The organism is Streptomyces bungoensis (genome assembly GCF_001514215.1).
GTDB lineage: Bacteria > Actinomycetota > Actinomycetes > Streptomycetales > Streptomycetaceae > Streptomyces > Streptomyces bungoensis.
On the sequence record NZ_KQ948874.1, the window covers coordinates 1 to 115,343 of the forward strand.

The 115,343-nt window shown below is 72.9% G+C and carries 91 protein-coding genes and 7 pseudogenes (1 of these 98 running past the window's edge); 53 read left to right on the top strand and 45 right to left on the bottom strand.

The features are described from left to right. From AQJ66_RS32535 to tkt, 5 genes are all read right to left on the bottom strand, one after another. Positions 1-736, bottom strand: a 736-nt coding sequence (locus tag AQJ66_RS32535; RefSeq protein ID WP_482255554.1) for a glucose-6-phosphate isomerase, incomplete at its 3' end; no start/stop codon positions are given. 1 nt (position 737) lies between these two features. Then, positions 738-1,664 carry a glucose-6-phosphate dehydrogenase assembly protein OpcA gene (gene opcA / locus AQJ66_RS32540; RefSeq protein ID WP_061929142.1) on the bottom strand — a complete coding sequence of 309 codons (927 nt, stop codon included), beginning with the start codon at positions 1,662-1,664 and terminating at the stop codon, positions 738-740. Then, positions 1,661-3,253, bottom strand: coding sequence for a glucose-6-phosphate dehydrogenase (gene zwf, locus AQJ66_RS32545; protein ID WP_244163005.1), 1,593 nt, complete (start codon positions 3,251-3,253; stop codon positions 1,661-1,663). Before zwf ends, opcA begins: the two co-directional genes overlap by 4 nt. After that, on the bottom strand, positions 3,253-4,410 hold the full coding sequence (tal, locus tag AQJ66_RS32550) for a transaldolase (protein WP_061929145.1): 1,158 nt from the start codon (positions 4,408-4,410) through the stop codon (positions 3,253-3,255). The genes zwf and tal overlap by 1 nt, the downstream gene beginning before the upstream one ends. 28 nt (positions 4,411-4,438) lie before the next feature. Continuing rightward, positions 4,439-6,514, bottom strand: a complete 2,076-nt coding sequence (tkt, locus tag AQJ66_RS32555) for a transketolase (RefSeq protein WP_061929147.1) — start codon at positions 6,512-6,514, stop codon at positions 4,439-4,441. Positions 6,515-6,660: 146 nt separating this feature from the next. Between tkt and AQJ66_RS32560 the strand changes: the two genes are divergently transcribed. Beyond that, on the top strand, positions 6,661-7,551 hold the full coding sequence (locus AQJ66_RS32560) for a helix-turn-helix domain-containing protein (protein ID WP_061929149.1): 891 nt from the start codon (positions 6,661-6,663) through the stop codon (positions 7,549-7,551). 30 nt (positions 7,552-7,581) lie between these two features. On the opposite strand, the gene AQJ66_RS32565 is transcribed toward AQJ66_RS32560, so the two are convergent. The 3 genes and pseudogenes from AQJ66_RS32565 to AQJ66_RS37955 all read right to left on the bottom strand — a co-directional run. After that, complete coding sequence (locus tag AQJ66_RS32565) at positions 7,582-8,988, bottom strand: glycoside hydrolase family 16 protein (protein WP_061929151.1); 1,407 nt, start codon at positions 8,986-8,988, stop codon at positions 7,582-7,584. Between the two features lie 188 nt (positions 8,989-9,176). Next, positions 9,177-9,965, bottom strand: coding sequence for a DUF817 domain-containing protein (locus AQJ66_RS32570; RefSeq protein WP_079060558.1), 789 nt, complete (start codon positions 9,963-9,965; stop codon positions 9,177-9,179). Between the two features lie 89 nt (positions 9,966-10,054). Then, positions 10,055-10,219: pseudogene (locus tag AQJ66_RS37955) on the bottom strand (IclR family transcriptional regulator); the annotation flags it as partial. Between the two features lie 4 nt (positions 10,220-10,223). Here AQJ66_RS37955 and AQJ66_RS32575 point away from each other — a divergent pair. From AQJ66_RS32575 to AQJ66_RS32605, 6 genes and pseudogenes are all read left to right on the top strand, one after another. Beyond that, positions 10,224-10,712 (top strand): annotated as a pseudogene (locus AQJ66_RS32575) (AMP-binding enzyme); the annotation flags it as partial. Positions 10,713-10,722: 10 nt separating this feature from the next. After that, positions 10,723-11,175 (top strand): annotated as a pseudogene (locus AQJ66_RS32580) (MaoC family dehydratase); the annotation flags it as partial. Between the two features lie 143 nt (positions 11,176-11,318). Next, the gene (locus AQJ66_RS32585) at positions 11,319-11,795 is read left to right on the top strand and encodes a rhodanese-like domain-containing protein (protein WP_061929155.1); all 477 of its coding nucleotides are present in this window, start codon (positions 11,319-11,321) and stop codon (positions 11,793-11,795) included. A 193-nt stretch (positions 11,796-11,988) separates the two neighbouring features. Then, the gene (locus AQJ66_RS32595; protein WP_061929159.1) at positions 11,989-13,326 is read left to right on the top strand and encodes a 6-phospho-beta-glucosidase; all 1,338 of its coding nucleotides are present in this window, start codon (positions 11,989-11,991) and stop codon (positions 13,324-13,326) included. Between the two features lie 58 nt (positions 13,327-13,384). After that, positions 13,385-16,447, top strand: a complete 3,063-nt coding sequence (locus tag AQJ66_RS32600; RefSeq protein ID WP_061929161.1) for an alpha-mannosidase — start codon at positions 13,385-13,387, stop codon at positions 16,445-16,447. A 3-nt stretch (positions 16,448-16,450) separates the two neighbouring features. After that, the gene (locus tag AQJ66_RS32605; protein ID WP_061929163.1) at positions 16,451-16,633 is read left to right on the top strand and encodes a hypothetical protein; all 183 of its coding nucleotides are present in this window, start codon (positions 16,451-16,453) and stop codon (positions 16,631-16,633) included. Between the two features lie 197 nt (positions 16,634-16,830). Here AQJ66_RS32605 and AQJ66_RS32610 read toward each other — a convergent pair whose 3' ends face one another. Both AQJ66_RS32610 and AQJ66_RS32615 read right to left on the bottom strand, forming a co-directional pair. Continuing rightward, positions 16,831-18,516, bottom strand: coding sequence for a carbohydrate binding domain-containing protein (locus AQJ66_RS32610; protein ID WP_061929165.1), 1,686 nt, complete (start codon positions 18,514-18,516; stop codon positions 16,831-16,833). A gap of 283 nt (positions 18,517-18,799) precedes the next feature. Next, positions 18,800-19,918 (bottom strand): ATP-grasp domain-containing protein, encoded by a 1,119-nt coding sequence (locus AQJ66_RS32615; RefSeq protein ID WP_061929167.1) that lies wholly within the window; start codon positions 19,916-19,918, stop codon positions 18,800-18,802. 261 nt (positions 19,919-20,179) lie between these two features. On the opposite strand from AQJ66_RS32615, the gene AQJ66_RS32620 reads away from it, so the two are divergent. Both AQJ66_RS32620 and AQJ66_RS32625 read left to right on the top strand, forming a co-directional pair. Then, complete coding sequence (locus AQJ66_RS32620) at positions 20,180-21,085, top strand: metallophosphoesterase family protein (RefSeq protein WP_061929169.1); 906 nt, start codon at positions 20,180-20,182, stop codon at positions 21,083-21,085. Further along, the gene (locus AQJ66_RS32625; protein WP_061929171.1) at positions 21,033-21,707 is read left to right on the top strand and encodes a 4'-phosphopantetheinyl transferase family protein; all 675 of its coding nucleotides are present in this window, start codon (positions 21,033-21,035) and stop codon (positions 21,705-21,707) included. The genes AQJ66_RS32620 and AQJ66_RS32625 overlap by 53 nt, the downstream gene beginning before the upstream one ends. Before the next feature lie 31 nt (positions 21,708-21,738). Here the strand turns inward: AQJ66_RS32625 and AQJ66_RS32630 are convergent, their stop codons facing one another. The 3 genes from AQJ66_RS32630 to AQJ66_RS32640 form a co-directional block, all read right to left on the bottom strand. After that, the gene (locus AQJ66_RS32630) at positions 21,739-21,966 is read right to left on the bottom strand and encodes a hypothetical protein (protein WP_061929304.1); all 228 of its coding nucleotides are present in this window, start codon (positions 21,964-21,966) and stop codon (positions 21,739-21,741) included. A gap of 187 nt (positions 21,967-22,153) precedes the next feature. Continuing rightward, positions 22,154-22,693 carry a hypothetical protein gene (locus AQJ66_RS32635; protein ID WP_061929306.1) on the bottom strand — a complete coding sequence of 180 codons (540 nt, stop codon included), beginning with the start codon at positions 22,691-22,693 and terminating at the stop codon, positions 22,154-22,156. Positions 22,694-22,725: 32 nt separating this feature from the next. Beyond that, the gene (locus AQJ66_RS32640) at positions 22,726-23,382 is read right to left on the bottom strand and encodes a helix-turn-helix domain-containing protein (RefSeq protein WP_061929173.1); all 657 of its coding nucleotides are present in this window, start codon (positions 23,380-23,382) and stop codon (positions 22,726-22,728) included. A 240-nt stretch (positions 23,383-23,622) separates the two neighbouring features. Here AQJ66_RS32640 and AQJ66_RS32645 point away from each other — a divergent pair, with 240 nt between their 5' ends. From AQJ66_RS32645 to AQJ66_RS32675, 7 genes are all read left to right on the top strand, one after another. After that, positions 23,623-24,285 carry an MmyB family transcriptional regulator gene (locus AQJ66_RS32645; RefSeq protein ID WP_061929175.1) on the top strand — a complete coding sequence of 221 codons (663 nt, stop codon included), beginning with the start codon at positions 23,623-23,625 and terminating at the stop codon, positions 24,283-24,285. Between the two features lie 123 nt (positions 24,286-24,408). After that, positions 24,409-25,407, top strand: coding sequence for a LacI family DNA-binding transcriptional regulator (locus AQJ66_RS32650; protein ID WP_208611500.1), 999 nt, complete (start codon positions 24,409-24,411; stop codon positions 25,405-25,407). 140 nt (positions 25,408-25,547) lie between these two features. Then, positions 25,548-26,900, top strand: coding sequence for an ABC transporter substrate-binding protein (locus AQJ66_RS32655; RefSeq protein WP_061929179.1), 1,353 nt, complete (start codon positions 25,548-25,550; stop codon positions 26,898-26,900). 5 nt (positions 26,901-26,905) lie between these two features. Next, the gene (locus AQJ66_RS32660) at positions 26,906-27,859 is read left to right on the top strand and encodes a carbohydrate ABC transporter permease (protein WP_061929181.1); all 954 of its coding nucleotides are present in this window, start codon (positions 26,906-26,908) and stop codon (positions 27,857-27,859) included. Next, positions 27,856-28,731, top strand: coding sequence for a carbohydrate ABC transporter permease (locus AQJ66_RS32665; RefSeq protein ID WP_061929183.1), 876 nt, complete (start codon positions 27,856-27,858; stop codon positions 28,729-28,731). The genes AQJ66_RS32660 and AQJ66_RS32665 overlap by 4 nt, the downstream gene beginning before the upstream one ends. A gap of 33 nt (positions 28,732-28,764) precedes the next feature. Then, positions 28,765-30,372, top strand: coding sequence for a glycoside hydrolase family 13 protein (locus AQJ66_RS32670; RefSeq protein WP_061929186.1), 1,608 nt, complete (start codon positions 28,765-28,767; stop codon positions 30,370-30,372). 53 nt (positions 30,373-30,425) lie between these two features. Beyond that, complete coding sequence (locus AQJ66_RS32675; protein ID WP_061929188.1) at positions 30,426-32,606, top strand: galactose-binding domain-containing protein; 2,181 nt, start codon at positions 30,426-30,428, stop codon at positions 32,604-32,606. 7 nt (positions 32,607-32,613) lie between these two features. On the opposite strand, the pseudogene AQJ66_RS32680 reads toward AQJ66_RS32675, so the two are convergent. From AQJ66_RS32680 to AQJ66_RS32700, 6 genes and pseudogenes are all read right to left on the bottom strand, one after another. Further along, a pseudogene (locus AQJ66_RS32680) lies at positions 32,614-32,838 on the bottom strand (oxidoreductase); the annotation flags it as partial. Continuing rightward, positions 32,835-33,011, bottom strand: coding sequence for a hypothetical protein (locus tag AQJ66_RS39570; RefSeq protein WP_167359205.1), 177 nt, complete (start codon positions 33,009-33,011; stop codon positions 32,835-32,837). The pseudogene AQJ66_RS32680 and the gene AQJ66_RS39570, both read right to left, overlap by 4 nt. Then, positions 33,008-34,072 carry an aromatic ring-hydroxylating oxygenase subunit alpha gene (locus AQJ66_RS32685; protein WP_061929192.1) on the bottom strand — a complete coding sequence of 355 codons (1,065 nt, stop codon included), beginning with the start codon at positions 34,070-34,072 and terminating at the stop codon, positions 33,008-33,010. The genes AQJ66_RS39570 and AQJ66_RS32685 overlap by 4 nt, the downstream gene beginning before the upstream one ends. A gap of 120 nt (positions 34,073-34,192) precedes the next feature. Then, positions 34,193-34,972 carry a hypothetical protein gene (locus AQJ66_RS32690; protein ID WP_061929193.1) on the bottom strand — a complete coding sequence of 260 codons (780 nt, stop codon included), beginning with the start codon at positions 34,970-34,972 and terminating at the stop codon, positions 34,193-34,195. A 264-nt stretch (positions 34,973-35,236) separates the two neighbouring features. After that, positions 35,237-36,379, bottom strand: coding sequence for a ComEC/Rec2 family competence protein (locus AQJ66_RS32695; protein WP_061929195.1), 1,143 nt, complete (start codon positions 36,377-36,379; stop codon positions 35,237-35,239). Beyond that, positions 36,376-39,159: a hypothetical protein gene (locus AQJ66_RS32700; protein WP_061929196.1), complete on the bottom strand. Its 2,784-nt coding sequence runs from the start codon at positions 39,157-39,159 to the stop codon at positions 36,376-36,378. The genes AQJ66_RS32695 and AQJ66_RS32700 overlap by 4 nt, the downstream gene beginning before the upstream one ends. A gap of 122 nt (positions 39,160-39,281) precedes the next feature. On the opposite strand from AQJ66_RS32700, the gene AQJ66_RS32705 reads away from it, so the two are divergent. Further along, positions 39,282-43,013 (top strand): AAA family ATPase, encoded by a 3,732-nt coding sequence (locus AQJ66_RS32705; RefSeq protein WP_159052676.1) that lies wholly within the window; start codon positions 39,282-39,284, stop codon positions 43,011-43,013. 54 nt (positions 43,014-43,067) lie between these two features. Here the strand turns inward: AQJ66_RS32705 and AQJ66_RS32710 are convergent, their stop codons facing one another. Beyond that, positions 43,068-46,847: a tetratricopeptide repeat protein gene (locus AQJ66_RS32710; protein ID WP_159052677.1), complete on the bottom strand. Its 3,780-nt coding sequence runs from the start codon at positions 46,845-46,847 to the stop codon at positions 43,068-43,070. A 291-nt stretch (positions 46,848-47,138) separates the two neighbouring features. Further along, positions 47,139-48,692, bottom strand: a complete 1,554-nt coding sequence (locus AQJ66_RS32715; RefSeq protein WP_061929201.1) for a pectate lyase family protein — start codon at positions 48,690-48,692, stop codon at positions 47,139-47,141. A gap of 446 nt (positions 48,693-49,138) precedes the next feature. Here AQJ66_RS32715 and AQJ66_RS32720 point away from each other — a divergent pair, with 446 nt between their 5' ends. Together AQJ66_RS32720 and AQJ66_RS32725 are read left to right on the top strand one after the other, a co-directional pair. Next, on the top strand, positions 49,139-51,187 hold the full coding sequence (locus tag AQJ66_RS32720) for a phosphocholine-specific phospholipase C (protein ID WP_061929203.1): 2,049 nt from the start codon (positions 49,139-49,141) through the stop codon (positions 51,185-51,187). Between the two features lie 72 nt (positions 51,188-51,259). Further along, positions 51,260-52,099 carry an LURP-one-related family protein gene (locus tag AQJ66_RS32725; protein WP_061929205.1) on the top strand — a complete coding sequence of 280 codons (840 nt, stop codon included), beginning with the start codon at positions 51,260-51,262 and terminating at the stop codon, positions 52,097-52,099. Positions 52,100-52,111: 12 nt separating this feature from the next. Here the strand turns inward: AQJ66_RS32725 and AQJ66_RS32730 are convergent, their stop codons facing one another. After that, positions 52,112-53,056, bottom strand: a complete 945-nt coding sequence (locus tag AQJ66_RS32730; protein ID WP_061929207.1) for a DMT family protein — start codon at positions 53,054-53,056, stop codon at positions 52,112-52,114. Further along, entirely contained in the window at positions 53,053-53,853 is an 801-nt protein-coding gene (locus AQJ66_RS32735; protein ID WP_061929209.1) for a phosphatase PAP2 family protein, read from the bottom strand. The genes AQJ66_RS32730 and AQJ66_RS32735 overlap by 4 nt, the downstream gene beginning before the upstream one ends. A 236-nt stretch (positions 53,854-54,089) precedes the next feature. Between AQJ66_RS32735 and AQJ66_RS32740 the strand changes: the two genes are divergently transcribed. Next, on the top strand, positions 54,090-54,734 hold the full coding sequence (locus AQJ66_RS32740) for a TetR/AcrR family transcriptional regulator (RefSeq protein WP_061929211.1): 645 nt from the start codon (positions 54,090-54,092) through the stop codon (positions 54,732-54,734). Positions 54,735-54,844: 110 nt separating this feature from the next. Here AQJ66_RS32740 and AQJ66_RS32745 read toward each other — a convergent pair whose 3' ends face one another. Next, positions 54,845-55,861 carry a DUF2510 domain-containing protein gene (locus tag AQJ66_RS32745; RefSeq protein WP_061929213.1) on the bottom strand — a complete coding sequence of 339 codons (1,017 nt, stop codon included), beginning with the start codon at positions 55,859-55,861 and terminating at the stop codon, positions 54,845-54,847. A 303-nt stretch (positions 55,862-56,164) separates the two neighbouring features. Between AQJ66_RS32745 and AQJ66_RS32750 the strand changes: the two genes are divergently transcribed. Continuing rightward, the gene (locus AQJ66_RS32750) at positions 56,165-58,849 is read left to right on the top strand and encodes an ATP-binding protein (RefSeq protein WP_061929214.1); all 2,685 of its coding nucleotides are present in this window, start codon (positions 56,165-56,167) and stop codon (positions 58,847-58,849) included. Positions 58,850-58,871: 22 nt separating this feature from the next. Here AQJ66_RS32750 and pcaDC read toward each other — a convergent pair whose 3' ends face one another. From pcaDC to AQJ66_RS32765, 4 genes and pseudogenes are all read right to left on the bottom strand, one after another. Next, on the bottom strand, positions 58,872-59,999 hold the full coding sequence (gene pcaDC / locus AQJ66_RS32755; protein WP_061929216.1) for a bifunctional 3-oxoadipate enol-lactonase/4-carboxymuconolactone decarboxylase PcaDC: 1,128 nt from the start codon (positions 59,997-59,999) through the stop codon (positions 58,872-58,874). Next, a pseudogene (locus AQJ66_RS32760) lies at positions 59,996-60,877 on the bottom strand (lyase family protein); the annotation flags it as partial. The pseudogene AQJ66_RS32760 and the gene pcaDC, both read right to left, overlap by 4 nt. Before the next feature lie 3 nt (positions 60,878-60,880). Then, positions 60,881-61,123, bottom strand: a pseudogene (locus tag AQJ66_RS37960) (CoA-transferase); the annotation flags it as partial. Then, positions 61,117-61,927, bottom strand: a pseudogene (locus AQJ66_RS32765) (DUF3048 N-terminal domain-containing protein); the annotation flags it as partial. The pseudogenes AQJ66_RS37960 and AQJ66_RS32765, both read right to left, overlap by 7 nt. A gap of 107 nt (positions 61,928-62,034) precedes the next feature. On the opposite strand from AQJ66_RS32765, the gene AQJ66_RS32770 reads away from it, so the two are divergent. After that, positions 62,035-63,225 (top strand): zinc-dependent alcohol dehydrogenase, encoded by a 1,191-nt coding sequence (locus AQJ66_RS32770; RefSeq protein ID WP_061929220.1) that lies wholly within the window; start codon positions 62,035-62,037, stop codon positions 63,223-63,225. A 13-nt stretch (positions 63,226-63,238) separates the two neighbouring features. Here AQJ66_RS32770 and AQJ66_RS32775 read toward each other — a convergent pair whose 3' ends face one another. Continuing rightward, positions 63,239-64,306, bottom strand: a complete 1,068-nt coding sequence (locus AQJ66_RS32775; RefSeq protein WP_061929222.1) for an ATP-dependent DNA ligase — start codon at positions 64,304-64,306, stop codon at positions 63,239-63,241. A gap of 73 nt (positions 64,307-64,379) precedes the next feature. Between AQJ66_RS32775 and ligD the strand changes: the two genes are divergently transcribed. Beyond that, on the top strand, positions 64,380-65,399 hold the full coding sequence (ligD, locus tag AQJ66_RS32780; RefSeq protein ID WP_208611501.1) for a non-homologous end-joining DNA ligase: 1,020 nt from the start codon (positions 64,380-64,382) through the stop codon (positions 65,397-65,399). Between the two features lie 64 nt (positions 65,400-65,463). Beyond that, entirely contained in the window at positions 65,464-66,522 is a 1,059-nt protein-coding gene (locus AQJ66_RS32785) for a LacI family DNA-binding transcriptional regulator (protein ID WP_061929224.1), read from the top strand. A 35-nt stretch (positions 66,523-66,557) separates the two neighbouring features. Here the strand turns inward: AQJ66_RS32785 and AQJ66_RS32790 are convergent, their stop codons facing one another. Further along, positions 66,558-67,361, bottom strand: coding sequence for a VOC family protein (locus AQJ66_RS32790; protein ID WP_061929226.1), 804 nt, complete (start codon positions 67,359-67,361; stop codon positions 66,558-66,560). A gap of 284 nt (positions 67,362-67,645) precedes the next feature. Between AQJ66_RS32790 and AQJ66_RS32795 the strand changes: the two genes are divergently transcribed. Further along, entirely contained in the window at positions 67,646-67,891 is a 246-nt protein-coding gene (locus AQJ66_RS32795) for a WhiB family transcriptional regulator (protein WP_061929228.1), read from the top strand. 4 nt (positions 67,892-67,895) lie between these two features. Here AQJ66_RS32795 and AQJ66_RS32800 read toward each other — a convergent pair whose 3' ends face one another. From AQJ66_RS32800 to ssgD, 4 genes are all read right to left on the bottom strand, one after another. After that, complete coding sequence (locus AQJ66_RS32800) at positions 67,896-68,870, bottom strand: acyl-ACP desaturase (RefSeq protein ID WP_061929230.1); 975 nt, start codon at positions 68,868-68,870, stop codon at positions 67,896-67,898. 237 nt (positions 68,871-69,107) lie between these two features. Continuing rightward, positions 69,108-69,884, bottom strand: a complete 777-nt coding sequence (gene ddaH, locus AQJ66_RS32805; protein ID WP_061929310.1) for a dimethylargininase — start codon at positions 69,882-69,884, stop codon at positions 69,108-69,110. 125 nt (positions 69,885-70,009) lie between these two features. Next, complete coding sequence (locus AQJ66_RS32810) at positions 70,010-71,635, bottom strand: ABC-F family ATP-binding cassette domain-containing protein (RefSeq protein WP_061929232.1); 1,626 nt, start codon at positions 71,633-71,635, stop codon at positions 70,010-70,012. Positions 71,636-71,936: 301 nt separating this feature from the next. Then, a complete protein-coding gene (gene ssgD, locus AQJ66_RS32815) occupies positions 71,937-72,353 on the bottom strand; it encodes a spore wall synthesis regulator SsgD (RefSeq protein WP_061929233.1) in 417 nt (138 codons plus the stop codon). 187 nt (positions 72,354-72,540) lie between these two features. Between ssgD and AQJ66_RS32820 the strand changes: the two genes are divergently transcribed. Both AQJ66_RS32820 and AQJ66_RS32825 read left to right on the top strand, forming a co-directional pair. Then, a complete protein-coding gene (locus tag AQJ66_RS32820; protein WP_208611502.1) occupies positions 72,541-73,644 on the top strand; it encodes a WD40/YVTN/BNR-like repeat-containing protein in 1,104 nt (367 codons plus the stop codon). A gap of 79 nt (positions 73,645-73,723) precedes the next feature. Next, positions 73,724-74,065, top strand: coding sequence for a hypothetical protein (locus AQJ66_RS32825; RefSeq protein WP_061929235.1), 342 nt, complete (start codon positions 73,724-73,726; stop codon positions 74,063-74,065). Positions 74,066-74,074: 9 nt separating this feature from the next. Here the strand turns inward: AQJ66_RS32825 and AQJ66_RS32830 are convergent, their stop codons facing one another. Next, positions 74,075-74,371, bottom strand: coding sequence for a YciI family protein (locus AQJ66_RS32830; protein WP_061929237.1), 297 nt, complete (start codon positions 74,369-74,371; stop codon positions 74,075-74,077). A gap of 60 nt (positions 74,372-74,431) precedes the next feature. On the opposite strand from AQJ66_RS32830, the gene AQJ66_RS32835 reads away from it, so the two are divergent. Both AQJ66_RS32835 and mmpA read left to right on the top strand, forming a co-directional pair. Further along, complete coding sequence (locus AQJ66_RS32835) at positions 74,432-75,121, top strand: endonuclease V (RefSeq protein WP_061929240.1); 690 nt, start codon at positions 74,432-74,434, stop codon at positions 75,119-75,121. A gap of 71 nt (positions 75,122-75,192) precedes the next feature. Next, complete coding sequence (gene mmpA, locus AQJ66_RS32840) at positions 75,193-75,339, top strand: morphogenic membrane protein MmpA (protein WP_208611503.1); 147 nt, start codon at positions 75,193-75,195, stop codon at positions 75,337-75,339. A gap of 37 nt (positions 75,340-75,376) precedes the next feature. On the opposite strand, the gene AQJ66_RS32845 is transcribed toward mmpA, so the two are convergent. Then, a complete protein-coding gene (locus AQJ66_RS32845) occupies positions 75,377-76,555 on the bottom strand; it encodes a saccharopine dehydrogenase family protein (RefSeq protein ID WP_061929244.1) in 1,179 nt (392 codons plus the stop codon). A gap of 192 nt (positions 76,556-76,747) precedes the next feature. Between AQJ66_RS32845 and AQJ66_RS32850 the strand changes: the two genes are divergently transcribed. From AQJ66_RS32850 to AQJ66_RS32860, 3 genes are all read left to right on the top strand, one after another. Then, the gene (locus AQJ66_RS32850; protein WP_167359206.1) at positions 76,748-77,929 is read left to right on the top strand and encodes a CaiB/BaiF CoA transferase family protein; all 1,182 of its coding nucleotides are present in this window, start codon (positions 76,748-76,750) and stop codon (positions 77,927-77,929) included. A gap of 65 nt (positions 77,930-77,994) precedes the next feature. Continuing rightward, a complete protein-coding gene (locus tag AQJ66_RS32855) occupies positions 77,995-79,209 on the top strand; it encodes an acetyl-CoA C-acetyltransferase (protein WP_061929246.1) in 1,215 nt (404 codons plus the stop codon). 47 nt (positions 79,210-79,256) lie between these two features. Beyond that, entirely contained in the window at positions 79,257-81,440 is a 2,184-nt protein-coding gene (locus tag AQJ66_RS32860; protein ID WP_061929248.1) for a 3-hydroxyacyl-CoA dehydrogenase NAD-binding domain-containing protein, read from the top strand. Here AQJ66_RS32860 and AQJ66_RS32865 read toward each other — a convergent pair. Next, positions 81,426-82,145 carry a MerR family transcriptional regulator gene (locus AQJ66_RS32865; protein WP_061929250.1) on the bottom strand — a complete coding sequence of 240 codons (720 nt, stop codon included), beginning with the start codon at positions 82,143-82,145 and terminating at the stop codon, positions 81,426-81,428. The genes AQJ66_RS32860 and AQJ66_RS32865 overlap by 15 nt on opposite strands. 209 nt (positions 82,146-82,354) lie before the next feature. Between AQJ66_RS32865 and AQJ66_RS32870 the strand changes: the two genes are divergently transcribed. Beyond that, positions 82,355-83,824: an amino acid permease gene (locus AQJ66_RS32870; RefSeq protein ID WP_061929252.1), complete on the top strand. Its 1,470-nt coding sequence runs from the start codon at positions 82,355-82,357 to the stop codon at positions 83,822-83,824. Positions 83,825-83,973: 149 nt separating this feature from the next. Next, positions 83,974-84,882 carry a PfkB family carbohydrate kinase gene (locus tag AQJ66_RS32875; protein ID WP_061929254.1) on the top strand — a complete coding sequence of 303 codons (909 nt, stop codon included), beginning with the start codon at positions 83,974-83,976 and terminating at the stop codon, positions 84,880-84,882. A gap of 12 nt (positions 84,883-84,894) precedes the next feature. Here AQJ66_RS32875 and AQJ66_RS32880 read toward each other — a convergent pair whose 3' ends face one another. Beyond that, on the bottom strand, positions 84,895-86,382 hold the full coding sequence (locus tag AQJ66_RS32880; protein ID WP_061929256.1) for a M1 family metallopeptidase: 1,488 nt from the start codon (positions 86,380-86,382) through the stop codon (positions 84,895-84,897). A gap of 208 nt (positions 86,383-86,590) precedes the next feature. Here AQJ66_RS32880 and AQJ66_RS32885 point away from each other — a divergent pair, with 208 nt between their 5' ends. Further along, positions 86,591-88,552 (top strand): Xaa-Pro dipeptidyl-peptidase, encoded by a 1,962-nt coding sequence (locus tag AQJ66_RS32885; RefSeq protein ID WP_061929259.1) that lies wholly within the window; start codon positions 86,591-86,593, stop codon positions 88,550-88,552. A gap of 3 nt (positions 88,553-88,555) precedes the next feature. Here AQJ66_RS32885 and AQJ66_RS32890 read toward each other — a convergent pair whose 3' ends face one another. Further along, on the bottom strand, positions 88,556-89,470 hold the full coding sequence (locus AQJ66_RS32890; RefSeq protein ID WP_061929320.1) for an FAD-dependent oxidoreductase: 915 nt from the start codon (positions 89,468-89,470) through the stop codon (positions 88,556-88,558). Positions 89,471-89,559: 89 nt separating this feature from the next. Between AQJ66_RS32890 and AQJ66_RS32895 the strand changes: the two genes are divergently transcribed. Together AQJ66_RS32895 and AQJ66_RS32900 are read left to right on the top strand one after the other, a co-directional pair. After that, complete coding sequence (locus AQJ66_RS32895; RefSeq protein ID WP_061929261.1) at positions 89,560-90,603, top strand: hypothetical protein; 1,044 nt, start codon at positions 89,560-89,562, stop codon at positions 90,601-90,603. 12 nt (positions 90,604-90,615) lie between these two features. After that, entirely contained in the window at positions 90,616-92,256 is a 1,641-nt protein-coding gene (locus AQJ66_RS32900; RefSeq protein WP_061929262.1) for an ABC-F family ATP-binding cassette domain-containing protein, read from the top strand. A 30-nt stretch (positions 92,257-92,286) separates the two neighbouring features. Here AQJ66_RS32900 and AQJ66_RS32905 read toward each other — a convergent pair whose 3' ends face one another. The 3 genes from AQJ66_RS32905 to AQJ66_RS32910 form a co-directional block, all read right to left on the bottom strand. After that, complete coding sequence (locus AQJ66_RS32905) at positions 92,287-94,683, bottom strand: Tex family protein (protein ID WP_061929264.1); 2,397 nt, start codon at positions 94,681-94,683, stop codon at positions 92,287-92,289. Positions 94,684-94,785: 102 nt separating this feature from the next. Then, on the bottom strand, positions 94,786-94,917 hold the full coding sequence (locus AQJ66_RS40740; RefSeq protein WP_279617349.1) for an LPFR motif small protein: 132 nt from the start codon (positions 94,915-94,917) through the stop codon (positions 94,786-94,788). Between the two features lie 66 nt (positions 94,918-94,983). Then, positions 94,984-95,757: an enoyl-CoA hydratase/isomerase family protein gene (locus AQJ66_RS32910; RefSeq protein WP_061929266.1), complete on the bottom strand. Its 774-nt coding sequence runs from the start codon at positions 95,755-95,757 to the stop codon at positions 94,984-94,986. A 243-nt stretch (positions 95,758-96,000) separates the two neighbouring features. On the opposite strand from AQJ66_RS32910, the gene AQJ66_RS32915 reads away from it, so the two are divergent. Continuing rightward, positions 96,001-96,495: an ATP-binding protein gene (locus tag AQJ66_RS32915; RefSeq protein WP_061929323.1), complete on the top strand. Its 495-nt coding sequence runs from the start codon at positions 96,001-96,003 to the stop codon at positions 96,493-96,495. 6 nt (positions 96,496-96,501) lie between these two features. On the opposite strand, the gene idi is transcribed toward AQJ66_RS32915, so the two are convergent. The 3 genes from idi to galE form a co-directional block, all read right to left on the bottom strand. Further along, entirely contained in the window at positions 96,502-97,095 is a 594-nt protein-coding gene (gene idi, locus AQJ66_RS32920; protein ID WP_061929268.1) for an isopentenyl-diphosphate Delta-isomerase, read from the bottom strand. A 204-nt stretch (positions 97,096-97,299) separates the two neighbouring features. Beyond that, entirely contained in the window at positions 97,300-98,241 is a 942-nt protein-coding gene (locus tag AQJ66_RS32925; RefSeq protein ID WP_061929270.1) for a cation diffusion facilitator family transporter, read from the bottom strand. Positions 98,242-98,379: 138 nt separating this feature from the next. Then, positions 98,380-99,351: a UDP-glucose 4-epimerase GalE gene (galE, locus tag AQJ66_RS32930; protein WP_061929272.1), complete on the bottom strand. Its 972-nt coding sequence runs from the start codon at positions 99,349-99,351 to the stop codon at positions 98,380-98,382. Positions 99,352-99,626: 275 nt separating this feature from the next. Between galE and AQJ66_RS32935 the strand changes: the two genes are divergently transcribed. The 15 genes from AQJ66_RS32935 to hpnH all read left to right on the top strand — a co-directional run. Continuing rightward, positions 99,627-101,414 carry a DUF5941 domain-containing protein gene (locus AQJ66_RS32935; RefSeq protein ID WP_061929274.1) on the top strand — a complete coding sequence of 596 codons (1,788 nt, stop codon included), beginning with the start codon at positions 99,627-99,629 and terminating at the stop codon, positions 101,412-101,414. Continuing rightward, positions 101,411-102,163 (top strand): phosphocholine cytidylyltransferase family protein, encoded by a 753-nt coding sequence (locus tag AQJ66_RS32940; RefSeq protein WP_061929276.1) that lies wholly within the window; start codon positions 101,411-101,413, stop codon positions 102,161-102,163. Before AQJ66_RS32935 ends, AQJ66_RS32940 begins: the two co-directional genes overlap by 4 nt. Beyond that, positions 102,151-103,212 carry an iron-containing alcohol dehydrogenase family protein gene (locus AQJ66_RS32945; protein ID WP_061929278.1) on the top strand — a complete coding sequence of 354 codons (1,062 nt, stop codon included), beginning with the start codon at positions 102,151-102,153 and terminating at the stop codon, positions 103,210-103,212. Before AQJ66_RS32940 ends, AQJ66_RS32945 begins: the two co-directional genes overlap by 13 nt. Further along, entirely contained in the window at positions 103,190-103,969 is a 780-nt protein-coding gene (locus AQJ66_RS32950) for a CDP-alcohol phosphatidyltransferase family protein (RefSeq protein WP_079060562.1), read from the top strand. Before AQJ66_RS32945 ends, AQJ66_RS32950 begins: the two co-directional genes overlap by 23 nt. Before the next feature lie 44 nt (positions 103,970-104,013). Next, complete coding sequence (locus AQJ66_RS32955; protein WP_061929326.1) at positions 104,014-104,859, top strand: glycosyltransferase family 2 protein; 846 nt, start codon at positions 104,014-104,016, stop codon at positions 104,857-104,859. 79 nt (positions 104,860-104,938) lie between these two features. Next, positions 104,939-105,868 carry an ABC transporter permease gene (locus AQJ66_RS32960; RefSeq protein ID WP_061929282.1) on the top strand — a complete coding sequence of 310 codons (930 nt, stop codon included), beginning with the start codon at positions 104,939-104,941 and terminating at the stop codon, positions 105,866-105,868. Beyond that, positions 105,861-106,649, top strand: a complete 789-nt coding sequence (locus AQJ66_RS32965) for an ABC transporter ATP-binding protein (protein ID WP_061929285.1) — start codon at positions 105,861-105,863, stop codon at positions 106,647-106,649. The genes AQJ66_RS32960 and AQJ66_RS32965 overlap by 8 nt, the downstream gene beginning before the upstream one ends. 327 nt (positions 106,650-106,976) lie before the next feature. Next, positions 106,977-107,903 (top strand): squalene synthase HpnC, encoded by a 927-nt coding sequence (gene hpnC / locus AQJ66_RS32970; protein ID WP_107119111.1) that lies wholly within the window; start codon positions 106,977-106,979, stop codon positions 107,901-107,903. Beyond that, a complete protein-coding gene (gene hpnD / locus AQJ66_RS32975) occupies positions 107,900-108,850 on the top strand; it encodes a presqualene diphosphate synthase HpnD (protein WP_061929289.1) in 951 nt (316 codons plus the stop codon). Before hpnC ends, hpnD begins: the two co-directional genes overlap by 4 nt. A gap of 50 nt (positions 108,851-108,900) precedes the next feature. Continuing rightward, entirely contained in the window at positions 108,901-109,005 is a 105-nt protein-coding gene (locus tag AQJ66_RS41085) for a DUF6380 family protein (protein ID WP_359089046.1), read from the top strand. After that, positions 109,002-110,429, top strand: coding sequence for a hydroxysqualene dehydroxylase HpnE (gene hpnE / locus AQJ66_RS32980; protein WP_061929290.1), 1,428 nt, complete (start codon positions 109,002-109,004; stop codon positions 110,427-110,429). Before AQJ66_RS41085 ends, hpnE begins: the two co-directional genes overlap by 4 nt. Then, the gene (locus AQJ66_RS32985; RefSeq protein WP_079060561.1) at positions 110,429-111,565 is read left to right on the top strand and encodes a polyprenyl synthetase family protein; all 1,137 of its coding nucleotides are present in this window, start codon (positions 110,429-110,431) and stop codon (positions 111,563-111,565) included. Before hpnE ends, AQJ66_RS32985 begins: the two co-directional genes overlap by 1 nt. Positions 111,566-111,680: 115 nt before the next feature. Continuing rightward, a complete protein-coding gene (shc, locus tag AQJ66_RS32990; RefSeq protein ID WP_061929293.1) occupies positions 111,681-113,705 on the top strand; it encodes a squalene--hopene cyclase in 2,025 nt (674 codons plus the stop codon). 2 nt (positions 113,706-113,707) lie between these two features. After that, positions 113,708-114,349: a phosphorylase family protein gene (locus tag AQJ66_RS32995; RefSeq protein ID WP_061929295.1), complete on the top strand. Its 642-nt coding sequence runs from the start codon at positions 113,708-113,710 to the stop codon at positions 114,347-114,349. A gap of 5 nt (positions 114,350-114,354) precedes the next feature. After that, on the top strand, positions 114,355-115,343 hold the 5' portion of the coding sequence (hpnH, locus tag AQJ66_RS33000) for an adenosyl-hopene transferase HpnH (RefSeq protein WP_061929297.1). 34 nt of this gene lie beyond the right edge of the window; only the first 989 of its 1,023 coding nucleotides appear in the window; its start codon is at positions 114,355-114,357; the stop codon falls past the right edge of the window.

A 115,343-nucleotide genomic window follows, 5' to 3' on the forward strand; every position in this document is an offset into this window, starting at 1 on the left:
GGGCCACGAAGTGCTTCGCGACCGCCTTCTCCTCGCCCTGGAAGGCCTTCAGCAGCCAGGAGCGGGCCGAGGTGGCGTTGGTGATGGTTTCGATGGTGGTGAACGTCTTGGAGGCGACGATGAACAGCGTCTCCGCCGGGTCCAGGTCCCGGGTGGCCTCGTGCAGGTCGGCACCGTCCACGTTGGAGACGAAGCGGACGGTGAGGTCGCGGTCGGTGAAACCGCGCAGCACCTCGTACGCCATCGCCGGGCCGAGGTCGGAGCCGCCGATGCCGATGTTGACCACGTTCTTGATCCGCCGGCCGGTGTGACCGGTCCACTCGCCGGAGCGGACCCGCTCGGCGAAGCCGGCCATCCTCTCCAGGACCGCGTGCACCTTCGGAACGACGTTCTCCCCGTCGACCTCGACCACCGCGTCCCGCGGCGCGCGCAGCGCGGTGTGCAGGACCGCCCGGTCCTCGGTGACGTTGATCCGCTCACCGCGGAACATCGCGTCCCGCAGACCGAAGACATCGGTCGCGGCGGCCAGTTCCTGGAGCAGGGCGAGGGTCTCGTCCGTGATCAGGTGCTTGCTGTAGTCGATGTACAGGTCGCCGACCTGGAGGGTGTACCGCTCGGCGCGGCCGGGGTCGGACGCGAACAGCTCACGCAGCTGCGGCGCTCCCTTGGCGCGGTGGTCGGCCAGGGCCGTCCACTCGGGCCGGTGGGTGAGGGTCGGGAACTCTGACTGGGCCATCTCAGGCGTTCTCCTTGGCGGCCTCGCCCTGGAGGGCGATGGCGTACATCTCGTCGGCGTCGAGGCGGCGCAGCTCCTCGGCGATGAGTTCGGAGGTGGGGCGGACCTTCAGGGCGAGGGTGCGCGGCGGCTGGCCGGGCAGGGTCAGCGTGGCCAGCGGTCCTTCGGGCCGGTCGACGACGATCTCGCCGTGCTCGGTGCCCAGCCGTACGGCCGTGACGAACGGCCCGCCGGTCACCACCCGGTCCACCGGGACGCCCAGCCGGGCACCCAGCCAGCGTGCCAGCAGCTCGGCGCTGGGGTTGTCCGCCTCGGCCTCCACGGCCGCCGACGTCACCTTCTCGCGGGCCTGGTCCAGGGCGGCGGCCAGCATCGACCGCCACAGGGTCAGCCGGGTCCAGGCCAGGTCGGTGTCCCCGGGCGCGTAGTTGCGCATGCGGGTGTCGAGGACCTCCAGGGGCCGCTCGGCGGCGTACAGGTCGGTGATGCGGCGCTGCGCGAGGGCGCCGAGCGGGTCCTTGGCCGGGGCGTCGGGGGCGACCACCGGCCACCACACGACCACCGGGGCGTCCGGCAGCAGCAGCGGCAGCACCACCGAGTCGGCGTGGTCGGACACCTCGCCGTAGGTGCGCAGGACGACCGTCTCGCCGGTGCCGGCCTCGGAGCCGACCCGGACCTCGGCGTCCAGCCGGGAGTGGGTGCGGTCGCGCAGGGTGCGGGCCTGCCGCTTGATGACGACCAGCGTCCGCGAGGGGTGCTCGTGCGAGGCCTCCTCGGCGGCCTTGAGCGAGTCGTAGGCGTTCTCCTCGTCCGTGACGATGACCATCGTCAGGACCATGCCCACGGCCGGCGTGCCGATGGCGCGGCGGCCCTGCACGAGCGCCTTGTTGATCTTGCTTGCCGTGGTGTCGGTCAGGTCGATCTTCATGGCCTGCGCCAGCTCCGTCCGTCTCGTGCGAGCATCTCGTCGGCTTCCCCCGGTCCCCAGCTGCCCGACGCGTACTGGGCCGGCCTGCCGTGCTCCGTCCAGTACTGCTCGATCGGGTCGAGGATCCGCCAGGACTCCTCCACTTCCTGGTGACGCGGGAAGAGGTTGGCGTCGCCGAGCAGCACGTCCAGGATGAGGCGCTCGTACGCCTCCGGGCTCGACTCGGTGAACGACTCGCCGTAGGCGAAGTCCATGGACACGTCCCGGATCTCCATCGACGTGCCCGGCACCTTGGAGCCGAACCGGACGGTCATGCCCTCGTCGGGCTGGACCCGTATGACGATCGCGTTCTGGCCCAGCTCCTCGGTGGCCTCCGAGTCGAACGGGGAGTGCGGGGCCCGCTGGAAGACCACCGCGATCTCGGTGACCCGGCGGCCCAGCCGCTTGCCGGTGCGCAGGTAGAACGGGACGCCCGCCCAGCGGCGGTTGTCGATCTCCAGCTTCACGGCCGCGTAGGTGTCGGTCTTCGACTTCTTGTCGATGCCCTCCTCCTCGAGGTAGCCGATCACCTTCTCGCCGCCCTGCCAGCCGGCCGCGTACTGGCCGCGCACGGTGTGCCGGCCGAGGTCCTCCGGCAGCCGCACCGACTTCAGCACCTTCAGCTTCTCGGTGAGCAGCGCCTCCGCGTCGAACGCGATCGGCTCCTCCATGGCGGTGAGCGCGAGCAGCTGCAGCAGGTGGTTCTGGATGACGTCGCGGGCGGCGCCGATGCCGTCGTAGTAGCCGGCGCGGCCGCCGATGCCGATGTCCTCGGCCATGGTGATCTGCACGTGGTCCACGAAGGACCGGTTCCAGATCGGCTCGTACATCTGGTTGGCGAAGCGCAGCGCCAGGATGTTCTGGACGGTCTCCTTGCCGAGGTAGTGGTCGATGCGGAACACCTGGTCCGGCTCGAACACGTCGTGCACGATCTTGTTCAGCTCGGTCGCGCTGGCCAGGTCGCGGCCGAACGGCTTCTCGATGACCGCGCGCCGCCAGGACCCCTCGGCCGCGGAGGCCAGGCCGTGCTTCTTCAGCTGCTGCACGACCTTCGGGAAGAACTTCGGCGGCACCGACAGGTAGAAGGCGAAGTTGCCGCCCGTGCCGCGGGAGGCGTCCAGCTCCTCGACGGCGTCCTTCAGCTGCTTGAACGCCGTGTCGTCGTCGAAGTCACCGGGGACGAACCGCATGCCCTCGGCGAGCTGCTGCCACACCTCCTCGCGGAACGGGGTGCGGGAGTGCTCGCGCACCGCGTCGTGCACGACCTGCGCGAAGTCCTGGTCCTCCCAGTCGCGGCGGGCGAAGCCCACCAGCGAGAAGCCCGGCGGCAGCAGACCGCGGTTGGCCAGGTCGTACACGGCCGGCATCAGCTTCTTGCGGGAGAGGTCGCCCGTCACCCCGAAGATCACCAGGCCGGACGGGCCCGCGATCCGGGGCAGCCGCCGGTCGCGGGCGTCCCGCAGCGGGTTCAGCCAGGCCTCGGCCGGTCCGGCCGGGACCCGCACCTCCTCGGCGGCAGGCGTCGCCGGTTCGGCATCCTTGCTCGTCATCACGCATCGACTCCCTTGCTGTCCAGGGACTTCGCGACCGCGTCCAGCAGTTCCTGCCAGGCCGCCTCGAACTTGGCGACGCCCTCGTTCTCCAGTTGCCGGACGACCTCGTCGTAGGAGATCCCGAGCCGCTCCACGGCCGCAAGGTCCGCGCGCGCCCGGTCGTAGCCGCCGGTCACCGTGTCGCCGGTGACGTCACCGTGGTCGGCGGCGGCCCGCAGGGTCGCCTCCGGCATCGTGTTGACGGTGCCGGGGGCGACCAGCTCGTCCACATACAGCGTGTCCTTGTAGGCGGGATCCTTCACCCCGGTGGACGCCCACAGCGGACGCTGCTTGTTCGCGCCCGCGTTCTCCAGCGCGCTCCAGCGCCCGGAGGGCCGTGTCGAATCGTCGGCAGAGCCGAACACCTCCTCGTACGCCTCGTAGGCCAGGCGCGCGTTGGCGAGGGCGGCGCGGCCCTTGAGCGACAGGGCCTCGTCGGTGCCGAGGGCGGTCAGCCGCTTGTCGACCTCGGCGTCCACGCGGGACACGAAGAAGGACGCCACGGAGTGGATCGCGGAGAGGTCCAGGCCCCGCTCCCTCGCCTTCTCCAGGCCGGCCAGGTAGGCGTCCATGACCGCGCGGTAGCGCTCCAGGGAGAAGATCAGCGTCACGTTGACGCTGATGCCGAGGCCGATGACCTCGGTGATCGCAGGCAGGCCCGCCAGGGTGGCCGGGATCTTGACCATCACGTTGGGGCGGTCGACCAGCCAGGCCAGCTGCCGGGCCTCGGCGACCGTCGCCTTCTCGTCGTGCGCCAGGCGCGGGTCCACCTCGATGGAGACCCGGCCGTCCCGGCCGTCCGTGGCGTCGTACACCTCGCGCAGGACGTCGGCGGCGTCGCGCACGTCGGCGGTCGTCATCATCCGCACGGCCTCGTCGACCGTGACGCCTCGCACGGCGAGGTCGGTCAGCTGCTCCTCGTAGCCCTCGCCGGAGCCGATGGCGGCCTGGAAGATCGAGGGGTTGGTGGTGACGCCGACGACACCGCCGTCCGCCACCAGCGCGGCCAGGTCACCCGAGGCGATCCGGCTGCGCGACAGGTCGTCGAGCCAGACCGACACCCCCTCGTCGGCCAGCCGCTTGAGGGCTCCCGGGGTCGCGATTGCTTCGGTCACAGTGATCTTCTTTCCTGTCGCGTCGGTATCAGGCGTGCGCGGCGGCCAGCGATGCGCGGGCGGCGGCGACGACGTTCTCGGGGGTGAAGCCGAACTCGGCGAAGAGGGTGGCCGCGTCGGCGGAGGCACCGAAGTGCTCCAGGGAGACGATCCGGCCCGCGTCCCCGACGAACCGGTGCCAGGTCAGGCCGATCCCGGCCTCCACGGCCACGCGCGCCTTCACGGCCGGCGGCAGCACCCGCTCGCGGTAGGAGCGGGGCTGCTCCTCGAACCACTCCACGGACGGCATCGACACCACCCGCGTGCCGATCCCCTCGGCCTCCAGCCGCTCCCGGGCGGCGACGGCCAGCTGCACCTCGGAACCGGTCGCGATGAGGATCACCTCCGGGGTCCCGGTCGAGGACTCGAACAGGACGTAGCCGCCCTTGGCCGCGTCCGGGTCGGGCGCGTACACCGGCACGCCCTGGCGGGTCAGCGCGAGCCCGTGGGGGGCGGGGGCGGTGGCGTGCCTCCTCAGGATCTCGGCCCACGCGATCGCGGTCTCGTTGGCGTCCGCCGGGCGGACGACGTTCAGGCCGGGGATGGCGCGCAGCGAGGCGAGGTGCTCGACCGGCTGGTGGGTGGGGCCGTCCTCGCCGAGGCCGACGGAGTCGTGCGTCCACACGTACGTCACGGGCAGCTGCATGAGCGCAGCCATGCGCACGGCGTTGCGCATGTAGTCGGAGAAGACGAGGAAGGTGCCGCCGTAGATCCGGGTGTTGCCGTGCAGGGCGATGCCGTTCATCTCGGCGGCCATCGAGAACTCGCGGATGCCGAAGTGGACGGTGCGGCCGTACGGGTCGGCCTCCGGCAGCGGGTTGCCCGCGGGGAGGAAGGAGCTGTCCTTGTCGATGGTCGTGTTGTTCGACCCGGCGAGGTCGGCCGAGCCGCCCCACAGCTCGGGGATCACCGCGCCGAGCGCCTGCAGCACCTTGCCGGAGGCGGCACGCGTGGCGACGGCCTTGCCCTCCTCGAACACCGGCAGGGCGTCCTCCCAGCCCCGGGGCAGCTCGCCCTTGCTGACACGGTCGAACAGCGCCGCCCGCTCCGGCTGGGCGGCGCGCCACTCGGCGATCCGCTTGTCCCAGGCCGCGTGCGTCTCGGCGCCCCGGTCCAGGGCCCGGCGGGTGTGCTTCAGGACCTCGTCGGGGACCTCGAAGGTCTTCTCCGGGTCGAAGCCGAGGAGGCGCTTGGTGGCGGCGATCTCGTCCTCGCCGAGCGCGGAGCCGTGGGCGGCCTCGGTGTTCCGCGCGTTCGGGGCGGGCCAGGCGATGATCGTGCGCATCGCGATGATCGAGGGCCGGCCGGTCTCGGCCCGGGCGGCCAGGAGCGCGTCGTACAGGGCGGACGCGTCGACGTCGCCGTCGGCGGTCGGCTCGATCCGCTGGGTGTGCCAGCCGTAGGCCTCGTACCGCTTCAGCACGTCCTCGGAGAAGGCGGTCGCGGTGTCGCCCTCGATGGAGATGTGGTTGTCGTCGTAGAGGAAGACCAGGTTGCCGAGCTTCTGGTGGCCGGCCATCGAGGACGCCTCGGCGGAGACGCCCTCCTCCAGGTCGCCGTCGGAGACGATCGCCCAGACGGTGTGGTCGAAGGGGGACTCGCCGGGAGCGGCCTCCGGGTCGAACAGGCCGCGCTCGTAGCGGGCGGCCATCGCCATGCCGACGGCGTTGGCGACACCCTGGCCGAGCGGACCGGTGGTGGTCTCGACGCCGGCGGTGTGCCCGTACTCGGGGTGGCCCGGCGTCTTGGAGCCGTGCGTCCGGAACGCCTTCAGGTCGTCCAGCTCCAGCTCGTACCCGGCGAGGAAGAGCTGGGTGTAGAGCGTCAGCGAGGTGTGGCCGGGGGAGAGCACGAAGCGGTCACGGCCGGTCCACTCAGGGTCGGCCGGGTCGTGTCGCATCACCTTCTGAAAGATCGTGTACGCGGCGGGGGCCAGGCTCATCGCGGTGCCCGGATGCCCGTTGCCCACCTTCTGCACGGCGTCGGCCGCGAGAAGCCGGGCCGTGTCCACGGCACGCCGGTCCAGGTCGGTCCACTCGAAGCCGTCGGATGTGTGCGTGCTCATCTTCAAGAAGTCCTCGCTCCATGCGTGATTGCTGGTCGGACGCGTTCAAACTTAAAAGTCTGACTTTTACGGGGGAAGGTGGGGGTGTGCCAGCCTCTGGTGAATCTGGGACAGTGATCCCGCGACAGGCACGGCGCGAGGCGGACATGACGGACAGAACACAGCAAGCCGACGGTGACGGGATCAGAACCTTCCCCTTTCCGGTCGAGCTGGCCGTCGGCGGCGTCGGCCTGCAGATAGGCCCCATGGGCGCCGGCGGCACCTGGCACGCCGAGGCCCCCCTGCACCGTGTCCACCGCATCGACTTCCACGTGGTCATGCTGTTCACCGGCGGCCCCGTACGGCACATGATCGACTTCGCCGAGTACGAGGCCGCGGCCGGCGACCTGCTGTGGATCCGCCCCGGGCAGGTCCACCGCTACTCCCGGGACAGCGAGTACCGCGGAACCGTCCTGACCATGCAGCCCGGCTTCCTGCCCCGCGCCACCGTCGAGGCCACCGGCCTGTACCGCTACGACCTGCCCCCGCTGCTGCGCCCCGGCCCGGCCCAGCTCTCCGCGCTGCGGGCGGCGCTCGAGCAGCTGCGCCGCGAGTACGAGGACACCGCGACCCTCCCGCTGAGCCTGCACACGGCCGTGCTCCGGCACACCCTGACCGCGTTCCTACTGCGCCTCGCCCACCTCGCGGCCAGCTCCGCGGAGGTGTCCCGGCAGCAGACGGACACCACGTTCACCCGCTTCCGGGACGCCGTGGAGCGGGGCTTCGCCACCCAGCACAGCGTCAGCGCCTATGCCGACGCGCTCGGTTACTCCCGCCGCACCCTCGTCCGCGCCGTCCGCGCGGCCACCGGCGAGACGCCGAAGGGATTCATCGACAAACGGGTCGTCCTGGAGGCCAAGCGCCTCCTCGCGCACACGGACATGCCGACAGGCCGCGTCGGGGTGGCCGTGGGCTTCCCCGACGCGGCGAACTTCTCCAAGTTCTTCCAGTTGCACACCGGTCTCACGCCGGTGGCGTTCCGGGCGGAGCTGCGCTGACGCCCCGCCCGGAACGGCGGCCGGCGACGGTCAGTGAGCGAAGTCGAACCAGTTCACGTTCACGAAGTCGGCCGGCTGGCCGCTGGAGAACGTCAGGTACACGTCGTGCGTGCCGGTCACCGCGCTGATGTTGGCCGGGACCGTCCGCCAGGACTGCCAGCCGCCGGTGTTGCCCACCGCGAAGCTCCCGACGGGCGCGTTGCTCCGGCTGTCCAGGCGTACCTCGACCAGCCCGCTGACCCCGCTCGCGGCCCCGCTCGCCACCCGGGCGTCGAACTGGGTGGCCGCCGTGGAGCCGAAGTCGACGCCCTTGTACAGCGCCCAGTCCCCGTTCGAGACGTAGCCGATGTCCTGCCCGCCGCCGGTGTCCGTGGTGGCCTCCGTCTGGACGCCGGACTGGCTGTCGTAGGACTCGGCCTGGATGGCGCTGTAGGCGTCCCGGTTGCCGGAGGGCGGGGGGGTGGTGGTCCCGCCCCCGCCGCCCGACTGCAGCACCTGGACGTAGTCGACGACCATCGGGTGGCCGGGCTCGGTGTCGCCGTCCAGGCCGCCGCCGAAGGCGTCGGGGAAGCCGCCGCCCATGGCCACGTTGAGGATGACGAAGAACCCGTGGTTGGTGGCGTTGGCCCAGGTGGTGGCGTCCATCTGGTTGGCGGTGACGGTGTGGTAGTTGACGCCGTCGACGTAGAAGCGGATCGCCTCGGGGCTCACCGAGCGGTCCCACTCCATGGCGTAGGTGTGGAACGCCGACTGGCAGGTGCTGCCCGGGCAGGCGGTGGAGTTGCCGATGCCGGAGGTCTCGTTGCACGGGCCGCCCGGGTTGGTGCCGCAGTGCATGGTAGCCCAGGTCTTGTTCAGACCCTGGACGTTCTCCATGATGTCCAGCTCGCCGACGCCGGGCCAGTTCTGGTAGTTGCCGCGGAACGGCGCGCCCAGCATCCAGAACGCGGGCCAGTAGCCCTCGGCGGCCGTGCCGGTGACGTTCGGCATCTGGATGCGGGCCTGGACGCGCAGCTTGCCGCCGGCCGGGGGCTGGAAGTCGGTGCGAGTCGTCTCGATGCGCCCGGAGGTCCAACTGGTGCCGCTCCGCAGCGGGGTGATGCGCAGGTTGCCGTTGCCGTCGAGCGAGACGTTGCTGGTGCTGGACGTCATCCTTTCGACCTCGCCGGTGCCCCAGTTGGCGGCTCCGCCGGGGTACGACGTGCCCGTGTCGTACTGCCAGTTGGCGGTGTTGACGCCGGAGCCGGCCGGGCCGTCGAAGTCGTCCGCGAACACCTGGGTCCAGCCGGACGGGGGCGTGGGCGCCGACGCGTTCGCGGACCCGGTCGCGGCGGTCGCGGCGGTCACGGCCAGGCCGAGCGTGGCGACGACGGCGAGCAGCGCGCGCCGGAACGCGCGGGGTCTGGGTATGCCGGAGGATGCGCTGGATGCGCTCATGGGGAGGCCTCTCGGTACGGAGTGGGGGTGTGCGGGGCTCCTCGAAAGCGGAGAGAGCGCTCTCAGGAGTGGCCTCAATGTGCTCTCCGGCACCGGCTTTCGTCAAGACTTGAAACAAGGGGAGTGTCCTGTGTGTAGGGGGGTTCACTCCATGAAGCCGCTCGAACCGGCGCAGACCAGACCTCGGTTCACGGCTGCGACGGTCTCGTCCGGCCGATCGCCGCGAGGACGAAGGTGACGCTGATGAGCAGCGCCCAGGCGCCGAACTTGGCGACGCCCACGGGCTGCCAGCCGTGCAGCTGGTACGGGTACCGCCAGGCTCCCAGGTAGGTGGCGAGGTTCTCCGCCAGCCACAGGAAGAAGCCGATCAGCGTGAAGGACAGCGACAGCGGCATCCGGCGGCGCACCCCCCGCACGGTGTAGCGCACGGAGGTGCCCGCCGTGACGGCCAGCAGGAGTACGGCGAGCGGCAGGCGGGCGTCGGGCAGCCAGTGGTGGCTGAAGAAGTTGACGTAGACGGCGGCGGCCACCACCGCGGTCGCCCGCGGCCGGTAGCGGACCAGTTCCAGATCGAACAGCCGCCAGGCCCGGCAGACGTAACTGCCCACCGCCGCGTACAGGAAGCCGCCGTACAAGGGCACGCCCGCGAACTTCAGCACGGCCGGCTCCGGATAGCTCCAGGAGCCGAGCGACACCTTCACCAACTCGAAGGCCAGGCCGATGACGTGGCAGGCCGAGACGACCGCGACGTCCCGCCCGTCCTCCCAGCCCCGCACCCAGAACAGCAGCGTCAGCAGGACGCCGTAGACCAGGAGCAGGTCGTACCGGGCCACGGGCAGCCGTGGCAGCAGGGTCGAGGCCGCCACCCCGGAGAGCAGGGCGACGGCGAACGCGCAGGCGCGGGTCTGGTTCCACGCGAAGTCGAGCAACTGGCGGGTCCAGGCGGCCGGGAGGCCGGGCGGCAGCGGCGTGATCATGTAGGTGGAGGACGGTGTGCGAGCGGTGTTCGGTTGCGCGGTGGCCGACGGCGGAGCGGACGGTCCTCCCCGATGCGCCCCGCCGCCGCTCATCGTCCCGGTCGGCCGGGTCGCCAGCCCAGGGCTCGGGAGATGCCGCGGGCCGCCAGGCGGACGGCCGGGGCCAGGATCGCCACCTCGGCGGTCTCGTGGGGTACGACGACCGACACCGCCGCGACGACCTCCCCGGCGGGGCCGCGTACCGGGGCCGCCACCACCCCGGTCGGCGCCGGCGAGACCGGCGAGGTCGTGGTGCGCGGGCCGCACGTCATGGCCGGCTACTGGGGACTGCCCGAGGAGACGGCCGCCTGCTTCGCCGACGGCTGGTTCCGCAGCGGCGACGCGGCCCGCGTCGACGAGGACGGCTACGTGTACGTCGTCGACCGCATCAAGGACATGATCATCTCCGGTGGCGAGAACGTCTACCCCGCCGAGATCGAGGACCTGCTGCTCGCCCACCCCGGCATCGCGGAGTGCGCGGTCATCGGCGTCCCCGACGGCACCTGGGGCGAGGTGCCCCGCGCGGTCGTCGTCCCCCACGAGGGCGTGCCCCTGGACCCGGACGAGGTGCTCGCCTCGCTGGCCGGGCGGCTCGCCAAGTACAAGATCCCCACGTCGGTGGTGATCACCGACGGACTCCCGCGCACCGCCTCCGGAAAGCTCCTCAAGTCCCGGGTGCGCGGGCGCTACGGAACCCCGAACACCTGAAAGGCCGCGCATGAGCATCACGGTCAACGGCCTCGGCGAACTGAGGAAGCTCGCCGGCGCCGACCTCGGCACCAGCGAGTGGATCGAGGTCACCCAGGAGCGGATCGACACCTTCGCCGACGCCACCGGCGACCACCAGTGGATCCACGTCGACCCCGAACGCGCCAAGGAGGGTCCCTTCGGCGCGCCGATCGCGCACGGGTGCCTCACCCTGTCCCTCTTCATCCCGCTGTTCACCGGCCTGCTGGACGTGCGGGGCGTGTCCACGAAGGCCAACTACGGCCTGAACAAGGTCCGTTTCCCCGCGCCGGTGAAGGCCGGCTCCCGCATCCGGCTGGCCGCGCGGCTCGCCTCGGTGGAGGAGGTGCCGGGCGGGGCGCAGATCGCGGTCGACGGCACCATCGAGATCGACGGCGGCGCGAAGCCCGCGGCCGTGCTGCAGAGCCTGTCGCGGTTCTACGCCCGAGGTCCGGTCGCGTGCCCCCGCACCGTCACCAAGGGATCGCCGGTCATCTGGCGCCAACAGCACGGTATCCACGGTCGACGACGTCAAGTGCCGTGGATCGCGCATTCCGGCACGGGTGCGCGAACCCTAGCGTTCTGCCCATGACAGACACCCCTCTCACCAGTGCGGCGATGCGCGTCCCGCCCGCGGCCCCCGGCGAGGCCGCCGCCTTCTTCGCCGCCCGTCTCGCCGTCCAGGCCGACGTCTCCGACGTCCACGCCTCGCTGCGATCCGGCGACCCCGGCTTCGTCCTGGTCGACTCGCGGGCGATCGCCGGCTGGCGGCAGGGCCGTGTGCCCGGAGCGGTGCACCTGCCCACCGCCGAGATCCCCGCCCGGGCCGCACAGCTGCTGGACCCCGCGGTTCCCGTGGTCACCTACTGCTGGGGGCCCGGCTGCGACGGGGCGACCCGTTCGGCGCTCGCACTCGCGCAACTGGGCTACCGGGTCAAGGAGATGATCGGAGGCATCGAGTACTGGATCCGGGAAGGCTTCCCGGTCGAGAGCGCGACCGGTACCGAGCAGCGCGAACCCGACCCGCTCACCGGGCCGGTGGGCTCCGTCAGCTGCGCGTGCTGAAGCCGGGGCGCGGCCGGGCGGGACAGTCCCGTCCGGCCACCGTGGCCGACCCGCCGGCGTCTCCCGGATCCGGTCCGGCCGAGGCGCCCCGCCGCCACCCGCAGGCCCATGCGACCCCGTTTCACCGCGGCGGTGACACGATGGTCGCGAACGCGCGGGTCGACCCGGTGGGCGTGGCGGGAGAGGTGCAGGCGTGAGGCTGACGATTCTGGGCGGCGGCGGGTTCCGGGTGCCGCTCGTGTACGGGGCGCTGCTGGCGGACCGCGGGGAGGGGCGGGTCACCGAGGTCGTCCTGCACGATCCGGACGGCGGCCGGCTGGACGCCGTCGCCCGGGTGCTGGCCGAACAGGGCTCGGCCGTCGGCGGCGCCCCCCGGGTCACCGTCACCACCGACCTCGACGAGGCCCTGCGCGGTGCCGACTTCGTCTTCTCCGCCATCCGCGTCGGCGGACTGGAGGGCCGCGCGGACGACGAGAGGGTGGCGCTCGCGGAGGGCGTGCTCGGTCAGGAGACGGTCGGCGCCGGGGGCATCGCCTACGGGCTGCGGACGGTGCCCGTCGCCGTCGACATCGCGCGCCGGGTGGCCCGCCTGGCCCCCGACGCCTGGGTCATCAACTTCACCAACCCGGCGGGACTGGTCACCGAGGCCATGTCCCGCCACCTCGGCGACCGCGTCCTCGGCATCTGCGACTCGCCGGTCGGCCTCGGCCGCCGGATCGCCCGGGTGCTCGGCGCGAACCCGAAGGAGGCGTGGATCGACTACGTCGGCCTCAACCACCTCGGCTGGGTGCGCGGCCTGCGCGTCGCCGGGCGCGACGAACTCCCGCGCCTGCTCGCCGACCCCGCTCTGCTCGGCTCCTTCGAGGAGGGCAGGCTGTTCGGCGCCGACTGGCTGCGCGCGCTCGGCGCGATCCCCAACGAGTACCTGCACTACTACTACTTCAACCGCGAGACCGTCCGCGCCTACCAGGAGGCGGAGAAGACCCGGGGCGCGTTCCTGCGCGACCAGCAGGCCCGGTTCTACGAGGAGGCCCTCCGCCCGGACCGCTCCGCCCTCGACCTCTGGGAGCGCACCCGCGCCGAACGCGAGGCGACGTACATGGCCGAGAACCGGAAGACGGCGGGCGCCGGCGAGCGCGAGGCCGACGATCTGTCCGGCGGCTACGAGAAGGTCGCCCTCGCCCTGATGCGGGCCATCGCCCGCGACGAGCGCACCACCCTGATCCTCAACGTCCGCAACCGCAGCACTCTCGCGGTGCTCGACGCCGACGCAGTCATCGAGGTGCCCTGCCTGGTCGACGCGAGCGGCGCCCACCCGGTCTCCGTGGACCCGCTGCCCGGCCACGCCACCGGCCTGGTCTGCGCGGTCAAGGCGGTCGAGCGCGAGGTCCTGGCCGCCGCCGAGTCGGGCTCCCGCGCGACGGCGGTGAAGGCGTTCGCGCTGCATCCCCTGGTCGACTCGGTCAATGTGGCCCGCAGGCTGGTCGAGGGGTACACGGCGGTCCACCCCGGGCTGGCGTACCTTGGGTGACCACCTGAGGGGAAAGCGCTTTCCCGCCTCCCTGCCGCCTGGTTCCCTGGAGACCGCCATGCACGACGAACGCCGCCGGATCGAGGAGCGCGCGGAGCGCCTCCACACCCAGCGCATCCAGCCCGCGCTCTACGCGGCCACCGTCCCCCTGGAAGTGGCCGCCTGGCAGGCACCGGGCGAACCGGTCCCGTTCGAGGAGGCCGCCGCCGCCCCGTACGAGCCGTTCGCCATGGACACCCCGTGGGGCCCGCCCTGGGGCACGACCTGGTTCCGGATGAGCGGGCAGGTGCCCGCCGACTGGGCCGGCCGGCGCGTCGAGGCCGTCATCGACCTCGGGTTCGTGGGCGGCTGGCCCGGCAACCAGGCCGAGGCGCTGGTGCACCTGACGGACGGGCGGCCGCTGAAGGCGGTCAACCCGCTCAACCGTTACGTGCCGGTCGCCCATCCGGCGTCGGGCGGGGAGCGGATCGACTACCTGGTCGAGGCGGCCTCCAACCCCGACATCCTGGCCGGCGGCTTCGCCGCCCCGACCCCGCTGGGCGACGTGCGGACCGCGGGCGACCGGCCGCTCTACGTGTTCCGGCAGGCCGACCTCGCGGTGCTCGACGAGGAGGTCTTCCACCTCGACCTCGACCTGCAGGTGCTGCGCGAGCTGATGGCGGAGCTCGGCGAGCACGACCCGCGCCGGCACGAGATCCTGCACGCCCTCGACCGGGCGATGGACCTGCTCGACCTCGACGACGTCGCCGGCTCGGCACCCGCCGTGCGCGAGGCGCTGAGGCCCGCGCTGTCCCGGCCCGCGCATGCCGGCGCGCACATCATCTCCGGCGTCGGCCACGCCCACATCGACTCCGCCTGGCTGTGGCCGATCCGGGAGACCAAGCGCAAGACCTCCCGCACCTTCTCCAACGTCACGGCACTGGCCGAGGAGTACGAGGAGTTCGTCTTCGCCTGCTCGCAGGCCCAGCAGTACGCGTGGGTGCGCGACCACTACCCGCACGTGTGGGCCCGGATCCAGGAGTCGGTGAGGAAGGGCCAGTGGGCGCCGGTCGGCGGCATGTGGGTGGAGGCCGACGGCAACCTGCCCGGCGGCGAGGCACTCGCCCGCCAGCTCGTCCACGGCAAGCGCTTCTTCATGGAGCACTTCGGCGTCGAGACCAAGGGCATGTGGCTGCCGGACTCCTTCGGCTACACCGCCGCCTACCCGCAACTGGCCCGGCTCGCCGGCAACGAGTGGTTCCTGACCCAGAAGATCTCCTGGAACCAGACCAACAGGTTCCCGCACCACACCTTCTGGTGGGAGGGCATCGACGGCACCCGGATCTTCACCCACTTCCCGCCCGTCGACACCTACAACGCCCGCTTCAGCGGTGAGGAGATGGCCCGCGCGGTCCGCAACTACGCCGAGAAGGGCGCCGCCACGCGCTCCCTGGCCCCCTTCGGCTGGGGCGACGGCGGCGGTGGCCCCACCCGCGAGATCATGGAGCGGGCGCGGCGGCTGAGGAACCTCGAGGGCTCCCCGCGCGTCGAGATCGAGCACCCCGACGCGTTCTTCGCCAAGGCCCGCGCGGAGTACCCCGACGCGCCGGTGTGGGTGGGCGAGCTCTACCTGGAGCTGCACCGCGCGACGTACACCACGCAGGCCCGCACCAAGCAGGGCAACCGGCGCTGCGAACACCGGCTGCGCGAGGCCGAGCTGTGGGCGGCGACCGCCGCGCTGCACGCGCCGGGCCAGGCCTACGCCTACCCCTACGAGCGGCTGGACCGGCTGTGGAAGACGGTCCTGCTGCACCAGTTCCACGACATCCTGCCCGGCTCGTCGATCGCCTGGGTGCACCGCGAGGCCGAGGCCGAGTACGCGCGGGTGCTGGCGGAGCTGGAGGAGCTGACCGGGGACGCGGTGGCCGCCCTGGGCGACGGCCCGGCCCGGGTCTTCAACACCAGTCCCTACGACCGCGCCGAGGTCGTCCGCACCGCCACGGGCGCCCCGCTGTACGTGGAGGTCCCGGCGAACGGCAGCGCGCCCGCGGGCCCTGGAGCCGTGCCGGCACCGGTGACGGTCAGCGGCCGTGTCCTCGACAACGGCCTGGTGCGGGTCGAGGTGGCCGAGGACGGCACGCTCGCCTCCGTGCGCGACCTGCGCGCCGGCGGCCGCGAAGTCCTCGCCGGCCGGGGCAACCTGCTGCGCCTGCACACCGACCTGCCGAACCACTGGGACGCCTGGGACGTCGACAAGCACTACGGGAACCGCTACACGGACCTCCTGGACGCCGACTCCGTCACGGTCGCCGACGAGCACCCGCTGCTCGGCTCCCTGCGCGTCACCCGCTCCTTCGGCAGGGGCTCGACGATCGTCCAGACGATCACGCTCCGCGCGGGCAGTCCGCGGATCGACTTCGAGACGGACCTCGACTGGCACGAGGCCGAGAAGTTCCTCAAGGCGGGCTTCCCCGTCGACCTGCGCGCCCCGCACTCCTCGGCCGAGATCCAGTTCGGCCACGTCCAGCGCCCCACCCACACCAACACCAGCTGGGAGGCCGCCCGTTTCGAGGTGTCCGGCCACCGCTGGGTGCACGTCGGCGAACCCGGCTACGGCGTCGCCGTCCTCACCGACTCGACGTACGGCCACGACGTGTCCCGCACGGTCCGCGAGGACGGGGGCACGACGACCACGGTCCGGCTCAGCCTGGTGCGCGCCCCGCGCGTCCCGGACCCGGGCGCCGACCAGGGCCGGCACCGCTTCACCTACTCCCTGTTGCCCGGCGCGGGCATCGAGGGCGCGGTCGCCGAGGGCTACGCGCTGAACCTCCCGCTGCGCCTCGCGGAGTCGGCCGGTGCGCCGGCACCGGTGGTCTCGGTGGCGGGCGAGGGCGTCACGGTGGAGGCGGTGAAGCTCGCCGACGACCGCTCCGGCGACGTCGTCGTCCGCCTCTACGAGTGCCGGGGCGGGCGGGCGAGCGGGGTGCTGCGCACCGGGTTCCCGCTGGCCGCGGCCGAGGTCACCGATCTGCTGGAGCGCCCGCTGGAGGACGCGGTCGTGGCGGCCGGCGGCACGGTCGCCGTCGGCCTGCGGCCCTTCCAGATCCTGACGCTGCGGCTGCGGCGGGCCGAGGGGAGCTGATCGTTGGCCGCCACGGCCGCCACGGCCGCCACGGCCGCCACGGCCGCCACGGCCGCCACGGCCGCCACGGCCGCCACGGCCGCCACGGCCGCCACGGCCGCCACGGCCGCCACGGCCGCCACGGCCGCCCCGGCCGAACGGCTCCTCGGGCGGGCGTCGTTCGGGTCGGCCGGTCGCTCCCCGTGACCGCGGCCGGCCGACCCGATCCCCCGTTCCCCCGTCCCCCTGGCGGTGCTTCCCCCCGGGGGGTTCCCCCGTGGTTCCCCCGTGGTTCCCCGTTCTGAGAGTTAGAGCGGCCCGGTCGCCCCCTGATACACCCCGCGCGGAAAAAAATTCCCCCCGGCCCGGAAGCCGGGGGGAATCGCTCGTACGGGGCGCCTCGTTCAGCCGGTGAAGCCGGCCGTGATCGAGGTGAACTGCCAGGTGTTCTGGCTGATGCCGGAGCAGTTGCTCACCACGCCGCCGCCGGGGCAGGCCCGGTCGCGGTTGACCGCCCAGTAGGCGAGCCGGGCGATGTGGTGGGAGTTGGCCCAGTCGCGGATCTGGGTCCAGATCGCCGGGGTGGTGTTCTCCTGCTGGTCGGACAGGCCGTTCATGCCGGAGATGCCCATGTGCGCGTAGGCGGTCGCGTCGTCCCAGCCGAACGTGGACTTCAGCTTGGCCTTCAGCCCCTCGGCCGCGTTCACGGTGCTGCCGTACATGTCCGAGCCGCCGCCGAAGTCGAACGGCATGATGGTGAAGACGTCGATGTTCGCGCCGAGCGACTGCGCCTGCTCGATCAGCCGGTTGCCGTAGTACGTCGGCCCGGTGGTGGACGTGCCGAAGGTGACGATGGTCTTCAGGCCCGGGTTGTTGGCCTTGACCGTCTTCAGAGCGGTGAGGATCTTCGCCTGGACGGCCTCGTTCTCGAACTCGTCCGTGTTCTCGATGTCCATGTCGATCGCCTTCAGCGAGTAGGCGTCGATCACCTTCTGCAGGGCCCCGGCGAGCGCGGCCGCGGAGGAGCAGTTGGCGCCCAGCTTGCTGCCCTGCCAGCCGCCGAACGACGGGACGACGTCGCCGCCCGCCGAGCGGATCTGGTTGATGGCGGTCTGGTCGGCGCCGCCGGTCAGCGGCCTGCTGCCGTCCCAGGCGGGCGTGCAGCCACCCGAGTCCAGCACGAAGGCCATGGTGAACCACTTGATGCCGGTGGCGCTCATCACCGTGCTCGGGTTCGGCGGGTCGCCCCAGCCCTCGTACAGGTACGGCGCCGCCTGTTTGAACCCGGTCCCGCCGGAGCCCGCGTCCGTCGTCACGCCGACGGAGTTGGAGGCCGCAGACCGGTTCCCGGCCGCGTCCCGCGCCTTGACGGTGAAGGTGTACGCCGTGCTCGGCGACAGCCCGCCGACCGTGGCGGACGTGCCCGAGACGCTGAGGACCTGGTTGGAGCCGCTGTAGACGTCGTACGCCGTCACGCCCACGTTGTCGCTGGAGGCGTTCCACTGCAGCGACACGCTCGAGGAGGACTTGCCGGTGGAGGTGAGCCCGCTCGGCGCGGTCGGCGCCTGGGTGTCCCCGCCGCCTCCGCCGCCACCGGGGCCGTCGAGGCTGATGTCGTCGGCGTAGTAGGTGCCCTGCGCGTACCAGCCGTGCACGTAGATGGTCGCGCTGGTCTGCGAGGCGCCGGTGGTGAAGGAGACGCTGAGCTGGCTGTACGCCGACGGGGACGTCGTCCACGTCGAGGCGCCGCCGTCCACGCCGAGGTAGACGTAGCTGCCGCGGACCCAGCCGCCGAGGGTGTACGTCGTGTTCGGCTGGACGGCGACGGTCTGGCTGCACTGCGCGTCGTCGCTCGACGTCACCGCTCCCTGCAGGGCCTTGGAGCCGCTGTGGACGAGGGAGGAGACGACCGAGCCGAGGTTGCCGGTGCAGGTCCACGGGGACAGACCGCCCGACTCGAAGCCGGGGTTGGTGAGGATGTTGGCCGCCTCGGCGGTGCCCGGAAGGGCGATGGCCCCGCCGAACGCGAGGGCGGCGGTGCCGAGCAGGGCGAGGAGTCGGCGTCTGGAACGACGCAGTGTCTGGCGCACGCGATCTCCCTGTGGGGATGGGGGTGTTGGGAGTGCACGGGGGTGCGGGGATGCGCCACTGAATTTGGTATGGACCAATCCTGCTGTCAAGGAGAATGACGAGATTGGTCCATACCGGTGGGTGCGGCGGGAGCAGGGAGGCGCCCACGGAGTTCGCGGAAGAGGGTGCACGGCGAGTGGAAGCGGACCGACCGGTACTACGAGACCAGGAGTCCGCGGACCTTCCGGGTGGTGGACCGCATCGGGCAGCGCCGCTGAGTCGCACGGCCCGGCCGGCCGGCGCCTACAGCGGCAGCGCGCCGGCCGTCTCGGCCGGCTCCACGGGCGCCGGTACGGCCGGCAGCAGGACCCCGGTCTCCCGCCGCTGGTGCGGCAGCGACACCGGCCGCAGCGGCCGGGGGCCGGCCACCACCGTGTAGTCCTGTCCCAGGAACGGCGGCTCGACGGGCCCCGGGTCCTCGCCCAGCGCCAACTGGACAGCGGCCCACGGGGCGTTCACCCCGCAGAGGGACAGCTGGTGCAGGCCGCCGGCGGGCCGCGTGTTGACGTCCATCAGCACCGGGCGGTCGCCGAACATGCGGAACTGGACGTTGGACAGGTAGTGCAGCCCGAAGCCCTCCGCGATCAGCCGGGCCGGCGCCAGCCACTGCTCGTGCAGCGTGAAGCCCCGGCGGCGGCCGTTCTTGGTGCGGCCCACGGCCAGCCGGACGCGGTTGTCCGTCCCGGTCAGGCAGTCGACGGACACCTCCGGCTGCCCCAGGCGCGGCATCACCAGCCAGTCCACCGGCTCCTCGGCCGCCCGCAGCGCCCCGACGACCAGGTCGAGCGGGACGTGCGGCCCGGGGAAGCCGCCGAGGTGCGTCAGCGAGAAGGGAGCGCGGGTGATCACCCGGAAGCCGACCCCGCCGGCGCCGGAGGCCGGCTTGAAGCACGCCGTGTGCCCGGCCGCCTCCAACTCCTCCACGGCCGCCAGGAGTTCGTCGGCCGTGCGGACCCGCCACCACGGCGGCACCGGCACGCCGACCGAGCGGACCGCCTCGTACGCGGTCACCTTGTCCTCGAAGACGGCCACCGCCTGCGGCGTCGGTGCCAGCAGGGCCGTACCCGCCGCAGCGAACTCGGTGCGGTGCGCCACGATCGCCGCCTGGTGCAGCCGGGGCACGAACACGTCGATGCCGCGCCGCGCGCACTGGTCCAGGGCGTACTCGACGTACCCGGCCGGGGACAGGCCCTCCGGCTCCAGGTCGGCGGTGTCGGCGGCGGCCAGCACGGGGGAGTCGGGGTCCCCGTGGGTGGCATGGATCTCGACGGCCCGGTCGCTGGGATTCCTCCGCAGCTGATCCATGAAGAACACGTTCTCCGCGTACGTGCGGTTGAGCCAGACGCGTACGCGAGAGAGCATGCAGGCCGCCTTTCAGGGTTTTCGGGCAGGACTCGGCGGCCCGTGCCCGGGCAGGAGGAAGGAAGGGACACCAAGCAGCCCCGGGAAAAGGGAGTTGGGTGCTGGTGTTGGGGCGATCATACGGCTTTCAAGCGCCCGCGCGTGCAACGCACGTGTTACGGATTCGCCCGGCCGTCCGGGGCACGCGGCCGGGGTTCCCCTTGTCCGCGGACGGTGAATGTGCTGTCGTGGTGCCGACCGGATGATCGCGAGGGGGTACGGGTGGAGCCGACGGCCGGGGCCGGACAGCTGCTGGCCATCAGCGACCTGCACGTCACCTATCCCGAGAACCGCGCCCTCGTCGAGGCGATGCGCCCCGGCACGGACGACGACTGGCTGATCGTGGCCGGGGACGTCGCGGAGACGGTCGAGGACATCCGGTGGACCCTCGCCACGCTCGCGGACCGCTTCGCCAAGGTGCTCTGGGCGCCCGGCAACCACGACCTGTGGACCCACCCGAGGGACAGCGTCACCCTGCGCGGCGTCGCCCGCTACGAGCACCTCGTCGCCCTGTGCCGGGACCTCGGCGTCACCACGCCCGAGGACCCCTACCCGGTGTGGCACGGCCCCGGCGGGCCGGCCGTCGTGGCCCCGCTGTTCCTGCTCTACGACTACTCCTTCCTCCCGGCCGGCTGCGCCACCAAGGAGGAGGGCCTGGCCTACGCGCAAAGCACCGGCGTCGTCTGCAACGACGAGCACGTGCTCCATCCCGACCCGTACCCGGCCCGCGAGGACTGGTGCCGGGCCCGGGTCGCCGAGACCGAGCGCAGGCTCGCCGCGCTGCCCGCCGGCCTGCCCACCGTCCTCGTGAACCACTACCCGCTGGACCGGCACCCGACCGACGTGCTGTGGTACCCGGAGTTCGCCATGTGGTGCGGCACCACCCGCACCGCCGACTGGCACCGCCGGTTCCGCGTGGCGGCCATGGTCTACGGCCATCTGCACATCCCGCGGACCACCTGGCACGAGGGCGTCCGCTTCGAAGAGGTGTCCGTGGGATACCCCCGCGAATGGCGCAGGCGCCCGGAACCCCCGGGCCGGCCGCGCCGCATTCTGCCGATGGAGGTCGGACCCGGTGATCGAGGAGCTGCTCCCGGAGTCGGTGGTGGCCGTGGAGGCGTACGGTGACCAGGACGCCGAAGCCCGGCTGTACCCGGAGGAGGAGCGGCTCGTGGCGCGGGCGGTGGCCAAGCGCCGCCGGGAGTTCGCGGCCGTGCGCGCCTGCGCCCGGCGCGCCATGGAGAAGCTCGGCGTGCCGCCGCAACCCGTCCTCACCGGTGAGCGCGGCGCACCCGTCTGGCCCCGGGGGCTGACCGGCAGCATGACCCACTGCGACGGCTACCGCGCCGCCGCCCTCGTCCGCGCCGGCGACCTGGCCGCCGTCGGCATCGACGCCGAACCGCACGGGCCGCTGCCGGAAGGCGTCTTCGACACCATCGCGCTCCCCGCCGAGCAGGACCGGGACCGCGCGCTGCACGCCGGCGGATCCGCCGTGCACTGGGACCGGCTGCTGTTCAGCGCCAAGGAGTCCGTCTACAAGGCGTGGTTCCCGCTCACCCGCGCCTGGCTCGACTTCTCCGAGGCCGACATCGAGCTGGCGTGCCACCCCGGGCGCGGTACGCGCGGCCGGTTCACCGCCCGGCTGCTCGTCCCCGGGCCGGTGGTGGGCGGCACCCGCCTCGAAGGGTTCGACGGGCGCTGGCTCATCGAGGACGGCCTGGTGCTGACCGCCGTGGCCGTCCCGCACTGACCGGGACGGCCACGCGACTTCCCGGCCGGTCTCACGCCTCGTGGCACCAGTGGCGCACCAGCCGGAAGAACTCCTCCTCGTTGCCCGCGAGTCCGGCCCCCGCCAGGGCCCGCTCCGCCTCGGCGAGCACGGACGGCGGCAGCGCGACGGGCCGGCCGCCGTCCGGTGGCCCGTCGAAGGCGGCGCGGACCGTATGGAGCAGCCGCAGATAGGCCTGGACGGCGGTGCGCTCGCGGTCGGTCGGTACGGCGGTCTGCATCGGTCGGCTCTCCCCGGTTTCGGCGTCACGGATCACGCGCCCTGCGGCGCCGCGCACCGCGTCCTGCGGCACACCCCTCCAGCTTGCCGTCCCCCACTGACAACGCCCCGCGACCGCACGGCCGTACGGCGGCCGGCGTCACCCCCCGGGCACCTCCGGGCCACTCCCGGCGGCGCCCGGCACCCCCTCAGCCCTGCGGCCCCGGATACCCTAGGGACGCCTCGATGCGGCCGGCGACGCCGCCCCGCCGGACCGGGGCGCGCAGGGCCGAACCGGCCAGCCACGTACGGCATCTGCTGGCGAGGAGCAGGCCGAAGGTCTCGGCGTCGCGCTCCTCGCTGCGGTCGAACCGGGTGCGCGCGGCGACCCGGTGCACCGCGGCCTGCAGGGCGGCCTGGTCGGTGTCGTCGCCGAGCAGCCGGGTCGCCACGCCGGTTCCGGCGACGTGATGGCCCGAGTGGTCGGCCTGCATGTGCCACAGCTCGTGGCCGAGGATCACCAACTGGTGCCCGGGAGCGGTGCGTTCCTCCACCACGACCAGGTCACGGTCGGCCATGTCCAGCCACAGCCCGCTGGCCGTGCCCGGCGGGAAGGCGGCCGTGCGGAACTGCACGGGCCGGCCGCGGCGGCGGCTCATCGCCTCGCACAGCGCCCGGTACAGCTCCCGCGGCTCCGCCGGCGCCGGCAGCGCGAGGCCCCCGACCAGCTCGGCGCACAGCCGGCGCATGTCCCTGCCGATGCCCACGCTCCTCACCCGGCTCACGACTCGGGCCGCTTGACGCTCTCCAGGAGCATGTCGAGCCACTCCGCGACCTTGTCCCGGTGCTGATCGGTGGGCAGTTGCGCGGCCCGCCAGGCGATCCCGCGCACCCCGTGGTCCTGCAGCAGCCGCTCCAGCGGGTCCTCGGCCGACTCGGCGGCGGCCCGCTCCCGGTCGGCCAGCTTCTGCAGCAGGTCCTGCTCGGTGCGCTGCAGCGCACCCGCCAGCGCCTCGGGATCCTCCGCGGTCAGGAAGCCGGCGTGCACGCGGAAGAACCGCTGCAGCGCGTCGCAGTGCTCCATGGTGGGCCGCCGGTCGCCGTTGATGAGGGCACCGGCCTGCTGCCGGGACATGCCCGCGCCGTCCGCGATCTCCTGCTGGGTGTACTTGCGGCCGCCCGCCTTCAGACGGGTGCGGCGCAGCAGGTCCAGACGCTGCAGGAAACGCGCCTGGACGTCCGGCTCGCCCGCCGGCCGGCCGCCGAGCAGGGCCCTGACCACCGGCTCCGGCACCCCGCAGGCGACCGACAGCCGCGCGGTGTCGAACACCTCGGCGTGCGGCACGCCGAGCCGGTCCGCGAGCGCGGTGACGCGGGCGACGACGGCAGGCAGCTGAGCGGTCTCCGTGGCGCCCGGATCCTCGTAGCCATCCGTCACCGACAGAACTCCTACGTCTCTCGAGGGCAACTGGTTCGTCCGTGGCTGTCACAGACGGCTGCCGTGAACTTCCCGGAGAGTAGCGGGTGCCTCGAACCCGCATCCAGGTCTCGCCACAACTGTGGCGAATTTCAGCCGTCAAGCGGCATGAAATGCCACGATAGTTGACACGACTCTCGTCGGGGCAGCAGGATCGCATCGCCGCGTGAAGGCCGCAGAGGCAAGAGGGGTGACCTCCCGATGGCACATCAGGCAGGAGGGCAGTGGCCGGCGCCGCGGGCCGTTCCCGAGGGCTGCGAGGCCCAGGCGTACCTCCAGGACTACGCCACACTGCTGGAGGCCGCGTCCTTCCCGTCCCTGGTTCTCGACCACCGCTGGAACGTCCTGATGTCCAACGGCGCGTTCCGGACACTCTTCGGCTCGGTGGGCCCCCACCCGACGGCCATGCCCGGGGACAACTTCCTGCGGTTCGTCCTGTTCCACCCCGACGCCGGCGACGTCCTCGGCGAGCACGAGGCGGGCTGGTGCCTGCCGATGCTGGCGCACCTCAAGACCGCTCTGGAGCGCCACGGCCACGACCACGAACTGCAGGCGGTCCGCCGGGACGTCGCCCAGGACCCGATCATGGAGGCCGCCTACCGGCAGGGCCTGCCGCACTGGATCCACGCCGTGGGCGAGGCCGCGGTCCAGCTCGACGGCGCCGTGCGCCTGCTGCGCCACCCGGACCCGCGCCGCGGCCCCACGGAGTGCCGGATCGTCGACGAGACGCCGCCCACCCTGCGGGAGACCGGCCGCACCCGGCTGACGATGGTGCTGCGCGACGCCCGCCGCCCGGCCGCCGCCGCGCGGCGCCCGCGCCGGGCGGGCTCGCACCTCACCGTCGTGCCGGTCCCCGAGGACTGACCCGGCCCCGTCGGCGTTCAGGTCGCCGACGGAGCCGGGCCGGAACCCCCCTCGCCTGGCGGCTTTCACTCCCGGCTCCCCTTTATGCAAGTAGCTTGCGTCTCTTGCGCTAGGCTTGCGTCCATGACGCGACGACTTGCGGAAGTGGCGAAGAAGGTCGGGGTCAGCGAGGCCACGGTCAGCCGGGTGCTCAACGGCAAGCCCGGAGTCTCCGACGCCACCCGGCAGGCGGTGCTGACCGCCCTCGACGTCCTCGGCTACGAGCGGCCCACCCAGCTGCGCGGCGAACGCGCCCGGCTCGTCGGCCTGGTCCTGCCCGAGCTGCAGAACCCCATCTTCCCGGCGTTCGCCGAGGTCATCGGCGGAGCCCTCGCCCAGCTCGGGCTCACCCCCGTGCTGTGCACCCAGACCAAGGGCGGGGTCTCCGAGGCGGACTACGTCGAGCTGCTGCTGCAGCAGCAGGTCTCCGGCGTCGTCTTCGCCGGCGGCCTGTACGCCCAGGCCGACGCCCCGCACGACCACTACCGGCTGCTCGCCGAGCGCAACATCCCGGTCGTGCTGGTCAACGCGGCCATCGAGCACCTCGGCTTCCCGGGCGTCTCCTGCGACGACGCCGTGGCCGTCGAGCAGGCCTGGCGGCACCTGGCCTCCCTCGGCCACGAGCGGATCGGCCTGGTCCTCGGCCCCGGCGACCACGTGCCCTCCGCGCGCAAGCTGGCCGCCGCCCGCGCGATCGCCGGCGACCTGCCGGACGAGTTCGTCGCCCGCGCCATCTTCTCCCTCGAGGGCGGCCACGCCGCCGCGTCCCGCCTGATCGACCGGGGCGTCACCGGCATCATCTGCGCGAGCGACCCGCTCGCCCTGGGCGCGGTCCGGGCGGCCCGCCGCAAGGGGTACGACGTGCCCGGCCGGATCTCGGTCGTCGGCTACGACGACTCGGCGTTCATGAACTGCACCGAACCCCCGCTGACCACCGTCCGCCAGCCCATCGAGGCCATGGGCCGCGCTGCCGTGGAGCTGCTGAACGCGCGGATCGGGGGCACCGCCGTCCCCGCCGAGGAGCTGCTGTTCGAGCCCGAGCTGGTGGTGCGCGGATCCACCGCGCAGGCCCCGCGCGACTGAGGCGCCCACGGCCATCGGAAAGATCCGCCCGGCTGTCGAATAATTGCAGATTCTGCGCGACATGTTGCGTGACGATGTCGGCGGTGCTTGAGTGTGCGGCGCCCACCGCTCCTGCCATGAGTGCCATGAGGGGTCCACCGATGAGACACACCGGGTTCCGCCGTACCTCCGTCGCGATAGGCGCCTGCTGCGCGCTCGCCCTCGCCGCAACCTCCTGCGGCTCGGGCGGCGACGGCTCGGCGAACGGCAGGACGCGCATCACCGTCAACTGCGAGCCGCCCAGGAGCGCCAAGGTCGACCGGCGGTTCTTCGAGGAGGACGTCGCCTCCTTCGAGAAGCGGCACCCGGACATCGACGTCGTCGCCCACGACGCCTTCCCCTGCCAGGACCCGAAGACCTTCGACGCCAAGCTCGCCGGCGGGCAGATGGAGGACGTCTTCTACACGTACTTCACCGACGCGCGACACGTCGTCGACATCCACCAGGCCGCCGACCTCACCCCGTACGTCGGGGACCTGAAGTCCTACCCGAGCATCCAGAAACAGCTGCGGGACATCTACACCGTCGACGGCAAGGTGTACGGCATCCCGCGCACCGGATACAGCATGGGGCTGATCTACAACCGCAAGCTGTTCCGGAAGGCCGGCCTCGACCCCGACAAGCCGCCCGCCACCTGGGACGAGGTCCGCGCCGACGCCCGGAAGATCGCCGCGCTCGGCGACGGCACCGTCGGATACGCCGACTACAGCGCCCAGAACCAGGGCGGCTGGCACTTCACCGCCGAGCTGTACTCCCAGGGCGGCGACGTCGTGGGCCCCGACGGCAGGACGGCCACCGTCGACACCCCCGAGGGCCGTGCCGTCCTGAAGAACCTGCACGACATGCGGTGGACCGACGGCTCCATGGGCAGCAAGCAGCTCCTCGTCATCAACGACGTGCAGCAGATGATGGGTTCGGGCACGCTCGGCATGTATCTCGCCGCCCCCGACAACATCCCGATCCTGGTCAAGGAGAAGGGCGCGAATTACGACGACATCGCCATCGGCCCCATGCCCGGCGGCGAGGGCACGCTCATCGGCGGCGACGGCTACATGTTCAACAGACACGACACGCCCGCCCAGATCCGGGCCGGCCTGAAGTGGCTCGACCACATGTTCCTCACCCCGGGAGCGGGCTTCCTCGGCGACTACGCACGCGCCAGGAAGAACGACGCCCCCGTCGGCCTGCCCGAGCCGCGCCTGTTCACCGGCGCCGCCGACGCCAAGGACCAGCAGGCCAAGAAGGCCGACGCCAACGTGCCGGTGGAGAACTACCAGGCGTTCCTCGACGGCAACCAGCGGCTCCGGATGAAGATCGAGCCGCCGGACGCCCAGCAGATCTACTCCGTCCTCGACGCCACCGTCTCCGCCGTCCTCACCCGGAAGGACGCCGACATCGACCAGCTGCTGAAGGACGCCTCCGGGAAGATCGACGGCATCCTGGCCCGGAGCTGACCGCGATGACCAAGACGGCCGAGCGGCGGCCCGTGCCGAAGGCCGCCGTCCACCCGGTCCCGGCGCCGCCTCCGGTAGGGGGCCGGAGGCGGCGCCGCCTCGCCGACCAGGCCCGCGCCTACGCCTTCCTCCTCGGCGGCCTGCTCTGCTTCGCCCTGTTCTCCTGGTACCCGGCGATCCGCGCGGTCGTGATCGCCTTCCAGAAGTACACGCCCGGCTCGTCACCCGAGTGGGTCGGCACCGCCAACTTCACCCGCGTCCTGCACGACCCCGAGTTCTCCGCCGCCTGGCGCAACACCCTCACCTTCACCGCGCTGGCCCTGCTGATCGGGTTCGCGATCCCGTTCCTGCTGGCCCTCGTCCTCAACGAACTGCGGCACGCCAAGGCGTTCTTCCGGGTCGTGGTCTACCTGCCGGTGATGATCCCGCCGGTGGTCAGCGCCCTGCTGTGGAAGTGGTTCTACGACCCCGGCACCGGCCTCGCCAACGAGACGCTGCGCTTCTGGCACCTGCCCACCTCGAACTGGTCCAACGGCACCGACACCGCGCTCGTCTCGCTGGTGATCGTGGTGACCTGGGCCAACCTGGGCGGCACCGTCCTCATCTACCTGGCCGCGCTGCAGTCCATCCCCGGCGAGCTGTACGAGGCCGCCGAACTGGACGGCGCGAACCTGCTCCAGCGCGTCCGGCACGTCACCGTCCCGCAGACCCGCTTCGTGATCCTGATGCTGATGCTGCTTCAGGTCATCGCCACCATGCAGGTGTTCACCGAGCCGTTCGTCATCACCGGCGGCGGACCGGAGAACGCGACGGTCACCGTCCTGTACCTCATCTACAAGTACGCGTTCCTCTACAACGACTTCGGCGGCGCCTGCGCGCTCAGCGTCATGCTCCTGGTCCTGCTCGGCGCGTTCTCCGCCGGCTACCTGCGGCTCACCCGCTCCGAGGGGGACGCATGAGCACCCGCACCCTGGTCTCCCCGGCCACGCTCGCCCGCCCGCGCGGCAGGGCGGTCTACTGGACGGTGTTCACGGCCGTCGTCGTCCTGTTCGCCCTCGCCTTCCTCTTCCCGGTCTACTGGATGGTGACCGGCGCCATGAAGTCGCCGGACGAGATCGCCCGGACCCCGCCCACCCTCGTCCCGCGCCACTGGCACCTCGGCGCGTACACCGACGCCTGGGACCTGATGCAGCTGCCGCAGCACCTGTGGAACACCGTCGTGCAGGCGGCCGGCGCCTGGGCGTGCCAGCTGGTGTTCTGCACCGCCGCCGCCTACGCCCTGTCCAAGCTGCGGCCCGCCTTCGGCAGAGTGGTCCTCGGCGGCATCCTCGCCACCCTGATGGTCCCGGCGCAGGCGCTCGTCGTACCCAAGTACCTGACGGTCGCCGACCTCCCGCTGATCCACACCAGCCTGCTCGACGACCCCCTCGCCATCTGGCTGCCGGCCGTCGCCAACGCCTTCAACCTGTACCTGCTCAAGCGGTTCTTCGACCAGTTGCCGCGCGACGTGCTGGAGGCCGCCGAGATCGACGGCGCGGGCAGGCTGCGCACCCTGTGGTCGGTGGTCCTGCCCATGTCCCGGCCCGTCCTCGGCGTGGTGTCGATCTTCGCGCTGGTCGCCGTCTGGCAGGACTTCCTGTGGCCGCTGATGGTCTTCCCCGACACCGGCAAGCAGCCGATCAGCGTGGCCCTCGTCCAGCTGTCGCAGAACATCCAGCTCACCGTGCTCATCGCCGCGATGGTGATCGCCAGCATCCCGATGGTGGCGCTGTTCCTCGTCTTCCAGCGGCACATCATCGCCGGGATCAGCGCGGGCAGCACCAAGGGCTGACGCCGGCGCACCGACTGCAGAAAGGGAAGCCCAGTGGGACAGCCCACCCATGCCCCCACGGACCGTGACTGGTGGCGCTCCGCCGTCATCTACCAGGTGTACGTCCGCAGCTTCGCCGACGGCGACGGCGACGGCACCGGCGACCTCGCGGGCGTCCGAGCCCGGCTGCCGTATCTGGCCGAACTCGGTGTCGACGCCCTGTGGTTCACCCCCTGGTACCTGTCCCCCCTGAAGGACGGCGGCTACGACGTCGCCGACTACCGGACCATCGACCCGGCCTTCGGCACCCTCGCCGAGGCGGAGAAACTCATCGCCGAGGCCCGGGAACTGGGCATCCGCACCATCGTCGACATCGTCCCCAACCACGTCTCCGACCAGCACCCCTGGTTCCGTGCCGCCCTCGCCGCCGGCCCCGGCAGCCCCGAGCGCGAACTGTTCCACTTCCGGCCCGGACGCGGCGCGCACGGCGAACTCCCGCCCAACGACTGGCCGTCGCAGTTCGCCGGCTCCACCGAACCGGTGTGGACCCGGCTGCCCGACGGCGACTGGTACCTGCACCTGTTCACCCCCGAGCAGCCCGACCTCAACTGGGCGCATCCGGCGGTCCGCCAGGAGCACGAGGACATCCTGCGCTTCTGGTTCGAGCGCGGCGTGGCCGGCGTCCGCATCGACTCCGCGGCCCTGCTCGCCAAGGACCCGGCCCTGCCCGACCTCGCCACGCACCCCGAGCCCCACCCCTTCGTCGACCGCGACGAACTCCACGCCGTCTACCGCTCTTGGCGGCGCGTGGCGGACGAGTACGACGGCGTCTTCGTCGGCGAGGTCTGGCTCCCCGACCCCGAACGCTTCGCCCGCTACCTCCGCCCCGACGAACTGCACACCGCGTTCAACTTCTCCTTCCTCACCTGCCCCTGGGACGCCGGCCGGCTGCGCACCGCCATCGACACCACCCTCGCCGAGCACGCCCCGGTCGGCGCCCCGGCCACCTGGGTGCTGTGCAACCACGACGTGACGCGCACGGTCACCCGGTACGGCCGCGAGGACACCGCCTTCGACTTCGCCACCAAGGCGTTCGGCACCCCGACCGACCTGGCGCTCGGCACCCGCCGGGCGCGCGCCGCGGCGCTGCTGTCCCTGGCGCTGCCCGGGACCGTGTACGTCTACCAGGGAGAGGAACTGGGGCTGCCGGAGGCCGAGATCCCGGCCGGCCGCATCGAGGACCCGATGCACTTCCGGTCGCAGGGCGCCGACCCGGGCCGCGACGGCTGCCGGGTGCCGCTGCCCTGGGCGGCCGACGCGCCGTACGCGGGGTTCGGCTCGCGCGAGGAACCGTGGCTGCCGCAGCCGGCCGGCTGGGCATCGTACGCGGTCGACCGCCAGCAGCGGGATCCGGACTCCATGCTCTCCCTCTACCGCCGGGCCGTCGCCGCCCGCCCCGCCTTCGGCGACGGCCCCCTGACCTGGCTCCCCGCCCCCGAAGGCGTGCTCGCCTTCTCCCGCGCCCAGGGCGCGACCTGCGTGGTGAACCTCGCCGCCGCGCCCGCCGCCTTGCCCGCGCACTCCCGGTCCCTGCTCACCAGCGGCCCCCTCGACGAGGCGGGCCGGCTGCCGCAGGACACCGCGGCCTGGCTGCTCGGCTGAGCCGCACCCCGCACCAGCTGTCCCAGCACCCCCACCGTCGAAGGGATCAGCCCATGCACAGCAGCAGCACCGCCCGGCATGCCGGGCGCATGCCCGCCGTCGGGGCGGTCGTCGCCCTCGCCGCCGGCATGCTCGTCTCCGTGGCACCCGCCGCCCACGCGGCCGCGGGCGCCACCCTCCCCTTCACCTCCGTCGAGGCCGAGTCGGCCGGCACCACCGGCACCAGGATCGGCCCCGACCACACCCAGGGCACCCTCGCCTCGGAGGCCTCCGGCCGGCAGGCCGTACGGCTCACCTCCGGGCAGCGGGTGGAGTTCACCGTGCCGCGCGCGGCGAACGCGGTGAACGTCGCCTACAGCGTCCCGGACGGGCAGTCCGGTTCGCTCGACGTGTACGTCAACGGCACCAGGCTCACCAGGACGCTCCCGGTGACCTCGAAGTACTCCTACGTCGACACCGGCTGGATCGCGGGCTCGAAGACGCACCACTTCTTCGACAACGCCCGCCTCCTGCTGGACCGGGACGTCCAGGCCGGCGACAAGGTCGCCTTCCAGGCGACCGGTACCCAGGTCACCGTGGACGTCGCCGACTTCGAGCAGGTCGCGCCGGCCGCCGCCCAGCCCGCGGGGTCGGTGTCCGTCGTCGCCAAGGGCGCCGACCCCAGCGGCAACGGGGACTCCACCCAGGCCTTCCGGGACGCCATCGCCGCCGCGCAGGGCGGCACGGTCTGGATCCCGCCGGGCGACTACCGGCTCACCTCCTCGCTGAACGGCGTCCAGAACGTCACCCTCCAGGGCGCCGGCGCCTGGTACTCGGTCGTCCACACCTCCCGCTTCGTCGACCAGTCGAGCTCCTCCGGGAACGTCCACATCAAGGACTTCGCGGTCATCGGCGAGGTCACCGAACGCGTCGACTCCAGCCCGGACAACTTCGTCAACGGCTCCCTCGGCCCGAACTCGTCCGTCTCCGGCATGTGGATCCAGCACCTGAAGTGCGGGATGTGGCTGACCGGCACCAACGACGACCTCGTCGTGGAGAACAACCGCATCCTCGACACCACCGCCGACGGCATCAACCTCAACGGCACCGCCAAGGGCGTCCGGGTCCGCGGCAACTTCCTGCGCAACCAGGGCGACGACGCCCTGGCGATGTGGTCGCTGTACTCCCCGGACACCGACTCCAGCTTCGAGAACAACACGATCTCGCAGCCCAACCTCGCCAACGGCATCGCGATCTACGGCGGCACCGACCTCACGGTGAGGAACAACCTGGTCTCCGACACCAACGCCCTCGGCAGCGGCATCGCCATCTCCGACCAGAAGTTCATGGACCCCTTCCAGCCGCTGGCCGGCACCATCACCGTCGCCGGCAACACCCTGGTACGCGCCGGGGCGATGAACCCCAACTGGAACCACCCGATGGGCGCCCTGCGCGTCGACTCCTACGACAGCGCGATCGACGCGACGGTGAACATCACCGGCACCACGATCACCGACAGCCCGTACAGCGCCTTCGAGTTCGTCTCCGGCGGCGGGCACGGCTACCCGGTCCGCAACGTCACCGTGGACGGGGCGACCGTGAAGAACACCGGGACGGTCGTCGTCCAGGCCGAGGCGCAGGGCGCGGCCACCTTCCGTAACGTCACGGCGACGGGCGTCGGCGCGGCCGGGATCTACAACTGCCCCTACCCGGCGAACTCCGGCTCCTTCGCCCTCACCGACGGCGGCGGCAACTCCGGCTGGTCCACCACCTGGTCGGACTGCTCCACCTGGCCCCAGCCCGGCCAGGGCAACCCCGAGCCCGACCCGAACCGCGACCTCGCCCAGGGCCGCCCGGCCACCGCGACCGGCTCCCAGGACGTGTACACGCCCGGCAAGGCGGTCGACGGCGACGCGAACAGCTACTGGGAGTCCACCAACAACGCCTTCCCGCAGTCCTGGACGGTCGACCTCGGCTCGTCCTACGCCGTGCGCCGGCTGGTGCTGAAGCTGCCCCCGTCCGCGGCCTGGGGAGCCCGCACCCAGACGATCACGGTGCTGGGCAGCACCGACGGCTCTGCCTGGTCCACGGTCGTCGCCGCCCAGGGCTACCGCTTCGACCCGGCCACCGGCAACACGGCCACGGTCGCGCTGCCGAGCGGCACGAACCTGCGCCACCTGCGGCTGACCGTCAGCGCCAACACCGGCTGGCCCGCAGGCCAGTTCAGCGAGGTGGAGGCGTACCTGGCGAATTGACGTCGCGCCGAGGCGCCGGTCGGTCGGCCACCGCGATCCGCCAGGCCGACCGGTCGGCGGGGTCGCCGCACAGCGAGTACTGCCGCTCCAGGCCCGGATCCAGCAGCAGGTCCACGTGCGCGCCGGGCTCCCACTCGGGCAGGTCCCGCCCGAGCGGATCGCGCAGGGCCAGGGCGACCACCTCGTCGGCGACGAACGACCGCTCGGCCACCACCAGTTCGCACTCGTTCATCGCGCGGTCCCGCCCTCCGGGAGACGGTGCCCGTCGGGGTGGGCGAGCATCCACTCCCACATTCCGACCGGGTCGTCGCCGGTGTGCTCGGCCCCGCAGCGGCAGGTGCCGTGCAGGACGTCGGTGCCCGGCAGCCGGTCGATGCGGTAGACCTCGCCCGTGGGCGCGCTCACCGGACCCCCTCCGCCGGCTCCGCCCCCTCCTCGACCAGCCGGCCGAGGATGCGGCGGGCGGCCAGGCCCCCGGTGTCGATGTTGATGCTCAGCTCCTGGTGACCGGTGCGCTCGGTGCCGAGCGTGCGCTGGAGCAGGTTGAGCGCGTCGACGTCCTGCATCACCACGGTGTGGTTGTTGCCCCGCAGGAACTCGGTGACCTCGCCGTCGTCCGTGGCCCAGTCCCGGGAGACCATCCAGAAGTCGTACACCTTGCCGTAGGCCGACGGCGTGATGGCGTACGTGATCTCTGTGTGGAAGCCGTGCGGGTCGCTGCCGTCCGGCTCGGGCACCACGCCCACCGGGGCGATCCGGCTGTGCAGCAGGTACAGGCAGGGCGCGTGGTACTCGATGTCCTGCCGGCGGGTGATCCGGCCCTCGATTCCGGTCGAACGGGCGTGGAACGAGGGGCATTCGGTGTCGTCCATGTGCCGGCTGATCCGGATGATCCCCGCGCCCTCGTCCACCTCCGTGGTGATGGGGGTCTCGGCGACCTCGGGGGTGCCGATGTGGCCGCCGTGCAGGTACGTCTCGTGGGAGAGGTCGAGGAGGTTGTCCACGAGCAGGCCGTAGTCGGCGTCGATCGGCTCCATGCCCCGGACCGTCACCCAGCCCGGGCCGTCCAGGTGCCGGGCCCGCGGAATGGTCCGAGGGTCGGCCAGGGCGGGGTCGCCGATCCACACCCAGACCAGCGAGTCCTGCTCGACGACCGGGTAGGAGGCGACCCGGGCGGTGCGCGGCACCCGCTTCTGGCCGGGTACGTACACACAGGCGCCGGTCCGGTCGTAGGTGAACCCGTGGTAGCCGCACACGATCCGGTCGCCGTCCAGACCGCTCGCTGAGAGCGGGAAGCGGCGGTGCACGCACCGGTCGTGCAGGGCGACCGCCGCGCCGTCCTCCTCGGCGCGGTAGAACACCAGCGGCTCCCCGATGACCGTCCGGCCCAGCAGCTCGCGGCCGACCTCCTCGCTGTAGGCGGCGACGTACCACTGGTTCCTGGCGAAGGCGGTGCTGTGGGGCATCGTTGCGGCTCCCGTCTGTCTGCGTCGACGACATGGTCGAAAAGGACGCCTCGGTACCGCAACAGCCCTTCCATCTCACGGAAGGGGATCGGTGGAAGCCTGCTCGGACCTGCGGTGGTGTCAGGAGGACGCCGGGCCGGTCGCGGGATCGGCGGGCAGGCTTCCCGGGACGGCCAGGGCCGAGGTCTCCACCAGCCGTTCGGCGTACAGCCAGGCCGCGGAGGCCACCCAGCCTTCCCGCACCAGAAGCGCCTGGAACGCCACCAGCAGCGCCTCGGCCACCAGAAGGACCACCAGCAGCGGGGTACTCGGACGTCCCGTGAATCCGGGAGGGGCGAAAGCCCAGGCCGACACCGCGAGCAGCCCCACCACGGCGATCGGGAGGGCGTACGGGCGCAGCCCGAGCGTGTTGCGCCGGAAGCCGTACTCGCAGTTCTGTTCCTGGACGAGATCCGCCCCGGGCAGCCCCCGTGCCCGTACCCTCAGAGCCAGTCCCGCCGCGTCGTAGATCTGATCCGCCCGCTGCGGATCCGCGAGTTCCTCCTGTTCGGTGGGCAGCGGCAGTGAGGAGCCGATGATCTCCTGGATGCGGGCGTGCAGAAGCCTCAGCCGCTGCCGGTCGGTGGGGCCGCGCCAGCGCAGGAGCTGCACGGTCGGCTTGCCGCCCCAGGAGCAGTAGAGCCGGGCTTCGATCCGTTTCCCCCTGCTGCGGCCCAACTGATCGGCGAATAGGGGCAGACCACTCAGCAGGATCAGCGACCACAGCCACCGGCCGCGGGGGAGTGCGGGTACGCCCACGACGGCGGGCAGTGCCAACGGCAGCAGCGTGATCAGGACCGGCCTGAGGCGAGCCCGCCGGCTGTATTTGTCGAACAGGACGAACAGCGTTCCATGGCCCATGGCCGACCTCCCCCGAAGTCCACGTGTCGGGCCCGGAGGCTCGCGCGAACCCGTCAGCAGGGATACCCGCCCAGCACACAGGTCATGCGACTGCCCGAGGCGTCCGCCGACCAGCCGGCCGCGGCAGGCTCCACCGCCACGAACGACACCGAGCCCGACCGGCCATGGCCCCCGGCCGCTCGTGGAGGCGAATGAGCATGGGCCACGCCGTCCTGACCGCCGGGGTGCCGGACGCCAGGAGGGATGCGGGACGGCCCGTGGAGGTCATCGGGACGGGGCCTGCGTCACCCGCCCCCGGTCCACCAGGACCGTGATGCCTTCCGCACCGGGTTCGGGGTAGGCGGTGTGGACGTCGAACTCGGCGAGCGACACGTCGGCGTAGCGTTCGGTGCTCGGCACCCGGTGGTTGAACCAAAGGGTCGGCCTCGGTCCCGGCCTCAACATGATGCGGGCCATGGCGCTCAGACTGGGGTGGGCGCCTTCCCCGTACCGGTACGACGCCTCCTTGGCCCGGTGGGACAGCGCCCTTCCTCCGTGCGTCGAGATCAGCCAGTGCCGGCAGTCGAGGGCGTCGAGCAGTGCGGGGCTCATGTTGTGGGCGCTGCCGTGGTGCGGGACCTTGCACAGGTCGACGCGGTAGGGGTGGCCCGAGTTGATTCTGCCCAGCGACGCGGCCAGCGTCTCCGCGTGGGCGTCGGCGCCGAACAGCACCCGGGCACCCGCGGTGTCCTCCACGCAGAAGGCTATGCTCGAACCGTTGTGGGGTGCATCGTCACGTATGTAGCCGGCATCGTCCGTGAGCTCCCCCCAAGGAATTCCGGCACCGTCCTCGTCAGGATCGACACTGCGCGGGTCTCCGAGCAGATCCGGTCGATCCGGCACCGGGTCCTCGGTCGCCGGCTCCGGCCAGGCGTCACGCAGCTTCTTCAGCCTTTCTCTGTCGGGAGAGAGCACAGTGAGCCGGAGGCCGGGTAGGTGAAAGACGGGCGGGGCGCCGTCGTCGGGCACCATGACGGCCTCGCCACCGGCGCGGGTGTTCCAGGCGACGCCCCGCGCACGCAGCAGTTCGGCGAACTGATCCCCCTGCCTCGGCCCGAGGAGGTCGGCGGCGAGCAGGTGGTCGCGGCAGTTGAACCACACCTCTTCGGCGGTGAAGCCTTCCGGGGGATCGGTGAAGAGAGCGAGCAGACCGCCGATGTGGTCGGTGTCGATGTGCGTGCACACCACCAGGTCGAACCGGCGGTCGTGCACCGGCTGGCGGTCGAGCCGGTCGCTGAGGCCCTCGGGGAGCCGCGCGCGGCTTTTGCTGCCGCCGTCGATGAGCATGCGGTGGGGACGTCCGGCGTGCGTCCATTCGACCCACAGACAGTCCCCTTCCGCGGCGGGGAGGGCCTCGACCCGGATCACTGTGCTGCTCCTTCCCCCGGTGCGCCGATTCCGCGGGGCGCGCGCACCTCCCAGTCCGTGTCTCCATAGCCCACGAGGGCCAGGGCGCACGCCTCACCCTTGAGCAGGGCCGCGCGCCGGGCGCGGGTGAGTGCCTCCCCCAGCAGCAGACCGGCACCGGTCGCTGCCGCCAGCCGTCTGATCTCCGACATCAACTCGACCGCCACGGGCACTATGTGACGGGCGAGGACGGGCGTGAGAGTACCGACCACTCCGGGTGCTCCGGCCTCGAGCATCCGGAGCTGGGCTCCGAGCAGCGGGGTACGGTGATCGGCGGTCGAACAGCCGAGGAGCAGGACCAGCGGGTTCGGCTCGGCCGGCCCGGTGAGCAGCGGTTCCAGTGTTTCGTAGAGGGAGAGCTGGTCGTTCGTACCCAGCACGAGGCATGGCATGCCGCGTGCTGGGCCCGCCGCGACCTTCTCGCTGTGGACCACGAGAAGGAGCGCGCCCGGCGGTTCTCCTCCCTCCCGCAGCTGTCGCGTGCGTTCGGCCAGTTCGCGCCAGCTGGCGGCAGGGGCGGAGTCGGCGCCGAGCAGACGGACCGCGGTCGACCATGCGCGCTCCGCGTTGCGGTCGGCGCGGTCGCAGGCCGCCGTCAGGAGGGATCCGCCGAACTCGATCATGCCGCGCTGGGCGGCCGGGCCGACGGCGAGCGCGAAGTCCTTGGCGAGTCCGGCGGACCGGTCGGCGTGGACATGCCGTTCGATCACTTTGCTCGCCCCCCAAAACCTGAAGGGGCAAACGACGTCGTCCTGGTAATGCCCGGGGCAGCGCGCCGCGCAGTCCTCGTGATCGGAGAGATCCGGCGCTTCGGGGCAGAGCCGACCGGCCACGCCCAAGGGGCCGCCGATGCGCAGCGGCTTGTCGTAGACGAGTTCCAGCGGGAGGAGGTCACCGGGCCGGGCGGCGAGCACGGAGATGCCGGCCGCGCGCCGCAACGCCTCGGCGCTGTCCCTGGGAACCAGCCCGATGCGCTCGCCGAACAGACCGCGGTAGAGAGCCTGACCACTCTGGGCGAGACTGATCAGCAGCTTCTCGTAGGCCGGGCTGCGGTAATCGCCGTACTCCTCAGGGCGCTCCACCGGGTCCCGGAGTGCGGCCGTCAATGCGCTCACTGTGCCGGAGAGATCCGCCGGAGCCCTGATCTCGACGGCGTCCGAGGTCACGGTGGTGAGGAGTGGTGCCCCTGCGGAGTCCGGGCCGAGGGCCAGAGCGGCGTCGTGCGGCATCCGGGCGGCGAGGTCGTCGGTGTCCGCGCGGACCACGGCGTCGATCTCGAAGACGGGCGCGTGCCCGGATCCCACGGTGCCGCTGAGCACACCGGTCTGCAGGAAGCGGTTGCGGTGGAAGACGGTGATGCGGACCTGGAAGGAGCTGCCCGGGGGGCCGGACACCACCGTGAACACGGCCTCTTCGGACCGTCCGACGGGTGGCAGGTCCACGTCTCGGAACCGGCCCGTGAGGGGCGGTGGCGAGCCGTGCAGTTGCACGGCGGTGATCCGGAGCCGATGTGTCCGGTCGGGTAGGAACGAGCTCGTCGGCAGTGGCTCCTGGCCCGCAGCCTCCCTGCCAGGCCGGCCCACCCAAACCGTGAGGCCGTAGACCGTGTGGGGATCGACGGCCGCCGCCCGGGTTCCCTCCCCCGCCACCGCGAGCGCGGTGCGCACCACGCGGTGCGGCTGCCGGTGCCGGTCGTGCCCGACCTCCCGCAGCAGGCGTGACCATCGTCGCGCGGTGGCCTCGGCGTCGGCGGGTGCCTCCTGCCGCGTCCGCGGGTCGGGCAGGGTGCGCGACCATCCGGCGCTCGGGTCGCCGGAGAAGCCGACGCCGCTCCGGGCGATCACCGCGCTCAGCCGGGTGGTGTCCAGCAACCGCGGATCGGCCCGCAGCGAAGGAGGGGACGCACCCACCACAGCGGCGGCCCGGTCCAGGGCGACATCGAAGGGCGCGTCGTTCGCCAGTGCGGACAGCAGGGCCACCAACCACTCGGCCACCTCGCCTCCGGTGTCCGCGAGGGCCGCGTTCGTGGTGCCGTAGCGCGCCGCGATCCGCGACAGCAACGTGCCGGCGCCGGAAGACGCCCGGCCCGGCTCGAGCAGGCCGACGGCCACGGTCGCCGTCGGCCCCGTGGTGGGACGTGCGGGCGGCAGGGACGCGGTGTCCGCCCGGCACAGCACGAGGCCCGCGCGGGCCCACCGGCCGTCCGCTGCGGTCTCGGTGACGCACTCCCGCCATAGCGCGCTGCGCGCGGTAAGACGGCGGCCGAGGTCCGAACGTTCCTCCGACAGTCCGTCCGGGAGCAGGGCGACGGGAAGCGGCCAGGCCCAGTCCGGGCACGTGGCCGGGGTGGGCGGGGCGGCGGTACTGACGGCGACCACGTGGCGCCCAGTGCGCAGCAGATCACCGATGCCGCGATACGTGCCCTGCGGCGACGACACGGACAGCCGGACCCCCGGCGTCCCGGCGCAGGCGCGGGCCCACCCGTCGGCGAGCCGGGACGCGGACGCAGGGTCACGCTCGAACAAGGCGAGCGGGTCCGTCCAGGGAACGAGAACGGCTTGCCCGGCGGCCCGTCCCGCGAAGAGTGGCCCGAGCAGTTCACCGAGTCCGGGTGCCCGTCCGCCGGGCTCCGTCGCTGCGGCCACGACGCCGCCGGCGACGACCGCGTCCAGGACCCTGCGGTCGTCCGTCCGCGCGCCGAGGGCCCGGCCGGCGGCGCGCAGTGGTGCGTACGGTTTCACGCTGTCCTCTCGACGGTGCGGCGGTGCGGGGCCGTTCGGCTCCCACTATCTCAACTAAAAACGTCGAAAGGACAGTTGTGGCACTCTTGCCCATACGACCGGGTAAGGGGCAGGGGTGAGCCGTGACGGCGGACGAGTCGGCAGGGGGTCTGACGCTGACTGTGGAGGACTTCCACGCCGACGCGGACGGAATGTCCTGGCGGTGGCTGCTGACCGGCCCCGGAGGCGTGTTCGAGGCGGACGCCGAGATCCGGCTGCGGCGCGAGGAATGGCAGTACGACGCCTTCGAGGATCTCTACGGATACCTCGCCTGGCGTGTCGATCCGGAACGGCGCACGGACCGCGAGGCCGCCGTGGTGCGCGAAGTGGGTGAGTGGATCGGCGCCCGGGCGCTCGGAGAAGTGGGTGTCCGGCTGTCCCGGATCGCTGAGGACTGGGCCGGCTGCACGGTACTCGTGACTCTGCCACCGGAGGCGCGAACCCTCGCGGCGCGCCCGCTGGAAGCCGCCGTGGTCGACGGCGTTCCGCTGCGGCGAAGAGGGGTGATCTTCGTCCACGACGTGCCCGCGCCGGGCGGGACGGCGCGCAGGCTGCCGAAGCGTCCCGTCGGCGCGGCCCTGAGGATTCTCGCGCTGTTCAGCCTCCCCGACACCACCACGGCCCTCGATCTGCGACGCGAGCGCCATGAACTGTCCCGGATCGTGCTCACGGTGGGAGCCGTGCACGGTCGCGCCGTCGAACTGAGGGTGCTGCAGTACGGCGTCACCCGGAAGCGGTTACGGGAGATCGCGGAGGACGGGCGGGGGTGGGACATCGTCCACGTCTCCGGACACGGCAGTCGTCACGTCCTCACGCTGGAGCACGAGGACGGCAGCCCCGACGAGGTGCCCCACGACGTACTGGTGGGCCTGCTCTCCCCGCTGCGCCGCCAGGTCAAGCTGATCACCGCGTCGTCCTGCTCGTCGGCCGACGATCGAACGCGCGAGTCCTTCGATGCGCCCGGTCTCGGTCCCACGCTGCGCCGTCCGCGCGCCTCAGCAGCCCCTTCCGCCCCGCTGGCCGATCTCGCGTCCTCGCTCGCCGGACGGCTGGACTGCGCGGTGGTCGGCATGCGCTTCCCCGTCGTCGACGACTTCGCGATCACGTTGAGCGAGAAGCTGTACGAGGCGCTCCTCGTCCGTGAGCAGCCACTGGCCACGGCGTTGGCCCGGGCGCTGGCGGCGAGCACGCCGGACCGGCCAACCGCCTCCTTTCCGGCACTGTCCGAGGTGACGCCCGCGCTCTTCGGAAGCAGCGCAGCCGGTCTGTGTCTTTCCGCGCCCCGCGGTGGTCCCCTCGTCTACGAAGCGGAGAAGCTGAAGCTGGCCGGCTTCCCCGTGCCACCGCAGCGCTTCGTGGGCCGGGGAGCGCTGATGAGCCTGGCCAACGCCGCACTGGCTCCCCGCAGCGGCGTGTCCGGGATCGTCTTGCACGGCATGGCCGGAGCGGGCAAGACGACCGCGGCCCTCGAACTGGCGTACACCCAGGAGGACAACTTCCAGGCCCTCGTGTGGTTGCGTGTCGGGGGAGCCGAACCCGCCGGCGACGTCCCCTCCGCACCGAGCGCCCACCTGGTCGACAGCGCACTGACCGATCTGGCCATCGCCCTCGAACAGAAGCTCAGAAACCTGTCCATGACACCGGCACTCACCGATCCTCAGGAGCTGCGACAACTGCTGCCGCTTCTCACGGAGTTCTTCGAACGACAGCGCGTTCTGCTGGTCATCGACAACGCGGAAGGTCTTCTGACGAGCCGTGGCACCTGGCGGGACGAACGCTGGCAGGCCGTGTTCACGGCGCTCACCTCGCACACGGGCCTGTCGCGCACCGTGCTGACCAGCCGGATCTGTCCTGCGGCGGTCCCCGATCCGGTCTCGGTCGTCCCCGTCCACGCGCTCGCCCCGCGCGAGGCCGTGCTGCTGGCGCGCGAACTGCCGCGGCTGGGGCAGTTGATCGATGGCCGGGCGCCGGACGTTCCCGCCGAGCGAGGGCGACAGATTGTCGCGGACGTCCTCGCCGCAGTCGCCGGCCATCCTGAACTCCTGGTCCTCGCCGACGCACAGGCCACGGATCTCGATCGGCTGGGCTCGCTGCTGGACGCTGCACGGCGTTCCCGGGAGGCCGGGCTCCCCAAGGGCGGTGACAGTGGTCCGGACCCGGGCGACGCGCCGTCGGCCGCGGACTACGCGCTCCTCCTGGACTCCTGGACTCGGGGCATCGCCGACGAACTCGGTCCGGCGGAAAAGAGGTTGTTCCACGTACTGAGTGCGATGGAGGAGGGCGACCGTGGCCAGGAGATCGTCACCAGGGTGTGGGACGGGTTGAACCGGAGTGGACCGCACGGGCCGGGCTCCGCCCCAGCGCCCGCGCTCGTGCGCAGCGGTCTGGTGGCGCAGAGCACCGGTGCGGACGGGCAGCCGCGCTGGGACCTTCATCCCAGTGTGGCCGGCACGGGCCGGGTGACCGCAGCCCCGTCCCTCGTTTCCCAGGTCGACGGCATCCTCGCTGACCACTGGTGCGCCGCGCTCGACGAGGCACTCGCTCACGAGGACACCGGCCGCACCGGCAGTGACGTGCTGCGTGCGGCCCGCGCGGCGTGTCCGTACCTCCTGCGGCTGGGCGACTGGGAGCGGACGGTCGACGTGGTGAGCCAGGTCCTCGCCCGTGACCTGACCCGGCCCACCGCTCTGGCCCTGCTCCCGTTCGCGGAGGAGGCGGTCGTGCACGCCGGGGACGCCGACCGTGACGCGCGGGTCGCCCGCACCCATGCCAGGATTCTGCTCCGGGTGGACGCGGCGGCCGGTGAACTCCGTCTGACGGAGTTGTTCGGCGAGGCCGTACGCCGCGGGGACCACGAGCGGGCCGCCAACCTTGCCAGTGATCTCCGGGCCCGGCACCGCAACGCCGGCCGGATCGCCGAGGCGCTCACGTGGGCGGAGCGTTCCGTGGAGCACATCGCCCTGACGGACCGCGGACCCTGGACGAGGCTGGGTGTCGAGGCGGCGCACGCCCAGCTCCTGGCCATGGCGGAGCGTTTCGAACAAGCGCTGGAGCGGAGCCGGGTCCTGCTCGACCGCTCCGGCTCTCTGTCCCGGGACCCGGATGCGTCCGAAGGACTGGAGCCGTGGACGGTGGAGGAGATGCTGCTCGACGTGGGACGGCTGGCCGCGCGCGGCCTCGGCAGGCTCCAGGAGGCCCTGGACTTCAACCGCCGCATCGCCGACTGCGAAGAACGGCGCGACGCCCCCGTACTCGAACGCACCCACACCCGGTTCAACACCGGGGAGCTCCTCCTGGACCTCGACGAACTCGACGAGGCCGCCGACGTGTTCCAGCGGTGCCGACAGGAGTACGAGCGGCAGTTGTACGGGCCGGGCCTGGCGTGGACGTTCACCGCCTTCGCACGAGTGGCGCACCGGCGCGGTCACGGCCAGACCGCCCTCGAACTCGCCCGTGACGCGCTGCGTTACGCCTATAGCGCGGACCTGGCCGCGGACATCGTCGTGGCACACCACGACATGGGGATGCTGATGCGGGCCCACGGAGGCGATCCGCGGGCCGCGGCCGCCCATCTGCTGGCCGCCGAGCTGATCCGGACCGCCGGCAGGCCGGACGGCGAGGCGGGTCCGCCGGCCCCGGCCGGCATGGACGACGGCCTGGTCCTGCCCCACACCGTGGACGAAGTGGCCGATCTGGTGGGCCGGGTACCGGGGGTGGAGCTACGCCGCGTCCTGAGCACGATCATCGGCAGGGACGCCTCGTCCTCCTGGGGCAGCCTCCTGGAGAGGGTGCGGGCCACGGTCCAGCCCCGCTGAACGGCGCCGCCGGGCGGCCTGGCCCGCGGGACGGTACGGCCCGCCTCCCTTCCCTCAGCCGACGGATGCCTCGGACCACGCCGCGACGACAGCATTCCACGTCTGCCGCACCGCTTCGGGCGCAGCGACTCGGGTCAGGACGTCGGCCAGCCGTACACCAGGCTCGCCGTCCACGGCACGGCACAGTTCCTCGACGGTGGCGGGAGGCGACTGGTCCACCGGTGCGAGCCGGTGGATCAGCGAGGTGGCGGACACAGGGTCCACGCTATCGACGAGAGCGCCCAGCAGCACCGCCGCCAGGCCGTGCACGACGGTCCGCCGGCCGTCACCGGATGTCGTCGTCGCGGAGGAGGCGAGGAAGACCGCCAGGTTGTGGTGGGCCACCCGCAGCCCGTGGACGGGAGCGCCGCCCGAGTCGTAGAGCCCGCGCAGTGCCTGGGTCATGAGACTCACGGCTGCTTCGGTGTGGCCACGACCGGCCTCCACGTCGGCCAGTGCGCCGGTGGTCAGCGCCACCTGCTCCCAGTCCTGCTCGCGGGCGAACAGGTCGCGGCAGCCCAGGAGCACCTCGCGCGCTTCCTCGACCCTGTTCAGGCGTTGCAGCGGCCCGTACCGGTTGAAGAGGGTCTGGGCGGTGTCCGCCTCGGGAGCGTCCCGTGCTCGCTGGGAGGCCAGGATCTCGTCGATGAGTGTCAACTCCAGTTCCCAGGCACCCATGGCGTCGGCCGCGGCGCACCCGATGCCCAGCACCGCCTCACGGACGTTCCAGGAGTCCACGTTCTCCGGGACCTCGCTGTGGGTCGGCAACGCGTCCATGCGGGCCAAGAGGTTTTCCACGGCGGTGAGGACCGTCTCGGGCGGGTCCCTTCGCTGCAGTATCTGGAGTCGTTTCGCCTCGTCACCGAGAACCGACCAGGGCCCCAGACCGGCCTGGCGAGTGTGGTCCCGTTTGCGGTCGATCAGTGCGAGGGCACCCTCCAGGTCACCGAGGCGGAACGAGTGCCAGCTGAGGTCGCCCGCGAGCCCGGTCGCCGCGATGTGGTCGCCGCGTGCGAGGGCGGTCTCCAACAGCCGTTCCAGGTGGGCCCGGGCCTCCTCGGGGGCGACGCGTTCCAGGACCCGGGCGAGGACCCGATTGGCGGCGAGTTCCTCGTCGCTGCCCTCGGCCCGGCGCGTGATGTCCCGCAGTGCGGGCAGCAGCCCGGCGGCGGTCCTGGGCGAGGAGTCACGGAACAAGACCCGTTCGAGGAGCAGCGCGGCCCGGCTCCAGTCCCCCCGCCGCAGCAGGTACGGCATGGCGGAACGGGCCGCGTGCACGACCCGGCCGGAGCCGCCCTCCTCCTCCGCCGCCAGGCTCTGCGACGCCCGGCCGCTCCAGTACGCGGCGAGCCGCCGGTCCACGGCCTCGCGCAGGTGCTCGGCGGTCTGCCGTCCGGCCTCGGCGACCTCGGGATGCACGACCAGCACGGCGGGGTCTCCGTCGGCGTCCCGCTCGACGGAGACGAGGCCGCTCTCGGCCAGCTCGGTCCAGTGCCCCCACCACCTGTCCCCGCCGTCGGACCCACCGTGCACCTTCTCCGGCGGCAGCGGCCCGGTCCCGTCGAGGACCGCGGGCCTGCGGTCGGCGGGTTCCAGACAGCACAGGACGCGGAAGAGACGTTGGGCCGGCCCGGACAGCGCGGCGACCACTCCCGCGGTCCACACGGCCAGCACGGTCGTGTAGGCGGTGGCGTCCGCGCGTGTGGCGACGCTGAGGTCGAGGTAGCTCTGCGGGACGATGCCCAGCTCTTCCCAGGAGCGGTCCACTTCGGTGAGCCGTGCGCTGAGTTCGGCCGGGTCGGACAGCTCGCCCTCGGCCAGTTCGACCAGGGTGGGGTGGCCCTGCGCCGAGGCCAGGACACGCACGGCCAGGGACCGGCACCGGCTGGCGGGCAGCCCGGGCAGGTCACCGTCCAAGAGCGCCCGGAGCTGCGGCATCTCACGAGCGAGCAGGACGCTCTCGCGCAGCGACAGCGCGTCGACCAGGCTTACGGTCACGCCGGGGTCGAGAGACCGGGGAACGCGTCGTCCTGTCATGATCAGCCGGGACAGCCCGCGGTGCCGGGTCAGGGCGCCGATCACCTGCCCCCATCTCGGGTCGCGCCACCGCCCCGACGTGCTGAGCAAGGACTCCACGTTGTCGAGGACGATCAGGATCCGCTGCTCCTTGCAGAACTGGGTGAGCATCGGCAGGAAGGCCGACAACTCTTCGCTTTTATCGAGCAGTTCGACGAAGCGCAGGCCCTCGATGCGCTGGTGCATGGCGCGCGCGAAGTCGGCCAGGGATGCGGCGACGTCGGGTGCGGCCTCTCCGGTCTCCTCGGGTGCCCGGTACCAGACGAGCGTCTGGAAGTTGTTCTCCTGCCCGTAGGCGAGTTCGAGGGCGCATGCGGTCTTCCCCGCCCCCGCCATGCCGTGCAGGAAGATGCCGGAACGCCCGCTGTGCGGAGCCAGACAGCGGTTCGCGGTGGACATCAGGGCGCCGCGCCCGACGAACCGCGCGGGCTGGTCGGGGAAGCCTGCCAGTTTGAGTGCGCTCTTGTCGAAGACCAACCCAGGGCCCTTGGGCGGCTCGAGCCGGAGTTCCACGGCGGTACCGCCGAACAGGGCGGGTAAGCTGGCGGCGAGGGGCGGGCTGGCCTCCGTCGCCGGCGTGACGACCACGCGGGGCAGGGCGAGCGCCACCGCGCGCCCCAGTGGATTCGCCTGCTCCACCATCAGCTTGAAGACCGCGCTGTTCAGCTGCGTCACGAAGTCGTCGGTGACGGTGTGCCGCATACCGAGCACCGCGCAGTCGAGGCGCTCGGCTAGGACCTCGGCGAGGGTGCCCACGTGCGGCGCGTCACCGGGCGGCTCAGGAGCCTCCGCTCCGCCGTGCCGCAAGGGCTCGGCGGACCGGTGCGCGGAGCCGAGCCCGAGCGCCTCCAGCCGCTCGTCGGCCGAGGTGTCCGCCGATGAGCAGGCTGCCGCCAGAACGAACTTGACACGTCCGCGCAGCGGCGCGAGCACTCCCACCAGGTCGTCCCCGCCGATCGGGTCACGGCTGCCGTCGGCGTTCTCGAGGACGAAGACGCCCTCCCCACCGTGACCTGACAGCACGAGGACGTCCCAGCCGTGTCCATGATCCGCGAACTTGCGCAGCCGCTTCCGGGTCACGCCGTATTGAAGGACGGCCAGTTCGATGGCGGTACCGCCCGTCTTGGCCACCGTGTCGAGCAGGCGGGCGAGTTCGAGACGTTCCCGCCGGAGATTCAGCGCCGAAGTGCCGTCGGGCAGGCTGAAGAGGGCCAGTACCCGCAGGGCCTTTCCGATCGGACGCTTCCTTCTGCGGGTCGGCACGGCGGACGCCGCCGCGAGGTCCCGGACGAGGATGACATGGTGCAGAGGCAGGGCCTTGCCGTCGATCACCGCGGCTTCCCAGGGCAGTCGTGCGACGAAGCGTGCCTCGGGGGGGACCTTCATCCTCACCACACACGGGCCGTCGGCCGCCAGGGTGCGACTGATCCCCTTGAGGGCGTGCCGGGTGATCCATTGGCCCAGCTCGTCGAGGAGCCGGCTCTCGTCCTCCAGCCGCCGGTGTGGATCCGCCCGCCAGCGCAGGTAGGCTTGCAGGTCGCGGAAGGCGTCGACGTGCCAGTCGGAGCCGTTCAGGTGGACGTCGACCTCCTCCGCCGGAAATCCGTCGGCCTCCAGGACCCAGCGCCAGCTCGCCTCCGTCAGCTTGCCCGTGGCGGGCTCCGTCACCGAGCGGAAGCCGGTCACCCTGAGGCAGAAGTCCGCCGGTTCGGATTCCACGGTCCCCCCTGCGCCTCGCAGCTTCTGTCGCAGGATCATAAGACGCCTCGGACATGTTCCCGCCGGTTGTCGAGGGCGGAGAACATGCGTCGAGCCTCTCCAAGGGAGTTCGAGGACTTGGTTTCGCCGGTCCGGCTCGTCACGAGGGCAACAGGGCCGAGGCCGCGGTGGGGCGTGGTCGCCTTCCGCCCACTCCCGGACGAGGGGCGGACCACCGGGCCCGCCCCTCGTCGGGACTGCCTTCGGTCCCCGGCGTGCCTGCCCTGCCCGGCAGCGGGGAACGTGGCACCGTCAGGCGTAGGTCTCGAACTCGGCGACCTGGGGAGTGCCGGCCGATCCGGTGATCTCGTAGGTGATCTTGCCGAGTGTGGTCCGGGGGAAGCCGACGACGCCCGCCCCGCTGCCGGAGGCCAGGACGGCGCCGGTGTCCCCGTTGACGACCCGCCAGGACCTGATGGTGCCCGAGGTGCCCGCCGTCTCGCGGATGCCGACCGTCGACACCGCGGTGGGAGAGCCCCACTTGATCGAGACCGAGCCGGTGGAGCCGGCCGGCGACCAGTAGGTGCTCAGGTTGCCGTCCCGCACGTTGCCGTAACTCGTGCCGGAGGCCTTGCCGGACCCGTCGGAGCCCGCCCCGATGCTGAGGTTGGTGCCGGCGGGCCGGGTCGGCGTGGGGGAGGTGGGGACCGGGGAGGTCGGTGCCGGGCTGGTCGGCGTCGGCCCGGGGGTCTGCGGGGAGCAGCTGCCGTCCGACACCCGCAGTCCCTTGCCCGCGCCGGCCGTCGCCGTGACGACGCCCGGCACGCAGGCGGCCGGGTCGAGGCTGTAGGCGTACGGGATGGCGACGGTGGTGTTGGACTTCGGGTCGGGGCCCGCCGGGTGGTTCTCGGCGCCCTCGGCCGACCAGGTCACGTTGTCGTAGACGTTGCCGCTGACCTGCCAGTACCCGAGCTCGTCGGTGTAGAACGTGCCCAGGACGTCCTTGGAGTCCCTGAAGTAGTTGTTCTCCACCTTGACGTGCGCCCCGACCCGGGAGTTGATGCCGGACTTGTTCAGGCTCACGAAGTAGTTGTCGTAGGTGTGGGCCGTGCCGCCGCGCAGCAGGGGGGCACGGGAGTCGATGTTCTGGTACAGGTTGTGGTGGTAGGTGACGAAGCTGCTGGAGACGTCGCTGTCGCTGTGCCCGACGAGGCCGCCCCGGCCGGAGTTGCGCAGGACGCTGTACGACAGGGTCACGTACCGGGTGTTGTCCTTCAGGTCGAAGAGGCTGTCGTAGCCCTCCGCCTCGCCACCCGAGGCCTCCAGCGTGGCGTGGTCGACCCAGACGTTGTGGACGTCGGTCTCCATGCCGATGGCGTCGCCGCCGTTGGAGGTGGGGGAGCCCGACTTCTTGACGTTCCGGACCGTCACGTTGCGGATGACGATGTTGCTGGAGTTGCGGACGTGGATGCCGAGTTGGTCGAACACGGCGCCGCCGCCCACCCCGACGAGGGTGACGTTGCTGATGTCCTTCAGCTCGATCTTGTCGTCGGCGGTGTTGCAACTGCCGCCCGACACCTTGCTGGTGTTGCCGTGGTCGATGGTTCCCTCGACCTCGATGACGAGGGGCGTGCTGCTGGATGCCCGGCTGCACAGGGCCTGGTGGATCTGGGTCCCCGTGGTGGCCCGGACCGTCTGCCCGCCCGCTCCACCGGTGGTGCCGCCGTTCTGGGCGGCGTAGCCGTCGGCGCCGCCGGTCGCCGCCGATGCCTCGGGCATCGACAGGACCGCGCCGGTCGCCGCGGCTGCCGCGAGCGCCGTCGTGGCCAGTGCCGCGCGCAGCCGCGTTGCTCGTGATCGTCTCATCTCGCCCCGCCCTTTCGTCATCGAATGCGGTGTCAGCTGTTCACGGACATGCATCAGCGATGAGTAGGTGAACGACACCCTGGAGGTTCAGAAAGCGCTTTCTCGATGGGAGGTTAGGGTGACTCGCAGGGACCGGCAAGGTTTTGCGCAGTTGTGGAATCGACATCTCCGTTTCATCAACGTGAACGCCGTGAAGGTGAACTGCCGTGAAGTAGCCCGGCGCGGACTCCGGCGCCCCGCATCCGGTACGGCCTGCTGCCCCCTACCGGTCACAGTCCGCGCCGACCGTGGCCGACGGGCACCTCATGGACCGCCGGGTTTCACACAGGCGCCATCGCACCCTTCCCTGACGTTCGCTGCTCTTGGAACACTCGCTGCGCGCAGATCCCGTCAACCGCCGGTATCGCGTACGCGCGCACGTCAGTGACGAGAGGACCCTCACGCTCATGCCCGAAGCAAACCGGCGCCGCTTCCTCCAACTCGCGGGCGCCACAACGGCGTTCACCGCGCTGTCCAACAGCATCCAGCGAGCGGCCGCACTGCCCGCGCACCACCGCACGGGGTCGGTCGAGGACGTCGAGCACATCGTCGTCCTGATGCAGGAGAACCGTTCCTTCGACCACTACTTCGGTTCCCTCAGAGGCGTCCGGGGCTTCGGCGACCCCCGCCCCGTCACCCAGAACGGCAGGTCGGTCTGGCGGCAGTCCGACGGCACGAAGGACGTCCTGCCCTTCCACCCGGACGCCGACGACCTGGGCCTCGCCTTCATCCAGGACCTCCCGCACGGCTGGAACGACGGGCACGCCGCGTTCAACGGCGGCCGGTACGACCACTGGGTGCCCGCCAAGTCCGCGACGACGATGGCGTACCTGACCCGCGAGGACATCCCCTTCCACTACGCGCTCGCCGACGCCTTCACCATCTGCGACGCCTACCACTGCTCCTTCATCGGCTCCACCGACCCCAACCGCTACTACCTGTGGTCGGGATACACCGGCAACGACGGCAAAGGCGGCGGCCCGGTCCTCGGCAACGACGAGGCGGGCTACGGCTGGACCACGTATCCGGAGCGCCTGGAGCGGGCCGGTGTCTCCTGGAGGATCTACCAGGACGTGGGCGACGGGCTCGACGCGAACGGCGGCTGGGGCTGGATCCAGGACGCCTACCGCGGCAACTACGGCGACAACTCCCTGCTGTACTTCGACCAGTACCGCGACGCGAAGCCCGGCGACCCGCTCTACGACAAGGCCCGCACCGGCACCGACGCCCGCAAGGGCGAGGGCTTCTTCGACCGGCTGCGCGCCGACGTGACGTCCGGGAAGCTGCCCCAGGTCTCCTGGATCGTCGCCCCCGAGGCCTTCACCGAGCACCCCAACTGGCCCGCGAACTACGGCGCCTGGTACATCGCCCAGGTCCTGGACGCCCTCACCGCCGACCCGGACGTGTGGGCGAAGACCGCCCTCTTCCTGACCTACGACGAGAACGACGGCTTCTTCGACCACGTCGTACCGCCCTTCCCGCCGGCCTCCGCGGACCGGGGCAGGTCGACCGTCGATCCGTCGGCGGACCTGTTCCCGGGCGACGCCGGTCACGTCGCCGGGCCGTACGGGCTCGGCCAGCGGGTGCCGATGCTGGTCGTCTCGCCGTGGAGCAAGGGCGGGTACGTCTGCTCCGAGACCTTCGACCACACCTCGGTCATCCGGTTCATCGAGCGCCGCTTCGGCGTGCGCGAACCCAACATCTCGCCCTGGCGCCGAGCCGTCTGCGGCGACCTGACCGCCGCGTTCGACTTCTCCCGCCGGGACACCCGGCCCGTCACGCTGCCGTCCACGGCCGGCTACGCGCCGCCGGACCGCGACCGGCACCCCGACTACGTGCCCAAGCCGCCCGCGAACCCGTCGCTGCCGCGGCAGGAGCGCGGCAGCCGGCCCACCCGGCCGCTCGGGTACGCCCCGGTGTTGGACGGCGCGGCGGACACCGCGGCCGGGACGTACACCCTCACCTTCGCCTCCGGGCCCCGTGCGGGCGCCGCGTTCCTGGTCACCTCCGGCAACCGCGCCGACGGCCCCTGGACCTACACCACCGAGGCCGGCAAGAGCCTCGACGACACCTGGAACTCGGCGTACTCCGCGGGCGTCTACGACCTCGCCGTGCACGGGCCCAACGGCTTCCTGCGCGTCTTCAAGGGCCGGAACGAGACCGCCGGCCCCGAGGTCACCGCCCGGCAGGCGGGCGACGACGTGGAACTCACCTTCACCAACAAGGGCTCGGGAACGGTGAGGCTGAAGCTGGTGAACGGCTACGGCGGCGACACCCGCGCGGTCACCGTGCGGCCCGGGGCCACGGTCCGCCGGACGGTCGGCCTGGCGGCGAGCCGGCGCTGGTACGACCTCACGGTCACCTGGGACGCCGACCCGGCCTTCTCGCGCGTCTTCGCCGGGCACGTCGAGAACGGGCACCCCGGCGTCAGCGACCCCGCGATCGCGGCGAAGTGACGGCGAACGGGCGATGAACACCGCTCCGTGCGGACTGGTCGGGTACCGGTCACATCAGGGTAGTGTGCCCCGGTGACCACGCAATCGAACACTCCTGCAGGCTGGTACCCCGATCCGCACGGGGCGGCGCAGACGCTCCGGTACTGGGACGGCGCGCAGTGGACCGAGCACACCAACCCGGCCCAGCAGGCCCCCGCACAGGCACCGCAGCAGCAGGCCGCACCGCAGTTCCCGCAGCAGCAGGCCTCCGACGCCAGGGTGCAGCGGCAGGTGCAGAAGCAGGCGGGTGTCGCGGCCGGTGGTCCGGGCGGCGGCACCCTGTTCACCGAGCCGGTCCTGGTCGTGAACCAGAAGGCCAAGCTGATCGAGCTCACCAACGAGTACAAGGTCATGGACCAGAACGGCCGGGAGATCGGCGCGGTCACCGAGGTCGGCCAGAGCGCGCTGAAGAAGATCCTGCGCTTCGTCTCCAGCCTCGACCAGTTCATGACCCACAAGCTGGAGATCCGCGACGCGTACGGGCAGCCGCAGCTGGTGCTGACCCGGCCGGCGAAGTTCTTCAAGTCGCGGGTCGTCGTGACCCGCCCGGACGGCTCGCCGGTCGGCGAGATCGTCCAGCAGAACATGATCGGCAAGATCAACTTCGCGATGAACGCGAACGGCCAGAAGGTCGGCGCGATCAAGGCGGAGAACTGGCGGGCGTGGAACTTCGCCATCGTCGACCACGCGGACAACGAGGTCGCCCGGATCACCAAGACCTGGGAAGGCCTCGCCAAGACGCTGTTCACGACGGCGGACAACTACGTCCTGCAGATCCACTACCAGCTGCCCGAGCCGCTGCTGAGCCTCGTGGTGGCGACGGCCCTCACCGTCGACACCGCCCTCAAGCAGGACTCGCGGGGCTGGGGCTGAGCGGGACCCGCGTCACCGGGCGGTGAGGTGCCCCGGCTGTTCCGGCCGCCGGGGCACGAGCGCCGGCTCCGCCGTGGCCGTGCCCGGCTCCAGGGCCAGGACCGCCGCCACCGGGTGCTCCTCGTCGTCCACCGGCCCGGCGGGGCTCCGGGTCAGCAGGAACACGCCCCGGGCGGCGACGCCCGCCCCGGCCAGCGCCAGCAGCACGCCGGAGGCGCCGCCGCGCAGGCCCTGGCCCAGCAGGGTCAGCCCGATGACGGCGGCGGCCAGCGGGTTCGACAGCGTGACCACGGCCAGCGGGGCGCCGAGGCCGCCGCGGTAGGCGGTCTGGGACAGCAGCAGCCCGCCGGTGGCGAACGCGGCGACCAGGACGGCGACTACGACCTCCGCCACGCTCAGGCCCGCGCCCGTTCGGTCCGTGGCCGCCACCGTCACCGTCTGGGTCAGCGCGGAGGCGACGCCCGAGGCGACACCGGAGGCGGTCGCGTGCCGCAGGCCCGGCCGGGCGCCGGGCCGGGAGAGCACACCGATCAGGGCGGCCGTCGTCCCCGCCACCGCGAGCGCCTCGGTCAGGCTCAGCACCCGCTCGGGTGCCGGACCCGACGCGGTGACCAGCAGCGCGGCGAGCCCCAGCAGCGTCAGGGCCGTACCGCGCCACTCCGCCGTGCCGACCCGCCGCCCGGCGGCCCGCGCCCCGAGCGGCACCGCCGCGACGAGGGTGAGCGCCCCGAGCGGCTGGACGACGGTCAGCGGGCCGTACTTCAGGGCCACCACGTGCAGCAGCGCGGCGGCCGCGTTCAGTCCCACCGCCGACCACCAGGCGCCGGTGCCGAGCAGCCGCAGCAGGCCCGTTCCGGGGCCGCGGGAGGCCAGGCGCTCCTGGGCGACGGCCGCCGCGGCGTAGGCGACGGCCGAGACCAGGGACAGGCCCACGGCGAGCAGTGTGGCGGCGCTCATCGGCCCGCCCCCACCAGCACGGCGTCCTGCGCGGCCGGCGGCGCGGCGGCGCGCCGGACCGGGACGGGCGCCCGGCGCGGCGGGGGCACCACCGCCAGGGCGGCGCCCAGCAGGGCGGTCGCGGCGAGCGCGTCGAGCCAGTAGTGGTTCGCCGTGCCCACGATCACCAGCAGGGTGATGAGCGGATGCAGCAGCCACAGCCACCGCCAGGCCGACCGGGTGGCCGCGATCAGGGCGACCGCCACCATCAGCGCCCAGCCGAAGTGCAGCGAGGGCATCGCCGCGAACTGGTTGGAGAGGTGGTCGTGGGCCGGCGGGCCGTAGACGGAGGGGCCGTAGCGGCGGGCGGTGTCCACCAGGCCGGTGCCGGCCAGCATCCGCGGCGGGGCCAGCGGGAAGGTGAACGGCAGCACCAGCGCGGCCGCGGTCACCGCGGCCAGCACCCGGCGGGCCCACAGGTAGTGGGCGGGCCGCCGCAGGTACAGCCAGACCAGGAGGGCCAGCGTGGCCGGGAAGTGGACGGTCGCGTAGTAGGTGTTCGCCAGGTGCACGAGGACGTCGCCGTGCAGCAGTGCGGACTGCACGTCGCCCTCGCCGGGCAGGTGCAGGGCGCGCTCCCAGTCCCACACCCGGTGGGCGTTGCGGAACGCGGTCGCGGTGTGCCCCGTGGCCAGCTGCCGTCCGAGCTTGTAGACGAGGAAGAGCCCCGCGACGAGCAGGAACTCGCGCGGCAGCGGCGGGCGCGCTGTCACGGGCGCGTCCGCCTCCGGCACTGCAGGCTCGGTTCGGGCAGTCATCCCCCGGCCCCTTCGCTGACGGTTGGTGCGTGGTCTGGTGCGGCGCATCGATACGTCCTCGTACCGAAACGACCGTGTACCGATACGCCAGTGTACCGATACGCATGAGTACCGGTACACTGGCGTATCGATTGAGGTGCGAGACACTGGACACACAGCCGGTGGCCGCACCCGGGCGAGGCTTCAGCAGGCCGCACCCGGGTCGAGCCGTACTCGAGCGCGAGGAGATGCAGCACATGACGTCGCAGGCCGCGGACGGACCGGACACGGTCGCCGCCACGCGCCGCTCCAAGATCACGCCGGAGCGTGAGCGGGAGTTCTTCGACGCCGTGCTGGAACAGATCCGCGAGTGCGGCTACGACTCCGTGACCATGGAGGGCGTCGCCGCCAGCACCCGCTGCAGCAAGTCCACGCTCTACCGGCAGTGGAAGACCAAGCCCCAGTTCGTCGCGGCCGCCCTGCGCGCCAGCCGCCGGGTGCGCTTCGCCGGCATCGACACCGGCTCGCTCGCCGAGGACCTGCGCCAGGCGGCACGGGCCGCGGGCGACTGGTCCGTCAAGGACACCCGGCTGATGCAGGCACTCGGGCACGCGGTCACGGCCGACCAGGAGCTCGCGCAGGCGCTGCGCGAGGCACTGATCCTGCCGGAGGTGGCCGCGCTGCGGGAGATGCTGGGGCGGGGAGTGGAGCGCGGCGAGGTGCCCGCGGACCACCCCGCGCTGGAGTACGTCCCCGCCATGCTGTTCGGCGTGCTGCGGGTGCGGCCGGTCCTGTGCGGCCAGTACGCCGACTCCGGCTACCTCGTCCGGTTCGTGGAGGCCACCGTGCTGCCCGCGCTCGGACTCACCGAAGACCCAGGCCACCGTTCACGGGATGACTGAACGGTGACCTGTCCGCGCCGCACCGTGGGGACGGGGGCGGCGCGCACCCCCCCGGCCGGGCGGGGTCCCCCTTGAGCGGAGGGGCACCCCGTCCGGCCGGTCCCGTGTGGTCAGACGTCCTGGCCGTCGCCGCCGCCCGACGCGACCCTGATGCCCTTCAGGATCTCGTCGACGACCCCCAGGTTCTGGCCCACGTCCACGCCGAAGCGCACCACGACGATCTTCTTGGCGTCATTGGGCGAGGGGAAGGCGACCGACTCCACATAGCCGTCGGCGCCCTTGCTGGTGACCGCCTTCCAGCGCACCAGGTAGCCCTTCTGCCCGGCCACCGTCACCGCCTTCGAGGCCAGCACCCGGTGCGAGGTGATGCTGCCGTAGGTGGTGCCGCCGTAGGCGTGCTCGGCGTTGGACGCGATGTCCGCCCGGGCGACCTGCTCCGCCGTGTCGCCCTTGGTGCCCAGCGTGTCCGCGGACGCCGTGTAGGCGCCGCCCGCGGTGCAGGTCTGGGAGGTGTCGCCGGGGCACTTGTACGCCTTGTCCGACGTCACCTGCGCGCCGATGCCGATCACCCCGCCGGTCCAGCCCTGCGGCACGGGCAGGCTGATGCCGTTGCGCGGGTCCGGCACGGTCCCGCCGCCCGGCACCTTGGGCGGCGCCGACAGGCCGGGGGACGGCGTCCCGTCGGGACCGCCCGGGCCGCCGCCGGGACCGCCCTGCCCGCCGTCCGGTCCGCCCCGGTCCTGCTGCTGCCCGGCCCGGTCGCCCCGGCCGCCGTCGCCCTTGGTCAGCACGTACACGCCCACCCCGACGCACGCCAGGACCGCGGCCGCCGCCGCGACGGCTATGCCCGTGCGCAGGCCCCGCCGGGGCGCCGCCGGCGGCTGGCCGGGGTACGCCGGATAGCCCGGGTAGGCGCCGTACCCGGCGGGGGCCGGCGGGGTGCCGTACGCCGGGGCGGCCGGCTGCGGGCCGGCCGGGGGCTGCGTCGTGGGACCCCAGAGGGCGGCCGTCCCGGCGGGGCGGGTCTGGTCCGTCCAGGCCTTGCCGTCCCACCAGCGCTCGGTGGGCGGACCGTCGTTCGTCTGCCCGGGGTCGGGGTACCACCCGGGAGGAGTCACCTGCGTCATGCCCTTACCGTATGAGGCATCGGTGAAAGCGGGATGAGAAGATCCGCCGCCAAACCCGCCAACCGGAACATTTCGCCCCGGATTTCTGCGCGACGTCTTCGCCGGAGGAGCGCACCGGGCCCGGGCGAGCGGCCTGACGGCCCGTCGGACCCGCTCCGCCGGCCCGGGCGGACCGCGCGTCGACCCGCCGTACCCCACATCACCCGGCGGGGCAACACCTGCCCCGAGCGGCCACCACGGCTCCGCTCGGAGGGCTACGCTCGTGGTCGGTACATCGTTCGGGCTACCCGGGGAGGGAACGGGATGACGGAGGGACGGCCGTCGGCCGGCGGCTCGGCATCCCTGTGGGAGCGGGACGCGGAGATGGCCACCGTCACGGCGGCGCTCGACGTCCTGTGCGCCGACCGGTCCTCCGCGGGCCGCCTGCTCGTCTTCCGCGGCGAGGCGGGACTGGGCAAGACCGCGCTGCTGGCCCAGATCCGCCGCATCGCCGAACGCCGGGGCTGCACGGTCTGGTCCGCCCGCGGCGCCGAGACCCTGAGGTCCGTGCCGTTCAACGTCGTACGGCAGCTGCTGCAGCCCGCGCTGGTCTCCTTACTGCCGGACGAGGCCCGCGAGTACCTCGGCGACCGGTACGACATCGCGGGCCCCGCCCTGGGCATAGCGGACCCCCAGGAGACCAGCGCCGACCCGCGGTACGTGTGCGACGGACTCGTCGCGGCCGTGCGCCGGCTCGCCCGCCGCGCCTGGCCGCTCGTCCTGCTCGTCGACGACGCCCACTTCGCCGACCAGGAGACCCTCGGCTGGCTCGCCGCCTTCGCCGAACGCCTGGACGAGGTGTCCGTGCTCGTCGTGGTCGCCCGCCGGCCCGGCGAGGTGAACGGCGACAGCGCCCGCCACCTCGACACGGTGGCCGCGGCCGCGGGCCGCTCCGTCACCAGCCTCAGCGCCCTCACCCCGGAGGCCACCGCCGGCCTCACCCGCGCCACCCTCGGCCGGTACGCCGACGACCCGTTCTGCCGCGAGGTCTGGGCCGTCACCGGCGGCAACCCCTACGACACCGTCGAACTCCTCGCCAAGGTGCAGGACGCCGAACTCCAGCCGACCGAGCCGCAGGCCGCCGAACTGCGCGAGCTGAACCGCTCCGCCCGCGGCGGCGGCCTCGTCGACCGGCTCACCGGTCTCGGCATCGACGCCACCCGGTTCGCCTGGGCCGCCGCCATCCTCGGCACCGGCATCTGCGTCGACCTCGTCGCCCGCCTGGCCGGCATGCGCCCCGACGTCGCCCAGGGCTGCGCCGAACTGCTGCGCACCGCCCGCATCCTGACCGAGCCCGACCCCGCCGCCGGCGCCGAACCCGTGGACGGCCAGCTGGAGTTCGTCCACCCGCTGATCGCCTCCGCCGTCTACCACTCCATCCCGGCCGGTGTCTGCACCGCCATGCACGGCGTCGCCGCGCAGATCCTCACCGAGACCGGCCACGGCGCCGCCGAGGCCTCCCGGCACCTGCTGAAGGTGCACCCGGACGACGACGAGGAACTCGTCGAACAGCTGCGTGCGGCGGCCCGCGAGCACCTGGCCGTCGGCGCGCCCGACGCGGCCCGCCGCTGCCTCGAGCGGGCTCTCGCCGAACCGCCCCGGCCCGAGGTCCACGCGTCCGTCCTCTACGAACTGGGCTGCGCCACCCTGCTGACCGCGCCCGCCGTCACCATCGAGCACCTGCGCAGCGCCCTCGCCATGCCGGGCCTCCAGGACGGCCGGCGCGTGGACGCCGTGATCCGCCTCTCCCAGGCCCTGCTCCACAACGACGAGCTGGAGGAGGCCGTCCGCACGGTCGAGGCCGAGGCCGCCCGGCACGAGACCGGCCCGGTCCGGATGCGCCTGCAGGCCGTGCAGTTCATGTGGGAGGCCATCCACGGCGAGACCGTCTCCCCGGAGCGCTCCCGGCGCCTGGCCGACCTCGCCGCCACCTGCACCGGCCGGGACAACTCCGAGCGCGCCCTGCTGATCCTGCGCGGCTTCGACGCGATGACCCACGGCGAGAACGCCGAGGAGATCGTCCACCTCTGCGACCGCGCCCTCGTCAACGGCCGCCTCGCGCCCGGCCTCGGCTGGACCGACGGCGAGTGGGGGATCGAGCTGCTGATGATGCTCGGCAGCGCGTACACCTACGCCGACCGGCTCGACCGCGCCGAGAGCCTCTTCGCCGAGGCCCTGCGCGCCTACACCGGCGCCGGCTGGCGCGGCGGCCACCTCTCCCTGGCCAACGCCTTCCTCGGCCTCGCCTACCGCCGCCAGGGCCGGCTGAAGGACGCCGAGGACACCCTGCGCGAGGCCCTGGAGCTGGCCGAGCGGGTCGGCCGCGGCCTGCCCCTGCACTGGTCGGCGACCTGCGGACTCGTCGACACCCTGCTGGCGCGCGGGCGGACCGGCGAGGCCTGGTCGGTCGCCGAGCAGTACGGCTTCGCCCCGCCCTACCCGTCCACCATCGTGCTGCCCGACATCCGCTCCGTCCGCGGCCGTCTGCTGCTGGCCGTGGGCCGCACCGAGGAGGGCGTCAACGAGCTGGAGGCCGCCGAGAAGACCGCCGCCTCCCGCGGCGGCCACAACCCCGTCCTCGCGCCCTGGTCCCTCGACCTCGCCAAGGCTCTGGCCGGCCAGGACCCGGCCCGTGCCGCCCGGCTCGCCGCGGACGCCCGCCGGCAGGCCGAGCGGTTCGGCACGGACACCGCCATCGGCGAGGCCCTGCGCTGCGCCGCCGCCCTGGAGACCGGTCAGCGCGCGGTCCGTCTCGCCGCCCAGGCCGTCACCTACCTGGAGGCCTCGCCCTGCCAGTACGAGCACGCGGCGGCCCGGGTCGAGTACGGCGTCGCGATCCGCTCGACCGCGGAACTCGACCGGGGCCTGGCCCTGGCGCGCTCCTGCGGGGCCGACGGGCTGGCGGCCCAGGCCAAGCAGGCGCTGGACACGCTGTCGGGGCGGGGGTAGCGACTCCTCCCTCGACTCCCTCCTACGGAGCCTCCTCCGCGAGGACCCGCTGGGCCGTCGCGAACGCCGAGTTGGCCGCCGGCGCCCCGCAGTACACCGCGGTCTGCAGCAGCACCGCCCCGATCTCCTCCGGCGTCAGCCCGTTGCGGCGGGCCGCCCGGACGTGCAGGGCCGGCTCGTCGAGGTGACCGTGCGCGACCAGCGCGGTCAGCGTGATCATGCTGCGCTCGCGGCGCGAGAGCGTCGGGTCGGTCCAGATCTCCCCCCAGGCGTAGCGGGAGACGAAGTCCTGGAACCGCGCGGTGAACGGGGTCTGCCGGGCCTGCGCCCGGTCCACGTGCGCGTCGCCCAGCACCTCCCGGCGCACCGCCGTGCCGCTCGCCGGAATCCCGTCGAGCCGGCTGCGCAGGGCGGTCAGGACGGCCCGCGGGCACTGGGCGGGCGCCAGGTGCGAGGCGCCGGGCAGCTCCACCAGCAGGGCGTCGCGCACCGCGTCCGCGATCTCCCGCAGATGCGCGGGCGGCGTCGCCGGATCCCGCCGGCCGGCCACGAGCAGGGTCGGCACGGTGATGCCGGCGAGCCGGTCACGCAGGTCGAAGGCGGCCAGCGCGTCGCAGCAGGCCGCGTACGCCTCCGGATCGGCCTCCCGGTGGTCCCGTACGAGCCGCGGCACGGTGAAGCCGGGGGTGAACCAGCGGGCGTCGGCGTTGTCCGCCAGCCACTCCAGGCCCTCCCGGCGCACCCGTTCGGCACGCTCCCGCCACGGCTCGCCGCCGCCGAAGTGGGCGGAGGAGCAGATCACCGCCAGCGAGGTCAGCCGCTCGGGGTGGTGCACGGCCAGGTGCAGGCCGACCGCGCCGCCCAGGGACACCCCGGCGTAGGCGAACCGCTCGACGCCGAGGGCGTCGGCGAGGCGGAGCACCAGCCCGGCGAGGTCGCCGACGGTGGCCCCCGGCCCGATCAGGTCCGCCGCCGAACCGCCGTGCCCCGGCAGGTCCCAGCGGATCACCCGGTGGCCGGCCGACAGCTCGGGAGCGACCGCGTCCCACAGCGCGTACGAGGTCCCGAGCGAGGGGCCCAGCAGCAGCGGCGGAGCGCAAGCCGGGCCTTCTTCCAGGTGGTTGAGGAGTTTCGCGGTCGAGCCGGTCAAGGTCGCTCCAGGGCGCGGTCGGTGAGGGGTCCGGCGAAGCCGGTGTACCGGGTGAGGTCGGTCAGGCCGTCCAGGTCGACTCCCACCAACTCCGTTTGCTCTCGCAGCAGTTCCCGCAGCGGGCGGTCCTCGTCGCGGGCGCGGCGGGCCAGTTCGGTCAGCAGTTCCTTCGCGCGGGCGCGGCCGAGGAGGCGGGCCAGCTCGGCGGAGAGCCGTTCGGAGACGATCAGCCCCCGTGTCCGGCCGCGGTTCGCGGCCATCGCCCCGGGGTGCACGCGCAGCCCCTCGGCCAGTGCGGCGGCCCGCTCGGCCGCCCCGCCCACCAGCCGGAGCAGGTCGCGCAGCGGCTCCCACTCGGCGTGCCAGGCGCCGGCCGGCCGCTCGTCCTCGGCGGCGAGGCAGCCGTACAGCGTGGCCGCGAGCTGCGGGGCGCGCCGGGCGGCGGCCGCGAGGAGGGCGGCCGCGACCGGGTTCGCCTTGTGCGGCATGGCCGACGAGCCCCCGCCGCTGCCCTCGCTCACCTCGCCGATCTCGGTGCGCGACAACGTCAGCACGTCCACCGCGAGCTTCCCCAGCGTGCCCGTCGCGAACGCCAGGCAGCCCGCCAGGTCGGCGACGGGGGTGCGCAGCGTGTGCCAGGGCAACGACGGGGCGGCCAGCCCCACTTCACGGGCGTACACCGCCGTCAGCGCGCCCGCGTCCTCGGCGCCGTACACCCCGAAGGCCGCCAGGGTCCCGCCGGCGCCGCCGAGTTGGGCCGGCAGCGAGTCCCGGACCCGGGTGAGGCGGTCGCGGGCGTCCAGCACCAGCGCGCGCCAGCCGGCCGCCTTCAGCCCGAACGTCGTCGGTACGGCGTGCTGGGTGAGCGTCCGCCCGGGCTACCGCCACGGCAGCCCGCCCTCGGCGACCTGCGTGCCGACCCCCGCCGGGGTGTAGAAGGCCGGGATGCCGGCGCCGCCCGCGCGCAGCCGCTCGGCCAGCGTGCCCTGCGGGATCAGCTCCAGCTCCAGTTCGCCGCCCAGGTACTGGCGGGCGAACTCCTTGTTGCCGCCGATGTAGGAGCCGGTCACGCGGGCGATCCGCCCGGCCGCCAGCAGTACCGCGAGGCCGGAGTCCATAGGACCACCGTCGCCGGGGCCACCCGCCCGCCGCCGGACGTCACCGTGGGCGTGCCGTCCATCGCGACGAGCCAGCCGTGCCGCCGCGCCGACCAGGTGAAGGCGAAACGCGCCGCCGGGTAGCGCACCGTGCGCGCGGACGCGGGACTTCCGCCGGACGGCGCCGGGCCGTAGCGGAAGCCGGTGGTCAGCGCGGGGCGGCCGGGGCGGAGGGCAGCAGCCGTGGTGGGCGCAGGTACAGGTGTTGTGCGGGGCGGGCCGGTCCCCGGCGCGGTAGTAGGCGCGGGCCGCCTCGTCGGGTGACTCCGCGTGCAGCGGCGCCCGGTCGATCAGCGGGAGCAGTTTGCGCTGGGCGCCCGAGAAGGCCAGCGTCGGTTCGTGGAACTGGCGCAGCAGTTCCAGGTCGGACTCCCTGGCGCTGCGCACCGGTCCCACGGTCCGCGGCAGCTTCGTGGCGTACAGCGCCATCAGCCGGCTCAGGCCGCCCTCGACCTGCTCGGCGTAGACCACGTCCGCCGCGTCCAGGCCGGTCTGCGGGCGGGCGGCGGACACGTTGTCGATCTTCACGGCCAGTACGGAGCCGGCCGGCGCCGCCGAGGAGGCCGGGGGCGCCGCGGTCCGGGCCGGGGTCCGGCCGCCGCCACCGGGCGGGCCGTGCCGGGTGCAGCCCGCCGTCAGGGCCGCGGCCGTCGTGGCGGCCAGCAGCGCCGCCGTCAGCGCGGTGCGCCGCGCCCGCGCCCCGTGTCTCGTACCCACCGCGACCACCCCCGTTTTCTCCGATTGTGCGCTCGTATGCCCGTCGCGGGCCATGGGCGCGAGCCGAGATTGGCGTACGGACCTTCGGGTACCCGGGCGCCACCGCAAACCGGACGCGCCAGGGCGAACCGGCGCGCACGCGACCAAGGGAGCGCGACCCCATGAAGGCAGTGACCTGGCAGGGCAAGCGGGACGTGCGGGTGGAGGACGTGCCCGACCCGCGCATCGAGGAGCCCACCGACGCGATCATCCGCATCACGTCCAGCGGACTGTGCGGTTCGGACCTGCACCTGTACGAAGTGCTCACCCCGTTCATGACACCGGGCGACATCCTCGGCCACGAGCCGATGGGCATCGTCGAGGAGGTCGGCCCCGGCGTGCCCGACCTCGCGGTGGGCGACCGCGTGGTGGTGCCGTTCCAGATCGCCTGCGGCAACTGCTGGATGTGCCTGACCGGACTGCCCACCCAGTGCGAGACCACGCAGGTCACCGGAGAGCACATGGGCGCCGCCCTGTTCGGCTACACCCGGCTGTACGGCGCCGTACCCGGGGCCCAGGCAGAGTACCTGCGGGTCCCGCAGGCGCAGTTCGGGCCGATGAAGGTGCCCCAGGGGCCGCCGGACGACCGCTTCGTCTACCTCTCCGACGTCCTGCCCACCGCCTGGCAGGCCTTCGAGTACGCCTCCGTGCCGCCCGGCGGCACCCTCGCCGTCCTCGGCCTCGGCCCGATCGGCGACATGGCCTGCCGCATCGCCCTGGCCCGCGGCGCCGAGCGGGTGTTCGGCGTCGACCTGGTGCCCGAGCGGCTGGCCCGGGCGGCCGGACGCGGCGTGCAGACGTTCGACCTCAGGGCCTTCGACAACGAGAAGGAACTCATCACCGCGATCCGCGACGAGACCGGCGGCCGGGGCCCCGACGCCGTGATCGACGCCGTCGGCACCGAGGCCCACGGCAGCGCCGCGGCCAAGCTCGCCCAGCAGGCCACCGCGCTCATGCCCCGCAAGCTCGGCGCCCCGCTCGCGGAGCGCTTCAGCGTCGACCGGCTCAGCGCCCTGCACACGGCCATCGAGCTGGTCCGGCGGGGCGGCACCATCTCGCTGAGCGGCGTGTACGGCGGCATGGCCGACCCGATGCCGATGCTCACCCTGTTCGACAAGCAGATCCAGCTGCGGATGGGACAGGCCAACGTCCGCCGCTGGAGCGACGAGATCATGCCGTACCTCACCGAGGACGACCCGCTGGGCGTCGACGACTTCGCCACCCACCACGTGCCGCTCAGCGAGGCGCCGCACGCCTACGAGATGTTCCAGCGCAAGCAGGAAGGCGCCGTCAAGGTCCTGATGCGGCCGTGAGCGCGGCCGCCGGTCACGCACCGCCCAGGATCTCCGCGAGGTCGTAGCGCACCGGCTCCTCCAACTGGGCGTAGGTGCAGCTCTCCGCGGTGCGGTCCGGGCGCCAGCGGCGGAAGCGCGCCGTGTGCCGGAAGCGGGCGCCGTTCTCCATGTGGTCGTAGGCCACCTCGGCGACCCGCTCCGGCCGGAGCGGCACCCAGGACAGGTCCTTCTTGCCCGACCAGCGGCTCGGCGCCCCCGGCAGCCGGGCCGTCTCATGGGCCGCCACGTCCGACCAGGCCGCCCAGGGGTGGGCGCTCGCGTCGTCCATGCGCAGCGGCTCCAGCTCCTCCACCAGCTCCGCTCGCCTCTTCATGGCGAAGGCGGCCGACACTCCCACGTGCTGCAGGACACCCCGGTCGTCGTACAGGCCCAGCAGCAGCGAGCCCACCACCGGCCCGCTCTTGTGGAACCGGTAGCCGGCGACCACCACGTCCGCCGTGCGCTCGTGCTTGATCTTGAACATGACCCGCTCGTCCTGCCGGTAGCGCAGGTCGAGCGGCTTGGCGACGACCCCGTCCAGCCCGGCCCCCTCGTACTGCTCGAACCACTCCCGCGCCACCTCGACGTCGGTCGTCGCCGGCGCCACGTGCACGGGCGCGCCCGCCCCGGCGAGCGCCCGCTCCAGCAGCGCCCGCCGGTCGGTCAGCGGCACGTCCAGCAGGGAGTGGTCGTCCAGTGCCAGCAGGTCGAAGGCGACGAACGAGGCCGGGGTCCGCTCGGCCAGCGTGCGCACCCGGGAGTCAGCCGGATGGATCCGCTCGGTCAGCGCGTCGAAGTCCAGCCGCCCCTCCCGCGCGATCACGATCTCCCCGTCCAGCACGCACCGATCCGGCACCCGCTCCTTCAGCGCCTCCACCAGCTCGGGAAAGTACCTGGTCAGCGGCTTGCCGGTGCGGCTGCCCAGCTCGACCTCGGCGCCGTCGCGGAACACGAGGGCCCGGAACCCGTCCCACTTCGCCTCGTAGTGCATGCCCGGCGGGATCCGCGCCACCGGCTTGGCGAGCATCGGCTTCACGGGCGGCATCACGGGCAGGTCCATGAACCGATTCTGCGCGCGGTCGCCCGCCGCCGCCCGGTGTGCGCGCCGCGCCGGACGCGCCTACCGTGGCCGCATGGGTGACGCGGTGGAACTGCAGGTGGGCGGCCGGACCGTACGGCTGTCCAGCCCCGGCAAGGTGTTCTTCCCCGAGCGCGGTTTCACCAAGCTCGACCTCGCCCGGTACTACGCCGCCGTCGGCCCCGGCATCCTGCGCGCCCTGCGCGACCGGCCCACCACCCTGGAGCGCTACCCGGACGGCGTAGGCGGCGAGTGGTTCTACCAGAAGCGCGCCCCCAAGGGCATGCCGGACTGGATCCCGACCGCCCACATCACCTTCCCCAGCGGCCGCAGCGCCGACGAGATGTGCCCCACCGAGGAGGCCGCCGTGGTGTGGGCCGCCCAGTACGGCACGCTCACCTTCCACCCCTGGCCGGTGCGCCGCACCCGGGTCGACCACCCCGACGAACTGCGCATCGACCTCGACCCGCAGCCCGGCACCGACTACGCCGACGCCGTTCGCGCCGCCCACGAACTGCGCTCCGTGCTGGAGGAGTTCGGCGGCCTGCGCGGCTGGCCCAAGACCTCCGGCGGCCGGGGCCTGCACGTCTTCGTGCCCATCGAACCGAGCTACACCTTCACCCAGGTGCGCCGTGCCGCGATCGCCGTCGGCCGGGAGATGGAACGCCGGATGCCGGACCGGGTCACCATCAAGTGGTGGAAGGAGGAGCGCGGCGAGCGCATCTTCCTGGACTACAACCAGACCGCCCGCGACCGCACCATCGCCTCCGCCTACTCCGTGCGCCCCCGCCCGCACGCCCCCGTCTCGGCGCCGCTGCGCTGGGAGGAGGCCGACGCCGCCCACCCCCGCGACTTCGACCTCGCCACCATGCCGGCCCGGTTCGCCGAACTCGGCGACGTGCACGCCGACATGGACGACCACGCCTTCTCCCTGGACGCCCTGCTGGAGCTGGCCCGCCGCGACGAGCACGACCACGGCCTGGGCGACCTGCCGTACCCGCCGGAGTACCCGAAGATGCCGGGGGAGCCGACCCGGGTCCAGCCGAGCCGGGCCCGGCGCGACCGGACGCCCTGACGGCCTCTCCGGTTCACCCCTCCGCGGCTATCCTGATCGCCACCCGCCGAGGAGGAGCCGCGAAGTGACCGAGGCAGCGTCGCGTCCCACGCTGGAGGCCGTGGCCGCGCTGGCCGGGGTGTCCCGGGCCACCGTGTCGCGGGTCGTCAACGGCTCGGAGGGGGTCAGGGAGCCGCTGGCCGCCCGCGTCCGGCAGGCGGTCGAGGAACTCGGGTACGTACCCAACCAGGCGGCGCGCTCCCTGGTGACCAGGCGGCACGACGCCGTCGCCGTGGTCATCGCCGAACCCGAGGCCCGCGTCTTCGCCGACCCCTTCTTCGCCCTGCAGCTGCGCGGCATCAGCAAGGAGCTGACGGCCCACGACAACCAGCTCGTGCTGCTGCTGACCGAGGGCCGCGCCGACCACGCCCGCGTGGCCCGCTACCTCGCCGGCGGGCACGTCGACGGCGCGCTCGTCTTCTCCCTGCACCTCGACGACCCGCTGCCCGGCCTGATCCGGAACGCGGGCCTGCCCACCGTGTTCGGCGGCCGGCCCGACTTCCGCGACGGCGGCCCGGCCCCGGTGTACGTCGACAGCGACAACCGGGGCGGCGCCCGCGCGGCCGTGCGCCATCTGAAGGACCTCGGCCGGACCCGGATCGCGCACATCACCGGTGCGCTGGACCAGACGTCGGCGGTCGACCGCCTCGACGGCTACCGGGACGTGGTGGGCGGGGCCGACGCCCGCCTCGTCGTGGAGAGCGACTTCACCCCGGGCGGCGGCGAACGCGCGATGCGGGAACTCCTCGACCGCTGCCCGGACGTGGACGCGGTGTTCGCCGCCAACGACCTGACCGCGCTCGGCGCGCTGCGCGTGCTGCGCGAACGGGGCCGGCGCGTGCCCGACGACGTGGCCGTCATCGGCTTCGACGACGTGCTGCCCGTCGCCGAGCAGTGCGACCCGCCGCTGACCACGGTCCGCCAGGACATCGAGGAGATGGGCCGCCTGATGGCCCGGCTCCTGCTGCGCGGCCACCCTGACACGGACCCGGCCGGCGACCCGGCGGACCCGGCGGATCCGGCTGCCCCGGTGCCGCCCGGCGTGGTCCTGCCGACCACCCTGATACGGCGGGCCTCCGCCTAGACACGCCCCCGCGGGCGGTACACGGAGCCCACCGCTCAGTCCTCCGCCCGCCCCTGCGACGGCTCGCTCCGGATCACCGCGAACCGGGCGCCGTACGGATCGGCCAGTCTGGCCATGCGGCCGACACCCGGCACGCTCGTCGCCGGCCCGCGCACCGTGCCGCCCAGCCGCCGCGCCTGCTCGACCACGGCGTCGGTGTCCTCCACCTCGAAGTACGGAAGCCAGTACGGGCCCGCCTGCGCCTCCACCGGATCGTCCGCCAGCGGGACCACGCCGCCGAACATCGCGTCCTCCCCGGCACCCTCGGGGTTGAGGCACGTGTACGTACCGCCGGGAAAGGGCACGCCCGAGGTCTCCAGGCCGAGGACCCGGTGGTAGAACGCGGCGGCCGCCGCGATGTCCGGCGTGTACAGCTCGGCCCAGCACAGCGCGCCGGGCTCGCTCGCCACGTCCACGCCCTTGGTCCGCCCCGGCTGCCAGACCCCGAACACCACGCCCGCCTGGTCGGCGAGGACCGCCATGTGCCCCTCGCCCATCACGTCCATGGGCCGCACCAGCACGCGGCCGTGCGCCTGCTCGGCCGCCTCGGCGGTGGCCTGCGCGTCGTCGCTGCGGAAGTACACCGTCCAGGCCGGCGGCCCCTGCTCCGGGCCGCTCCGCATGCCGCCGGCGACCGTTCTGCCGTCGCGCTGGAAGAAGCCGTAACCGCCGGCGTCCGGTCCCGCCGAGACGAACTGCCAGCCGAAGAGACCACCGTAGAAGGAGAGCGCCCCGTCGAGATCGGGGGTGGCGACGTCGAGCCAGTTCGGAGCGCCGTTGACGAAACGGGTGGTGAGCATCTTCGCCCTCCTTGGCAGGCCCTCCGCGAAACGGGGGCCCGGGAGACGGGTCCTGTCCTGTGCACTGCCGAGTCTGGCACCGCCCACCGACATTTCCCGGCGGACCCGCGCGCCGCCGTGCGCCGGACGTGTCCTGCGGAGCACCATCGGGGGACCGGACCGGACCGGACCGGACCGGACCGGACCGGACCGGCCGGGGCGGGTCAACGCGCGGCCCGCGTCCCCGGCGTGCCGTTGACCCGGCGTTGATCGAACGTTTTTCGCCGCGCGGCACGATCCTGGCCATGCACATCGAAACGATCAGCCCGGCCGACACCGACTGGCAGGCGCAGGCCCTGTGCGCGCAGACCGGGGCCGACTTCTTCTTCCCCGAGCCCGGCAGCTCGGTGCGTGAGGCGAAGCGCATCTGCGGCCTGTGCGAGATGCGCTCCGCGTGCCTCGACTACGCGCTCGCGAACGACGAGCGCTTCGGCGTCTGGGGCGGACTGTCCGAAAAGGAACGCCTGGCCCTGCGGCGGACCTCCCGCTGAGGCCTCAGCCGGCCGCCCGCGCCGCCATCCGCGCCTTGCGCGCGGCGAGCCGCTCGTCGAACCGGAGAGCCTCCGCGTCCAGGCCGCCGAGGAACAGGCCGAGCTCCTCCTGGGCCTGGCGCCCCTCCGGGCCGAGCCCGTCGATCTCCATGATCTTCAGGAAGCGCAGCACGGGCTGCAGGACGTCGTCGTGGTGGATGCGCAGGTTGTAGACCTCGCCGATCGCCATCTGCGCGGCGGCCCGCTCGAAGCCGGGGATGCCGTGCCCGGGCATGCGGAAGTTGACCACGACGTCCCGGACCGCCTGCATGGTCAGGTCGGGGGCGAGCTCGAAGGCGGACTTCAGCAGGTTGCGGTAGAAGACCATGTGCAGGTTCTCGTCGGTCGCGATCCGCGCCAGCATCCGGTCGCAGACCGGGTCGCCGGACTGGTGGCCGGTGTTGCGGTGCGAGATCCGGGTCGCCAGCTCCTGGAAGGCCACGTAGGCGATCGAGTGCAGCATCGAGTGCCGGTTGTCGGACTCGAAGCCCTCGCTCATGTGGGACATACGGAAACGTTCCAGCTCGTCCGGGTCCACGGCGCGCGAGGCCAGCAGGTAGTCGCGCATCACGATGCCGTGCCGGCCCTCCTCGGCGGTCCAGCGGTGCACCCAGGTGCCCCAGGCGCCGTCGCGGCCGAACAGCGAGGCGATCTCGTGGTGGTAGCTGGGCAGGTTGTCCTCGGTCAGCAGGTTGACGACGAGGGCGACGCGGCCGATGTCCGTCACCTTGGACTGGTCCTTGGCCCAGGCCTCGCCGTCCTCGAACAGGCCGGGGAAGTTCCGGCCGTCGCTCCAGGGCACGTACTCGTGCGGCATCCAGTCCTTGGCGACCTGCAGATGCCGGTTCAGTTCCTTCTCGACCACTTCCTCCAGCGCGTACAGCAGCCGGGCGTCGGTCCAGACGGACGGGCTGTCGAGATGCGGGGAGGTGATCGTCATAAGAACTCCAGGGGACGCCGTGCTGAGCGGGTGGAAGGGGACGGTCCGGCGAGCGGTGCCGGAAAACCTACGTGATCGTAGGCTACGAATCCGTAGGTTACGTAGCCGTAGGTTAAGCCCGCTGTAAAGAGTGCTGATCAGCCAATCCCCGTCGGCCGTTCACGGATCACCCGGACGGCGACGGACGGTCCCGGGACCCGCAGGTCCCGGGGCTGCCGGGCCGAAGGGATCGACCGATCAGGCGTACAGCTCCCGCAGGCGCACCGAGAGGCAGGTCACACAGCCTTCCAGCTTCTCGAACTCGCCGATGTCCACCGTGACCACCTCGTGGCCGAGATCCGTCAGCAGCTCCGCCGTCTGCGGGGCGCTCGCCGCCATGAGCAGCTTGTGGGCGCCGAGCAGCACCACGTGCGCGCCGGACTCCTCGGGCACCGACAGGAACCCCGGGAACAGCGACGGCCGGTCCACCTTCGGGATGTGGCCGACGACCGTGCCGTCCGGCAGCGCGGTGACCGCCGACTTCAGGTGCAGCACCTTGCTCACCGGTACGGCCACCACGCGCGCGCCCAGCGGCTCGAACGCGGCCCGCAGCTGCTGCACGCCGGCCGCGTTGGTCCGACCGCCCCGGCCGACGTACACGGTCTCGCCGACCTTCAGCACGTCGCCGCCGTCCAGCGTGCCCGGTTCCCATATCCAGTTCACCGAGCAGCCGAGCCGGGCGACCGCCTCCTCGACCCCGGCGGTCTCCTCGCGCCGGGACTCGGCGCCGGGCCGGGTGATCAGGGCGACGTTCCTGTACATGACGACGGTGTCCTCGACGAACACCGAGTCCGGGCAGTCGTCGGCCGGTTCGACCTCGATCGTCTCCCAGCCGTGCGTGCGCAGCGCCTCGACGTACGCCTCCCACTGCTCGACGGCGCGATCCACGTCGACCTTCTCCCGCTCGATGTGCGTCACCAGGCCTTCGGCGAGGCGCGGGCTGGGGCGGCGGACGAGGGCCTTCTTGCTGGGCACGAGGGGCCTTTCCTGGTCGGCGGTGGGGTCCGGCGCCGTGCGGCGGCGCCGGTCCGCCATCATGCAGGGCGCCGTGGCCGGGGCAAAACCCCTGTGGCCGGGCTGTGGCCCTCCCGAGACGCCCGCTAGTCCAGGACGCCCACCTCCTCCGGCGAGGTCTCCCGCACCTGCCCGTCCTCCATGAGCAGCCAGCGGGTGATGCCGATGGACCCCAGGAACGGCAGGTCGTGGGCGGCCACCAGCAGGGCGCCCTGGTAGGACTCCAGGGCCGAGGTGAGCTGCCGCACGCTCGCCATGTCCAGGTTGTTGGTCGGCTCGTCGAGCAGGAGCAGCTGGGGCGCGGGCTCGGCGAGCATCAGCGCGGCCAGGGCCGCCCGGAAGCGCTCACCGCCGGAGAGCGTCCCCGCCTTCTGGTCGGCGCGTGCGCCCCGGAACAGGAAGCGGGCCAGCCGCGCCCGGATCCGGTTGTTCGTGGCACCCGGCGCGAACCGGGCCACGTTCTCGGCGACCGTCAGCCCCTCGTCCAGCACGTCCAGGCGCTGCGGCAGGAAACGCAGCGGCACATGCGCGCGTGCCTCGCCGGCGACCGGCGCCAGCTCCCCGGCGACGGTCCGCAGCAGGGTCGTCTTGCCGGCGCCGTTGCGCCCGACGAGCGCGATCCGCTCCGGTCCGCGCAGGTCGAGGATCCCCGGCACGCGCGCCCCGTAAGCCGTCTCCAGGTTCTCCAGCGTCAGCACCTGACGGCCCGGCGGCACGGCGGTGTACGGCATGTCGACGCGGATCTCGTCGTCGTCCCGCACGGCCAGGGCCGCCTCGTCCAGCCGCTCCCGGGCCTCGGCGAGCCGCTCCTCGTGCAGGACGCGGTGCTTGCCCGCCGACTCCTGGGCGGCCCGTTTGCGCGCGCCCACCAGGATCCTCGGCAGGCTCCCGGATTCGCCGAGCTTCTGCCCGTACTGCTTGCGGCGGGCCAGCTTCACCTGGGCGTCGGCCAGTTCCCGCTTCTGCTTGCGCACGTCCGCCTCGGCGACGCGCACCATCCGCTCGGCGGCCTCCTGTTCGACGGCGAGGGCCTCCTCGTAGGCGGAGAAGTTGCCGCCGTACCAGGTGACCTGCCCGGAGCGCAGGTCCGCGATCTGGTCGACCAGGTCCAGGAGTTCACGGTCGTGGCTGACCACGACGAGGACGCCCGGCCAGGCCGCCACGGCGGCGTGCAGCCGGCGCCGCGCGTACAGGTCCAGGTTGTTGGTGGGCTCGTCCAGCAGCAGGACGTCCGGGCGGCGCAGCAGCAGGGCGGCCAGGCGCAGCAGCACCGACTCGCCGCCGGAGAGCTCGCCGACGGTGCGGTCGAGGCCGATGCGGCCGAGACCGAGCTCGCCGAGGGTGACGAGGGCGCGCTCCTCGACGTCCCAGTCGTCGCCCACCGTCTCGAAGTGCTCCTCGGAGACGTCGCCCGCCTCGATGGCGTGCAGGGCGGCCCGCCGGGCGGCGATGCCGAGGGCCTCGTCGACGCGGAGGGCGGTGTCGAGCGTGACGTTCTGCGGCAGCAGGCCGATCTCGCCGGTGGCCCGGACGGTGCCGCCGGCCGGGGCGAGTTCGCCGGCGAGCAGCTTCAGCAGGGTCGACTTGCCCGACCCGTTGACGCCGGTGAGTCCGGTCCTGCCGGGGCCGAAGGCGATGTCGAGGCCGTCGAACACCGGGGTGCCGTCGGGCCAGGCGAAGGAGAGGGAGGTACAGGTGAGGAAGGTTGACATGAGGGCCTCACGGTTCGTGGAAGCGGTCCGGACGGGCGTGTCGAGACACCGCGAGGCGGAAACCGAAAGGCCTGGGCAGGAAGAGGGCCCGGAGAAGAGGGCCTGTGCCGGAGGACGGCTCGGACGCCGAGGTCGTACGCCACGCACACCTCACCGGTGTGAGCGCGGTGTCTCAGAACCTCAGACGAGCAACGTCCTTCTCCATTCGACGGCAACAGAGCCGTCGACAACGGTAGGAGGGGGTGGAGGGGCTGTCAACGCGTTAACCGGGCGGCGCCGCCGCCCGCGCGCGGGCAGGGGTTCAGCAGGCGTCCCGCATCAGTTCGGCCAGGTCGTGGTCGAGGTCGAACTGCAGGTGCTCCAGGCCGACGGGCACGAGGTCGCCGGTCGCCTCCAGGAAGCGCCGTATCTCACCGGAGCGCACGTGCACGATCGCGGTGCCCTCCGGCGCGTGGAACTCCAGGACGGTGCGGTCGTAGCCGTACGGGCGCACCCGGACGTCGCCGCAGCCCTCCGGACCGCGCAGGCCGGCCGTGAGCAGCTCGCGGGAGAAGGTCCAGCACACCTCGACACCCTCGAGGGTGGCCGGGGCCGGGAAGGTCATGCGGATGGCGAACGGGTCGCTCCGGTCGTAGCGCAGCGTGGCGGGAATGCTCGGCATGCGCGGTGCGGCGGCGACAAGGCGGGCCTCTACGGGCTGCTCGATGACGGTGGACAACGCCTTGCTCCCTCGTGACGGCTGGACGTGCTCCGGGCGTGTGAGACCTGGCACTGGAAGAGACGACGGAATCGGCCCGCCCGTGCACACCCCGAACGAGTGACCTCGGTCACCGCGTTCATGCACGGGAGCACGCCCGGCGACGCCCTCTGGACGGCGGCGGACGGCTGGACTAGCTTCGCCCGCCATGGGACGACCGGTGAGCACGCGACGCGGGGGACGGACGGGCCGGCTGGTGGCGGCGGCGGTGGCGTGCGGGGCGGCGCTGGCCGCGCTCGCCGTGCCGCCCGCCGCGGCGGGACCGCTCGGCGGCGGGCCGCCGCACTGGGCGGCCAAGGACAGCGGCGCCCCGCAGGTGCGCTTCCGCGGCCTCGCCGCCGTCGGCCGCGACACCGCCTGGCTGGCCGGTACGGCGGGCACCGTGCTGCGCACCACCGACGGCGGGGCGAGCTGGCGGAACGTCTCTCCACCCGGCGCGGCCGACCTGCAGTTCCGCGACGTCGAGGCGTTCGACGCGCGGCACGCGGTGGTGCTGGCCATCGGCGAGGGCGAGGCCTCGCGCGTCTACCGCACCGACGACGGCGGAGCGACCTGGACGGAGTCCTTCCGCAACACCGACCCCAGGGCGTTCTACGACTGCCTCGCCTTCTTCGACCGCCGCCACGGCCTCGCCGTGAGCGATCCCGTCGACGGCCGGTTCCGCATCCTGTCGACCGGCGACGGCGGCCGCTCCTGGCGGGTGCTGCCGGCCGACGGCATGCCGGCCGCCCTGGACGGCGAGGCCGGCTTCGCCGCGAGCGGCCAGTGCCTGGTCACCTCCGGCCCGAAGGACGCCTGGCTGGCCACCGGAGGCGGCGCGCACGCGCGCGTGCTGCACTCCGCCGATCGCGGACTGACCTGGACGGCCGCCGACACGCCCCTGCCCGCGGGCGACCCGGCCAGGGGAGTCTTCGCGCTCGCCTTCCGCGACCGCGCCCACGGGCTGGCGGTCGGCGGCGACTACCGCCCCGGCGAGTCCTCCCCGCGGGCCGCCGCGGTCACCGCCGACGGCGGCCGCACCTGGCGTCCCGCCGCCGCGCCGCCGCCCGCCTACCGCTCCGGCGCCGCCTGGCTCCCGCACAGCCGCACTGCCGCGCTCGCCGTCGGCCCCACGGGCACCGACCTGACCACCGACGGCGGACGCACCTGGCGGACCGTCGACACCGGCTCGTACGACACCGTCGACTGCGCCGCCGACCTGAGCTGCTGGGCCGCCGGAGAGCAGGGGCGGGTGGCCCGCCTGGAACGCTGACGTAACCGCCGGGAAGCCGGGTACTCGTTCCGCACCGCGTAGGACCTCCCGCCGCGGGAGGGCGAGGAAGGGAGCGATCATGCCAGCCGGTTCGAGCCCCAAGCGCGAACGTCAGTACGAGCACATCAAGGAGAGCGCGCAGGACCGGGGCGAGAGCGCCGCGCGCGCCAAGGAGATCGCCGCGCGGACCGTGAACAAGGAGCGCGCCCGTTCCGGCGAGTCCAAGACCGCCAGCCGCAGCTCCACGCAGGACAGGAAGTCGTCGAGCGAGCGCGGCGGGCAGCGGTCGGGCAACCGGGTCGGCTCCCACGGCCCGACCCGCGACCAGCTGTACAACGAGGCCAGGCAGCGCGGCATCGGGGGCCGTTCGCACATGAACAAGGACGAACTGCAGCGCGCGCTGGACGACAGGAAGGGCTGAGCCCCCCGTTCAGCCCAGCGTCTGCCGGTGGCGCGCCAGCTCGGGAGCCGTCTTCGTGGCGATGAACTCCGTGATGCGGTAGGCGCACACCCCGGCGGCCACGAACGGGTCGCCCGCGGTGACCTCCTCCACCTGGGCGCGGTCCTCCGCGACGGCCAGGATGATCCCGCCGTCGCGGGGGTCCTTGCGCCCGGAGGCCAGGAACAGGCCCTTCGCGTACTGCTCGTCGAGCCAGGCCACGTGCGCCGGTATGACGGCGTCGACGGCCTCCAGCGGGGCGGTGTAGGTCAGCTCCAGCACGAACATGATCGCGAGGGTACCCCCGCGGGCCGGCCGGGCGGCCCGGGACCCTACAGTTCTGGCCGTATGACGACCGTAGGCGTACCCGCGGGCTGGCCCGCGACCGAGGAAGAGGCCGCCGAACAGGACCGGCTGCGCGGCCGGGTGGTGCTCGACGAGCCCGGGCCGCCGCCCGGGACCGGCCATGTGACCGGTGTCGACGTCGCCTACGACGACGAGCGCGACCTCGTGGCCGCCGCGGCCGTCGTCCTGGACGCGGCCACCCTCGCCGTCGTCGCCGAGACCACGGCCGTCGGCCGGATCTCCTTCCCGTACGTGCCCGGACTGCTCGCCTTCCGGGAGATCCCGACCGTACGGGCCGCCCTCGACGCCCTGCCCTGCCAGCCCGGCCTGGTGGTGTGCGACGGCTACGGCCTCGCCCATCCGCGCCGCTTCGGCCTCGCCAGCCACCTCGGGGTGCTCACCGGCCTGCCGGCCATCGGGGTCGCCAAGAACCCGTTCACCTTCACGTACGACGAGCCGGACCCCGCCCGGGGCAGCACCGCACCACTCCTGGCGGGCACCGAGGAGGTCGGCCGCGCGCTGCGCACCCGGGACGGCGTGAAGCCGGTCTTCGTCTCCGTCGGCCACCGGGTGAGCCTCGCCAACGCCCTGGCGCACGTGCTGGCCCTGACCCCGCGCTACCGCCTGCCGGAGACCACGCGCAGGGCCGACGCGCTGTGCCGGCGGGCGCTGCGGGAGGCGGCCGGGAGCTGAGCCGGGGCGATCACGCCCTCTGAGTACGCGTACGGATGTGCGCGCGCCGCCTCACGGGGCAGGCTCCCCCTATGACGACACACCGCTCCGCCAAGCCCCTGACCGGCCTCGCCCAGCCCGTCGAGCGCCCCGTGACGGCCGCGCTGGTCCTCGCCGTCGTGGCGGGTCTCGCCTGGACGGGCGGGATGGTCTGGACCCTGCTGGGGTGGCAGGCGTAGCCGCCGCGCCCGCCAGTGGCCGTGGCCGGCGCGCGGGCTACCGGGAGTGGGCCACCCGGAAGGTGATCCCCGCCCGGCGCAGCCGCCCGGTCAGCGCGTCGCCCATCGCCTGGGCCGTGGTCACCTGCCCGGCCGTCGGCGGCAGGTCGTCGAAGGCCAGGCTGAGGGCCGCCTCCGCGAACATCTTGGCCGTCTCGTCGTAGCCCGGGTCGCCGCCGGCGACCTCCGTGAGGACGCGCCGCCCGCCGCCCTCGCCGACGAAGCGCACGGAGAACCAGCTCTTCGCGCGCTTCTCGGCGCTCGGCCCCTGCCCGGGGCTGAGCCGGCCGGACAGCCAGCGCCGGGCGGGCGGCAGCTGTGCGGCGGCACCCAACGCGCCGACGGCCGCGATGCCGCCCAGGGCGACCGGCAGGTGCCGGACGGCCGCGTAGTGCCGGTAGCGGAAGTCGGGGCCGTAGCGGTCCAGGGCCTTCGCCGAGCGGCGCACGATCCGCGGATCGATGGTCGGCAGCGGCAGCGCCCAGGCGCCCACCTCCGGGGCGAAGCGCGGCGCTCGCGCCGTGGCCGCCACCCGGCGCCCCATCAGCCGCGGCTCGTGGCGGCGCCGTTCACGCGCCGCGGCCAGCAGCTCCCGGCCGCGCGCGAACTGGTTCAGCGCCGAGGCCAGCGTGCCGCCGGAGAAGGCCGCGTGCACCCTGACGTACCCGTCCACGGTGAGCGGGACCCCCTCCGGGAGCTGCCGGACTGTGAAGTACACGCCCAGGTCGTGCGGCACGGAGTCGAAGCCGCAGGCGTGCACGAGACGGGCGCCGGTCTCCCGCGCGCGCGTGTCGTGCCGGACGTACATCAGGTCCACGAACTCGGGCTCGCCTGTGAGGTCGAGGTAGTCGGTCCCGCTGTCCGCGCAGGCGGCGACGAGCTCCTCGCCGTAGGTGACGTACGGGCCCACGGTCGTGGCGACCACGCGCGCCTGCTCGGCGAGCGTGCGCACGGTGGCCGGTTCGCGCACGTCGGCGCGGAGCACCGCCGGCCGCGAGGCGGCGGGCAGCCGGTCGCGCAGCAGCTCCAGTCTCCGCTCGTCGCGGCCCGCGATCGCCCAGCGCAGGTCCGCGGGGGCGTGGGCGGCGAGGTAGCGCGCCGTGAGCGTGCCGACGAAGCCGGTCGCTCCGAAGAGCACGATGTCGTAGGGACGATCCGTCCTGTTTAGCCTGCTCATGACACCCCATTGGTCGTTCAGCACGCGCCGCTGTCGGTGGCTGAGGCTAGCGTGAGGGGTGCGGGGCCCGACGGCCGGGCACTTGGCTAAGCGCTTGCTCGTTCAGGTCTTGTGCCCGGTGGAACGTGTTCCTAGCATCACCGGTGTTACATCAGTTGTGTCACATGGGTGCGGAGCAGGGGGCAGGACGGCATGACGACGGCAGGGACGCCGGGCCAGGGCCCGCTGCACGGGGTGCGCGTGGTCGAGCTGGCCGGCATCGGGCCGGGCCCGTTCGCCTGCATGCTCCTGGCTGACCTGGGCGCCGACGTGGTCCGGGTCGACCGCCCGGGCGGCCCGGGCCTCGGCATCGACCCCGCGTACGACGTGACGAACCGCAACAAGCGCTCGGTCGTCGTCGACCTCAAGGCGCCGGACGGCCCCGCGCGCGTGCTCGACCTCGCCGCGCGCGCCGACGTCCTCGTCGAGGGCTACCGGCCCGGCGTGGCCGAGCGGCTCGGCGTCGGCCCCGGCGCCTGCCACGCCCGCAACCCCGCTCTGGTCTACGGCCGGATGACCGGCTGGGGCCAGGACGGCCCGCTCGCCGACCGCGCCGGGCACGACGTGGCGTACATCGCCCTCACCGGCACCCTCGGCATGATCGGCCGCCCGGGCGAGCCCCCGGCCGTCCCCGCCAACCTGCTCGGCGACTACGCCGGCGGCTCCCTCTACCTGGTCGTCGGCGTCCTCGCCGCACTGCACCACGCGCGCGCGACCGGCACCGGGCAGGTCGTGGACGCGGCCATCGTGGACGGCACGGCGCACCTGTCGGCGATGATCCACGGCATGCTCGCCGCCGGCGGCTGGCAGGACCGGCGCGGCGCCAACCTGCTCGACGGCGGTTGCCCGTACTACGGCACCTACGCGACCGCCGACGGCGGCTACATGGCGGTCGGCGCCCTGGAGCCGCGGTTCTACGAGGAGTTCCTGCGCCTGCTCGGCCTGGACGGCCTCACCGGGGCCCGCACGGACGTCACCCGCTGGGACGAACTGCGCGCACGCGTCGCCGCCCGCTTCGCCTCCCGCACCCGCGACGAGTGGACGGCCGTCTTCGCGGGCTCGGACGCCTGCGTGGCCCCCGTGCTGTCCCTGCGGGAGGCCCCGCACCACCCGCACCTGGCCGCCCGCTCCACCTTCACCTGCCAGGGCGGCATCACCCAGCCGGCCCCAGCCCCCCGCTTCTCCGCGACCCCCACCGCGGTCCGCACCGGACCCGCGCTGCCGGGGGACGGCGCGGCGGCGGTGGCCCGCGACTGGGGCATACCCGGCCTCGTGACCGACGGCCCCGTGACCGACGGCGCCCTGCCCGACGACCTCGTCGCCGACGGCGACTGACCCGCCCGCCCGGACCACCCCCGGCGGCCGGCTCCGCCCGGCCCACCCTCCCGAAAGGCACACCAGTGAGCACCGAAGCGTACGTGTACGACGCGATCCGCACCCCGCGCGGCCGCGGCAAGGCGACCGGCGCCCTGCACGGCACGAAGCCCGTCGACCTGGTCGTCGGTCTCATCCACGAGATCCGCGACCGCTTCCCGGGCCTGGACCCGGCCGCGATCGACGACATCGTGCTCGGCGTCGTCGGTCCCGTGGGCGACCAGGGCTCCGACATCGCCCGGATCGCGGCGATCGCCGCCGGGCTGCCGGACACGGTTGCGGGCGTGCAGGAGAACCGCTTCTGCGCCTCCGGCCTGGAGGCCGTCAACCTGGCCGCCGCCAAGGTCCGCTCCGGCTGGGAGGACCTGGTCCTCGCCGGGGGCGTGGAGTCCATGTCCCGGGTGCCGATGGCCTCGGACGGCGGCGCCTGGTTCAACGACCCGATGACCAATCTGGCCGTCAACTTCGTGCCGCAGGGCATCGGCGCCGACCTCATCGCGACCATCGAGGGCTTCTCCCGCCGGGACGTGGACGAGTACGCGGCCCTGTCCCAGGAGCGCGCCGCCACCGCCTGGAAGGAGGGCCGCTTCGACCGCTCCGTGGTGCCGGTCAGGGACCGCAGCGGCCTGGTCGTCCTCGACCACGACGAGCACATGCGCCCCGGCACCACCGCCGACTCGCTCGCCGGGCTCAAGCCGTCGTTCGCCGACATCGGCGAACTCGGCGGCTTCGACGCGGTCGCGCTGCAGAAGTACCACTGGGTGGAGAAGATCGACCACGTCCACCACGCGGGCAACTCCTCCGGCATCGTCGACGGCGCCTCGCTCGTCGCGATCGGCTCGAAGGAGGTCGGCGAGCGCCACGGCCTCACCCCGCGCGCGCGGATCGTCTCCGCCGCCGTCTCCGGCTCCGAGCCCACCATCATGCTCACCGGCCCCGCCCCGGCCACCCGCAAGGCCCTCGCCAAGGCCGGGCTGACCATCGACGACATCGACCTGGTCGAGATCAACGAGGCCTTCGCCGCGGTCGTGCTGCGCTTCGTCAAGGACATGGGCCTGTCCCTGGACAAGGTCAACGTCAACGGCGGCGCCATCGCGCTCGGCCACCCGCTCGGCGCGACCGGCGCCATGATCCTCGGCTCGCTCATCGACGAACTCGAGCGCCGGGACAAGCGCTACGGCCTCGCCACCCTGTGCGTCGGCGGCGGCATGGGCATCGCCACCGTCGTCGAGCGCATCTGACCTCCCCGCGGCATCACGACCCTCAGACCTCAACGGAGACGACCGTCATGACCGAGAGCACCACCATCCGCTGGGAGCAGGACGACACCGGTGTCGTCACCCTCGTCCTCGACGACCCGAACCAGTCCGCGAACACCATGAACCAGGCGTTCCGCGACTCCCTCGCCGCGATCACCGACCGGCTGGAGGCCGAGAAGGACTCCCTCCGCGGCGTCATCCTCACCTCCGCCAAGAAGACCTTCTTCGCCGGCGGCGACCTGCGCGACCTGATCCGGGTCACCCCCGAGACCGCCCAGGAACTGTTCGACGGCGGCCTCGCCATCAAGCGGAACCTGCGCCGCATCGAGACCCTCGGCAAGCCCGTCGTGGCCGCCATCAACGGCGCCGCCCTCGGCGGCGGCTTCGAACTCGCCCTCGCCTGCCACCACCGCGTCGCCCTCGACACCTCGGGCACCCGGATCGGCTGCCCCGAGGTCACCCTCGGCCTGCTCCCCGGCGGAGGCGGCGTCGTACGCACCGTGCGGCTGCTCGGCATCGCCGACGCGCTGCTGAAGGTGCTGCTGCAGGGTCAGCAGTACAACGCGCGCCGCGCCCAGGAGAACGGCCTGGTCCACGAGGTCGCCGCGACCCCCGAGGAACTGCTGGCCAAGGCCCGCGCCTTCATCGACGCGAACCCCGAGTCCCAGCAGCCCTGGGACCGGCCCGGCTACCGGATCCCCGGTGGCACGCCCGCCAACCCGAAGTTCGCCGCCAACCTCCCCGCCTTCCCGGCCACCCTGCGCAAGCAGACGAACGGCGCCCCCTACCCGGCGCCGCGCAACATCCTCGCCGCGGCCGTCGAGGGCTCCCAGGTCGACTTCGAGACCGCGCAGGTCATCGAGGCCCGCTACTTCGTGGAGCTGGCCGCCGGACAGACCTCGAAGAACATGATCCAGGCGTTCTTCTTCGACCTCCAGGCCGTCAACTCCGGCGCCAACCGCCCCCAGGGCGTCGAGCCCCGCACGGTCCGCAGGGTCGCCGTCCTCGGCGCCGGGATGATGGGCGCCGGCATCGCCTACTCCTGCGCCCGCGCGGGCATCGACGTCGTCCTGAAGGACGTCTCCCTGGAGGCGGCCCTCAAGGGCAAGGGCTACTCCGAGAAGCTGTGCGCCAAGGCCGTCGCCAAGGGCCGCACCAGCCAGGAGAAGGCCGACGCGCTGCTCGCCCGCATCACCCCGACCGCCGAGGCGGCCGACCTCGCCGGCTGCGACGCGGTGATCGAGGCCGTCTTCGAGGACACGGCGCTCAAGCACAAGGTCTTCCAGGAGATCGAGGACGTCGTCGCGCCCGACGCGCTGCTGTGCTCCAACACCTCCACCCTGCCCATCACCGCCCTCGCCGAGGGCGTGCAGCGCCAGGCCGACTTCATCGGGCTGCACTTCTTCTCGCCCGTCGACAAGATGCCGCTGGTCGAGATCATCAAGGGCGCCCGCACCGGCGAGGAGACCCTCGCGCGGGCCTTCGACCTGGTCCGGCAGATCAACAAGACCCCGATCGTCGTCAACGACTCGCGCGGCTTCTTCACCTCCCGCGTGATCGGCCACTTCATCAACGAGGGCGTCGCCATGGTCGGCGAGGGGCTGGAGCCCGCCTCCGTCGAGCAGGCCGCCGCCCAGGCCGGCTACCCGGCCAAGGTGCTCTCCCTGATGGACGAGCTGACGCTCACCCTCCCGCGCAAGATCCGGCACGAGAGCAGGCGGGCCGTGGAGGAGGCGGGCGGCACCTGGACCGCGCACCCGGCGGAGGCGGTCATCGACCGCATGGTCGACGAGTTCGGCCGCACGGGCCGCAGCGGGGGAGCGGGCTTCTACGACTACGCCGAGGACGGCAGGCGGGCCGGCCTCTGGCCGGGGCTGCGCGAGCACTTCACCCGGCCCGGCCACCGCATCCCGTTCCGCGACATGCAGGAGCGGATGCTCTTCTCCGAGGCGCTGGACACCGTACGGCTCCTCGAGGAGGGCGTGCTGACCTCCGTCGCCGACGCGAACATCGGCTCCATCCTCGGCATCGGCTTCCCCGGCTGGACCGGTGGCGTGCTGCAGTACATCAACGGCTACGAGGGCGGGCTGCCCGGCTTCGTGGCACGCGCGCGTGAGCTCGCCGAGACCTACGGGGAGCGGTTCACCCCGCCCGCGCTGCTGGTGGAGAAGGCGGAGCGGGGGGAGCGGTTCGCCGACTCAGTCCGTTCCTGACCCGGTTCCCGACGCGGTGAGCCACTCGCCCAGCTCCTCGCGCAGCGAGCGCTGGAACGCCGTGAGCAGCGCCTGCACCACCAGGGGGTGCATGTGCGCCGACAGGGACTTCACGTCCCGGGCCGCACGTTCGGCGACCTCGCCGCGCAGGAGCCGGGAGAGCTCCCGGGCCGCGGCGCGCGAGTGCTCCATGAGCACTTCGCGCGCCGCGAGGATCGTCTCGTGCGACAGCGGTACGTCGAGCAGCCTGACGCCGAGCCGGAGCAGCCCGGAGTCGACCCGGAACGTCCCGTCGTCACCGGCCGTGACGACGTTCATCGCCGCCAGCCGGTCGATGTCCTCGGCGGTCAGCGGCCGCCCGGCCCGGCGCTCGAGTTCCGGGCGCGCCAGCTCCTCCACCGCGTCCGGCGCCCACGAGGCCACCACCGCGCGGTGGATGGCCAGGTCGTGCGGGGTGAGGCCGGGCGGCAGCTGCCGCAGGTACCGCTCGATCGCCGCCAGGGTCATGCCCTGGTGCTGCAGCTCCTCGATGAGGGCCAGCCGCGCCACGTGCCCGGACCCGTAGTGACCCACCCGGCGCGGACCGATCACCGGCGGCGGGAGCAGCCCCCTGCTCGCGTAGAACCGCACGGTGCGCACCGTGACGCCCGCCCGGGCGGCCAGCTCGTCGACGGTGAGGGTCGTCTCCTCGGCATCGGTCGTCATGCGCAGCAGTATCGCTGTCGCACCGGTGCTGTGACACACGGGACGCCCGTGTGAGAAGGGCCGCTGTGTGACGTGGGCCATCGCATGCCCGGCGATCCCCCTGGGAAGGTGCTGCCTTGGTCTGTGCCGCGACACGAGGGTGGTGCGGGCCGAACTGTACGGACACCCGGGCCCACGAGGCGCGGGCGCACCAGGAAGTGGAACCACCCGTGAGCAGCAAGGACGCCGTGCAGACGGCACAGGCCGCCGCAGGTCCCCAGGCGGCGCGGACACCCGCGGACGCGGGCGACTCCGGCTACAGCAAGGACCTCAAGGCCCGCCACGTCAACATGATCGCCATCGGCGGCGCCATCGGCACCGGCCTCTTCCTCGGCGCCGGCGGACGCCTGCACAACGCGGGTCCGGCGCTCGCCCTGGCCTACCTGGTCTGCGGAGTCTTCGCCTTCTTCGTCGTCCGGGCCCTCGGCGAGCTGGTCCTGTACCGGCCGTCCTCCGGCTCCTTCGTGTCCTACGCGCGCGAGTTCCTCGGCGAGAAGGGCGCGTACGTCGCCGGCTGGATGTACTTCCTGAACTGGTCCACGACCGGCATCGCCGACATCACCGCGATCGCGCTCTACACGCACTACTGGAGCCTGTTCACCACCGTCCCGCAGTGGGTGATGGCACTGATCGCCCTGGCGGTGGTGCTGACGGTGAACCTGATCTCGGTGAAGATCTTCGGCGAGATGGAGTTCTGGTTCGCGATCATCAAGGTGGCGACCCTCGTGAGCTTCATGTTCGTCGGCATCTTCCTGCTCGCCACCCAGCACGAGGTGGACGGCGGCAAGCCCGGCCTGGACGTGATCACCGGCCACGGCGGCGTCTTCCCGCACGGCATGATGCCGGTCGTCCTCGTCATGCAGGGCGTGATCTTCGCCTACGCGGCACTGGAACTGGTCGGTGTCGCCGCCGGTGAGACGGCCGAGCCGGAGAAGGTCGTCCCGCGCGCGGTGAACTCGATCATGTGGCGGGTGGCCCTGTTCTACGTCGGCTCCGTCGTGCTGCTCGCCCTGCTGCTGCCCGGCTCGGTGTACTCCGCCGACGAGAGCCCGTTCGTCACGGTCCTGTCGAAGATCGGCGTCCCGGCGGCCGGCGGCGTGATGAACCTGGTCGTCCTGACCGCCGCCATGTCCTCGCTGAACTCCGGCCTGTACTCCACCGGCCGCATCCTGCGCTCCATGGCCATGGCCGGCTCCGCCCCGAGGTTCACCGCCCGGATGAACCGCAGCCGGGTCCCCTACGGCGGCATCATGCTGACCTGCGCGGTCTGCGTGCTCGGCGTCGGCCTGAACTACCTGGTGCCCAGCCAGGCCTTCGAGATCGTGCTGAACGTCGCCTCCCTCGGCATCATCAGCACCTGGGTGATCATCATGATCTGCCACCTGGTGTTCGTCCGCCGCGCCCGCGCCGGCCTGCTCACCCGCCCGCACTTCAAGCTGAGGTTCAGCCCGGTCACGGAGATCGCCACCATCGCGTTCCTGCTGGTCTGCCTCGGCATGATGTGGAACGACCCCGAGGTGGGCCGCAAGACCCTGCTCCTCATCCCCCTGATCGCCCTCCTCCTCGTCGCCGGCTGGTTCGGCGTGCGCCGGAGGGTGGCGCAGAGCAGTGCCGAAGGACGGCCGACACCGGTGAAGTGATCACCCGCGTCCCGCAGGGGCGCCGGGAACTGCCGACCGGCCACGTCCGACCTGTACGAGAATCACTGCCGGGAGGTGCCGCGGGGAGGAACCCGGCCCGCCCGGCGCAGTGACGCAGTGACGGTGTACGACCCAGGGGAGGGCCGCGGATGACCGGGCAGGTGGATGTGCTGGTGGTGGGTGGGGCCGGGGTGGACACGATCGTGTACGTCCCGGAGCTGCCCCTGCCGTACGCCGACAGTTACTCGATCGACTCCGGGATCCGCACCCGGGCCGGGCAGACCGGTGACTTCGTGGCCCTGGGGCTGACCAAGCTCGGTCTGGACACCCACCACCTGGACGTCCTCGGCGACGACCCGGAGGGCGACCTCGTCCGCGCCCTGCACCGCGAGCACGGCATCGGCCTCACGGCGATCCCCCAGCCCGCCGGGACCAAGCGGGCGGTCAACCTGGTCGGCCCGGACGGGCGGCGCCTGTCGCTGTACGACACCAGCCGGGCCCACCCCGGCGACCGCTTCCCGGAGGAGACCCTCCGCACGCTGGCCGCCGCGAGCCGGCACGTGCACGTGGCCATCACCCAGCCCGGCGCGCACGCCCTGCCGACACTGCTCGCGACGGGCGTACCCCTCTCCACCGACCTGCACGACTGGGACGGCGAGAACCCCTACCACCAGCCGTTCGCCGACGCCGCGGACGTCGTCTTCGTCTCGGCGGCCGCCCTGGCCGACCCCGAGCGGACCATGCGGCGCATCGCCGAGCGGGGCCGCGCCGAGGTCGTCGTCGCCACCGCCGGAGCCGAGGGCGCGTACCTGCTGGCCGACGGGGAGCTGACCCGGGTCCCGCCGGTGGCCCCGCCCGCGCCGGTGGTCGACTCCAACGGCGCGGGCGACGCCTTCGCCGCCGCGTTCCTCTACGGCCGCCTCACCGGCGAGCCGCCCGAGCGGTGCGCCCTGTTCGGGGCGGTAGCGGGGGCGTACGCCTGCACGGTGCCGGCCACCCGCGCGGACGCGATGGACCGGGAGGCCCTGGTCGAGCAGGTGGCCGAAGCGAGCCTCTAGGCCCCCGCGACGTCAGCGCCCGTGGACGTCGTTCGTCGCCTCGATCTCCCGCCACGAGTCCGGCCGGGCCACAGCGGCGCCGGTCCTCACCAGGGACCGTGCCGCGGGCGCGGCCGGCTTCGACGGCTGGAACAGCCAGGTGTCGAACAGCGCCGCGAGCGGCTTCCCGGACACCTGCTCGGCGTACCGCCGGAAGTCGGCCACGGACGCGTTGCCGTACGCGTGCTCCTTCGGCCAGCCCTTCAGGACGGCGAAGAACGCGTCGTCCCCGATCTCGTTCCGCAACGCCTGGACGGCGAGCGCGCCCCGGTCGTAGACCGCCACGTCGAACTGGTCGTCCGGGCCCGGGTCACCGGGCGCCACCGTCCAGAACGCGTCGTCGGCCGGGTGGGAGGCGTACACGTAGCCGGCGAGCTCCTGCGCGGTGCCCTCGCCCTCGTGCTCGGACCACAGCCACTGGGCGTAGCGCGCGAAGCCCTCGTTGATCCAGATGTCCTTCCAGCCCTTCAGCGACACGTCGTCGCCGTACCACTGGTGGGCCAGCTCGTGCACGACCACGGAGGTGTTGGAGCCGCCTGCGAACTGCTTCGGGCTGTAGTAGACCCGGGTCTGCGTCTCCAGCGCGTACCCGGTCGTGGTGTTCGGGACGTACCCGCCGGCCGAGCCGAACGGATACGGCCCGAAATAGCCGGTCAGCCAGTCCACGAGCTCGCCGGTGCGCTCCACGCTCGCCCGCGCGGCCCCGTCGTTCGCGCCCAGGTCCCGGCTGTAGGCGTTGACGACCGGCACCCCGCCCTCGGAGGTACCCGTGGTGATGTCGAACCTGCCGAGGGCGAGCGTGGTCAGATAGGTGGCCTGCGGCTTGTCCTGCCGCCAGGTGTAGCGGGTCCAGCCCAGCTTCGAACTCGCGGACTGCAGCGTGCCGTTGGAGATGGCCTGGGTGCCGTCCGGCACGGCGACCGACACGTCGAAGGTGGCCTTGTCGCTCGGGTGGTCGTTGCTGGGGAACCACCACCAGGCGGACTCGGGCTCGTCGGCGGCGACGGCGCCGTCGGGCGTGCGGTGCCAGGTGGTGAAGCCGTAGGCGCTCTTCGTCGACGGCACCCCGCTGTAGCGGACCACCACCGTCATCGGGGCTCCCTTGGCCAGTGGGGTCTTCGGGGTGACGACCAGTTCGTGCTGCCCGGAGGCCGTGAACGACGCCTCGGCGCCGTTGACCCGCACCTCGCTCACGTCCAGCAGGAAGTCCAGGTCGAACCTGGACAGGTCCTGCGTCGTCCTCGCCAGGACGGTCGCCGTGCCCTGCAACTCGTCCGTCCGCGGCTGGTACTTCAGCCTCAGGTCGTAGTGGGAGACGTCGTAGCCGCCGTTGCCGTAGTACGGGTAGTAGGGGTCGCCGATGCCCGGCGCGCCGGGGGACCAGCTCGCGGCCGATGCCGGGATCGCCAGCAGGAGGGCGGCCGCCGCCGGCACACCCGGCGCGAGGATTCTGCGGTGCACGTCAGCTCCAAGTCGTCGATTTCGAGTCGTCGGGACGACAGATCCGTTCTGTGCGGAACCTATTCAGTCCCCGGGGCCCGGACCTGTCCACGGCCCCCGCTGTCACACGATCGCCATTCGGCCGTCACGAGCCGCGGAGCCGCACGAGCCGCACGAGGTGCCGGAAATCCTCCTTCTGCGCGGGAGTTGACCGGGGTAACGTCCGCGCATGCCGACACACACCCCCCGCCGCGCGCGCTCCACGATCTGGAGAGTGCTCGCCCTCGCGGCCGTCGCAGCCCTGACGGCCGCCCTCCTCACCCCCGCCGCCGCCCAGGCCGCGCCCCGCGAGAGCCGGCCCGTCTACTCCTACGCGCACGCCGTCCGCGAGGCCGTCTGGGTGGACACCGGTCTCGACGAGGACGGCGACGGCAGGACCGACCGCGTCGCCGCCGACATCGTCCGGCCCGCCGAACCCGCCCGGCAGGGGCGGAAGGTGCCGGTCGTCATGGACGCCAGCCCGTACTACTCCTGCTGCGGCCGCGGCAACGAGAGCCAGCTCAAGACCTACGACGCGCACGGCCACGTGGTCCAGATGCCGCTGTTCTACGACAACTACTTCGTGCCCCGCGGCTACGCCGTCGTCGGGGTCGACCTGACCGGCACCAACCGCTCCACGGGCTGCGTCGACGTCGGCGGCCGCTCCGAGATCCGGTCCGCCAAGGCGGTCGTCGACTGGCTCAACGGCCGCGCCCGGGCCTACACGACCAGCACGGGCACCAGGACCGTCAAGGCCACCTGGAGCAACGGCAGAACCGGAATGATCGGCAAGAGCTGGGACGCCACCATCGCCAACGGCGTGGCCGCCACCGGCGTCAAGGGCCTGAGGACCATCGTCCCGATCAGCGGCATCTCCTCCTGGTACGACTACTACTTCGCCCAGGGCGCCCAGCTCTACGACGGCGGCCCCGGCGACCTGGCCGGCTACGTCGAGAACGGCGGCGCCCGGGCCCACTGCGCGGCGGTGCACAAGAGGCTCGCCGACGGCAGCCCCGCCGACGGGGACTGGACGCCGCTGTGGACCGAGCGCGACTACGTCAAGGACGCGGCCAGGGTGCGGGCCAGCGTGTTCCTCGTGCACGGCATGCAGGACCTCAACGTGCGCACGAAGCACTTCGGCCAGTGGTGGGACGCCCTGGCCCGGCACGGCGTCCGGCGCAAGATCTGGCTCTCCCAGACCGGGCACGTCGACCCCTTCGACTACCGGCGCGGCGCCTGGGTCGACACCCTGCACCGCTGGTTCGACCACGAACTCCTCGGCTACGACAACGGCATCGACCGCGAGCCCATGGCCGACATCGAGCGCCACCCGGACCAGTGGGTCACCTCCCGTGCCTGGCCGCCGCACGGCACCCGCGCCACCACCCTGCACCCGGCCCCCGGCACCCGCCCCGGAGTGGGCACCCTCGGGCTGCGCCCGGCCACCGGCACCGAGACCTTCACCGACGACCCGGGCCTCAGCGAGAGCGACTGGGCCCCCCACGCCACCACCCCCACCCCGGAGAAGGCCGGCTTCGTCACCGCGCCGCTCACCCGTGACCTGCGCCTGTCCGGCTCCTCCCAGGTGACCGTGACCGTCACCCCGACCACCTCCTCGGCCCACCTGTCCGCCGTGCTGGTAGACCTCGGCCCGGACACGATCCGGGACTACGCAGACGGCGACGAGGGCATCACCACGCTCACCGCCCGCGACTGCTGGGGCGCGAGCACGCCCGGGGACAGCGCCTGCTTCAGGAAGACGAAGGCGAAGACCGCCAAGGTGGACCACACGGTGTTCAGCCGCGGCTGGGCCGACCTCGGCCACCACGCCTCCCTCGCCCACGGCGTCCCGCTCGTCCCCGGCACGGCCTACACGATGACCCTCGACCTGGCGGCAACCGACCACGTCGTCCCCCGGGGCCACCGCCTGGCGCTGATCGTCGCGGGCACGGACAGGAACCTCATCGAGGCGCCGGCCACCCGGCCGTCCCTCACCCTGGACCTGTCCCGCACGACGGCCCGGCTCCCGCTGGCCGGCGGCGCGCCCGCCTTCGCCCGGGCCACCGACGGCAGCACGCCCGCCGTCCCCGGGCCACGGGTCCTGAAAGGCCTGCGCACGCCGGACGTCCCCGGGCTCCTGCCCGCGGGCTGACCCTCAGGCGGCCGGGTGCGCCAGCCCGGCCGCCTCCCGCGCACATCCCCAGGCCACGGTGATCCCGGCCCCGCCGTGCCCGTAGTGGTGCACCAGCACCCGCCCGTCGGGCAGCGCCGTGCGCTCCAGCCGCACGGCGTCCCGGGCCGGCCGCAGCCCCACCCGGTGCGCCAGCACCCGCGCCCCGGCGATCTCCGGCCGCACGGCCGCGCACCGCGCCACGATCGCCCGGGCCGTGGCGGGATCCGGCTCCAGGGACCAGTCGTCCTCCTCGGCCGTGCCGCCCAGCAGCAGGACGCCCGGCTGCGGGATGAAGTAGGTGGAGGCGGCCGAGGAGTGGTCCACGGACGTGTACCACGTCGTGACCCCCGGGTTCTCCACCACGACCAGCTGACCGCGCACCGGACGCACGGCCGGGTCCGGCACCAGCGAACGGGCGCCCAGCCCGGTGCAGTTGACGACGACGCCGGCCGGCACGGCGGCCAGGTCCGTCACCTCCCGCCGCTCCAGCGTGCCGCCCGCCTCCGCCAGCCGCTCCCCGAGCCACGCCAGGTGCACCGGCATGTCGATCACCGGCAGCCGCGCCGCCAGACCCCCGGCCATCGCCCGCAGCCCCGGCACCCGGCCCGCCCACTCGCCCAGGTCGTCCAGCCGCGTCCCCGCGTGTACGCCCTCGACCAGTCGTACGCCCGTCCGGCCGGGGTGGTCCGCCAGCTCCTCGTACACCCGCAGGGACTCCAGGGCCCACGCGCCGGCCAGCGGCTCGGGCTCGATCCGGTACGGCCACCACAGGCCGCCGGCGACCGCCGAGGTCGTGCGCTCGGCGGGCTCCCGCGTCCACACCCGCACCCGCCGCCCGGCCTCGGCCAGCACCACCGCCGTCGTCAGGCCGGCGATCCCGCCGCCGACCACGATCACGTCGTCACCCGCTGCGCGCTCCACACCGGGACGCTAACCGATCCGCCGGGCCGTGCTCACCCCCGTCCCCGGACGGGAATACTCACCGCATGTCTGCCGCATACGCGACCTTCGCCCTGGCTCCGGCGACGCGCGCCGGCGCCGTCCTCGCCGACGGCGGCTACCAGGTCCACCGCGACTTCGTGGACTTCGTCGTGGACGGGCGCCCGCTGCTGTTCCGGCTCGCCGACCTGGACGCCGTCTCCCCGCTGGCCTCGGACGTGCCGCCCGCCATCTTCACCGCCCAGGTGCGCGCCCTGCTCCTGGAGGCCGAACCACCGCTTCCCGACGGCCGGTTCGTCCTCTACGGCTGCCCCGAGTGCGCGGACCTGGCCTGCGGCGCGGTCACCGCCGTCATCGAGCGCGACGGCGACGACTACGTCTGGCGGGACTTCGCCTGGCAGACCGGCGAACACGCCGACCTGGAGCGGGACGGCTACCACGGCATGGGCCCGTTCCGCTTCCACGGCCCCGGCTACCGTGCCGCCCTGGCGGCCCTCGCCGGGGACGCCGGCGGCCCGCCCGCGCCCCGCCGGGTGCTGCTGGTCGGCGCCCGCGTCGCCGTCCTGGCCCGGCTGGCCGCCGCGCTGCGCGGCATCGGCGTGGGCGCCGACATCACCCAGGACGCCGCCGCCGTCCCCGCCGAGGAACTGAGCGGCTACGGCGCCGTCCTCTTCGGCCACGCGGTCGGCGAGGCCGAACGGACCGCCGTACGGCGGGCGTTCGAGCGCGCGGGCGTCGAGGTCGCCTGCGTGGACGGCCTGGCCCCGATCGTCCCGCTGCTCGTCGCGCAGATCGAGCACGCCCTGGACCGCAGCCCGCTCCCGCGGCGCCGGCTCACCGCCCTGGCCGCCGCCGGCACCGCCGCGGACCTCGAGGTCGCCTCGCCCTGCCGGGTCCGCGTCACCGCGTACCGCCTCGGCCGCCTGCACCGCACCCGCGCCCACGAGGTCTTCGACGGCATCCTGGAACCCGGCCGGCACCGCGTCCCGCTGGACGCCGGGGCGGTCCGGGGACGGTCGTTCGTCGTGGCCCGGACCTCGGGGAGCGTGCTGGTGGAGCCGGTGACCCGGGGGAATTCCGGCAGGCCCTAGGATCGCCCTCTGATGACTGCCACCCTCGTCGCCAAGAACCTCGCCGCCGGACACGGCGACCGCTCCCTCTTCTCCGGGCTCGACCTCGTCGTCGCACCCGGTGACGTGATCGGGCTGGTCGGCGCCAACGGCGCGGGCAAGTCCACCCTGCTCAGGATGCTCGCCGGGCTCCTCGCACCGGAGCAGGGCGAGCTCAGGCTCTCCCCGCCGGCCGCGACCGTCGGGCACCTCCCGCAGGAGCCGGAGCGGCGGCCGGGCGAGACGGTGCGGGAGTTCCTGGCCCGCCGCACCGGCGTCGCCGCCGCCCAGCGGGCGATGGACGAGGCCACCCAGGCCCTGGTCGACGGCGCGCCCGGCGCCGACGACGCCTACGCCACCGGCCTGGAGCGCTGGCTCGGCCTCGGCGGCGCGGACCTCGACGAGCGGGCCGAGGAGGTCGCCGACTCCCTGGGCCTGGCGGTCGGCCTGGACCAGCCGATGACCTCCCTGTCCGGCGGCCAGGCCGCGCGGGCGGGCCTCGCGTCCCTGCTGCTGTCCCGCTACGACGTGTTCCTGCTCGACGAGCCCACCAACGACCTCGACCTGGACGGCCTGGAGCGCCTGGAGCGCTTCGTCACCGGCCTGCGCGCCGGCACCGTCGTCGTCAGCCACGACCGAGAGTTCCTCACCCGCACGGTCACCAAGGTCCTCGAACTCGACCTCGCCCAGCGGCAGATCAACCTCTTCGGCGGCGGTTACGCGGCCTACCTGGAGGAGCGGGAGGTGGCCCGCCGGCACGCGCGCGAGGACTTCGAGGAGTACGCCGACAAGCGCGCCGCCCTGGAGGACCGCGCGCAGACGCAGCGCTCCTGGATGGACAAGGGCGTGAAGAACGCCCGCCGCAAGGCCGGCAAGGACAACGACAAGATCGGCCGCAAGTTCCGCAGCGAGGCCAGCGAGAAGCAGGCCGCGAAGGCCCGGCAGACCCAGCGCATGATCGAGCGCCTGGACGTGGTCGAGGAGCCGCGCAAGGAGTGGGAACTGCGCATGGAGATCGCGGCCGCCCCGCGTTCGGGCGCCGTGGTGGCCACCCTGCGGGACGCCGAGGTGCGGCGCGGCGGCTTCACCCTGGGACCCGTCACGCTGCAGATCGACTGGGCGGACCGGGTCGCGGTCACCGGAGCCAACGGCGCCGGCAAGTCCACCCTGCTCGGCGCGCTGCTGGGCCGGGTGCCGCTGGACTCCGGGCACGCCGCGCTCGGCTCGGGCGTCCTGGTCGGCGAGGTCGACCAGGCCCGCGGGCTGTTCCACGGCCCGCAGACGCTCCTCGACGCCTTCCGCGCGGCCGTCCCCGACACCGAACCGGTCGAGGTCCGCACCCTGCTCGCCAAGTTCGGCCTGAAGACGGGCCACGTCCTGCGCCCGGCGGGGACGCTCTCCCCGGGCGAGCGCACCCGTGCCGCCCTCGCGCTGCTGCAGGGCCGGGGCGTGAACCTCCTCGTCCTCGACGAGCCGACCAACCACCTGGACCTGCCGGCCATCGAGCAGCTGGAGTCGGCCCTCGACGCCTACGACGGCACGCTGCTGCTGGTCACCCACGACCGCCGCATGCTGGACGCGGTCCGTGTCACCCGCCGCCTGGAACTGGCGGCGGGCAAACTCACGGAACGCTGACCCACGGCCCGCGGGGGCCGCGGGGACGGGTCAGCGGCGCCCCTTCTTCGGGTCCAGCAGGCCCGCGCGGCGCAGCGCGTCGGCCATCGCGCCGTTCGCCGGGGGCGGAGCCTGGCGGCCGCCCCGGTCGCCGCCCCGGTCGGCGCCCCCGCCCTGGCGGCGGCCCTGGCCGCCCTGCCGCTGCTGGGGCGGCCGGGCGCCGCCGCGCTGCTGCCGGCCGCCGCCCTGGCCCTGCGGGGCGGCCTCGTCGTCCAGCCGGAGCGTCAGCGCGATCCGCTTGCGCGGGATGTCCACGTCGAGGACCTTCACCTTGACGATGTCGCCCGGCTTCACCACGTCCCGCGGGTCCTTGACGAACGTCTTCGACATCGCCGAGACGTGCACCAGACCGTCCTGGTGGACGCCGACGTCCACGAAGGCGCCGAAGGCCGCCACGTTCGTGACCACGCCCTCCAGGACCATCCCGGCGGACAGGTCGGCGATCTTCTCCACGCCCTCCTTGAAGGTGGCCGTCTTGAACGCGGGTCGCGGGTCGCGGCCCGGCTTCTCCAGCTCCCTGAGGATGTCCGTGACGGTCGGCAGACCGAAGGTGTCGTCGACGAAGTCGGCGGGACGCAGGGAGCGCAGGACGGACGTGTTGCCGACGAGGGAGGCGACCTCCTGGCCCGTGGTCTTCACCATGCGGCGCACCACCGGGTACGCCTCCGGGTGGACGCTGGAGGCGTCCAGCGGGTCGCCGCCGCGGATCCGCAGGAAGCCCGCGCACTGCTCGAACGCCTTCGGGCCGAGCCGCGCCACCTTCTTCAGCTCGGAGCGGGAGGTGAACGGCCCGTTGGCGTCCCGGTGCGCGACGATGTTCTCGGCGAGCCCGGAGGAGATGCCCGAGACCCGCGCCAGCAGCGGAACGGACGCCGTGTTGACGTCCACGCCGACGCCGTTCACGCAGTCCTCGACCACCGCGTCCAGCGAGCGGGACAGCTTCACCTCGGACAGGTCGTGCTGGTACTGGCCGACCCCGATCGACTTCGGGTCGATCTTGACCAGCTCGGCCAGCGGGTCCTGCAGCCGCCGGGCGATCGACACGGCGCCGCGCAGCGACACGTCCATGTCGGGCAGCTCCTGCGAGGCGTACGGCGACGCGGAGTACACGGACGCGCCCGCCTCGGACACCATCACCTTGGTGAGCTTCAGCTCCGGGTGCTTCGTGATCAGTTCACCGGCGAGCTTGTCGGTCTCCCGGGACGCCGTGCCGTTGCCGATGGCGACCAGCTCGACGGCGTGCTCCTTCGCCAGCCGGGCCAGCTTGGCGAGGGCCTCGTCCCACTTGTTGGCCGGGACGTGCGGATAGATCACGTCGGTGGCCACCACCTTGCCGGTCGCGTCGACCACGGCCACCTTCACGCCCGTGCGGAAGCCCGGGTCCAGGCCCAGCGTCGCGCGCGTGCCGGCCGGGGCGGCCAGCAGCAGGTCCCGCAGGTTCGCGGCGAACACGTTCACCGCCTCGTCCTCGGCGGCCGTGCGCAGCCGCAGGCGCAGGTCGATGCCGAGGTGGACGAGGATCCGGGTGCGCCAGGCCCAGCGGACGGTGTCCTTCAGCCACTTGTCGCCGGGCCGGCCCCGGTCGGCGATGCCGAACCGGTGCGCGACGATCCCCTCGTACGACGTCGGTCCGTCCGTGGGCTCCTCCGGCTCCAGGACGAGGTCGAGGACCTCCTCCTTCTCGCCGCGCAGCATCGCGAGGACGCGGTGCGAGGGCAGCTCGGTGAACGGTTCGGTGAAGTCGAAGTAGTCGGCGAACTTGGCGCCCGCCTCCTCCTTGCCCTCGCGCACCTTCGCCGCCAGCCGCCCGCGCACCCACATGCGCTCGCGCAGCTCGCCGATCAGGTCGGCGTCCTCGGCGAACCGCTCGGTCAGGATCGCCCGCGCGCCGTCCAGCGCGGCCTGCGGATCGGCGACGCCCCGGTCCGGGTCCACGAACGCGGCGGCGGCCGCCGCCGGCTCGACCGACGGGTCGGCCAGCAGGCCCTCCGCCAGCGGCTCCAGGCCCGCCTCGCGCGCGATCTGCGCCTTGGTGCGCCGCTTGGGCTTGTACGGCAGGTAGATGTCCTCCAGGCGCGCCTTGGTGTCGGCCGCCCGGATGCGTCCCTCCAGTTCCTCGGTGAGCTTGCCCTGCTCGCGCACCGACTCCAGGATCGCGGTCCGCCGCTCCTCCAGCTCCCGCAGGTAGCGCAGCCGCTCCTCGATCGTGCGCAGCTGCGCGTCGTCGAGCGTCTCGGTCGCTTCCTTGCGGTAGCGGGCGATGAAGGGCACCGTCGAGCCGCCGTCCAGCAGCTCCACCGCGGCCTTCACCTGCCGCTCCCGTACGCCGAGCTCCTCGGCGATCCTGCCTTCGATGGACCCTGCTACGAGGGACCCGGGTGTCGTCACGATCCCGTACCGCCTTCTCACTGAGGTTGCGCGGCAATTGTGGCAGGTCGCACCGGCAACCGGGGATCAGGGCGGCGCGCGGCGGGGCGCCGGGTCGGGAAGTCAGGCGCCGCTGCGGCGAGCGGAGGACGAGGCACCGCCGAACAGGCGGGCGAGGGCCCGGAACGGCAGCGTGACCACCGTCGCGATGGCCCCGCCGATCTGCCGCAACACGTCTGCGATGGCACGGAACACGAGAAGATCTCCCTTCCACCCGGACCCGCTGCCCGGGAGCCGTCCGGATACCCGGGCCGGCGGCGGTCACGCCCGGCGGCCCCGCGGGGTTCGTCCCGCGGTGGTCCAGGTGAAGCGCGGCTGCCTGCGCTCCAGGAACGCGGCGACCCCCTCGGCGGTGTCACCGCTGCCGAGGGCCTGATCGGCCCAGTGGGCGTCCCGGTCGGTCCGGCCGTCGGCGAACTCCTTCGCCGCCGCCTGGGTCAGCTGGGAGCGCGACACCAGGATCCGGGTCAACTCGGCGACCCGCTTGTCGAGTTCCCCCTCGGGCAGCACCTCGTCCACCAGCCCGGTCCGCAGCGCCCGCCCGGCGTCGATCAACTCGGCGGTGAACAGCAGGTACTTGGCGGTGGCCGGCCCCACCAGGGAGACCAGCCGCCGGGTGGAGGAGGCCGGGTACACGATCCCGAGCCGGGCCGGCGTCACCCCGAACAGCGCGCCCTCCTCGGCCAGCCGCAGGTCGCAGGCCGCGGCGAGCTGCGCCCCGCCGCCCACGCAGTGCCCGCGCACCGCGGCCAGGGTCGGTTTGGGGAACGCGGCGAGCGCCTCCTCGGCGGCCACCGCCAGCCCCTGCGCCTCGGCGGTCGACCCCTGGAGCGTGGCGATGTCCGCGCCCGCGCAGAACGTCGCGCCCTCGCCGGTCAGCACCAGCGCCCGCACCGCCGGATCGGCCGCCAGCCGCGCCAGCAGCGGCGGCAGGGACCGCCACATCGCGGCCGTCATGGCGTTGCGCTTGGCGGGGTTGCGCACGACGACCGTGGCGACGGAGTCGGTGACCTGGTGCGACAGCTGGGGCTCCATGCGCGGGATGCTATCGGCCCGCGGCACCGGGCGATCCGGGGGAGCGGCCGAACCCGTACAACCCGAAGAGTTCGCGAACCGGCGTCCGGGCGACAGGAACAGTCCCACAACCGACCATGTCATACGCCAACGGTCAGAACCGTTCGATAAGCGCTGACTTGTGTTCAGCCATCCGGAACCGAGCGGATCGTTACCAACACTCGACGTGTGGTGACAATCGAGCGTGAGGGCGGCGACCCGACGATGGACGACCACGGGCGCGGGGACGACCCGCGCCCAGCGGGCAGCGCCGGGCGGCCGCCCGGTCCCCTGCCGTACGAGGGCGTCTGGCGGTTCACCGCGGCCGCCGTGGACGCCTCGGTCCCGCAGGCGCGGCACGCCGTGCGCGACCTGCTGCTGCGCCAGGGCGTGCCGGTCTCCGACGACCTGGTGCACGGGCTGCTGCTGATCGTCTCCGAGCTGGTCACGAACGCGGTGCGGCACGCGGCGCTGCTGTCCCCGATGCTCGCCGTGGAGGTGGCCGTCGGCGCGGAGTGGGTCCGGGTGTCCGTGGAGGACAACCACCCCTACCGCCCGACAGCCCTGGAGGCCGACCACGCCCGGACCGGGGGCCGGGGTCTGCTCCTGGTCCGGGAGGTGGCCCGGGAGGCCGGCGGAGTGGTCGACGTGGAGCACACGGCGAGCGGCGGCAAGGTGATCTGGGCCGCCCTGCCGCTCAAGCCGGCGGCCCTGACGTAGCCCCGCTCACCAGCCCGCGGACGGGCCCGTCAGCTCCCTGATCGCCGGGCGGGCCGCGTCCAGGACGGTCATGAACCACGACGAGAAGGGGTCGCGGGCGTGCCGCTCGGCCAGCTCGGCCGCCGTCACGAAGGCGGTCTGCCCGACCTCCTCCGGGTCCGGCGCGAGCGGCGCCTGCACCAGGCCGACGAACAGGTGGTTGAACTCCTGCTCGACCAGGCCCGAGTCCGGGTCCGGGTGGTTGTAGCGGACCGTGCCCGCCTCCGCCAGCAGCGACGGCGAGACCCCGAGCTCCTCGCCCGTGCGCCGGGCCGCCGCCGCGAAGGGCGCCTCGCCGGGGTAGGGGTGGCCGCAGCAGGTGTTGGACCACACGCCGGGGGAGTGGTATTTGCCGAGCGCCCGCTGCTGGAGCAGCAGCCGGCCCTGCTCGTCGAAGAGGAACACCGAGAACGCGCGGTGCAGCTGCCCCGGCGGCTGATGGGCGGCGAGCTTCTCCGCGGTGCCGATCGTCACGCCCTTCTCGTCGACCAGTTCCAGCAAAATCGCCTCTGCGGTGCCGTTCGACGAGCTGTGCGTCTCGGTGGCAGGTGTGATCGGCATACCCATCCTTCGCCTCGGTCTTCGCACCCCAAGTCTGCCGTACGAATCCGGCACTAACGGCACTTCCCGCACCTCCGCATGTCCCGCGCGGGGCGGTGCCGCAGGGGGACTCGGTAGATCATCGTGCCCGGCCGCCGGGCCCCGGAACCGTCCGGGGGTGCGCCGAACAGGTGTCCGGGACGCCGGTCCGTACGGTCGGTCGCGTCAGTGGCAGAGCCGCGCCTCGTGCTCCGCGTGTCCGCCCGGTTCCAGCTGGAACGTGCAGTGCTCCACGTCGAAGTGGTCGCCGAGGCAGCCCTGCAGCTCGTGCAGCATCTTCTCGTTGCCGATGGCGTTCAGCACCTCGGAGCTGACCACCACGTGCGCGGAGAGCACGGGCATGCCGGAGGTGATCGTCCACGCGTGCAGGTCGTGGACGTCCTCCACGCCGTCCAGCGCCAGGATGTGCGTCCGGACCTCCGCCATGTCGACGTTCTTCGGCGCCGCCTCCAGCAGCACGTCCAGCGTCTCGCGCAGCAGCTTCACCGTTCTCGGTACGATCATCAGCCCGATGGCCAGCGAGGCGACGGGGTCGGCCGCCTGCCAGCCGGTGAGCAGGATCACGGTCGCCGAGACCAGCACCGCCACCGAGCCCAGCGCGTCCGCGGCCACCTCCAGGAAGGCGCCGCGCACGTTCAGGCTCTCCTGCTGCCCGCGCATCAGCAGGAGCAGCGAGACGCTGTTGCCGACCAGGCCGACCACACCGAACACGATCATCAGCCCGCCGTGGGTGTCCGCGGGCGTGACGAACCGCTGGACCGCCTCGTACAGGACGTACCCGCCGACGCCGAGCAGCAGCACGCAGTTGGCCAGGGCCGCGAGGATCTCGGCGCGGGCGTACCCGAAGGTGCGCTTGGTGCTCGCCGGGCGGCCCGCGAAGTGGATGGCGAGCAGGGCCATGCCGAGGCCCACCGCGTCGGTCGCCATGTGGGCCGCGTCCGCGATCAGGGCGAGCGAGTCCGCGACGAGCCCGCCGGCGATCTCGACCACCATGATCATCAGGGTGATGCCGAGCGTGATCCGCAGCCGGCCCCTGTACGCGGCGGTGGCCGTCCCCGTGGGCGGCGCGTGGGAGTGCGTGTGCCCGTGGTCGTGCCCTGCCCCCATGAGGAGACCGCCCTTTCGCATCTTCCGCCCGGGCTCACAGTGAACTACGGGGGCGGGGTATCGGGCAACGCGGCACTGAACACCGTTGTCATGTGCCCTGACCTGCGGAAACGATGCGCAGGTCAGGGAGGTGCCGCCTCACAGGCCGTGGTGCAGCCGCCAGCCCGCCCAGGCCGACTCGATCATCTCCGGGACCCCGCGCCGGGCCCGCCAGCCCAGCGCCTCGGCGGCCCGCGCGGCCGAGGCGACCGCGCGCGGCGCGTCGCCCGGGCGGCGCCCCTCCACCACCGCCGGCCGCCGGTCGCCGGTGACCTCGCCGATCACCGTGACCATCTCGCGCACGGAGACGCCCTCCCCGCGGCCGACGTTCAGCGTCAGATCACCCGCCGGGGCGCCTCCGTCCAGCCGCCGCGCGGCGGCCAGGTGCGCCTCGGCGAGGTCGGCCACGTGGATGTAGTCGCGGACGCAGGTGCCGTCCGGCGTCGGATGGTCGTCGCCGAAGATCCGCGGCGCCTCGTCGCGGGTGAGCCGGTCGAAGACCATCGGCACGATGTTGAACACCCCGGTGTCCGCCAGTTCCGGTGCCGCGGCCCCCGCCACGTTGAAGTAGCGCAGGCACACCGTGGAGATCCCGTGCGCCCGCCCGGCCGCCCGCACCAGCCACTCCCCGGCCAGCTTCGTCTCGCCGTAGGGGTTCACCGGCGCGCACGGGGTGTCCTCGGTGATCAGGTCCACGTCCGGGTTGCCGTACACGGCCGCCGACGAGGAGAACAGCAGCCGTGTGACCCCCGCCTCGGCGATCGCGTCCAGCAGGGTGGCGAGGCCCTCCACGTTCTCCCGGTAGTAGCGGGTGGGCCGCGCCACGGACTCGGCGACCTGCTTGCGCGCCGCGAGGTGGACCACGCCCGTCACGCCGTACTCCGCGAGGACGCGCTTGAGCAGGTCCCCGTCCAGGGTCGAGCCCTCCACGAGCGGCACGTCCGCCGGGAGCCGTGCGGGCACGGCGGCCGACAGGTCGTCCAGCGCCACGACGCTCTCTCCGGCGCCGGCCATGGCCCGAGCCACATGCGCCCCGATGTATCCGGCTCCGCCGGTGATCAGCCACGTCATGGTCGCCCACCCTATGCCGCGCCGGCCGTGTGTCCGGTCTGCCGGGCCTGCCCGGGTCTGGGGCCGCCATTTGTGGGGCGGGCCCCGGATCAGCGAGGATGATCGCGGCAAAGGCCCGGGCAGCCGCCGTGGACCGGACCGTGAACGGCCGGTGAACACGGGCTCCGACCCATCCGATACCCTCTGCCGACATGCCGCCCGGGTGCCGCAGGCAGGGCGTCCCACCACGCAAGAGACCGGCGCGCCGCGCGCCGGCGCCCAGGGAGTGAGTTCGGTTGTCGACCGCCATCGTCACCGGTCAGCCGGTCCCCGGATCGTCGCTCGAACACGATCTGCGGTCCCTCGGCTTCGACGTGTGCGTGGCCGGCGACGCCGCCGAGGCGGAGACCCTGCTCGCGGCCGTGCCCGCCGACCGGCGGGTGGCCCTGGTCGACGCCCGCTTCGTCGGCCACCCGCACGCCCTGCGCCTAGGCCTCACCGACCCGCGCTTCCCGCTCTCCGCCGTCCCCGGCGCCGTCACCGCCCAGCCCGCCGCCCGGCCGGCGCTGACCCGGGCCCTGGCCCGGGAGACCTCCGCGGGCGGGGGCACGGCGGTCGCCGTCGGCAGCCTGGCCGACCGCGCGGTCACCGCCCTCGCCGCCGACGGCGCCGAGGTGCACCGCCCCGAGCTGGGCAGTCTGGTCGCCGTCGTCCCGGCCGACCCGCAGGCCCGCAACGAGGCCCGGCAGGCGGTCGCCGCCGTCGACGACGAGGCCGTCCGCCTGAAGTCGGCCGTGAAGTCCCGCGACGGCTTCTTCACCACGTTCTTCATCAGCCCCTACTCGCGCTACCTCGCGCGCTGGTGCGCCCGCCGCGGCCTGACCCCCAACCAGGTCACCACCGCCTCGCTGCTCACCGCGCTCGTCGCCGCCGGCTGCGCGGCCACCGGCACCCGGGCCGGCTTCGTCGCGGCCGGCGTGCTGCTGATCGCCTCCTTCGTGCTGGACTGCACCGACGGCCAGCTCGCCCGCTACGCCCTGAAGTACTCCACGCTCGGCGCCTGGCTCGACGCCACCTTCGACCGGGCCAAGGAGTACGCCTACTACGCGGGCCTCGCCCTCGGCGCGGCCCGCGGCGGCGACGACGTCTGGGCGCTGGCGCTGGGCGCGATGGTCCTGCAGACCTGCCGGCACGTGGTCGACTTCTCCTTCAACGAGGCCAACCACGACGCGACCGCCAACACCAGCCCCACCGCCGCCCTCTCCGACCGGCTCGACGGCGTCGGCTGGACGGTGTGGGTGCGGCGGATGATCGTCCTGCCGATCGGCGAGCGCTGGGCCATGATCGCCGTCCTGACGGCGGCCACGACCCCGCGCGTCACCTTCTACGCGCTGCTTGCCGGATGCGCCTTCGCCGCGACGTACACGACGGCGGGCCGGGTGCTGCGGTCGGTGACGCGCAAGGCCCGGCGCACCGACCGGGCGGCGCAGGCGCTGGCCGACCTCGCGGACAACGGGCCGCTCGCCACGTTCGTCGCGCGCGTCACCCCGGGCCGTCTCGGCGCCGCGCCGCTGGTGGCCCTGGCCGGCACGGCCGTCCTCGCGGTGTCCCTCTTCTCCGGGGTGACCTGGGCGCCCGTCGCCGGTGCCGTGGTCTACGCGATCGCGTCGGGACAGGCGCTGTACCGCCCCCTCAAGGGCCCCCTCGACTGGCTCCTGCCTCCGCTGTTCCGGGCCGCCGAGTACGGCACCGTCCTCGTCCTCGCCGCCCGGGCCGGGGTGAACGGAGCCCTTCCCGCGGCTTTCGGCCTGGTGGCGGCGGTCGCCTACCATCACTACGACACGGTGTACCGCATCCGCGGCAACGCCGGAGCGCCCCCCGCCTGGCTGGTGCGCTCCATCGGGGGGCACGAGGGGCGGACGCTACTGGTCACCGTCCTCGCCGCGGTGCTCACCGCCTCACAGTTCAAGGTCGCGCTCACGGTGCTCGCCGTGGCCGTCGCCCTCGTGGTGCTCGCCGAGAGCATCCGCTTCTGGGTGTCCGCCGGGGCGCCCGCAGTACACGACGAAGGAGAACCCGCATGATCGGCCTCGTGCTGGCGGCCGGCGCCGGAAGGCGTCTGCGCCCCTACACCGACACCCTGCCCAAGGCTCTGGTGCCGGTGGGCCCCGCCGGCGTCGAGGGCGAGCCCACGGTTCTGGACCTCACCCTCGGCAACTTCGCCGAGATCGGCCTCACCGAGGTGGCGGTCATCGTCGGTTACCGCAAGGAGGCCGTCTACGCGCGCAAGGAGGCGCTGGAGCAGAAGTACGGCCTCAAGCTCACCCTGATCGACAACGACAAGGCCGAGGAGTGGAACAACGCCTACTCCCTGTGGTGCGGCCGTGACGCCCTCAAGGACGGCGTGATACTCGCCAACGGCGACACCGTGCACCCGGTCTCCGTCGAGAAGACCCTGCTCGCCGCACGCGGCGAGGGCAGGAGGATCATCCTCGCGCTGGACACCGTGAAGTCCCTCGCCGACGAGGAGATGAAGGTCGTCGTGGACCCCGCCAAGGGCGTCCAGAAGATCACGAAGCTGATGGACCCGGCCGAGGCCACCGGCGAGTACATCGGTGTCACCCTCATCGAGGGCGACGCCGCCCCCGAGCTGGCCGACGCGCTGAAGACGGTCTGGGAGACCGACCCGCAGCAGTTCTACGAGCACGGCTACCAGGAGCTGGTCAACCGCGGCTTCCGCATCGACGTGGCGCCCATCGGCGACGTCCAGTGGGTCGAGATCGACAACCACGACGACCTCGCCCGCGGACGGGAGATCGCGTGCCTCTACTGACCCGGCTCATCCCCTCGCCGGTCGTCGTGGACATCCGCCCGGGTGCCCTGGACGACCTGGGAGCCGTACTCGCCGACGAACGCATCGCCCAGTCCGGCCGGCTCGCCGTCGCGGTCAGCGGCGGCTCCGGCTCGAAGCTGCGCGAGCGCATCGCCCCCTCCCTGCCCGGCGCCTCCTGGTACGAGGTAGGCGGCGGCACCCTCGACGACGCGATCCGGCTGGCCGGCGAGATGAAGTCCGGCCGCTACGACGCGGTGGTCGGGCTCGGCGGCGGCAAGATCATCGACTGCGCCAAGTTCGCGGCGGCCCGTGTCGGCCTGCCGCTGGTCGCCGTCCCCACCAACCTCGCCCACGACGGCCTGTGCTCGCCGGTCGCGACCCTCGACAACGACGCGGGCCGCGGCTCCTACGGCGTGCCCAACCCGATCGCGGTGGTCATCGACCTGGACGTCATCCGCGAGGCCCCCGCCCGGTACGTCCGGGCCGGCATCGGCGACGCGATCTCCAACGTCAACGCGATCGCGGACTGGGAGCTGTCCAACCGCGTCAACGGCGAGAAGATCGACGGCCTGGCCGCCGCCATGGCCCGGCAGGCCGGCGAGGCGGTGCTGCGCCACCCCGGCGGCATCGGCGACAACGAGTTCCTCCAGGTCCTCGCCGAGGCACTGGTCCTCAGCGGCATCGCGATGTCGGTGTCGGGCGACTCCCGCCCGTCCTCCGGCTCCTGCCACGAGATCAACCACGCCTTCGACCTGCTGTTCCCCAAGCGGGCGGCCGCCCACGGCGAGCAGTGCGGCCTGGGCGCGGCCTTCGCGATGTACCTGCGCGGCGCGCACGAGGAAGCGGCGCACATGGCCGAGGTGCTGCGCCGGCACGGGCTTCCGGTGCTGCCGGAGGAGATCGGCTTCAGCGTGGACGAGTTCGTCTCCGCCGTCGAGTTCGCCCCGGAGACCCGGCCCGGCCGCTACACCATCCTCGAACACCTCGACCTCAAGCCGAACCAGATCAAGGACACCTACGCCGACTATGTCAAGGCCATCGGTAGCTGAACTCCGGCCGGTCGTCCACCCCGCCGGGGTGAAGGACCGGCGCAGCGGTGAGCACTGGGCGGGACGCCTCTACATGCGCGAGGTGTCCCTGCGCGTCGACCGCTACCTGGTGAACACCAGGGTCACGCCCAACCAGCTCACGTACCTGATGACCGTCTGCGGCGTGCTCGCGGCCCCGGCCCTGCTGGTGCCGGGGATCGCGGGCGCCGTGCTCGGCGTCGTCGCCACCCAGCTGTACCTGCTGCTGGACTGCGTCGACGGCGAGATAGCGCGGTGGAAGAAGCAGTACTCCCTCGGCGGGGTCTACCTCGACCGGGTCGGCGCCTACCTCACCGACGCGGCCGTGCTGGTGGGTCTCGGGCTGCGCGCCGCCGACCTGTGGGGCGGCGGCCGCATCGACTGGCTGTGGGCCTTCCTCGGCACCCTGGCCGCGCTCGGCGCCATCCTGATCAAGGCGGAGACCGACCTGGTCGGCGTCGCCCGGCACCAGACCGGGAAGCCCCCGGTGCAGGAGTCGGCCGCCGAGCCGCGCTCCTCCGGTATGGCGCTCGCCCGCCGGGCCGCCTCCGCGCTGAAGTTCCACCGGCTGATCCTCGGCATCGAGGCGTCCCTGCTGATCGTGGTCCTCGCGGTCGCGGACCAGATCCGCGGCGACCTGTTCTTCACCCGGCTGGGCACCGCCGTCCTCGCCGGCATCGCCCTGGTGCAGACCCTCCTGCACCTGGTGTCCATCCTCGCGTCCAGCAGGCTGAGGTGAGTGCCGTGGCTTCATCCCTCAAGGTCGGCGCCGTCGTCATCACCATGGGCAACCGGCCCGAGGAACTGCGGGCACTGCTCGACTCCGTCGCCCGGCAGGACGGCGACCCCGTCGAGGTGGTCGTCGTCGGCAACGGCTCGCCCGTCCCGGACGTCCCCGCGGGCGTGCGGACCGTCGAGCTGCCGGAGAACCTGGGCATCCCCGGCGGCCGCAACGTCGGCATCGAGGCCTTCGGACCGGGCGGCCAGGACGTGGACGTCCTGCTCTTCCTCGACGACGACGGACTCCTCGCCCGGCAGGACACCGCGCAGCTGTGCCGCGAGGCGTTCGCGGCCGACCCGGAGCTCGGCATCATCAGCTTCCGCATCGCCGACCCCGACACCGGCGTCACCCAGCGCCGGCACGTACCGCGGCTGCGCGCCTCCGACCCGCTGCGCTCCTCGCGGGTCACCACCTTCCTGGGCGGCGCCAACGCCGTCCGCACCCGGGTCTTCGCCGAGGTCGGCGGCCTGCCGGACGAGTTCTTCTACGCCCACGAGGAGACCGACCTGGCGTGGCGGGCCCTGGACGCGGGCTGGCTGATCGACTACCGCGCCGACATGGTGCTCCACCACCCGACGACCGCGCCCTCGCGGCACGCGGTGTACCACCGCATGGTCGCCCGCAACCGGGTCTGGCTGGCCCGCCGCAACCTGCCCGCGCTCCTGGTCCCCGTCTACCTCGGGGTGTGGCTGCTGCTCACCCTGGCGCGCCGCCCCTCCGGACCGGCCTTGAAGGCCTGGTTCGGCGGCTTCAGGGAGGGCTGGGCCACCCCGTGCGGTCCCCGGCGCCCCATGCGCTGGCGTACGGTGTGGCGGCTCACCCGGCTGGGCCGGCCCCCGGTCATCTGACAAGCTCGACCGTGAGGGGGACGCGCATGGCGCGGACACGAAGACGTAAAGACGCACCCGAGGACGAAAGCTTCCACCCGTGAGTGAGACAACGCATGACGGCAGGGTCGCGGTGACCGCGGCCCCGTCGCCCGACGAGGGACTGACGGCGGAGCGGCTCGCCGCCAGGTACGGGCTGGCCGTGAGCGGCGCCCGGCCCTCGCTCGCCGAGTACGTCCGTCAGCTGTGGGGGCGGCGGCACTTCATCCTGGCCTTCTCCCAGGCGAAGCTGACCGCGCAGTACAGCCAGGCCAAGCTCGGCCAGCTGTGGCAGGTGGCGACCCCGCTGCTGAACGCGGGCGTGTACTACTTCATCTTCGGCGTCATCCTGCACGCCAGCCGGGGCATGTCCCAGGACGTCTACATCCCGTTCCTGGTGACCGGCGTGTTCGTCTTCACCTTCACGCAGAGCTCGGTCATGTCGGGCGTCCGCGCGATCTCCGGCAACCTCGGCCTGGTGCGCGCCCTGCACTTCCCGCGCGCCTCGCTGCCCATCTCCTTCTCGCTGCAGCAGCTCCAGCAGCTGCTGTTCTCGATGATCGTGATGTTCGTCGTGGCGATCGGGTTCGGCAGCTACCCCGGTCCGTCCTGGCTGCTGATCGTGCCGGTGCTGGTGCTGCAGTTCCTGTTCAACACCGGGCTCGCGCTGATCGTGGCCCGCATGGGAGCCAAGACCCCGGACCTCGCCCAGCTGATGCCTTTCATCCTGCGTACCTGGATGTACGCCTCGGGCGTCATGTTCTCCATCAGCAAGATGATGGAGGGACGGTCCGAACTGGCGGTCCGGCTGCTGCAGGTCAACCCGGCCGCGGTCTACATGGACCTGATGCGCTTCGCGCTGATCGACGGCTACGGCGCCTCGAACCTGCCGCCGCACGTGTGGGCCATCGCCCTGTTCTGGGCCGTGGTCGTCTTCGCCGGCGGCTTCGTGTACTTCTGGAAGGCGGAGGAGCGGTACGGCCGTGGCTGAGCACACCCCCCAGGTCGAAGCCGACCGGCGGCCGACCGTCATCGCCGACGACCTGCACATCGTCTACCGGGTCAACGGCGCCCGGACCGGCAAGGGCAGCGCCACCTCCGCGCTCAGCCGGATACTGAGGCGCGGCGAGGAACGCGGCGTGCGCAAGGTGCACGCCGTGCGGGGCGTGTCGTTCGTCGCCTACCGCGGCGAGGCCATCGGCCTCATCGGGTCCAACGGTTCCGGCAAGTCCACCCTGCTGCGCGCCATCGCCGGCCTGCTGCCCGCCGAGAGGGGCAAGGTCTACACCGACGGCCAGCCCTCCCTGCTCGGCGTCAACGCGGCCCTGATGAACGACCTCACCGGCGAGCGCAACATCATCCTCGGTGGCCTGGCCATGGGCATGTCCCGGGAGGAGGTCAAGGAGCGCTACCAGGGCATCGTCGACTTCTCCGGCATCAACGAGAAGGGCGACTTCATCACCCTGCCGATGCGCACCTACTCCTCCGGCATGGCGGCCCGGCTGCGGTTCTCCATCGCCGCCGCCAAGGACCACGACGTCCTCATGATCGACGAGGCGCTGGCCACCGGCGACCGCAAGTTCCAGAAGCGCTCCGAGGAACGCATCCGGGAACTGCGCAAGGAGGCCGGCACGGTCTTCCTGGTGAGCCACAACAACAAGTCCATCCGCGACACCTGCAACCGCGTCCTGTGGCTGGAACGCGGTGAGCTGCGCATGGACGGACCCACCGAAGAGGTCCTCAAGGAGTACGAGAAGTTCACCGGCAAGTAGCCGGTTCGACCCAGGGCCCCGCCGGAACCCGCCCGGCGGGGCCCCACGCTTGCAAAGGAAGCGTCAACTCGTGCTGCCCTTAGGAATCTTGACACCAATCGGTGTGTTGTTGTGATGCGCGGGACACCCCCCGGTATCAGGCTTGGCTGTACAACGTAAGCTGTACCGGTCCCCGAAAGCGGCAAGTGGGGCGATAATGCGCGACACCCTCCGCAGGCGGCCCGCGGAGGGTCAGGCGGCGTGTCCGAAATAGTGTGTATCGGATCGGCAGTGTAGAACGGGAGATGTGACGGCAATGGCTACGGAAACTCCCCAGCTCAACGGAGCATGTGCCGTCCACGCCCGGGGCAGCGCGCGGTGACGGCACCCCGCACGGCGCCGGACCTCGAACGCGCCACGCTGGACAAGGCCGCGAGCGAGAACTTCCCCGTGGCCCCCTTCTTCCTGCCCCGCGCGTGGCGCGACGACCTCATGGCCGTGTACGGCTTCGCCCGGCTCGTCGACGACATCGGCGACGGCGACCTGGCCCCCGGCGGAGCCGACGCCCACGCCCTCGGCGTGTCGGCCACCGACGCCGGCGACCGCCTGGTCCTCCTCGACGCCTTCGAGACCGACCTGCGCCGCGTCTTCGACGGCACCCCCCGCCATCCCCTGCTGCGCCGCCTGCAGCCCACCGTCCGCCGCCGCGCCCTCACCCCCGAGCCGTTCCTCGGCCTGATCGCCGCCAACCGCCAGGACCAGCTCGTCACCCGGTACGAGACCTACGACGACCTCCTCGCCTACTGCGAGCTGTCCGCCAACCCCGTCGGCCGCCTCGTCCTCGCCGTCACCGGCACCGCGACCCCCGAGCGGATCCGCCTGTCCGACGCGATCTGCACCGCGCTGCAGATCGTCGAACACCTCCAGGACGTCGCCGAGGACCTCGGCCGCGACCGGATCTACCTTCCCGCCGAGGACATGAAGCGCTTCCACGTCCAGGAAACGGACCTCGCCGCGAAAATCACGGGCGCATCGACGCGCGCCCTGGTTGCATACGAAGCGCAACGCGCCCGCGATCTGCTGAATGAAGGCGCCCCCCTGGTGGGTAGCGTCCACGGCAGGCTGAAACTGCTGCTCGCGGGGTTCGTGGCGGGGGGAAGGGCGGCGATCGACGCGATCGCCGCCACCGAGTTCGACGTACTTCCCGGCCCGCCCAAGCCCGGCAAGGTCCAGTTGCTGCGTGAGGTGGGCGTGACCCTGCGAGGAGAGAGGTGATCCGGACCGTGGATTCTCCGCCGCACGTGTCCGCACCGGTACTCGCCGCCTACAGCTACTGCGAGGCCGTCACCGGGCAGCAGGCCCGCAACTTCGCCTACGGCATCCGGCTGCTGCCGGCGCCCAAGCGCCGCGCCATGTCGGCGCTGTACGCGCTTTCCCGGCGTGTCGACGACATCGGCGACGGCACGCTGCCCGACGAGGTCAAGCTGGCCCGTCTGGAGGACACCCGGGCGCTGCTCACCCGGATCCGGGACGGGGAGGTCGCGGAGGACGACACCGACCCGGTGGCCGTCGCCCTCACCCACGCCGCCGGCGCCTTCCCGATCCCGCTCGGCGGCCTGGACGAGCTCATCGACGGCGTCCAGATGGACGTGCGCGGGGAGACCTACGAGACCTGGGACGACCTGAAGGTCTACTGCCGCTGCGTGGCCGGCGCCATCGGCCGTCTCTCCCTCGGCGTGTTCGGCACCGAACCGGGCGCGCGCGGCGCCGAGCGCGCACCCGAGTACGCCGACACGCTCGGTCTCGCGCTGCAGCTCACCAACATCCTCCGGGACGTCCGCGAGGACGCCGAGGGCGGCCGCACCTACCTCCCCGCCGACGACCTCGCCAAGTTCGGCTGCTCGGCCGGGTTCCGCGGGCCGACGCCGCCGGAGGGCTCCGACTTCGCGGGCCTCGTGCACTTCGAAGTGCGGCGGGCCCGCGCCCTGTTCGCCGAGGGCTACCGGCTGCTGCCCATGCTCGACCGGCGCAGCGGCGCGTGCGTGGCCGCCATGGCCGGCATCTACCGCCGGCTGCTGGACCGCATCGAGCGCGACCCGGAGGCCGTGCTGCGCGGCCGGGTATCGCTCCCCGGACGCGAGAAGGCCTACGTCGCCGTGCGCGGCCTGTCCGGCCTGGACACCCGGCACGTGTCCCGGCACACCGTCAGGAGGCGCGCCTGATGGAGTCCCTGGAACGGAGCGCCCGGGAACGGGCCGGCCGACGCCGGCGCATGCGGCGGGCAACCCTCCGCCCCGGCGTGGCGTCCCTGACAGCGACGGCTGAGCGTGCACCGTACATCCAGCACGCCCGGCACGCACGGAAGGACGCACGATGAGCGACGGGTCACGCCCCGCCCCGGCGCACGCCGGCACCCCGGCCGCGCCCGGCCGCAGCGCCGTCGTCGTGGGCGGGGGACTCGCCGGCGTCACCGCGGCGCTCGCGCTCGCCGACGCGGGCGTCCACGTCACCCTGCTCGAAGGCAGACCGAGACTCGGCGGCCTCGCCTTCTCCTTCCGGCGCGGCGACCTGACCGTCGACAACGGCCAGCACGTGTACCTGCGCTGCTGCACCGCCTACCGCTGGTTCCTCGAGCGGATCGGGGGCACGGCGCTGGCACCGCTGCAGGACCGCCTCGACGTGCCCGTCGTCGACGCCGCCAAGCCCGAGGGCAGGCGGCTCGGCCGGCTGCGGCGCGACCCGCTGCCCGTCCCCCTCCACCTGGGGCGCAGCCTGGCCGCCTATCCGCACCTCTCGCTCACCGAACGCGCCGCCGTCGGGCGTGCCGCGCTCGCGCTCAAGGGGCTCGACCTCACCGATCCGGCCCTGGACACGCAGGACTTCGGCAGCTGGCTGGCCGCCCACGGCCAGTCGGCGCGGGCCGTCGAGGCCCTGTGGGACCTGGTCGGGGTCGCCACCCTCAACGCGGTCGCGGGCGACGCCTCGCTGGCGCTCGCCGCGATGGTGTTCAAGACCGGTCTGCTGTCCGACCCGGGCGCGGCCGACATCGGCTGGGCCCGCGTCCCGCTGGGCGAACTGCACGACCGGCTGGCCCGCAAGGCGCTCGACTCCGCGGGCGTGCGCACCGAGGTCCGTGCACGCGTCACCTCCCTCTCCACGAACGACAACGGGAGCTGGAACGTTCAGGTTCCCGGCGAGACGCTCCGGGCGGACGCCGTCGTGCTCGCCGTACCGCAGCGCGAGGCCCACGGCCTGCTGCCCCCCGGCGCCCTCGACGCCCCGGAGCGGCTGCTCGGGATCGGCACCGCCCCCATCCTCAACCTGCACGTCGTGTACGACCGCACGGTGCTCGCCCGGCCCTTCTTCGCGGCCCTCGGCACCCCCGTGCAGTGGGTGTTCGACCGCACCGACGCCTCCGGTCTGCGCGCGGGCCAGTACCTGGCGGTGTCCCAGTCGGCGGCCCGGGACGACATCGACGCACCGGTCGCCGTGCTGCGCGAGCGCTACCTGCCCGAGTTGGAGCGGCTGATTCCGGGCACGCGGCGCGCCGTGGTGGAGGACTTCTTCGTGACCCGGGAGCGCACGGCGACGTTCGCCCCGGTCCCCGGCGTCGGGCGCCTCAGGCCCGGCGCCCGCACCAGGGTTCCCGGCCTGTACCTGGCCGGAGCGTGGACCGCCACCGGGTGGCCCGCGACCATGGAGAGTGCGGTCCGCAGCGGAGTGAGCGCGGCCGACGCCGCGCTGAGCGCCCTGGGCCGGCCCCGCCCCCGCCACCTCTTCGAGTTCGAGGAGGCGGCCTGATGCTCGATCAGCACAGCCCGGTGGGCCCCCGCACCCCCGGTACCGCAACAAGAGGAGAGACTGTGCCCACTGTGCCCCCGGCCCCGACGCCCGCTCCCCGGGCCGCGGTGGACGTGACCGCGCTGCTGGAGCGCGGCCGGACCCTGGCGACACCGGTCCTGCGTGCGGCCGTCGACCGCCTGGCTCCTCCCATGGACACCGTCGCCGCGTACCACTTCGGCTGGATCGACGCCGCCGGCAACCCGGCCGACGGCGACGGCGGCAAGGCCGTCCGCCCGGCCCTCGCCGTCCTCTCCGCCGAGGTCACCGGCGCCGCACCCGAGGTCGGCGTCCCGGGCGCCGTCGCCGTCGAACTCGTCCACAACTTCTCCCTGCTGCACGACGACCTGATGGACGGCGACGAGCAGCGCCGCCACCGCGACACCGTCTGGAAGGTGCACGGCCCCGCGCAGGCCATCCTGGTCGGCGACGCCCTGTTCGCCCTCGCCAACGAGGTGCTGCTGGAACTCGGCACGGTCGAGGCCGGCCGCGCCACCCGCCGGCTGACCACCGCCACCCGCGCCCTGATCGACGGTCAGGCGCAGGACATCTCCTACGAGCACCGCGACCGCGTCAGCGTCGAGGAGTGCCTGGAGATGGAGGGCAACAAGACGGGCGCCCTGCTCGCCGCCTCCAGCTCCATCGGCGCGGTCCTCGGCGGCGCCGACGACGCCACCGCCGACGCGCTGGAGCGCTACGGCTACCACCTGGGCCTGGCCTTCCAGGCCGTCGACGACCTGCTCGGCATCTGGGGCGACCCGGAGGCCACCGGCAAGCAGACCTGGAGCGACCTGCGCCAGCGCAAGAAGTCCCTGCCGGTGGTCGCCGCCCTCGCGGCGGGCGGGGACGCCTCCGAGCGGCTCGGCGAGATCCTCGCCGCCGACGCCAAGAGCAGCGACTTCGAGAACTTCTCCGAGGAGGAGTTCGCGGCCCGCGCGGCCCTCATCGAGGAGGCCGGGGGCCGCGAGTGGACGGCCGGGGAAGCGCGCCGTCAGCACACCATCGCCATCGAAGCCCTCGACGCCGTCCGCATGCCCGACCGGGTACGGGCCGCGTTCACGGCCCTCGCCGACTTCGTCGTCGTACGAAAGAGATGATCATTATCGGTCGAATAGCCCTCGCGTAGTCGCCGGCCGGTGTCGAGGGACGCGGACACCGGCCGACGGCGGACCCACAGCAGCACGACTCGCACGACTGCACGAAGGGGAAGCCATGACAGCGACGACCGACGGAAGCACCGGGGCGACCCTGCCGCCCCGCGCTGCCGCGGCCAGCGACACCGCCATCACCACCCCCGCGGCGGCCGGGGCACGCCAAGCCGCCGAACACGCGGCACAGCGCGCCACCGACTTCCTGCTCGCCCGGCAGGACGTCGAGGGCTGGTGGAAGGGCGACCTGGAGACCAACGTCACCATGGACGCCGAGGACCTGCTGCTCCGTCAGTTCCTCGGCATCCAGGACGACAGCACCACCCAGGCCGCCGCCCTGTTCATCCGCGGCGAGCAGCGCGAGGACGGCACCTGGGCCACCTTCTACGGCGGCCCCGGCGAACTGTCCACCACCGTCGAGGCCTACGTCGCCCTCCGCCTGGCCGGCGACGCGCCCGACGCCCCGCACATGGCGAAGGCCGCCGCCTGGATCCGCGAACGCGGCGGCATCGCCGCCGCCCGGGTCTTCACCCGGATCTGGCTGGCCCTGTTCGGCTGGTGGAAGTGGGAGGACCTGCCCGAACTCCCGCCCGAGCTGATCTGGTTCCCCACCTGGTTCCCGCTCAACATCTACAACTTCGGGTGCTGGGCGCGGCAGACCATCGTGCCGCTCACCGTCGTCTCCGCCAAGCGCCCGGTGCGCCCGGCGCCCTTCGCGCTGGACGAGCTGCACACCGACCCGGCGAACCCCAACCCGCCGCAGCCGCTCGCCCCGTTGGCCAGCTGGGACGGCCTCTTCCAGCGGCTCGACAAGGTTGTCCGCGGCTACCGCAGGGTCGCCGTGCGCGGGCTGCGCCGGGCCGCGATGAACTCCGCCGCCCGCTGGATCATCGAGCGGCAGGAGAACGACGGCTGCTGGGGCGGCATCCAGCCCCCGGCCGTGTACTCGGTCATCGCCCTGCACCTGCTCGGCTACGACCTCGAGCACCCCGTGATGCGCGAGGGCCTCGCCTCGCTGGACCGTTTCGCCGTCTGGCGCGAGGACGGCGCCCGGATGATCGAGGCGTGCCAGTCCCCGGTGTGGGACACCTGCCTCGCCACCATCGCGCTCGCCGACGCCGGGCTCCCGGCCGACCACCCGCAACTGGTCAAGGCGGCCGACTGGATGCTCGGCGAGGAGATCGTCCGGCCCGGCGACTGGGCCGTACGGCGGCCCGGACTGCCGCCGGGCGGCTGGGCGTTCGAGTTCCACAACGACAACTACCCTGACATCGACGACACCGCCGAGGTCGCCCTCGCACTGCGCCGGGTGCGCCACCACGACCCGGAGCGCGTGGACAAGGCCATCGGCCGGGGCGTGCGCTGGAACCTCGGCATGCAGTCGAAGAACGGCGGGTGGGGCGCCTTCGACGCCGACAACACCAGCCCGTTCCCCAACCGGCTGCCGTTCTGCGACTTCGGGGAGGTCATCGACCCGCCGTCGGCGGACGTCACCGCGCACGTGGTGGAGATGCTCGCCGCCGAGGGCCTCGCCCACGACCCGCGCACCCGGCGCGGCATCGCGTGGCTGCTCGCCGAACAGGAGCCGGACGGCTCGTGGTTCGGCCGCTGGGGCGTCAACTACCTCTACGGCACCGGGTCGGTGGTCCCCGCGCTCACCGCGGCCGGGCTGCCCGGCTCGCACCCCGCGATCCGGCGGGCGGTGTCCTGGCTGGAGGGCGTGCAGAACGACGACGGCGGCTGGGGCGAGGACCTGCGCTCCTACAAGTACGCCGGGGAGTGGAGCGGCCGCGGCGCCTCCACCGCCTCGCAGACCGCGTGGGCGCTGATGGCGCTGCTCGCGGCGGGGGAGAAGGACTCCAAGGCCGTCGAACGCGGCATCCAGTGGCTGGCCGGTACCCAGCGGGCGGACGGCTCCTGGGACGAGCCGTACTTCACCGGCACCGGCTTCCCCTGGGACTTCTCCATCAACTACCACCTCTACCGGCAGGTGTTCCCGCTCACCGCCCTCGGCCGGTACCTGCACGGCGACCCCTTCGAGCGGAACCTGCTCGCCAGGAAGCCCCTGCCCGAGGGCAAGGGGGGCTGACCTTGAGCAAACAGCCCGCCCCGGCCCCGCTGCTGATCGCCTGCGCGCTCGGCATCGAGCACCTCGCCCTGCGCACCGGCGACCGGAGCGGGGCGGACGGGCCGGTCACCTTCGTCCGTACCGGCATGGGCCCCCGGGCGGCGGAACGCTCCCTCACCCGACACCTGGCCGAGCCGGCCCTGACCGAGGCCGCCGTCCTGGCCACCGGCTTCTGCGCCGGCCTCGCCCCCGGCATGCACCCCGGCGACCTGGTCGTCGCCGAGGAGACCCGCGACCCGCGCGGTTCGGTCGCCTGTCTGGGCACCGAGCTGCTGGTGAAGGAACTCGTGCGCATCCTGCCCGGGCGCACGGTCCACACCGGCCCGCTCACCGGCTCCGACCACGTCGTGCGCGGCACCGAGCGGTCCGACCTGCGCGCCACCGGCGCGATCGCGGTCGACATGGAGTCGGCGGCCACGCTGCTCAGCGCCGTACGGGCGGGTGAGCGCCCGGTGGCGGCCGTCCGGGTGGTCGTGGACACACCCGAACACGAACTCGTCCGGATCGGCACGGTGCGCGGCGGAATATCGGCTCTTCGCGTACTCCGCCGCGTCCTCCCCGCATTTTTCGAATGGCACCGTTCTTTGCTGCTCCCCCGGAGGTGAGCCAGATGGCCATGCCGTTGCGTCAGTCCATCAAGGTCGCTACATACCTGGCCGAACAGAAGCTCCGCAGGCGGGACAAGTTCCCGCTCATCGTGGAGCTGGAACCCCTGTTCGCCTGCAACCTCAAGTGCGAGGGATGCGGCAAGATCCAGCACCCGGCCGGGGTGCTCAAGCAGCGCATGCCGGTCGCCCAGGCCGTCGGCGCGGTGCTGGAGTCCGGCGCGCCGATGGTGTCCATCGCCGGCGGCGAACCGCTGATGCACCCGCAGATCGACGAGATCGTGCGGCAGTTGGTGGCGAAGCGCAAATACGTCTTCCTGTGCACCAACGCCATGCTGCTGCGCAAGAAGATCGACAAGTTCACGCCCTCTCCCTACTTCGCCTTCGCGGTGCACATCGACGGGCTGCGCGAGCGGCACGACGAGTCCGTGGCGAAGGAGGGCGTGTTCGACGAGGCCGTGGAGGCCATCAAGGAGGCCAAGCGGCGCGGCTTCCGGGTGACCACCAACTCGACCTTCTTCAACACCGACACCCCGCAGACCGTCGTCGAGGTGCTCAACTTCCTCAACGACGACCTCCAGGTCGACGAGATGATGATCTCGCCCGCCTACGCCTACGAGAAGGCCCCCGACCAGGAGCACTTCCTCGGTGTCGAGCAGACCCGCGAACTGTTCCGCAAGGCCTTCTCGGGCGGCAACCGGGGCCGCTGGCGGCTCAACCACTCCCCGCTCTTCCTGGACTTCCTGGAGGGCAAGGTCGACTTCCCGTGCACCGCGTGGGCCATCCCGAACTACTCGCTCTTCGGCTGGCAGCGCCCCTGCTACCTGATGAGCGACGGGTACGTGCCGACGTACCGCGAACTCGTCGAGGACACCGACTGGGACAAGTACGGCCGCGGCAAGGACCCGCGCTGCGCCAACTGCATGGCCCACTGCGGCTACGAGCCCACCGCCGTCCTCGCCACCATGGGCTCGCTGAAGGAGTCGCTGCGGGC

What these genes read in the sequence shown, in the direction of transcription:
- AQJ66_RS32630 (WP_061929304.1), bottom strand. Translation starts at nt 21,966, where the DNA reads ATGCAGACCGCCGTACCGACCGACCGCGAGCGCACCGCCGTCCAGGCC.
- AQJ66_RS32795 (WP_061929228.1), top strand. Translation starts at nt 67,646, where the DNA reads ATGCACATCGAAACGATCAGCCCGGCCGACACCGACTGGCAGGCGCAG.
- AQJ66_RS32565 (WP_061929151.1), bottom strand. Translation starts at nt 8,988, where the DNA reads ATGAGCGCATCCAGCGCATCCTCCGGCATACCCAGACCCCGCGCGTTC.
- AQJ66_RS32955 (WP_061929326.1), top strand. Translation starts at nt 104,014, where the DNA reads ATGGGCAACCGGCCCGAGGAACTGCGGGCACTGCTCGACTCCGTCGCC.
- AQJ66_RS32900 (WP_061929262.1), top strand. Translation starts at nt 90,616, where the DNA reads ATGACTGCCACCCTCGTCGCCAAGAACCTCGCCGCCGGACACGGCGAC.
- AQJ66_RS32685 (WP_061929192.1), bottom strand. Translation starts at nt 34,072, where the DNA reads ATGCCCCACAGCACCGCCTTCGCCAGGAACCAGTGGTACGTCGCCGCC.
- AQJ66_RS32650 (WP_208611500.1), top strand. Translation starts at nt 24,409, where the DNA reads ATGACGCGACGACTTGCGGAAGTGGCGAAGAAGGTCGGGGTCAGCGAG.
- AQJ66_RS32745 (WP_061929213.1), bottom strand. Translation starts at nt 55,861, where the DNA reads ATGACGCAGGTGACTCCTCCCGGGTGGTACCCCGACCCCGGGCAGACG.
- AQJ66_RS32825 (WP_061929235.1), top strand. Translation starts at nt 73,724, where the DNA reads ATGCCAGCCGGTTCGAGCCCCAAGCGCGAACGTCAGTACGAGCACATC.
- AQJ66_RS32635 (WP_061929306.1), bottom strand. Translation starts at nt 22,693, where the DNA reads ATGCGCCGGCTGTGCGCCGAGCTGGTCGGGGGCCTCGCGCTGCCGGCG.
- opcA (WP_061929142.1), bottom strand. Translation starts at nt 1,664, where the DNA reads ATGAAGATCGACCTGACCGACACCACGGCAAGCAAGATCAACAAGGCG.
- AQJ66_RS32800 (WP_061929230.1), bottom strand. Translation starts at nt 68,870, where the DNA reads ATGACGATCACCTCCCCGCATCTCGACAGCCCGTCCGTCTGGACCGAC.
- AQJ66_RS32600 (WP_061929161.1), top strand. Translation starts at nt 13,385, where the DNA reads ATGCACGACGAACGCCGCCGGATCGAGGAGCGCGCGGAGCGCCTCCAC.
- AQJ66_RS32570 (WP_079060558.1), bottom strand. Translation starts at nt 9,965, where the DNA reads ATGATCACGCCGCTGCCGCCCGGCCTCCCGGCCGCCTGGACCCGCCAG.
- AQJ66_RS41085 (WP_359089046.1), top strand. Translation starts at nt 108,901, where the DNA reads ATGCGGCGGGCAACCCTCCGCCCCGGCGTGGCGTCCCTGACAGCGACG.
- AQJ66_RS32730 (WP_061929207.1), bottom strand. Translation starts at nt 53,056, where the DNA reads ATGAGCGCCGCCACACTGCTCGCCGTGGGCCTGTCCCTGGTCTCGGCC.
- AQJ66_RS32735 (WP_061929209.1), bottom strand. Translation starts at nt 53,853, where the DNA reads ATGACTGCCCGAACCGAGCCTGCAGTGCCGGAGGCGGACGCGCCCGTG.
- AQJ66_RS32950 (WP_079060562.1), top strand. Translation starts at nt 103,190, where the DNA reads ATGTCAAGGCCATCGGTAGCTGAACTCCGGCCGGTCGTCCACCCCGCC.
- idi (WP_061929268.1), bottom strand. Translation starts at nt 97,095, where the DNA reads ATGCCGATCACACCTGCCACCGAGACGCACAGCTCGTCGAACGGCACC.
- AQJ66_RS32860 (WP_061929248.1), top strand. Translation starts at nt 79,257, where the DNA reads ATGACCGAGAGCACCACCATCCGCTGGGAGCAGGACGACACCGGTGTC.
- AQJ66_RS32910 (WP_061929266.1), bottom strand. Translation starts at nt 95,757, where the DNA reads ATGGAGCCCCAGCTGTCGCACCAGGTCACCGACTCCGTCGCCACGGTC.
- AQJ66_RS32810 (WP_061929232.1), bottom strand. Translation starts at nt 71,635, where the DNA reads ATGTCAACCTTCCTCACCTGTACCTCCCTCTCCTTCGCCTGGCCCGAC.
- AQJ66_RS32850 (WP_167359206.1), top strand. Translation starts at nt 76,748, where the DNA reads ATGACGACGGCAGGGACGCCGGGCCAGGGCCCGCTGCACGGGGTGCGC.
- tkt (WP_061929147.1), bottom strand. Translation starts at nt 6,514, where the DNA reads ATGAGCACGCACACATCCGACGGCTTCGAGTGGACCGACCTGGACCGG.
- AQJ66_RS32675 (WP_061929188.1), top strand. Translation starts at nt 30,426, where the DNA reads ATGCACAGCAGCAGCACCGCCCGGCATGCCGGGCGCATGCCCGCCGTC.
- hpnC (WP_107119111.1), top strand. Translation starts at nt 106,977, where the DNA reads ATGTGCCGTCCACGCCCGGGGCAGCGCGCGGTGACGGCACCCCGCACG.
- shc (WP_061929293.1), top strand. Translation starts at nt 111,681, where the DNA reads ATGACAGCGACGACCGACGGAAGCACCGGGGCGACCCTGCCGCCCCGC.
- mmpA (WP_208611503.1), top strand. Translation starts at nt 75,193, where the DNA reads ATGACGACACACCGCTCCGCCAAGCCCCTGACCGGCCTCGCCCAGCCC.
- AQJ66_RS32720 (WP_061929203.1), top strand. Translation starts at nt 49,139, where the DNA reads ATGCCCGAAGCAAACCGGCGCCGCTTCCTCCAACTCGCGGGCGCCACA.
- ligD (WP_208611501.1), top strand. Translation starts at nt 64,380, where the DNA reads ATGGGTGACGCGGTGGAACTGCAGGTGGGCGGCCGGACCGTACGGCTG.
- AQJ66_RS32875 (WP_061929254.1), top strand. Translation starts at nt 83,974, where the DNA reads ATGACCGGGCAGGTGGATGTGCTGGTGGTGGGTGGGGCCGGGGTGGAC.
- AQJ66_RS32790 (WP_061929226.1), bottom strand. Translation starts at nt 67,361, where the DNA reads ATGCTCACCACCCGTTTCGTCAACGGCGCTCCGAACTGGCTCGACGTC.
- AQJ66_RS32830 (WP_061929237.1), bottom strand. Translation starts at nt 74,371, where the DNA reads ATGTTCGTGCTGGAGCTGACCTACACCGCCCCGCTGGAGGCCGTCGAC.
- AQJ66_RS32750 (WP_061929214.1), top strand. Translation starts at nt 56,165, where the DNA reads ATGACGGAGGGACGGCCGTCGGCCGGCGGCTCGGCATCCCTGTGGGAG.
- AQJ66_RS32925 (WP_061929270.1), bottom strand. Translation starts at nt 98,241, where the DNA reads ATGGGGGCAGGGCACGACCACGGGCACACGCACTCCCACGCGCCGCCC.
- AQJ66_RS32660 (WP_061929181.1), top strand. Translation starts at nt 26,906, where the DNA reads ATGACCAAGACGGCCGAGCGGCGGCCCGTGCCGAAGGCCGCCGTCCAC.
- AQJ66_RS32985 (WP_079060561.1), top strand. Translation starts at nt 110,429, where the DNA reads ATGCTCGATCAGCACAGCCCGGTGGGCCCCCGCACCCCCGGTACCGCA.
- AQJ66_RS32820 (WP_208611502.1), top strand. Translation starts at nt 72,541, where the DNA reads ATGGGACGACCGGTGAGCACGCGACGCGGGGGACGGACGGGCCGGCTG.
- AQJ66_RS32885 (WP_061929259.1), top strand. Translation starts at nt 86,591, where the DNA reads ATGCCGACACACACCCCCCGCCGCGCGCGCTCCACGATCTGGAGAGTG.
- AQJ66_RS32665 (WP_061929183.1), top strand. Translation starts at nt 27,856, where the DNA reads ATGAGCACCCGCACCCTGGTCTCCCCGGCCACGCTCGCCCGCCCGCGC.
- AQJ66_RS32845 (WP_061929244.1), bottom strand. Translation starts at nt 76,555, where the DNA reads ATGAGCAGGCTAAACAGGACGGATCGTCCCTACGACATCGTGCTCTTC.
- AQJ66_RS32615 (WP_061929167.1), bottom strand. Translation starts at nt 19,918, where the DNA reads ATGCTCTCTCGCGTACGCGTCTGGCTCAACCGCACGTACGCGGAGAAC.
- AQJ66_RS32715 (WP_061929201.1), bottom strand. Translation starts at nt 48,692, where the DNA reads ATGAGACGATCACGAGCAACGCGGCTGCGCGCGGCACTGGCCACGACG.
- AQJ66_RS32655 (WP_061929179.1), top strand. Translation starts at nt 25,548, where the DNA reads ATGAGACACACCGGGTTCCGCCGTACCTCCGTCGCGATAGGCGCCTGC.
- AQJ66_RS32865 (WP_061929250.1), bottom strand. Translation starts at nt 82,145, where the DNA reads ATGACGACCGATGCCGAGGAGACGACCCTCACCGTCGACGAGCTGGCC.
- galE (WP_061929272.1), bottom strand. Translation starts at nt 99,351, where the DNA reads ATGACGTGGCTGATCACCGGCGGAGCCGGATACATCGGGGCGCATGTG.
- AQJ66_RS32835 (WP_061929240.1), top strand. Translation starts at nt 74,432, where the DNA reads ATGACGACCGTAGGCGTACCCGCGGGCTGGCCCGCGACCGAGGAAGAG.
- AQJ66_RS32740 (WP_061929211.1), top strand. Translation starts at nt 54,090, where the DNA reads ATGACGTCGCAGGCCGCGGACGGACCGGACACGGTCGCCGCCACGCGC.
- AQJ66_RS32770 (WP_061929220.1), top strand. Translation starts at nt 62,035, where the DNA reads ATGAAGGCAGTGACCTGGCAGGGCAAGCGGGACGTGCGGGTGGAGGAC.
- AQJ66_RS32940 (WP_061929276.1), top strand. Translation starts at nt 101,411, where the DNA reads ATGATCGGCCTCGTGCTGGCGGCCGGCGCCGGAAGGCGTCTGCGCCCC.
- zwf (WP_244163005.1), bottom strand. Translation starts at nt 3,253, where the DNA reads ATGACGAGCAAGGATGCCGAACCGGCGACGCCTGCCGCCGAGGAGGTG.
- AQJ66_RS32895 (WP_061929261.1), top strand. Translation starts at nt 89,560, where the DNA reads ATGTCTGCCGCATACGCGACCTTCGCCCTGGCTCCGGCGACGCGCGCC.
- hpnE (WP_061929290.1), top strand. Translation starts at nt 109,002, where the DNA reads ATGAGCGACGGGTCACGCCCCGCCCCGGCGCACGCCGGCACCCCGGCC.
- AQJ66_RS32560 (WP_061929149.1), top strand. Translation starts at nt 6,661, where the DNA reads ATGACGGACAGAACACAGCAAGCCGACGGTGACGGGATCAGAACCTTC.
- AQJ66_RS32775 (WP_061929222.1), bottom strand. Translation starts at nt 64,306, where the DNA reads ATGGACCTGCCCGTGATGCCGCCCGTGAAGCCGATGCTCGCCAAGCCG.
- AQJ66_RS32690 (WP_061929193.1), bottom strand. Translation starts at nt 34,972, where the DNA reads ATGGGCCATGGAACGCTGTTCGTCCTGTTCGACAAATACAGCCGGCGG.
- AQJ66_RS32585 (WP_061929155.1), top strand. Translation starts at nt 11,319, where the DNA reads ATGACAGACACCCCTCTCACCAGTGCGGCGATGCGCGTCCCGCCCGCG.
- AQJ66_RS32645 (WP_061929175.1), top strand. Translation starts at nt 23,623, where the DNA reads ATGGCACATCAGGCAGGAGGGCAGTGGCCGGCGCCGCGGGCCGTTCCC.
- AQJ66_RS32915 (WP_061929323.1), top strand. Translation starts at nt 96,001, where the DNA reads ATGGACGACCACGGGCGCGGGGACGACCCGCGCCCAGCGGGCAGCGCC.